104 protein-coding genes, 4 tRNA genes, 1 pseudogene and 1 riboswitch (2 of these 110 only partly in view) are annotated in these 114,222 nt (G+C 70.5%); of the genes and pseudogenes, 73 read left to right on the forward strand and 36 right to left on the reverse strand.

The annotated features are described in order from the left end of the window. Positions 1-363, reverse strand: partial view of a C40 family peptidase gene (locus FHS34_RS13010; protein ID WP_184964567.1) — the 5' portion only. Its footprint begins 486 nt before the window's first position; the window shows 363 of its 849 coding nt (coding positions 1-363); it begins with the start codon at positions 361-363; its stop codon lies off the left edge, out of view. A gap of 744 nt (positions 364-1,107) precedes the next feature. Here FHS34_RS13010 and FHS34_RS13015 point away from each other — a divergent pair. From FHS34_RS13015 to nuoN, 14 genes are read left to right on the forward strand one after another with little or no spacing between them, the layout of a single operon-like run. Beyond that, positions 1,108-1,467, forward strand: coding sequence for an NADH-quinone oxidoreductase subunit A (locus tag FHS34_RS13015; protein WP_003992243.1), 360 nt, complete (start codon positions 1,108-1,110; stop codon positions 1,465-1,467). A gap of 15 nt (positions 1,468-1,482) precedes the next feature. Beyond that, positions 1,483-2,037 carry a NuoB/complex I 20 kDa subunit family protein gene (locus FHS34_RS13020; RefSeq protein ID WP_030742960.1) on the forward strand — a complete coding sequence of 185 codons (555 nt, stop codon included), beginning with the start codon at positions 1,483-1,485 and terminating at the stop codon, positions 2,035-2,037. Beyond that, a complete protein-coding gene (locus FHS34_RS13025) occupies positions 2,034-2,798 on the forward strand; it encodes an NADH-quinone oxidoreductase subunit C (RefSeq protein ID WP_184964569.1) in 765 nt (254 codons plus the stop codon). Before FHS34_RS13020 ends, FHS34_RS13025 begins: the two co-directional genes overlap by 4 nt. Further along, positions 2,795-4,135 (forward strand): NADH-quinone oxidoreductase subunit D, encoded by a 1,341-nt coding sequence (locus tag FHS34_RS13030; protein WP_184964572.1) that lies wholly within the window; start codon positions 2,795-2,797, stop codon positions 4,133-4,135. The genes FHS34_RS13025 and FHS34_RS13030 overlap by 4 nt, the downstream gene beginning before the upstream one ends. Beyond that, entirely contained in the window at positions 4,132-4,998 is an 867-nt protein-coding gene (gene nuoE, locus FHS34_RS13035) for an NADH-quinone oxidoreductase subunit NuoE (RefSeq protein WP_184964574.1), read from the forward strand. The genes FHS34_RS13030 and nuoE overlap by 4 nt, the downstream gene beginning before the upstream one ends. Continuing rightward, on the forward strand, positions 4,998-6,344 hold the full coding sequence (nuoF, locus tag FHS34_RS13040; RefSeq protein ID WP_221508876.1) for an NADH-quinone oxidoreductase subunit NuoF: 1,347 nt from the start codon (positions 4,998-5,000) through the stop codon (positions 6,342-6,344). Before nuoE ends, nuoF begins: the two co-directional genes overlap by 1 nt. Then, positions 6,341-8,845: an NADH-quinone oxidoreductase subunit G gene (locus tag FHS34_RS13045; RefSeq protein ID WP_184964578.1), complete on the forward strand. Its 2,505-nt coding sequence runs from the start codon at positions 6,341-6,343 to the stop codon at positions 8,843-8,845. Before nuoF ends, FHS34_RS13045 begins: the two co-directional genes overlap by 4 nt. Beyond that, positions 8,842-10,206: an NADH-quinone oxidoreductase subunit NuoH gene (gene nuoH / locus FHS34_RS13050; RefSeq protein ID WP_184964580.1), complete on the forward strand. Its 1,365-nt coding sequence runs from the start codon at positions 8,842-8,844 to the stop codon at positions 10,204-10,206. The genes FHS34_RS13045 and nuoH overlap by 4 nt, the downstream gene beginning before the upstream one ends. Beyond that, the gene (gene nuoI, locus FHS34_RS13055) at positions 10,199-10,849 is read left to right on the forward strand and encodes an NADH-quinone oxidoreductase subunit NuoI (RefSeq protein WP_184964582.1); all 651 of its coding nucleotides are present in this window, start codon (positions 10,199-10,201) and stop codon (positions 10,847-10,849) included. The genes nuoH and nuoI overlap by 8 nt, the downstream gene beginning before the upstream one ends. Continuing rightward, complete coding sequence (locus FHS34_RS13060; protein ID WP_184964584.1) at positions 10,846-11,691, forward strand: NADH-quinone oxidoreductase subunit J; 846 nt, start codon at positions 10,846-10,848, stop codon at positions 11,689-11,691. The genes nuoI and FHS34_RS13060 overlap by 4 nt, the downstream gene beginning before the upstream one ends. Next, positions 11,688-11,987 (forward strand): NADH-quinone oxidoreductase subunit NuoK, encoded by a 300-nt coding sequence (gene nuoK, locus FHS34_RS13065; protein WP_184964586.1) that lies wholly within the window; start codon positions 11,688-11,690, stop codon positions 11,985-11,987. Before FHS34_RS13060 ends, nuoK (FHS34_RS13065) begins: the two co-directional genes overlap by 4 nt. Positions 11,988-12,002: 15 nt before the next feature. Then, positions 12,003-13,949 carry an NADH-quinone oxidoreductase subunit L gene (gene nuoL, locus FHS34_RS13070; RefSeq protein ID WP_184964588.1) on the forward strand — a complete coding sequence of 649 codons (1,947 nt, stop codon included), beginning with the start codon at positions 12,003-12,005 and terminating at the stop codon, positions 13,947-13,949. A gap of 5 nt (positions 13,950-13,954) precedes the next feature. Next, complete coding sequence (locus FHS34_RS13075) at positions 13,955-15,526, forward strand: NADH-quinone oxidoreductase subunit M (protein WP_184964590.1); 1,572 nt, start codon at positions 13,955-13,957, stop codon at positions 15,524-15,526. Beyond that, positions 15,523-17,172 carry an NADH-quinone oxidoreductase subunit NuoN gene (nuoN, locus tag FHS34_RS13080; RefSeq protein WP_184964592.1) on the forward strand — a complete coding sequence of 550 codons (1,650 nt, stop codon included), beginning with the start codon at positions 15,523-15,525 and terminating at the stop codon, positions 17,170-17,172. Before FHS34_RS13075 ends, nuoN begins: the two co-directional genes overlap by 4 nt. A gap of 73 nt (positions 17,173-17,245) precedes the next feature. On the opposite strand, the pseudogene FHS34_RS13085 reads toward nuoN, so the two are convergent. Next, positions 17,246-17,846, reverse strand: a pseudogene (locus FHS34_RS13085) (Uma2 family endonuclease). Positions 17,847-18,082: 236 nt separating this feature from the next. Between FHS34_RS13085 and recQ the strand changes: the two are divergent. Next, positions 18,083-20,068: a DNA helicase RecQ gene (recQ, locus tag FHS34_RS13090; RefSeq protein ID WP_184964594.1), complete on the forward strand. Its 1,986-nt coding sequence runs from the start codon at positions 18,083-18,085 to the stop codon at positions 20,066-20,068. 28 nt (positions 20,069-20,096) lie between these two features. Here recQ and FHS34_RS13095 read toward each other — a convergent pair whose 3' ends face one another. From FHS34_RS13095 to fahA, 8 genes are all read right to left on the reverse strand, one after another. After that, positions 20,097-22,862, reverse strand: a complete 2,766-nt coding sequence (locus tag FHS34_RS13095; protein ID WP_184964597.1) for a fumarate reductase/succinate dehydrogenase flavoprotein subunit — start codon at positions 22,860-22,862, stop codon at positions 20,097-20,099. Positions 22,863-22,873: 11 nt separating this feature from the next. Then, positions 22,874-23,662: an ABC transporter ATP-binding protein gene (locus FHS34_RS13100; RefSeq protein ID WP_184964599.1), complete on the reverse strand. Its 789-nt coding sequence runs from the start codon at positions 23,660-23,662 to the stop codon at positions 22,874-22,876. After that, positions 23,646-24,560, reverse strand: a complete 915-nt coding sequence (locus FHS34_RS13105; protein WP_225817599.1) for an ABC transporter permease — start codon at positions 24,558-24,560, stop codon at positions 23,646-23,648. The genes FHS34_RS13100 and FHS34_RS13105 overlap by 17 nt, the downstream gene beginning before the upstream one ends. After that, a complete protein-coding gene (locus FHS34_RS13110) occupies positions 24,557-25,900 on the reverse strand; it encodes an ABC transporter substrate-binding protein (RefSeq protein WP_184964601.1) in 1,344 nt (447 codons plus the stop codon). The genes FHS34_RS13105 and FHS34_RS13110 overlap by 4 nt, the downstream gene beginning before the upstream one ends. A 14-nt stretch (positions 25,901-25,914) precedes the next feature. Continuing rightward, entirely contained in the window at positions 25,915-26,142 is a 228-nt protein-coding gene (locus FHS34_RS13115) for a 4Fe-4S dicluster domain-containing protein (RefSeq protein WP_010986276.1), read from the reverse strand. Positions 26,143-26,174: 32 nt separating this feature from the next. Beyond that, positions 26,175-26,963 (reverse strand): GntR family transcriptional regulator, encoded by a 789-nt coding sequence (locus tag FHS34_RS13120; RefSeq protein WP_184964603.1) that lies wholly within the window; start codon positions 26,961-26,963, stop codon positions 26,175-26,177. Positions 26,964-27,096: 133 nt separating this feature from the next. After that, positions 27,097-28,035, reverse strand: coding sequence for a M56 family metallopeptidase (locus FHS34_RS13125; RefSeq protein ID WP_184964605.1), 939 nt, complete (start codon positions 28,033-28,035; stop codon positions 27,097-27,099). A 398-nt stretch (positions 28,036-28,433) separates the two neighbouring features. Beyond that, complete coding sequence (gene fahA, locus FHS34_RS13130; RefSeq protein WP_184964607.1) at positions 28,434-29,651, reverse strand: fumarylacetoacetase; 1,218 nt, start codon at positions 29,649-29,651, stop codon at positions 28,434-28,436. 270 nt (positions 29,652-29,921) lie between these two features. On the opposite strand from fahA, the gene FHS34_RS13135 reads away from it, so the two are divergent. From FHS34_RS13135 to FHS34_RS13145, 3 genes are all read left to right on the forward strand, one after another. After that, complete coding sequence (locus FHS34_RS13135) at positions 29,922-31,151, forward strand: carboxylate--amine ligase (RefSeq protein ID WP_184965294.1); 1,230 nt, start codon at positions 29,922-29,924, stop codon at positions 31,149-31,151. Positions 31,152-31,197: 46 nt separating this feature from the next. Beyond that, positions 31,198-32,397, forward strand: coding sequence for an NAD(P)-binding domain-containing protein (locus tag FHS34_RS13140; protein ID WP_184964609.1), 1,200 nt, complete (start codon positions 31,198-31,200; stop codon positions 32,395-32,397). A gap of 131 nt (positions 32,398-32,528) precedes the next feature. Then, positions 32,529-33,341: an HAD family hydrolase gene (locus FHS34_RS13145; RefSeq protein WP_184964611.1), complete on the forward strand. Its 813-nt coding sequence runs from the start codon at positions 32,529-32,531 to the stop codon at positions 33,339-33,341. A 76-nt stretch (positions 33,342-33,417) separates the two neighbouring features. Here FHS34_RS13145 and FHS34_RS13150 read toward each other — a convergent pair whose 3' ends face one another. Beyond that, positions 33,418-33,903: a transglycosylase SLT domain-containing protein gene (locus FHS34_RS13150; protein WP_184964613.1), complete on the reverse strand. Its 486-nt coding sequence runs from the start codon at positions 33,901-33,903 to the stop codon at positions 33,418-33,420. A gap of 3 nt (positions 33,904-33,906) precedes the next feature. Then, positions 33,907-34,088: riboswitch (cyclic di-AMP (ydaO/yuaA leader) on the reverse strand. Between the two features lie 585 nt (positions 34,089-34,673). Between FHS34_RS13150 and FHS34_RS13155 the strand changes: the two genes are divergently transcribed. From FHS34_RS13155 to FHS34_RS13170, 4 genes are all read left to right on the forward strand, one after another. Continuing rightward, a complete protein-coding gene (locus FHS34_RS13155; RefSeq protein ID WP_184964615.1) occupies positions 34,674-35,684 on the forward strand; it encodes a polyprenyl synthetase family protein in 1,011 nt (336 codons plus the stop codon). A gap of 405 nt (positions 35,685-36,089) precedes the next feature. Further along, on the forward strand, positions 36,090-37,289 hold the full coding sequence (locus FHS34_RS13160; RefSeq protein ID WP_184964618.1) for a LolA family protein: 1,200 nt from the start codon (positions 36,090-36,092) through the stop codon (positions 37,287-37,289). Between the two features lie 70 nt (positions 37,290-37,359). Continuing rightward, complete coding sequence (locus tag FHS34_RS13165) at positions 37,360-38,406, forward strand: ABC transporter ATP-binding protein (RefSeq protein WP_184964620.1); 1,047 nt, start codon at positions 37,360-37,362, stop codon at positions 38,404-38,406. Continuing rightward, a complete protein-coding gene (locus FHS34_RS13170) occupies positions 38,393-39,283 on the forward strand; it encodes an ABC transporter permease (protein WP_184964622.1) in 891 nt (296 codons plus the stop codon). The genes FHS34_RS13165 and FHS34_RS13170 overlap by 14 nt, the downstream gene beginning before the upstream one ends. A 3-nt stretch (positions 39,284-39,286) precedes the next feature. Here the strand turns inward: FHS34_RS13170 and FHS34_RS13175 are convergent, their stop codons facing one another. Continuing rightward, entirely contained in the window at positions 39,287-39,880 is a 594-nt protein-coding gene (locus FHS34_RS13175; protein ID WP_184965296.1) for a flavodoxin family protein, read from the reverse strand. A gap of 195 nt (positions 39,881-40,075) precedes the next feature. On the opposite strand from FHS34_RS13175, the gene FHS34_RS13180 reads away from it, so the two are divergent. Beyond that, positions 40,076-41,320 carry a hypothetical protein gene (locus FHS34_RS13180; RefSeq protein WP_184964624.1) on the forward strand — a complete coding sequence of 415 codons (1,245 nt, stop codon included), beginning with the start codon at positions 40,076-40,078 and terminating at the stop codon, positions 41,318-41,320. A 282-nt stretch (positions 41,321-41,602) separates the two neighbouring features. Here the strand turns inward: FHS34_RS13180 and FHS34_RS13185 are convergent, their stop codons facing one another. The 3 genes from FHS34_RS13185 to FHS34_RS13195 form a co-directional block, all read right to left on the reverse strand. Next, positions 41,603-42,070: a VOC family protein gene (locus FHS34_RS13185; RefSeq protein WP_184964626.1), complete on the reverse strand. Its 468-nt coding sequence runs from the start codon at positions 42,068-42,070 to the stop codon at positions 41,603-41,605. A gap of 50 nt (positions 42,071-42,120) precedes the next feature. Then, positions 42,121-43,116 carry an EamA family transporter RarD gene (gene rarD, locus FHS34_RS13190; RefSeq protein ID WP_225817598.1) on the reverse strand — a complete coding sequence of 332 codons (996 nt, stop codon included), beginning with the start codon at positions 43,114-43,116 and terminating at the stop codon, positions 42,121-42,123. Between the two features lie 144 nt (positions 43,117-43,260). Further along, positions 43,261-44,115 (reverse strand): SDR family oxidoreductase, encoded by an 855-nt coding sequence (locus tag FHS34_RS13195; protein ID WP_184964628.1) that lies wholly within the window; start codon positions 44,113-44,115, stop codon positions 43,261-43,263. Positions 44,116-44,209: 94 nt separating this feature from the next. Between FHS34_RS13195 and FHS34_RS13200 the strand changes: the two genes are divergently transcribed. Then, a complete protein-coding gene (locus tag FHS34_RS13200; protein WP_184964630.1) occupies positions 44,210-44,641 on the forward strand; it encodes a winged helix-turn-helix transcriptional regulator in 432 nt (143 codons plus the stop codon). Between the two features lie 142 nt (positions 44,642-44,783). On the opposite strand, the gene FHS34_RS13205 is transcribed toward FHS34_RS13200, so the two are convergent. From FHS34_RS13205 to FHS34_RS13225, 5 genes are all read right to left on the reverse strand, one after another. Then, positions 44,784-45,845: a 2-oxoacid:ferredoxin oxidoreductase subunit beta gene (locus tag FHS34_RS13205; protein WP_184964632.1), complete on the reverse strand. Its 1,062-nt coding sequence runs from the start codon at positions 45,843-45,845 to the stop codon at positions 44,784-44,786. Beyond that, the gene (locus tag FHS34_RS13210) at positions 45,838-47,766 is read right to left on the reverse strand and encodes a 2-oxoacid:acceptor oxidoreductase subunit alpha (RefSeq protein ID WP_184964634.1); all 1,929 of its coding nucleotides are present in this window, start codon (positions 47,764-47,766) and stop codon (positions 45,838-45,840) included. Before FHS34_RS13210 ends, FHS34_RS13205 begins: the two co-directional genes overlap by 8 nt. 344 nt (positions 47,767-48,110) lie before the next feature. Next, positions 48,111-48,770: a response regulator AbrC3 gene (locus FHS34_RS13215; protein WP_308288313.1), complete on the reverse strand. Its 660-nt coding sequence runs from the start codon at positions 48,768-48,770 to the stop codon at positions 48,111-48,113. 265 nt (positions 48,771-49,035) lie between these two features. Then, entirely contained in the window at positions 49,036-50,373 is a 1,338-nt protein-coding gene (locus FHS34_RS13220) for a sensor histidine kinase AbrC2 (protein WP_184964638.1), read from the reverse strand. Between the two features lie 293 nt (positions 50,374-50,666). Continuing rightward, positions 50,667-51,875 carry a sensor histidine kinase AbrC1 gene (locus FHS34_RS13225; protein ID WP_184964640.1) on the reverse strand — a complete coding sequence of 403 codons (1,209 nt, stop codon included), beginning with the start codon at positions 51,873-51,875 and terminating at the stop codon, positions 50,667-50,669. Between the two features lie 222 nt (positions 51,876-52,097). Between FHS34_RS13225 and FHS34_RS13230 the strand changes: the two genes are divergently transcribed. The 12 genes from FHS34_RS13230 to FHS34_RS13285 all read left to right on the forward strand — a co-directional run bounded on the left by FHS34_RS13230 (position 52,098) and on the right by FHS34_RS13285 (position 63,768). Next, on the forward strand, positions 52,098-52,517 hold the full coding sequence (locus tag FHS34_RS13230) for an NADH-quinone oxidoreductase subunit A (RefSeq protein WP_225817597.1): 420 nt from the start codon (positions 52,098-52,100) through the stop codon (positions 52,515-52,517). Continuing rightward, complete coding sequence (locus FHS34_RS13235; protein WP_184964642.1) at positions 52,508-53,119, forward strand: NADH-quinone oxidoreductase subunit B; 612 nt, start codon at positions 52,508-52,510, stop codon at positions 53,117-53,119. Before FHS34_RS13230 ends, FHS34_RS13235 begins: the two co-directional genes overlap by 10 nt. After that, the gene (locus FHS34_RS13240; RefSeq protein ID WP_184964644.1) at positions 53,116-54,717 is read left to right on the forward strand and encodes an NADH-quinone oxidoreductase subunit C; all 1,602 of its coding nucleotides are present in this window, start codon (positions 53,116-53,118) and stop codon (positions 54,715-54,717) included. The genes FHS34_RS13235 and FHS34_RS13240 overlap by 4 nt, the downstream gene beginning before the upstream one ends. After that, on the forward strand, positions 54,714-55,682 hold the full coding sequence (locus tag FHS34_RS13245; RefSeq protein WP_184964646.1) for a complex I subunit 1/NuoH family protein: 969 nt from the start codon (positions 54,714-54,716) through the stop codon (positions 55,680-55,682). Before FHS34_RS13240 ends, FHS34_RS13245 begins: the two co-directional genes overlap by 4 nt. 2 nt (positions 55,683-55,684) lie before the next feature. Beyond that, complete coding sequence (locus FHS34_RS13250; protein ID WP_184964648.1) at positions 55,685-56,236, forward strand: NuoI/complex I 23 kDa subunit family protein; 552 nt, start codon at positions 55,685-55,687, stop codon at positions 56,234-56,236. Beyond that, entirely contained in the window at positions 56,233-56,853 is a 621-nt protein-coding gene (locus FHS34_RS13255) for an NADH-quinone oxidoreductase subunit J family protein (RefSeq protein WP_184964650.1), read from the forward strand. The genes FHS34_RS13250 and FHS34_RS13255 overlap by 4 nt, the downstream gene beginning before the upstream one ends. Beyond that, positions 56,853-57,242, forward strand: coding sequence for an NADH-quinone oxidoreductase subunit NuoK (gene nuoK, locus FHS34_RS13260; protein ID WP_184964652.1), 390 nt, complete (start codon positions 56,853-56,855; stop codon positions 57,240-57,242). The genes FHS34_RS13255 and nuoK (FHS34_RS13260) overlap by 1 nt, the downstream gene beginning before the upstream one ends. After that, complete coding sequence (locus FHS34_RS13265) at positions 57,239-59,233, forward strand: NADH-quinone oxidoreductase subunit 5 family protein (RefSeq protein WP_184964654.1); 1,995 nt, start codon at positions 57,239-57,241, stop codon at positions 59,231-59,233. The genes nuoK (FHS34_RS13260) and FHS34_RS13265 overlap by 4 nt, the downstream gene beginning before the upstream one ends. Positions 59,234-59,239: 6 nt before the next feature. Beyond that, the gene (locus FHS34_RS13270) at positions 59,240-60,814 is read left to right on the forward strand and encodes an NADH-quinone oxidoreductase subunit M (RefSeq protein ID WP_184964656.1); all 1,575 of its coding nucleotides are present in this window, start codon (positions 59,240-59,242) and stop codon (positions 60,812-60,814) included. Next, positions 60,811-62,328 carry an NADH-quinone oxidoreductase subunit N gene (locus tag FHS34_RS13275; protein WP_184964658.1) on the forward strand — a complete coding sequence of 506 codons (1,518 nt, stop codon included), beginning with the start codon at positions 60,811-60,813 and terminating at the stop codon, positions 62,326-62,328. Before FHS34_RS13270 ends, FHS34_RS13275 begins: the two co-directional genes overlap by 4 nt. Before the next feature lie 190 nt (positions 62,329-62,518). Further along, positions 62,519-63,379, forward strand: coding sequence for a zinc metalloprotease HtpX (htpX, locus tag FHS34_RS13280; protein WP_184964660.1), 861 nt, complete (start codon positions 62,519-62,521; stop codon positions 63,377-63,379). Next, positions 63,376-63,768 carry a YccF domain-containing protein gene (locus FHS34_RS13285; RefSeq protein WP_184964662.1) on the forward strand — a complete coding sequence of 131 codons (393 nt, stop codon included), beginning with the start codon at positions 63,376-63,378 and terminating at the stop codon, positions 63,766-63,768. The genes htpX and FHS34_RS13285 overlap by 4 nt, the downstream gene beginning before the upstream one ends. Positions 63,769-63,828: 60 nt before the next feature. Here the strand turns inward: FHS34_RS13285 and FHS34_RS13290 are convergent, their stop codons facing one another. After that, a complete protein-coding gene (locus FHS34_RS13290) occupies positions 63,829-65,082 on the reverse strand; it encodes an APC family permease (RefSeq protein WP_184964664.1) in 1,254 nt (417 codons plus the stop codon). Between the two features lie 155 nt (positions 65,083-65,237). On the opposite strand from FHS34_RS13290, the gene FHS34_RS13295 reads away from it, so the two are divergent. Further along, a complete protein-coding gene (locus FHS34_RS13295; RefSeq protein WP_184964666.1) occupies positions 65,238-65,504 on the forward strand; it encodes a GlsB/YeaQ/YmgE family stress response membrane protein in 267 nt (88 codons plus the stop codon). Positions 65,505-65,613: 109 nt separating this feature from the next. On the opposite strand, the gene FHS34_RS13300 is transcribed toward FHS34_RS13295, so the two are convergent. Further along, positions 65,614-66,102, reverse strand: coding sequence for a YajQ family cyclic di-GMP-binding protein (locus FHS34_RS13300; RefSeq protein WP_184964668.1), 489 nt, complete (start codon positions 66,100-66,102; stop codon positions 65,614-65,616). A 226-nt stretch (positions 66,103-66,328) separates the two neighbouring features. Here FHS34_RS13300 and FHS34_RS13305 point away from each other — a divergent pair. After that, positions 66,329-66,410, forward strand: a tRNA-Tyr gene (locus tag FHS34_RS13305). Positions 66,411-66,882: 472 nt separating this feature from the next. Here the strand turns inward: FHS34_RS13305 and FHS34_RS13310 are convergent. Next, positions 66,883-68,112, reverse strand: a complete 1,230-nt coding sequence (locus tag FHS34_RS13310) for a hypothetical protein (protein ID WP_184964670.1) — start codon at positions 68,110-68,112, stop codon at positions 66,883-66,885. A 372-nt stretch (positions 68,113-68,484) separates the two neighbouring features. Between FHS34_RS13310 and FHS34_RS13315 the strand changes: the two genes are divergently transcribed. Continuing rightward, positions 68,485-69,741, forward strand: a complete 1,257-nt coding sequence (locus FHS34_RS13315) for a glycoside hydrolase family 3 N-terminal domain-containing protein (RefSeq protein ID WP_184964672.1) — start codon at positions 68,485-68,487, stop codon at positions 69,739-69,741. 116 nt (positions 69,742-69,857) lie between these two features. On the opposite strand, the gene FHS34_RS13320 is transcribed toward FHS34_RS13315, so the two are convergent. From FHS34_RS13320 to FHS34_RS43785, 8 genes are all read right to left on the reverse strand, one after another. Next, a complete protein-coding gene (locus tag FHS34_RS13320; protein ID WP_184964674.1) occupies positions 69,858-70,394 on the reverse strand; it encodes a hypothetical protein in 537 nt (178 codons plus the stop codon). A 168-nt stretch (positions 70,395-70,562) separates the two neighbouring features. Next, entirely contained in the window at positions 70,563-71,333 is a 771-nt protein-coding gene (locus tag FHS34_RS13325) for a hypothetical protein (protein WP_184964675.1), read from the reverse strand. Then, the gene (locus FHS34_RS13330) at positions 71,330-71,887 is read right to left on the reverse strand and encodes a SigE family RNA polymerase sigma factor (RefSeq protein WP_184964677.1); all 558 of its coding nucleotides are present in this window, start codon (positions 71,885-71,887) and stop codon (positions 71,330-71,332) included. Before FHS34_RS13330 ends, FHS34_RS13325 begins: the two co-directional genes overlap by 4 nt. 30 nt (positions 71,888-71,917) lie before the next feature. Next, positions 71,918-72,595 carry a hypothetical protein gene (locus FHS34_RS13335; RefSeq protein WP_184964679.1) on the reverse strand — a complete coding sequence of 226 codons (678 nt, stop codon included), beginning with the start codon at positions 72,593-72,595 and terminating at the stop codon, positions 71,918-71,920. A 397-nt stretch (positions 72,596-72,992) separates the two neighbouring features. Next, entirely contained in the window at positions 72,993-73,214 is a 222-nt protein-coding gene (locus tag FHS34_RS13340) for a hypothetical protein (protein WP_184964681.1), read from the reverse strand. Positions 73,215-73,859: 645 nt separating this feature from the next. Next, the gene (locus FHS34_RS13345) at positions 73,860-74,855 is read right to left on the reverse strand and encodes a DUF2637 domain-containing protein (protein ID WP_184964683.1); all 996 of its coding nucleotides are present in this window, start codon (positions 74,853-74,855) and stop codon (positions 73,860-73,862) included. Between the two features lie 12 nt (positions 74,856-74,867). Beyond that, entirely contained in the window at positions 74,868-75,152 is a 285-nt protein-coding gene (locus tag FHS34_RS13350) for a hypothetical protein (protein ID WP_225817596.1), read from the reverse strand. A 150-nt stretch (positions 75,153-75,302) separates the two neighbouring features. Then, entirely contained in the window at positions 75,303-76,352 is a 1,050-nt protein-coding gene (locus tag FHS34_RS43785) for a SpoIIE family protein phosphatase (protein WP_308288312.1), read from the reverse strand. 29 nt (positions 76,353-76,381) lie between these two features. On the opposite strand from FHS34_RS43785, the gene FHS34_RS43790 reads away from it, so the two are divergent. From FHS34_RS43790 to FHS34_RS13370, 4 genes are all read left to right on the forward strand, one after another. Then, complete coding sequence (locus FHS34_RS43790) at positions 76,382-76,957, forward strand: hypothetical protein (protein ID WP_308288311.1); 576 nt, start codon at positions 76,382-76,384, stop codon at positions 76,955-76,957. A 461-nt stretch (positions 76,958-77,418) separates the two neighbouring features. After that, entirely contained in the window at positions 77,419-77,772 is a 354-nt protein-coding gene (locus tag FHS34_RS13360) for a DUF6233 domain-containing protein (protein ID WP_184964687.1), read from the forward strand. A 44-nt stretch (positions 77,773-77,816) separates the two neighbouring features. Further along, the gene (locus FHS34_RS13365) at positions 77,817-78,041 is read left to right on the forward strand and encodes a hypothetical protein (protein WP_030641125.1); all 225 of its coding nucleotides are present in this window, start codon (positions 77,817-77,819) and stop codon (positions 78,039-78,041) included. Positions 78,042-78,112: 71 nt separating this feature from the next. Next, on the forward strand, positions 78,113-78,325 hold the full coding sequence (locus tag FHS34_RS13370; protein ID WP_184964689.1) for a hypothetical protein: 213 nt from the start codon (positions 78,113-78,115) through the stop codon (positions 78,323-78,325). Positions 78,326-78,493: 168 nt separating this feature from the next. On the opposite strand, the gene FHS34_RS13375 is transcribed toward FHS34_RS13370, so the two are convergent. After that, on the reverse strand, positions 78,494-79,150 hold the full coding sequence (locus tag FHS34_RS13375; RefSeq protein ID WP_184964691.1) for an SDR family oxidoreductase: 657 nt from the start codon (positions 79,148-79,150) through the stop codon (positions 78,494-78,496). A gap of 101 nt (positions 79,151-79,251) precedes the next feature. After that, entirely contained in the window at positions 79,252-80,526 is a 1,275-nt protein-coding gene (locus tag FHS34_RS13380) for an amidohydrolase family protein (RefSeq protein WP_184964693.1), read from the reverse strand. 468 nt (positions 80,527-80,994) lie between these two features. On the opposite strand from FHS34_RS13380, the gene FHS34_RS13385 reads away from it, so the two are divergent. The 9 genes from FHS34_RS13385 (at position 80,995) to FHS34_RS13425 (ending at position 86,591) form a co-directional block, all read left to right on the forward strand. Then, positions 80,995-81,067: transfer RNA gene (locus FHS34_RS13385), tRNA-Thr, on the forward strand. Between the two features lie 46 nt (positions 81,068-81,113). After that, positions 81,114-81,186 (forward strand) — tRNA-Met (locus FHS34_RS13390). 90 nt (positions 81,187-81,276) lie between these two features. Continuing rightward, positions 81,277-81,441 (forward strand): 50S ribosomal protein L33, encoded by a 165-nt coding sequence (rpmG, locus tag FHS34_RS13395; protein ID WP_003948671.1) that lies wholly within the window; start codon positions 81,277-81,279, stop codon positions 81,439-81,441. Between the two features lie 158 nt (positions 81,442-81,599). Further along, positions 81,600-82,052, forward strand: coding sequence for a MaoC family dehydratase N-terminal domain-containing protein (locus FHS34_RS13400; RefSeq protein WP_184964696.1), 453 nt, complete (start codon positions 81,600-81,602; stop codon positions 82,050-82,052). Between the two features lie 7 nt (positions 82,053-82,059). Beyond that, positions 82,060-82,488 (forward strand): MaoC family dehydratase, encoded by a 429-nt coding sequence (locus tag FHS34_RS13405; protein ID WP_184964698.1) that lies wholly within the window; start codon positions 82,060-82,062, stop codon positions 82,486-82,488. 141 nt (positions 82,489-82,629) lie between these two features. Continuing rightward, complete coding sequence (locus FHS34_RS13410; protein WP_184964700.1) at positions 82,630-83,199, forward strand: TetR/AcrR family transcriptional regulator; 570 nt, start codon at positions 82,630-82,632, stop codon at positions 83,197-83,199. Between the two features lie 83 nt (positions 83,200-83,282). Beyond that, the gene (locus FHS34_RS13415; RefSeq protein ID WP_184964702.1) at positions 83,283-84,740 is read left to right on the forward strand and encodes a DHA2 family efflux MFS transporter permease subunit; all 1,458 of its coding nucleotides are present in this window, start codon (positions 83,283-83,285) and stop codon (positions 84,738-84,740) included. 29 nt (positions 84,741-84,769) lie between these two features. Beyond that, positions 84,770-85,150 (forward strand): DUF3291 domain-containing protein, encoded by a 381-nt coding sequence (locus FHS34_RS13420; protein WP_184964704.1) that lies wholly within the window; start codon positions 84,770-84,772, stop codon positions 85,148-85,150. Between the two features lie 385 nt (positions 85,151-85,535). Continuing rightward, entirely contained in the window at positions 85,536-86,591 is a 1,056-nt protein-coding gene (locus tag FHS34_RS13425) for a UDP-N-acetylmuramate dehydrogenase (protein ID WP_184964706.1), read from the forward strand. 90 nt (positions 86,592-86,681) lie between these two features. Here the strand turns inward: FHS34_RS13425 and FHS34_RS13430 are convergent, their stop codons facing one another. Beyond that, the gene (locus FHS34_RS13430) at positions 86,682-87,314 is read right to left on the reverse strand and encodes an NAD(P)-dependent oxidoreductase (protein ID WP_184964708.1); all 633 of its coding nucleotides are present in this window, start codon (positions 87,312-87,314) and stop codon (positions 86,682-86,684) included. Between the two features lie 103 nt (positions 87,315-87,417). Here FHS34_RS13430 and FHS34_RS13435 point away from each other — a divergent pair, with 103 nt between their 5' ends. Beyond that, complete coding sequence (locus tag FHS34_RS13435) at positions 87,418-88,029, forward strand: TetR/AcrR family transcriptional regulator (RefSeq protein WP_184964710.1); 612 nt, start codon at positions 87,418-87,420, stop codon at positions 88,027-88,029. Positions 88,030-88,031: 2 nt separating this feature from the next. Here FHS34_RS13435 and FHS34_RS13440 read toward each other — a convergent pair whose 3' ends face one another. Then, positions 88,032-89,072, reverse strand: a complete 1,041-nt coding sequence (locus FHS34_RS13440; protein WP_184964712.1) for an adenosine deaminase — start codon at positions 89,070-89,072, stop codon at positions 88,032-88,034. Positions 89,073-89,215: 143 nt separating this feature from the next. Beyond that, positions 89,216-90,442 carry a pyridoxal phosphate-dependent aminotransferase gene (locus FHS34_RS13445; RefSeq protein WP_184964714.1) on the reverse strand — a complete coding sequence of 409 codons (1,227 nt, stop codon included), beginning with the start codon at positions 90,440-90,442 and terminating at the stop codon, positions 89,216-89,218. A gap of 261 nt (positions 90,443-90,703) precedes the next feature. On the opposite strand from FHS34_RS13445, the gene FHS34_RS13450 reads away from it, so the two are divergent. The 20 genes from FHS34_RS13450 to rpsJ form a co-directional block, all read left to right on the forward strand. Further along, positions 90,704-90,776, forward strand: a tRNA-Trp gene (locus tag FHS34_RS13450). 106 nt (positions 90,777-90,882) lie between these two features. Further along, entirely contained in the window at positions 90,883-91,170 is a 288-nt protein-coding gene (gene secE, locus FHS34_RS13455; RefSeq protein WP_184964715.1) for a preprotein translocase subunit SecE, read from the forward strand. A gap of 80 nt (positions 91,171-91,250) precedes the next feature. Continuing rightward, the gene (nusG, locus tag FHS34_RS13460; protein ID WP_184964717.1) at positions 91,251-92,120 is read left to right on the forward strand and encodes a transcription termination/antitermination protein NusG; all 870 of its coding nucleotides are present in this window, start codon (positions 91,251-91,253) and stop codon (positions 92,118-92,120) included. A 26-nt stretch (positions 92,121-92,146) separates the two neighbouring features. Next, positions 92,147-92,332, forward strand: a complete 186-nt coding sequence (locus FHS34_RS13465) for a hypothetical protein (RefSeq protein WP_184964719.1) — start codon at positions 92,147-92,149, stop codon at positions 92,330-92,332. Positions 92,333-92,363: 31 nt separating this feature from the next. Continuing rightward, positions 92,364-92,600: a hypothetical protein gene (locus FHS34_RS13470; protein ID WP_184964721.1), complete on the forward strand. Its 237-nt coding sequence runs from the start codon at positions 92,364-92,366 to the stop codon at positions 92,598-92,600. A 131-nt stretch (positions 92,601-92,731) separates the two neighbouring features. Next, on the forward strand, positions 92,732-93,166 hold the full coding sequence (gene rplK, locus FHS34_RS13475; RefSeq protein WP_015658483.1) for a 50S ribosomal protein L11: 435 nt from the start codon (positions 92,732-92,734) through the stop codon (positions 93,164-93,166). Between the two features lie 96 nt (positions 93,167-93,262). Next, positions 93,263-93,988: a 50S ribosomal protein L1 gene (rplA, locus tag FHS34_RS13480; RefSeq protein WP_184964723.1), complete on the forward strand. Its 726-nt coding sequence runs from the start codon at positions 93,263-93,265 to the stop codon at positions 93,986-93,988. Between the two features lie 165 nt (positions 93,989-94,153). Continuing rightward, positions 94,154-95,074, forward strand: a complete 921-nt coding sequence (locus FHS34_RS13485) for an SCO4651 family lipoprotein (protein ID WP_184964725.1) — start codon at positions 94,154-94,156, stop codon at positions 95,072-95,074. 470 nt (positions 95,075-95,544) lie between these two features. Further along, a complete protein-coding gene (gene rplJ, locus FHS34_RS13490; RefSeq protein WP_184964728.1) occupies positions 95,545-96,075 on the forward strand; it encodes a 50S ribosomal protein L10 in 531 nt (176 codons plus the stop codon). 116 nt (positions 96,076-96,191) lie between these two features. After that, positions 96,192-96,575, forward strand: a complete 384-nt coding sequence (rplL, locus tag FHS34_RS13495) for a 50S ribosomal protein L7/L12 (protein WP_184964730.1) — start codon at positions 96,192-96,194, stop codon at positions 96,573-96,575. Between the two features lie 589 nt (positions 96,576-97,164). Continuing rightward, positions 97,165-100,650, forward strand: a complete 3,486-nt coding sequence (gene rpoB, locus FHS34_RS13500) for a DNA-directed RNA polymerase subunit beta (RefSeq protein WP_184964732.1) — start codon at positions 97,165-97,167, stop codon at positions 100,648-100,650. A gap of 97 nt (positions 100,651-100,747) precedes the next feature. After that, the gene (locus tag FHS34_RS13505) at positions 100,748-104,647 is read left to right on the forward strand and encodes a DNA-directed RNA polymerase subunit beta' (RefSeq protein ID WP_184964734.1); all 3,900 of its coding nucleotides are present in this window, start codon (positions 100,748-100,750) and stop codon (positions 104,645-104,647) included. Positions 104,648-105,259: 612 nt separating this feature from the next. Beyond that, positions 105,260-105,631, forward strand: coding sequence for a 30S ribosomal protein S12 (rpsL, locus tag FHS34_RS13510; protein ID WP_003948652.1), 372 nt, complete (start codon positions 105,260-105,262; stop codon positions 105,629-105,631). 2 nt (positions 105,632-105,633) lie between these two features. Continuing rightward, positions 105,634-106,104 carry a 30S ribosomal protein S7 gene (gene rpsG, locus FHS34_RS13515; protein ID WP_003992340.1) on the forward strand — a complete coding sequence of 157 codons (471 nt, stop codon included), beginning with the start codon at positions 105,634-105,636 and terminating at the stop codon, positions 106,102-106,104. 39 nt (positions 106,105-106,143) lie between these two features. Beyond that, entirely contained in the window at positions 106,144-108,270 is a 2,127-nt protein-coding gene (fusA, locus tag FHS34_RS13520; protein WP_184964736.1) for an elongation factor G, read from the forward strand. Positions 108,271-108,425: 155 nt separating this feature from the next. Beyond that, on the forward strand, positions 108,426-109,619 hold the full coding sequence (gene tuf / locus FHS34_RS13525; RefSeq protein ID WP_184964738.1) for an elongation factor Tu: 1,194 nt from the start codon (positions 108,426-108,428) through the stop codon (positions 109,617-109,619). Between the two features lie 240 nt (positions 109,620-109,859). Continuing rightward, the gene (locus tag FHS34_RS13530; RefSeq protein ID WP_225817595.1) at positions 109,860-110,312 is read left to right on the forward strand and encodes a hypothetical protein; all 453 of its coding nucleotides are present in this window, start codon (positions 109,860-109,862) and stop codon (positions 110,310-110,312) included. A gap of 52 nt (positions 110,313-110,364) precedes the next feature. After that, positions 110,365-112,593, forward strand: a complete 2,229-nt coding sequence (locus FHS34_RS13535; protein WP_184964740.1) for a hypothetical protein — start codon at positions 110,365-110,367, stop codon at positions 112,591-112,593. Between the two features lie 36 nt (positions 112,594-112,629). Beyond that, the gene (locus tag FHS34_RS13540; RefSeq protein ID WP_184964742.1) at positions 112,630-113,724 is read left to right on the forward strand and encodes a hypothetical protein; all 1,095 of its coding nucleotides are present in this window, start codon (positions 112,630-112,632) and stop codon (positions 113,722-113,724) included. Between the two features lie 415 nt (positions 113,725-114,139). Beyond that, positions 114,140-114,222, forward strand: the start of a protein-coding gene (rpsJ, locus tag FHS34_RS13545) for a 30S ribosomal protein S10 (protein ID WP_003948644.1). 226 nt of this gene lie beyond the right edge of the window; 83 of the gene's 309 nt are visible here — the first part of the coding sequence; it begins with the start codon at positions 114,140-114,142; the stop codon falls past the right edge of the window.

The raw sequence follows: 114,222 nt of genomic DNA on the forward strand, positions 1-114,222 counted from the left end.
GATGCGGGCCTCCTCCTGCGCCTTCTTCCTGGCCTCGGCCGCCTTCTTCTTGGCCTCGACGAGGTCCGCCTTGGCCTGCTTCGCCGCCTTTGCGGCAGCCGCGTCACGCTCGGCCTGCAGCTGGTAGTGCGCGGCGGCCTGCTCGGTGGCGTCGGCCGACTGGGCGGTCAGGGCGGCCAGGTCGGCCGTCAGGGTGGGCAGTTCGAGGGTCTGCGTCACCGGCTCGGCCGCGTTCGCCGAGCCGGACGCCCCGGCGACTGCCAGGGTGCCGAGAACGCCACCGGCAACTCCGGCCCGCACGGCGAGGGTCGACGCGCTGCGGCGGGGCTTCCGGTGGCTGCGTATGTGAGCGGTGTGGGACATGGGAACAACCGGTACCAGGGGCTCCTTCATATCTTCAAGAAACGTGTGCTGCGCCACAGTTGCTCAACGGGGGCCCGGAATCCCGGGCGTGTCGCCCTTTATTGACGCCGTAACGGACATTGCGGACGCCCGTGATCAAGCCCTTGATCACGGTCTTTGATCATTACGTCCGAATTGCCCCACGCCTACCACTGGTTGAGGTGGTTGGCCAAGCCCGGTTCTCATGACCCTCTCATGGATGTGGCGGAGGTCACGGAACGGTTACCGGAATCCCCGCGTCCCCCGCATGCGGACTTCGTGAACGCGTGCACGCGTCCCGGCCCGCGTCCACATCCGTCGCGCGCCTCCCTCCGAGGTGTGAACGCGCCCCACTATCAGCCGTCCCCGTCCAACACCAATTTGCATGCAGCGGAACTCTCTTGATATTGAGACGACCCCTCCGGCCTGGGATGACAAGCGAAAATGTCACTTCTGGTGATCAACTGAACGCTTCGCGTGTGAAGATCACTCATCATCCGACTTCATGATCCTTCGTCAGGTGGTGGAGATCACAAAGCTTGTGGAATACCCCGTGTCGCAGATCACAGAGCGGCGGGCATAAGATGCGAGGCAGTTGGGCTTGTGACCTGCTTCACATGTTCTCGATCTTCGCCCGGGACGAGCGGGACTCGTGGGACCGGTGAGGCGGATGTGAGCCCAGTGCAACCGCCAGCAGTCAGTGCCGACTGAGAGGAGCGAGGAGCGGTGAACGCGTATGCGCCCATCCTCGTACTGGGAGCCCTCGGGGCAGGCTTTGCGATCTTCTCCGTGGTCATGGCCACGCTGATCGGTCCGAAGCGGTACAACCGCGCGAAGCTCGAGGCCTACGAGTGCGGCATCGAGCCGACCCCCACGCCGGCCGGCGGCGGGCGCTTCCCCATCAAGTACTACCTGACGGCGATGCTCTTCATCGTCTTCGACATCGAGATCGTCTTCCTCTACCCCTGGGCCGTCACCTTCGACGCCCTGGGGATCTTCGGGCTCGTGGAGATGCTGCTCTTCGTGCTCACCGTCTTCGTCGCCTACGCGTACGTATGGCGGCGCGGCGGCCTGGAATGGGACTGAGGGGCCTTTAACGACATGGGACTCGAAGAAAAGCTGCCGAGTGGCTTCCTGCTCACCACCGTCGAGCAGGCCGCGGGCTGGGTGCGCAAGGCATCCGTCTTCCCGGCGACCTTCGGCCTCGCCTGCTGCGCCATCGAGATGATGACCACCGGCGCCGGCCGATACGACCTGGCCCGCTTCGGCATGGAGGTCTTCCGCGGCTCGCCGCGCCAGGCGGACCTGATGATCGTCGCAGGCCGGGTCAGCCAGAAGATGGCGCCGGTCCTGAGGCAGGTCTACGACCAGATGCCCAGCCCCAAGTGGGTGATCTCCATGGGCGTCTGCGCCTCCTCCGGCGGCATGTTCAACAACTACGCGATCGTCCAGGGCGTCGACCACATCGTCCCGGTCGACATCTATCTCCCCGGCTGTCCGCCCCGGCCCGAGATGCTCATGGACGCGATCCTCAAGCTCCACCAGAAGATCCAGTCCTCCAAGCTCGGCGTGAACGCCGAGGAAGCGGCCCGCGAGGCGGAGGAGGCGGCGCTCAAGGCCCTGCCCACGATCGAGATGAAGGGGCTGCTGCGGTGAGCGACGCGAACGGCACCAACGGCGCGAACGGGTCCGCGAACGGGGTGAACCCCGAGAAGGACCTCTCCGCCTCCAACCTCCCCGGTCAGCGCGGCCAGGGCGGCGAGGAGATCCGCGTCCAGCGCGGCATGTTCGGCGCCAACAACGGAGGCGACACCTCCGGCTACGGCGGCCTGGTCCGCTCGATCCGGCTCCCGGGACCGGCGGCCCGCCCCTACGGCGGCTGGTTCGACGAGGTCGCCGACGAACTGGAAGGCGCCCTGGAGGAACAGGGACTCCTCCCCGAGAACGCCATCGAGCAGACGGTCGTCGACCGCGGCGAGCTGACCTTCCACATCGAACGCGAGCACCTGCTCCGCGTCGCCCGCACCCTGCGCGACGACCCGGCCCTGCGCTTCGAACTGTGCACCGGCGTCAGCGGCGTCCACTACCCGAACGACAAGGGACGCGAGCTGCACGCGGTCTACCACCTGCGCTCGATCACCCACAACCGGCTGATCCGCCTCGAAGTCAGCGCCCCCGACAGCGACCCCCGCGTCCCGTCCCTGGTCTCCGTCTACCCGACCAACGACTGGCACGAGCGCGAGACCTACGACTTCTTCGGGATCGTCTTCGACGGTCACCCGGCCCTGACGCGGATCATGATGCCGGACGACTGGCAGGGCCACCCGCAGCGCAAGGACTACCCCCTCGGCGGCATCGCCGTCGAGTACAAGGGCGCCCAGATCCCGGCTCCGGACCAGCGGAGGTCGTACTCGTGAGCACGCAGTCAGCATCCGCCGCGTCGGCCGCCTCCGCACGCGAGACCACCGAGGGCACCGTATATACGGTCACCGGTGGCGACTGGGACGAGGTCGTCCAGTCCGCGGCCCGCGCCGACGACGAACGCATCGTCGTCAACATGGGTCCCCAGCACCCGTCCACCCACGGAGTGCTCCGCCTCATCCTGGAGATCGAGGGCGAGACGGTCACCGAGGCCCGCTGCGGCATCGGCTACCTCCACACCGGCATCGAGAAGAACCTCGAGTACCGCACGTGGACGCAGGGCACCACCTTCGTGACGCGCATGGACTACCTGACGTCCTTCTTCAACGAGACCGCCTACTGTCTCGCCGTCGAGAAGCTCCTCGGCATCGAGGACCAGATCACCGAGCGCGCCAAGATCATCCGAGTGCTCCTGATGGAGCTGAACCGGATGTCCTCGCACCTGGTGTGCATCGCCACCGGCGGCATGGAGCTGGGCGCCACCACGATCATGATCTACGGATTCCGCGATCGTGAAATGATTCTCGACCTCTACGAGCTCATCACGGGCCTGCGGATGAACCACGCGTACATCCGCCCCGGCGGACTCGCCCAGGACCTGCCGCCCGGCGCGGTGGACCAGATCCGCGAGTTCGTGAAGAAGATGAAGAAGAACCTCCCGGAGTACGACAAGCTCGCCACCGGGAACCCCATCTTCAAGGCCCGCATGCAGGACGTCGGCTACCTCGACCTGGCGGGCTGCATGGCCCTCGGCGCCACCGGCCCGATCCTGCGCTCCGCCGGCCTGCCGCACGACCTGCGCAAGACACAGCCGTACTGCGACTACGAGACGTACGACTTCGACGTCCCGACCGCCGACACCTGCGACTCCTACGGCCGCTTCCTCGTCCGCCTGGAGGAGATGCGCCAGTCGCTCAGGATCGTCGAGCAGTGCCTGGACCGGCTCCAGCCCGGCCCGGTCATGGTCGCCGACAAGAAGATCGCCTGGCCCGCCCAGCTCGCCCTGGGACCGGACGGACTCGGCAACTCCCTCGACCACATCAAGAAGATCATGGGCACCTCCATGGAGGCCCTGATCCACCACTTCAAGCTGGTCACCGAGGGCTTCCGCGTGCCGCCGGGACAGGCGTACGCGGCCGTCGAGTCGCCCAAGGGCGAACTCGGTGTGCACGCCGTCTCCGACGGCGGCACCCGCCCCTACCGGGTCCACTTCCGCGACCCGTCCTTCACCAACCTGCAAGCCATGGCGGCGATGTGCGAGGGCGGCCAGGTCGCCGACGTCATCGTCGCCGTCGCGTCCATCGACCCCGTGATGGGAGGCGTCGACCGGTGACCACCTCTTCTTCCGAGCGGGGCGTCAGCCTGGGCATGCCGCAATTGCCCGCGCCCGCCTACCCGGACGACGTCCGGGCCCGGCTGGAGGCCGACGCGCGCGAGGTGATCGCGCGCTACCCCGACTCCCGCTCCGCCCTGCTGCCGCTGCTCCACCTCGTGCAGTCGGAGGAGGGCCATGTCACGCGCGCCGGAATGCGGTTCTGCGCGGACATGCTGGACCTGACCACGGCCGAGGTCACCGCTGTCGCCACCTTCTACACCATGTACCGGCGCAAGCCCTCCGGCGACTACCAGGTCGGCGTCTGCACCAACACGCTGTGCGCGGTGATGGGCGGCGACGCGATCTTCGAGTCACTCCAGGAACACCTGGGCGTCGGCAACGGCGAGACCACCGACGACGGCAAGGTCACCCTGGAACACATCGAGTGCAACGCGGCCTGCGACTACGCGCCCGTCGTGATGGTCAACTGGGAGTTCTTCGACAACCAGACCCCGGCGAGCGCCAAGCGCCTGGTCGACGACCTGCGCGCGGGACAGCCCGTCGAGCCCACGCGCGGCGCCCGGCTCTGCACCTTCAAGGAGACCGCCCGGATCCTGGCCGGCTTCCCCGACGAGCGGCCCGGGGCCGTCGAGGAGAGCGGCGGTGCGGGACCCGCGTCGCTGGTGGGCCTTCGCCTGGCAAGGGGAGAGGCCGCACCCGCGCGCGTGGTCCATCCGCGCGGAGGTCCGCATGAGGAACCGCAGGACAGGGTGCACGAGCCCTCGCCGGCCGAGCACCTCAGTTCCCATGACGCGCCGCAGGACACATCGGCCTCCGACCCGGCCCACCCGGCAGGGCCTACCGCCGAGGAGGGGGAGTGATGACCGTGGTACCCGAGGTCAAGGACACGAGCCCGGAGAAGCTGCTCGCACCCGTGCTGTCGGCCTTCTGGGACGAGGACCGGTCCTGGACTCTGGACGTCTACCGGAGGCACGAAGGGTACGAGGGGCTCCGCAAGGCGCTCGCCATGTCACCGGACGACCTCATCGCGTACGTCAAGGAGTCCGGGCTGCGAGGCCGGGGCGGCGCGGGATTCCCGACCGGAATGAAGTGGCAGTTCATTCCGCAGGGTGATGGAAAACCGCACTATCTAGTTGTCAACGCCGACGAGTCGGAGCCGGGCACCTGCAAGGACATCCCGCTCCTCTTCGCGAACCCGCACAGCCTCATCGAGGGCATGATCATCGCGTGTTACGCCATCAGGTCGTCGCATGCCTTCATCTATCTGCGTGGTGAAGTCGTCCCTGTTCTGCGGCGGTTGCACGAGGCCGTGCGCGAGGCCTACGCGGCGGGTTACCTCGGCGAGAACATCCTGGGCAGCGGACTCGACCTCCAGCTCACCGTGCACGCGGGTGCGGGCGCGTACATCTGCGGTGAGGAGACCGCACTGCTCGACTCGCTCGAAGGCCGCCGTGGGCAACCGCGGCTCCGTCCCCCCTTCCCTGCGGTGGAAGGCCTCTACGCCTGTCCGACTGTGGTGAATAACGTCGAGTCGATCGCGTCAGTTCCCGCCATCCTGAAAAACGGCAAGGACTGGTTCAGGTCGATGGGCAGCGAGAAGTCCCCGGGCTTCACGCTCTACTCGCTCAGCGGCCACGTCGCGAGCCCCGGCCAGTACGAGGCCCCGCTCGGGATCACCCTGCGCCAGCTCCTCGACATGAGCGGCGGCATGCGGCCGGGCCACCGCCTGAAGTTCTGGACGCCGGGCGGCTCCTCCACGCCGATGTTCACCGACGAGCACCTCGACGTCCCCCTCGACTACGAGGGCGTCGGCGCCGCCGGCTCCATGCTCGGCACCAAGGCCCTGCAGTGCTTCGACGAGACGACCTGCGTGGTGCGGGCCGTCACCCGCTGGACCGAGTTCTACGCCCACGAGTCCTGCGGCAAGTGCACACCCTGCCGCGAAGGAACGTACTGGCTGGTGCAGCTGCTGCGGGACATCGAGGCCGGCAAGGGCGTGATGTCCGACCTCGACAAGCTGAACGACATCGCCGACAACATCAACGGCAAGTCGTTCTGCGCCCTCGGCGACGGCGCCGCATCCCCGATCTTCTCCTCGCTGAAGTACTTCCGCGAGGAGTACGAGCAGCACATCACGGGCCGGGGCTGCCCCTTCGACCCGGCCAAGTCGACGGCCTGGGCGGACCGCCCGGAGGTGAACGCATGACCGTGACCACCAGTGCTCCCTCCGGAGGGGGAGAGGCGGCGGTCCCGCCGGAAGACCTCGTCACGCTGACCATCGACGGCGCCGAGATCAGCGTGCCCAAGGGCACCCTGGTCATCCGGGCCGCCGAACAGCTCGGCATCGAGATCCCGCGGTTCTGCGACCACCCCCTCCTCGACCCCGCCGGCGCCTGCCGGCAGTGCATCGTCGAGGTCGAGGGCCAGCGCAAGCCGATGGCGTCCTGCACGATCACGTGCACGGACGGCATGGTCGTGAAGACCCATCTCACCTCCCCGGCCGCCGAGAAGGCCCAGCACGGCGTGATGGAGCTGCTGCTCATCAACCACCCGCTGGACTGCCCGGTCTGCGACAAGGGCGGCGAGTGCCCGCTGCAGAACCAGGCGATGTCGCACGGCAACGCCGAGTCCCGGTTCGAAGGGAAGAAGCGGACCTACGAGAAGCCCGTGGCGATCTCCACACAGGTGCTGCTCGACCGCGAGCGGTGCGTGCTGTGCGCCCGCTGCACCCGGTTCTCGAACCAGGTGGCCGGCGACCCGATGATCGAACTGGTCGAGCGGGGCGCACTCCAGCAGGTCGGCACCGGCGAGGGCGACCCGTTCGAGTCGTACTTCTCCGGCAACACCATCCAGATCTGCCCGGTCGGCGCGCTCACCTCGGCCGCCTACCGCTTCCGCTCCCGCCCCTTCGACCTCGTCTCCTCGCCGTCGGTCTGCGAGCACTGCTCCGGCGGCTGCGCCACCCGCACCGACCACCGGCGCGGCAAGGTCATGCGGCGGCTCGCCGCGAACGACCCCGAGGTCAACGAGGAGTGGATCTGCGACAAGGGACGCTTCGCGTTCCGGTACGCGCAGACCAGGAACCGCCTGGAGACACCCCTGGTGCGCAACGCCGACGGCGTCCTGGAGCCGGCCTCATGGCCGGAAGCCCTGGACGCGGCCGCGCGCGGCCTGACCGCCGCCCGCTCCCGGGCCGGCGTCCTCACCGGCGGCCGGCTGACCGTCGAGGACGCCTACGCGTACAGCAAGTTCGCACGCGTGGCACTCGACACCAACGACATCGACTTCCGCGCGCGCGTGCACAGCGGCGAGGAAACCGACTTCCTGGCGGCCCGGGTGGCCGGCCACGGCCGTGACCTCGACGGTACGGGCGTCACGTACACCTCCCTGGAGAAGGCACCCGCCGTCCTGCTGGCCGGCTTCGAGTCGGAGGAGGAGGCCCCCGGCGTCTTCCTGCGGCTGCGCAAGGCCTGGCGCAAGCACAAGCAGCAGGTGTTCGCGCTCGCCACGCACACCACCCGCGGCCTGGAGAAGACCGGCGGCACCCTGCTGCCGGCCGCCCCGGGCACCGAGACCGAGTGGCTGGACGCCCTCGCGAGCGGCTCCGGCCTGGAGGGGCCCGGCGCACGAGCCGCCGAGGCCCTGCGCGCCGAGGGTGCGGTCATCGTCGTGGGGGAGAGGCTGGCCGCCGTGGCAGGCGGCCTCACCGCCGCCCTGCGCGCCGCCACCGCCACCGGCGCCGAGCTGGTGTGGATCCCCCGCCGGGCCGGTGAGCGCGGCGCCGTCGAGGCGGGCGCGCTGCCCTCGCTGCTGCCCGGCGGCCGCCCGGCGACCGACCCGCGCGCGCGGGAGGAGGTGGCCGCCGCCTGGGGGCTCGCCGAACTGCCCCTGCGCTACGGCCGTGACACCCACCAGATCATCGAGGCCGCCGCCGCCGGCGAACTCGCCGCGCTCGTGGTCGCCGGTGTGGAGGTCGCCGACCTGCCCGACCCGGCACGCGCGCGTGAGGCACTCGAGAACGTCGGCTTCCTGGTGTCGCTGGAGCTGCGGCCCAGCGAGGTCACCGAACGCGCCGACGTCGTCCTGCCGGTCGCCGCGGTCGCCGAGAAGGCGGGCACCTTCCTCAACTGGGAAGGCCGCGTCCGCTTCTTCGAGGCCGCGCTCAAGCCCGACCAGATGACCCGCCGGCTCGCGCCGGCCGACACCCGCGTGCTGCAGATGCTCGCCGACGCCATGGACGTCCACCTGGGCCTGCCGGACCTGCGCACCACACGCGCGGAGATCGACCGCCTCGGCCCCTGGAACGGCCCCCACGCCACCGGACCCATGGAGTCCGCGGGCGTGCTGGCCCGCCCGGCCACCGGCGAGGCCGTACTCGCCGGACACCGGCTCCTGCTCGACCAGGGCCTCCTCCAGGAGGGCGACGAGGCGCTCGCCGGGACCCGGCACGCCGCACGCGCGCGCGTGTCCGCCGCGACGGCCGCCGAGGCGGGCGTCGAGGACGGCGGCACCCTGGCCGTCACCGGCTCCGCCGGGACGGTCGAACTGCCCCTGCAGATCACCGAGATGCCCGACCGGGTGGTCTGGCTCCCGCTGAACTCCACCGGCGCCGGCGTCGCCTCCGACACCGGGGCACGGCCCGGCTCCCTCGTCCGTATCGGCCCGGCGGCAGTCGCCGAAGAGGCCCCCAAGGAGGTGGAGGCATGAGCACGTACCTCGCCGCTGAAGACCTCTCGATGTTCGGCCGTGACCCCTGGTGGCTGGTCGTCGTCAAGGCGGTGTTCTGCTTCGCCTTCCTGATGGTGACCGTGCTGTTCTCCATCGTCTGGGAGCGCAAGGTCGTCGCCTGGATGCAGCTGCGGATCGGCCCCAACCGGCACGGCCCCTGGGGCATGCTCCAGTCGCTCGCCGACGGCGTGAAACTGATGCTCAAGGAAGACATCATCGTCAAGCGCGCGGACAAGGTGGTCTACGTCCTCGCGCCGATCGTCGCGGCCATCCCGGCCTTCATGGCGATCGCGGTGATCCCGTTCGGGCCCGCCGGCAACGAGATCTCGATCTTCGGCCACCGCACCACGATGCAGCTCACCGACCTGCCGATCGCGATGCTCTACATCCTCGCGGTCGCCTCCGTCGGCATCTACGGCATCGTGCTGGCGGGCTGGAGTTCCGGATCCACCTACCCCCTCCTCGGCGGCCTGCGCTCCTGCGCGCAGATGATCTCGTACGAGATCGCCATGGGCGCCGCGTTCGCCTCCGTGTTCCTCTACTCGGGGTCGATGTCGACGTCCACGATCGTCGAGCAGCAGCACGACCGCTGGTACATCCTGCTGCTGCCGGTCTCCTTCATCCTCTACATCGTCACGATGGTCGGCGAGACCAACCGCGCCCCCTTCGACATGCCGGAGTCCGAGGGCGACCTGGTCGGCGGCTTCAACACCGAGTACTCGTCGATCAAGTTCGCGATGTTCATGCTCGCCGAGTACGTCAACATGGTCACCGTCTCGGCCGTCTCGACCACCCTCTTCCTGGGCGGCTGGCGCGCCCCCTGGCCGATCAGCAGCTTCTGGGAGGGCGCCAACCACGGCTGGTGGCCCCTGCTCTGGTTCGTCATCAAGGTCCAGCTGCTGCTGTTCTTCTTCATCTGGCTGCGCGGCACGCTCCCACGCGTCCGCTACGACCAGCTGATGAAACTCGGCTGGAAGGTCCTCATCCCGGTCTCCGTGACCTGGCTGATGCTGGTCGCGACCGTCCGCGCCCTGCGCAACGAGAACTACGACTTCGCCGACATCGCCCTCTACGTCGGCGGCGGTGTCCTCGCCCTGCTGCTGATCTCCTTCGTCGCCGACATGTTCCGCGAGAAGGCGAGGACGGGCGAGCAGCCGCCCTCCCAGCAGCAGGCCTTCGACCCGATGGCGGGCGGTTTCCCCGTACCGCCGCTTCCGGGCCAGGAACTGCCGTCGGTGCCGCGACGCCGCCCGCGCCGCGAGCGGGAGCTGATTGTCAGTGGCGGGTCGGACACTGTCAGTGACGGATCCACGGATGGAAAGGAGGCGTCCGATGGCTGAGGAGCCTCAGGAGTCCGGGCAGACCAAGCCCGGCTTCCAGAACCCCGTCGCCGGCTTCGGCGTGACCTTCAAGGCCATGTTCAAGAAGCGGCTGACCGAGCAGTACCCGGAGCAGAAGAAGACCACGGCTCCGCGGTTCCACGGACGGCACCAGCTCAACCGCCATCCGGACGGCCTGGAGAAGTGCGTCGGCTGCGAGCTGTGCGCCTGGGCCTGTCCCGCCGACGCCATCTACGTGGAGGGCGCCGACAACACCGACGAGGAGCGCTACTCGCCGGGCGAGCGGTACGGCCGCGTCTACCAGATCAACTACGCCCGCTGCATCCTGTGCGGGCTGTGCATCGAAGCGTGCCCCACGCGCGCGCTGACGATGACGAACGAGTTCGAGCTGGCCGACTCCAGCCGCGCCAACCTCATCTACACCAAGGAGCAGCTGCTCGCCGGCCTCGAAGAGGGCATGGTCGACACACCGCACGCGATCTTCCCCGGGACGGACGAACAGGACTACTACCGGGGCCTGGTGACGCAGGCCGCACCCGGCACGGTCCAGCAGGCCGCCGTCTCCAAGGGCGAGGTCCCCCAGGAGGCCGCCTCCACCTTCGGCGAGGACGAACCGGCCTCGGAGAAGGTGATCGGCCGATGAACGCGACTCACCTCGCCGCCTACACCACCTCCACCGGTGAGGCCTTCCAGTTCTGGGTCCTCGGCACGATCGCCGTGATCGGCGCCCTGTGCACCGTCTTCATGAAGAAGGCCGTGCACAGCGCGCTCTGCCTCGCCGGCACCATGATCGTCCTGGCGATCTTCTACCTCGCCAACGGCGCCTACTTCCTCGGGATCGTGCAGGTCGTCGTCTACACCGGCGCGATCATGATGCTGTTCCTGTTCGTGGTGATGCTCGTCGGCGTCACGGCCGCGGACTCCCTGAAGGAGACCATCAAGGGCCAGCGCTGGCTGGCCCTTCTGTGTGGCGTCGGCTTCGGTGTCCTGCTGTTCGCTGGCATCGGCAACGCCTCCCTGAAGGAGTTCAACGGCACCGGCCAGGCGAACGCGAACGGCAACGTCGAGGGCCTCGCGTCCCTCATCTTCACCAAGTACGTCTTCGCCTTCGAAATCACCGGCGCCCTGCTCATCACGGCCGCCGTCGGCGCCATGGTGCTCACCCACCGCGAGCGCACCGAGCGCGCCAAGACCCAGCGCGAGCTGTCCGAACAGCGCGTCCGCGAGGGCAAGCACCTCCCGCCGCTGCCCGCCCCCGGTGTCTACGCCCGGCACAACGCCGTCGACATCGCGGGCCTGCTGCCCGACGGCACCCCGTCCGAGCTGACCGTCAACAAGACGCTGCGCGAACGCGGCCAGATCCGCGACGTGTCCACCGAGGCGCTCAACGACCTGCGCGCGCTGGAACAGCGCGCGGAGGAACGCCTGGAGCGCACGGCCATCCAGCCGGAGACGTTCAAGCGGCCCGAGGAGGCGTCGAAGTGAACCCGGTCAACTACCTCTACCTCGCCGCCCTGCTGTTCACGATCGGCGCGACCGGCGTCCTCATCCGGCGCAACGCCATCGTGCTCTTCATGTGCGTCGAGCTGATGCTGAACGCCTGCAACCTCGCGTTCGTCACCTTCTCCCGGATGCACGGCAACCTCGACGGGCAGATCATCGCCTTCTTCACGATGGTCGTCGCCGCCGCGGAGGTCGTGGTGGGCCTCGCGATCATCGTGTCGCTGTTCCGTACCCGCCACTCGGCCTCGGTCGACGACGCCAGCCTGATGAAGCTGTAAGGGGTCGGAAGAATCGTGGAGAACCTGATCGCGCCGCTCATCGCGGCGCCCCTGCTCGGAGCGGCCGTCCTCCTGGTCGGCGGCCGGCGCCTGGACCGCGTCGGCCACTGGATCGGCACGCTCCTGTCGACCGCCTCCTTCGTGTTCGGTCTGATCCTCTTCGCCGACCTCCTCGGCAAGGGAGCAGAACACCGCACGCTGACCCAGCACCTGTGGACGTGGATCCCGGTCGGCGGCTTCCAGGCGGACGTCACCTTCCGCCTGGACCAGCTGTCGATGACGTTCGTCCTGCTGATCACGGGCGTCGGCTCGCTCATCCACCTGTACTCGGTCGGGTACATGGAGCACGACGAGCGGCGCCGCCGCTTCTTCGGCTACCTGAACCTGTTCCTCGCGGCGATGCTGCTGCTCGTCCTCGCCGACAACTACCTGCTGCTGTACGTCGGCTGGGAGGGCGTCGGCCTCGCCTCGTACCTGCTGATCGGCTTCTGGCAGCACAAGCCCAGCGCCGCCACGGCCGCGAAGAAGGCCTTCCTGGTCAACCGCGTCGGCGACATGGGCCTGTCGATCGCGATCATGCTGATGTTCACCACCTTCGGCAGCTTCGCCTTCGGCCCCGTCCTCAGCCACACCGGTGACGCCTCCGAGGGCAAGCTCACCGCGATCGGTCTGATGCTGCTGCTCGCCGCCTGCGGCAAGTCCGCCCAGGTGCCGCTGCAGTCCTGGCTCGGGGACGCCATGGAGGGCCCGACCCCGGTCTCGGCCCTGATCCACGCCGCGACAATGGTGACCGCGGGCGTCTACCTGATCGTCCGCTCCGGCGCCGTCTTCAACGCCGCCCCCGACGCCCAGCTGGCCGTCACGGTCGTCGGCGCCGTCACGCTCCTGTTCGGTGCGATCGTCGGTTGCGCCAAGGACGACATCAAGAAGGCGCTGGCCGGCTCGACCATGTCGCAGATCGGCTACATGGTCCTCGCGGCGGGCCTCGGCCCCATCGGCTACGTCTTCGCGATCATGCACCTGGTGACACACGGCTTCTTCAAGGCCGGGCTGTTCCTCGGCGCCGGTTCCGTGATGCACGGCATGAACGACGAGGTCGACATGCGCCGCTACGGCGGCCTGCGCAAGTACATGCCGGTCACGTTCATCACGTTCGGCCTCGGCTACCTCGCCATCATCGGCTTCCCGGGCCTGTCCGGCTTCTTCTCCAAGGACAAGATCATCGAGGCGGCGTTCGCCAAGGGCGGCACCGAGGGCTGGATCCTCGGCGGCGCGGCCCTGCTGGGCGCAGCCATCACCGCCTTCTACATGACGCGCGTGATGCTGATGACGTTCTTCGGAGAGGAGCGTTGGCGGAACCAGCCCACTCGCTCCCCCGGGGCGCCGAGCGCCGAGCCCGCCGCCGAGACCCACGGCGAGCACGCCGAGCCGCACCCGCACGAGTCCCCGAAGGTCATGACGATCCCCATGATCGTGCTGGCCGTCGGTTCCGTCTTCGGCGGTGCCTTCTTCAGCATCGGCGACCGCTTCCTGCACTGGCTGGAGCCGGTCACCGGCCACAGCGAGGGCGACTCCCCGCTCAGCGCGGCCGCGGTCACCGGCGCCACCATGGTCTGCCTCGTCATCGGCGTCGCCATCGCCTGGGCCCAGTACGGCCGCAAGCCCGTACCGGCCGTCGCCCCGCGCGGCTCGCTGCTCACCCGCGCCGCCCGCCGCGACCTGCTCCAGGACGACTTCAACCACGTGGTCCTGGTGCGCGGCGGCGAGCACCTGACGCGCTCCCTGGTCTACGTCGACCACACCCTGGTCGACGGCGTCGTCAACGGCACGGCAGCCGGCTTCGGCGGCCTCTCCGGTCGACTGCGCCGGCTCCAGAACGGCTTCGCCCGCTCCTACGCGGTCTCGATGTTCGGCGGTGCGGCACTCCTCGTCGCCGCGACCCTGCTGATGAGGGCGGTCTGATACCGATGTCCTTTCCCCTGCTCACAGCGACGGCGGCGCTCCCGGCCCTCGGGGCCGTCGCCACGGCCGCCGTTCCGGCCGCACGGCGCACCGCCGCCAAGTGGCTGGCACTGCTCGTCTCGCTCGCCACGCTCGCCCTGGCGGTCACCGTCCTCGTCCGCTTCGACCCGGACGGCACCCGCTACCAGCTCACCGAATCCCACTCCTGGATCAAGGACTTCGGGGTCAGGTACGAACTGGGCGTCGACGGCATCGCGGTCGCGCTGATCGCACTCACCGCCGTACTGATCCCGTTCATCATCCTGGCGGGCTGGCACGACGCCGACCCGCTGGAGACCGGCAACCGCCGCTGGCGGCCCACCCAGGGCTTCTTCGCGCTGATCCTGGCCGTCGAGGCGATGGTGATCATCTCCTTCGAGGCCACCGACGTCTTCCTCTTCTACATCTTCTTCGAAGCCATGCTCATCCCGATGTACTTCCTCATCGGCGGCTTCGGGGACCGTGCCCACGAGCACGGCGAGGAGACGGCGGCCACGCAGCGGTCGTACGCCGCGGTGAAGTTCCTCCTCTACAACCTGGTCGGCGGCCTGCTCATGCTGGCCGCGGTGATCGGCCTCTACGTGGTGGCCGGAAACTTCAGCCTCCAGCAGATCGCCGAGGCCCGCGCGAGCGGCTCGCTGCACATGGCGACCAGCACCGAACGCTGGCTGTTCCTCGGCTTCTTCTTCGCCTTCGCGGTGAAGGCGCCGCTGTGGCCGCTGCACACCTGGCTGCCCAACGCCATGCAGGAGTCCACCGCGCCGGTCGCCGTCCTCATCACCGCGGTCGTCGACAAGGTGGGCACGTTCGCGATGCTCCGCTTCTGCCTCCAGCTGTTCCCGGAGGCGAGCAAGTGGGCGACCCCCGTCATCCTCGTACTGGCGCTCATCAGCATCGTCTACGGCGCGCTGCTCGCCGTCGGCCAGCGGGACATCAAGCGCCTGGTGGCGTACGCGTCGATCTCGCACTTCGGCTTCATCGTCATGGGCATCTTCGCCATGACCAGCCAGGGCCAGTCCGGCGCCACGCTCTACATGGTCAACCACGGCATCTCCACGGCCGCCCTGATGCTGGTCGCGGGCTTCCTCATCTCCCGGCGCGGGTCCCGGCTCATCGCCGACTACGGCGGTGTGCAGAAGGTCGCCCCGGTGCTCGCCGGCACCTTCCTGATCGGCGGCCTTGCCACCCTCTCCCTGCCCGGACTCGCGCCGTTCGTGAGCGAGTTCCTGGTGCTGGTCGGCACGTTCACGCGCTACCCGGTGATCGGCGTCATCGCCACCTTCGGCATCGTCCTGGCCGCGCTGTACGTCCTCGTCCTGTACCAGCGGACGATGACGGGCCCGGTGAAACCCGAGGTCTCCGCGATGCCCGACCTCCGCGTGCGCGAACTGGTCGTCGTCGCGCCGCTGATCGTGCTGCTGATCTTCCTGGGCGTCTATCCGAAGCCCGTCACGGACATCGTCAACCCGGCGGTCAGACAGACCATGTCCGACGTACACAAGACCGACCCCAAGCCCGAGGTGGAGGCGGCCAAGTGAGCGCAGCAGCCGTCCACAGCCTGTGGACAACCGCGGCCGAACCGATCTCGAAGATCGACGCGCCGAAGATCGAATACGGACAATTGTCGCCGACGCTGATCGTCGTCGGTGCGGCGCTGATCGGGGTCCTCATCGAGGCCTTCGTTCCGCGCAGGTCCCGCTACTACGCGCAGGTGTTCCTGTCCGCCGTAGCCCTGTGCGCCGCGTTCGCCGCGGTCGTCGCACTCGCGGCCGACGGATTCGGCACCACCAAGGCGCACATCGCGGCCATGGGCGCGATCGCGGTCGACGGCCCGGCCCTCTTCCTGCAGGGCACCATCCTGCTGGCCGGCCTCGTCGGCCTGTTCACCTTCGCCGAACGGCGCCTGGACCCGGCGGCGCACGGCAACCGCGTCGACTCCTTCGCCGCGCAGGCCGCCTCCGTACCCGGCAGCGACAGCGAGCAGGCCGCGGTGAAGGCCGGTTTCACCACCACCGAGGTCTTCCCGCTCCTCCTCTTCGCGATCGGCGGCATGCTGATCTTCCCCGCGGCCAACGACCTGCTGACGCTGTTCGTGGCCCTGGAGGTCCTCTCCCTGCCGCTGTACCTGCTGTGCGCACTGGCCCGCCGCAAGCGGCTCATGTCACAGGAAGCCGCGGTCAAGTACTTCCTGCTGGGCGCGTTCGCGTCGGCGTTCACCCTGTTCGGCATCGCCCTGCTGTACGGCTACGCGGGCTCGGTGTCGTACGCGCGCATCGCCGAGGTCGTCGACGGCACCGTCACCAATGTCGACCCGGCCCTGGCCAACACCATGGGCAACGACGCGCTCCTGCTGATCGGCGGCGCCATGCTCGCCATGGGCCTGCTGTTCAAGGTGGGCGCGGTCCCCTTCCACATGTGGACACCCGACGTCTACCAGGGCGCGCCCACCCCGGTCACCGGCTTCATGGCGGCCGCGACGAAGGTGGCCGCGTTCGGCGCGCTGCTGCGTCTGCTGTACGTCGTCCTGCCCGGGCTGCGCTGGGACTGGCGGCCGGTCATGTGGGCGGTGGCGATCATCACCATGCTGGGCGGAGCGATCGTCGCCATCACGCAGACCGACATCAAGCGGCTGCTGGCGTACTCGTCCATCGCGCACGCGGGATTCATCCTCGCGGGTGTCATCGCCACCTCGAAGGACGGCGTGTCGTCGGTCCTCTTCTACCTCGCGGGCTATTCCTTCGTGACGATCGGCGCGTTCGCGGTGGTCACGCTGGTACGAGACGCGGGCGGCGAGGCCACCCACCTGTCCAAGTGGGCCGGCCTCGGACGCCGCTCGCCGCTGGTGGCGGCCGTGTTCGCGGTGTTCCTGCTGGCGTTCGCCGGTATCCCGCTGACCTCCGGGTTCGCCGGGAAGTTCGCCGTGTTCAAGGCGGCGGCGGACGGCGGCGCGGTGCCGCTGGTCGTGATCGGTGTGATCTCCTCGGCCATCGCCGCGTTCTTCTACATCCGCGTGATCGTGCTGATGTTCTTCAGCGAGCCCAAGCCGGATGGCCCGACCGTCGCCGTACCGTCCCCGATGACCATGCTGGCGATCGGCATGGGCGTGGCGGTGACGCTGGTCCTCGGTGTGGCGCCGCAGTACTTCCTGGACCTCGCGAGCCAGGCGGGAGTCTTCGTGCGCTGACGTTCGTCCCGTTCATGCCGCTGCCCGGCACCCGCGTTCACCAGGGTGCCGGGCAGCGGCATGACTCCGGCGCTCACCAGTTCCTGTCGCGGCGCGCCTTGATCTGCGTGAGATCGAGATCCGACGGGAACGGCACGTCCAGCTTCATGCGCTCACGAAGATGCCGGTGCCGGTGTAGCTGCCGGTCGTCGGTTCCAGTTCGAAGACGTGCACCGCGGCCCGGCCGTTCTCGTTCCCGACCCGCCAGTAGTGCGGAATCTTGGCACGGGCGTACTTCAGCGGCTTGGTCTCGCGGTCATGGGAGACCGAGTCCTCGGAGACGACCTCGATGGCGAGGATCACGGACTCCGCCGGGAAACGGGTCTGGTACGGGTCCTCCACCACGTCCGCCCGGACGACGACCACGTCCGGCTCCGGCCGGTTCTGGCGATCGATGTCGATGGTGAACTCGCGGACGGCCTCGAATTCCTCCGGCGCCAGCGACTGAAGCTGCCATTCGAAGAATCTCACAGCGCGCACATGAAACATCGTCTGCGGACTCACGAAGACCAAGCTCCCGTCGATCCATTCCGTGTGCGGAGGAAGATTCGGGAGGCGGTCCAGGTCGTCGGCGGTCCAGCCGCCTTCCGGCGGGTCGGCCAGCTGGGCGTGGACGCCTTCGGTGCGACGCTCATCAGTGCTCCCATGGGACTCAGTGCTCCCATGGGACGGAGTCTCGCCGGTGCATTCAGACTATCGGCCGGAAACGGGCAGGCCTCCCGTCTCCCGCGAACGTGTGAACGACAATCGTGTCCTTGACGTGCGGTTCTCCGGGCGGCCTGTGGATAACTCCGAAGCTGTCGGTCCGGGCCCCTATGGTGGAGGCAGCGGTCGGGAAACGACACACGGGGGACCGGCGGGGGTCAGGACGATGGGCGTGACAGGCGGGATCAGCGAGATGCCACAAGTGACCGAGGGGCCGGGCGCGGCCGACAGCGAGGCGCTGGCCACGCTGCACCGGGTCTTCGGATACGGGGCCTTCCGGGGCGAGCAGCAGTCGATCATCGAGCATGTGGTGGCGGGCGGCGACGCTCTCGTCCTCATGCCGACCGGCGGCGGCAAGTCGCTGTGCTACCAGATCCCGGCCCTGGTCCGGCCCGGCACCGGCGTGGTGATCTCACCGCTGATCGCCCTCATGCAGGACCAGGTGGACGCCCTGCGCGCGCTCGGCGTCCGCGCCGGCTTCATCAACTCCACGCAGGACTTCGACGAGCGGCGCATGGTCGAGGCCGAGTTCCAGGCCGGTGAGCTGGACCTGCTCTACCTCGCTCCGGAGCGACTGCGCCTGGACGCCACGCTCGACCTGCTCTCCCGCGGCAAGATCTCCGTCTTCGCGATCGACGAGGCACACTGCGTGTCCCAGTGGGGGCACGACTTCCGCCCCGACTATCTCGCCCTGTCCCTGCTCGGCGAGCGCTGGCCGGACGTCCCGCGGATCGCTCTCACCGCCACGGCCACCCGCGCCACCCATGAGGAGATCACCCAGCGGCTGAACCTGCCGACGGCCCGCCACTTCGTCGCCAGCTTCGACCGGCCCAACATCCAGTACCGGATCGTGCCCAAGGCCGACCCCCGCAAGCAGCTGCTCAGCTTCCTGCGGGAGGAGCACACCGGCGACGCCGGCATCGTGTACTGCCTCTCGCGTAACTCGGTCGAGCGCACGGCGGAGTTCCTGACCGCCAACGGCATCCAGGCGGTGCCGTACCACGCGGGCCTGGACGCGGGCACGCGCGCCACCCACCAGTCCCGCTTCCTGCGCGAAGACGGCCTGGTCGTCGTGGCGACCATCGCCTTCGGCATGGGCATCGACAAGCCGGACGTACGCTTCGTCGCCCACCTGGACCTGCCCAAGTCGATCGAGGGCTACTACCAGGAGACCGGCCGCGCCGGCCGCGACGGTCTGCCGTCCACGGCCTGGATGACATACGGCCTGAACGACGTCATACAGCAGCGCAAACTGATCCAGTCCGGTGACGGCGACGAGGCGTTCCGCCGCCGGGCCGCCGCCCACCTCGACTCCATGCTCGCGCTGTGCGAGACCGCCCAGTGCCGGCGAGGGCAGCTGCTCGCCTACTTCGGCCAGGACCCGGACGCCACGGGCTGCGGCAACTGCGACACCTGCCTCACCCCGCCGGAGACCTGGGACGGCACGATCGCCGCGCAGAAGGTGCTGTCCACCGTGGTGCGGCTGCAGCGGGAGCGCGGGCAGAAGTTCGGCGCGCTGCAGATCGTCGACATCCTGCTCGGCAAGCGCACCGGCAAGGTGATCCAGTTCGACCACGACCAGCTGTCCGTCTTCGGTATCGGCCAGGACCTCACCGAGGGCGAGTGGCGGGGCGTCATCCGACAGCTGCTGGCCCAGGGCCTCCTCGCGGTCGAAGGGGAGTACGGCACGCTGGCGCTCACCGGGACGAGCGGCTCGGTGCTGCGCAGGGAGCAGGAGGTGCCGCTGCGCAAGGAGCCGAAGAAGCCGGCCGCCTCCCGGTCCCGGTCCGCCGGCGCCTCCGGTGGCGCGGGCAAGGCCAAGGAGGCCGCGGCCGAGCTGCCCGGTGAGCTGCTCCCCGCCTTCGAGGCACTTCGTGCCTGGCGCGCCGAGCAGGCCCGGGAACAGGGCGTCCCGGCGTACGTCATCTTCCACGACGCCACCCTGCGGGAGATCGTGGCCCGGCGGCCCGGTTCGGTGCGGGAACTGGGCACGGTGAGCGGCGTCGGCGAGAAGAAGCTGGCGACGTACGGAGAGGGCGTGCTCCAGGTGCTGGCCTCCCTGGACGGGGCCGCGCCGGACGCGGCCGACGACGTTCCGGACGCCGACTGGCCCGAGCCGGCCGACGAGCCGGAGCCGGACGACTGGATATAGCCCGGCCCGGCCCGATGTGGTGCGGGGCTCACAGCCCCCGCGCCGCATAGGCCCGGACGTCCGCGTCCGAGTCGGCCGTGGCCGTGGCGAGAGCCGCCCGGACCTCCGTCGAGGCCCGATGCCGGCCCAGGGACAGGACCGCCGCCTTACGGACGTCGGCGTTGATGTCGGCGAGGGCTTTGGCGAGGGCGGGCACGGCCGTGTCGGCGGTCGCCGCCGACAGCGCGGTCGCGGCACCCGCCCGGACCTGCCAGGCCGGATCGGACAGGGCGGCCACGGCACGGCCGGCGAGCGGCGGAGGGCAGCCGGTGGCGGCCAGCGCAGCGAGCGCGGCGCCGCGCACCAGCGGGTCACCGTCCCCGGTGAGCCGGTCCAGCGTGGCGGTCAGCAGATCCCGGTCGGCGGCGGAAACGGACGCCGAACCGACGGTGGCCAGGGCCTTGGCCACGGTGACCCGGACCTCCCGGGACGGATCGTCCGCGGCGGCCGACAGGGGCCGGACCGCGTCCACCGAGACGAGCGCCCGCACGGCCTCCGTCCGGACGGCGACGTCGGGATCGTCCAGCGCCGCCGCGAACACTCCGGCCTCGCCGAGCCGCAGGGCCCGCAGCACATCGATGGCGGCGGCCCGGACCACCGGATCCGCCTGGGCGAGCGCACCGGTGAGTGCGGCGCCCAGGGCGGGTTCGGCCGGCAGAGTCTCGACGAGCTCGCGCAGTGAGGCGGCGGCGGTCGCCCGGACCTCGGCATCGGGATCGGCGAGCGCGCCGGCGAGGGCCTGCCCGGTGCCCGGCGGCAGGGTTTCCGTGAGCACCGACACGGCGGTGCGGCGGACCGCGGGATCCGCGTCGGCCAGATAGGGCTCCACCGTGGCGAGCTCGGGCTCCGCCTCGGCCAGCGCCAGCAGCTCCAGCAGCCGGGGCGAGGCGGAGCCACGGGTGTACGTACGGTCCACGGAACCGGCGGCACGCGCGGACGAGGGCCCCGTGGCCACCGGCGCCACCTCGCGCGGCCCGGCCGTGGCCACGTGCTCGGGACGGACCACGCCCAGATGCCGGGAGGGACCGCCGACCGGCGTGAACTCCTCCACCGGAACCAGATAGGGAGCCACGGGACGAGCCGTGAACTCCATCGCACCAGAGGGGGACTTGTGCAGATCGAGATGGTGGAACCAGGAGGCGTCGTCGCGCCCGGGGTGGTCGAGACGTTCGTGGTAGAGGCCCCAGCGGGACTCGGTGCGGGCCAGGGAAGCGCGGGCGGCCATCTCCGCGCAGTCTCGTATGAAGGTGACCTCGGCGCAGCGCATCAGCTCGTGCGCGGTGCGGGCGCCCATCGCGTCGATGTCGGCGCGCATCCGCTCGAACGCCTCCAGCGCCAGGGAGAGCCGCGCACCGGACTTCGGCGGTGCCACGTAGTCGTTCACGAAACGGCGCAGCTTGTACTCGACCTGGGTCTGCGGCGGGCCGTCCGGGTGGCGCAGCGGACGGTAGATCAGCTCGTGCGCCTCGCGGACCTGATCCGCGGGAAGCTCACCGTCGTACGCCGAGTAGCGGGCGGCGTCGGCACCGGCGAGGTCGCCGAAGACGAAGGCGCCGATCATGTAGTTGTGCGGGACGCAGGCGAGATCGCCGGCGGCGTACAGGCGGGGGACGGTCGTGCGTGCATGATCGTCGACGCGGACGCCGGAGGCGGAGTGCCCGCCGCACAGGCCGATCTCGGAGATGTGCATCTCGACGTCATGGGTGCGGTAGTCGTGCCCGCGGCCGGCGTGAAAAGTGCCGCGGGTGGGCCGCTCGGTGGAGTGCAGGATCGACTCCAGCGCAGAGACCGACTCCTCGGGCAGATGACTGAGCTTGAGGTAGACCGGGCCGCGGTCACTGGCGACCTCGGCGGCGAACTCCGCCATCATCTGCCCCGACCAGTAGTCGGAGTCGACGAAACGCTCGCCGTGCCGGTTGACCTGGTAGCCGCCGAAGGGGTTGGCGACGTAGGCGCAGGCCGGCCCGTTGTAGTCCTTGATCAACGGGTTGATCTGGAAGCACTCGATACCGGTCAGCTCGGCACCCGCGTGGTAGGCCATGGCGTACCCGTCACCGGCGTTGGTCGGGTTCTCGTAGGTGCCGTAGAGGTAGCCGGAGGCGGGCAGACCGAGCCGCCCGCAGGCACCGGTCGCGAGGATCACCGCGCCCGCGCGGACGGTGACGAAACCACCGGTACGGGTGTTGAAGCCGACGGCACCCACGGCCTGTCCCCGGGCGGTGAGGACCCGGACCGGCATCACCCGGTTCTCGATCCGGATCCGCTCCCGCATCTCGCGCCGCCGCAACTGCCGGTACAGGACCTTTTTGACGTCCTTGCCCTCTGGCATCGGCAGTACGTACGAGCCGGAGCGATGGACCTGGCGGACCGCGTACTCGCCGTGCTCGTCCTTCTCGAACTTGACCCCGTACGACTCCAGTCGCTGCACCATCGCGAAGCCGCGGACGGCGGTCTGGCGGACGGTGGACTGGTCGACGATGCCGTCGTTGGCGCGGGTGATCTCCGCGACGTAGTCGTCGGGCTCGGCCCTGCCGGGGATGACCGCGTTGTTGACGCCGTCCATGCCCATGGCGAGCGCCCCGGAGTGCCGGACGTGGGCCTTCTCCAGCAGCAGGACGTCCGCGCCGCGCTCGGCGGCGGTCAGCGCGGCCATGGTGCCGGCGGTGCCACCGCCGATGACGAGGACGTCGCAGGTCAGCTCCTCGGCGTCGGTGACGGCGGGAATCTGCAGGGGGGTGGGCGCGGGGGAGGTCACCGGAATGCCTTTCAGGAACCGAGCGAGGTCAGGATGTCGCGGCGCAGGGCCGCGCGGGCCGGATCGTCGAAGGCCGCGCGGTCACGGGGGCGCGGAACCTCGCGCACGGCGGACACGCGCCCGGCGCCGAGCAGGGCCACACGGTCGCCGAGGAAGAGGGCCTCGTCCACGTCGTGCGTGACGAAGACGACGGTCGCGCCCGTGCCGCGCAACACCTCCACCAGCAGGTCCTGCATACCGGAGCGGGTCTGGGCGTCGAGGGCGCCGAACGGCTCGTCCATCAGGACCGCGCGGGGACTGTCGGCCAGGGCCCGGGCCAACTGGGCGCGCTGGCGCTGCCCGCCGGACACCCGGTGCGGCAACTGTCCCGCCTGCACGCTGAGGCCGACCCGGGCGAGCCACGACTCGGCCCGTGAACGCCGCTCCGCGCGCGGTACGCCCCTGATGGCGAGCGGGAGTTCGACATTCCCGCGCAGAGTGCGCCAGGGCAGCAGCGCGTCCTCCTGGAAGACCAGCGCCCGGTCGGCCGACGGCCCGGTGAGCGGACCGCCGTCCACCTCGGCGGCGCCGCCCAGCGGTGGCAGCAGCCCGGCGAGCGTGCGCAACAGCGTGGACTTGCCGCAGCCGGAGGCACCGACGACGGTGAGGATCTCGCCGGGGGCGACCTCCAGGTCGACGCCGTCGAGGACCGGAGCGTCCGGATGGCCGAGTACGGCCGAGCGGAAGGCGAGCCGGGTGCCGCGCACGGCCTTGGGCGCCGGCGCGGCGGGAGCGGTGACGGTCTCAGACGAGGTGCTCATCGCGGGCCTCCTCGGTGTCGTTCTTGCCCTGTTGCTCGGACTGGGTCTGCTGCTCGGGATCGCTGTCGGGGCGAGCGGGGGCGGCGAGCGGCCGGGGAGCACGGGTACGGCCCCCGGGCACGTACGAGGTGCGGGGCAGCCAGCGGGTCAGCCGGCGGCCGAGGAGTTCCACGGCCGTCGAGGTGATCCAGCCGAGCACACCGATGGTGACCATGCCGACGAAGACACCCGGGTAGTCGACCACCGTGTAGTCCTGCCAGGTGCGGTAGCCGACCCCGTACTGGCCGGAGATCATCTCGGCGGAGATCACGCAGATCCAGGACACGCCGATGCCCACCGACAGACCGCCGAAGATGCCGGGCAGCGCGCCCGGCAGCACGACGGAGCCGAGGATCCGCAGCCGGCTGCCGCCCATGGTGCGCACCGCCTCCTCCCAGACCGGGGTCAGCGCGCGGACCGCGTGCCGGGTGGAGACCAGCACGGGGAAGAAGGCGGCGGTGCAGGTGATGAAGACGATGCCCTGTTCGTTCGAGGGGAACAGCAGGATCGCGACCGGGACGAGGGCGATCGCGGGGATCGGGCGGACCACTTCCAGCACCGGGCCGAGCAGGTCCTCGGCCAGGCGGGAGCGGGCCACGAGCACGCCCGTCGCCACGCCGAGGACGGCGGCGAGCGCGAAGCCGGTCAGGATGCGGGTGAGGCTGTCGGTGAGGTCGGTCCAGTAGTCGCTGCCGGAGAGCCGGCCGGCGAAGGCGTGAGCTACGTCGGTGACCGTAGGGAACTGCGAGAAACGCAGCCACAGGTCGATGTCCTGGCTGGTCAACAGCTGCCACAGGCCGAGAGCGGCAGCCAGGGAGGCCGTGCGCAGTGCGTACCGGGACAGGGGCCGACGGGTCATGAGGCGCGCTCCAGTGCCTCGCGGTACGACACCGTACGCGCGCCGCCGTGGGCGGAGACGTAGTCCTGCGCGGTGGCCGGGGCGACGAAGGGCAGCAGCTGGTCACCGTCGGTGACCCAGACCGCCTTGTCGGCGAACCAGAGGGTGCCGGTGGTGGCGTCGGGCACGTAGGCGGCGCGGATGCCGTTCCGGTGTGCCGCCAGGTGGGCCAGCAGTTGCTTCGGGGAGTTGAAGGAGAGGGTCTTCTCGCTGCCCTTGGCCCACACCTCGCTCGCGGCCGGCGGGGGCGGCGTGGTGAGCCGCTTGGCGTACGAGGCGCCGAGGGCCTTCTTCACGTACCGGTCGTCGACGAAGGAGTCCACGTCGATGTCGCCGGTCAGTTTGGCGGCCTTCAGTACGGACACGTCCCTTTTCAGGGCAGAGATGAGCCGTGGTGCGAGAGCCGGGTTGAACGTGGAGATGCCGTGGGCGCCGTTGTAGAGGTAGACGACCTCGGCGGGCAGGCCGGTGGCCTCGGCGACCTTCTCGGCGGCGGTGACGGGATGGCTGTCGAGGTAGTCCGTCGCCTGGTCCTGGGCCTTGAGGAAGGCTTCCAGGACGGCCGGGTGCCGCTGGGTGAACTTCTCGCGGGCGGTGACGCCGTGGAAGGTGGGCAGGTTCAGCTGGGCGCCGTCGTACAGGGCCTTCGCCTTGCCCTGGTAGGCGAGCAGGCCGGGCCAGGCCACGAACTGTGACAGCGCGTCCACGCTGCCGGAGGACAGCGCCGAAGCACCTACCGCGGGCTGCTGGTTGAGCTTGGAGATTCCCTTGTCCGGGTCGATGCCGGCACGCTGCAGGGCACGCACCAGGGTGCCGTCGGCGGCCGAGCCGACACTCGTGGAGACCTTCTTGCCCTTCAGGTCCTTCAGGGACGAGAGGGGGGAGTCCGGGGCGGTGACGACGGTGTTGAGGCCGCCGCGCAGGTTGTAGCCGGTGACGGAGACCAGGTGGGTCGGGCTGCCGAGCTGCTTTCCGCGGGCGGCGTTGAGCAGCAGCGGGAAGTCGCCCATGGAACCGATGTCGATCTTGCCGGCGGTCATCTGGGCAGTGATGGGGGCGCCGGTGGCGTAGTCCTGCCAGTCGACCTTGTAAGTGTGTCCGTTGTGCAGGGAGTTGAGCTGATTCTCGAAGTATCCGAGGGAACGCAGCAGGGTCCCCGCGGTGACGGTGTTGATGGTCTTGGACTGGTAGCCGACGGTCACGGTGACCGTGGAGCCGCTGCCTGCCTCGGCGCTGCCGCCGCAGGCGGACAGGGGCAGCAGGAGTGTGGCGGCGGACAGGGTGACTGCCGTGCGTTTCATGGTGGTTGTACCTCTCACCGCAGCAGGTAGGGCATGTTGACCGTGACGGCTCCGGTGGGGCAGCGCGCCGCGCACGGACCGCAGTACCAGCACTCGTCGACGTGCATGTACGCCTTGCCGTTGCTCTCGTCGATGGCGAGGGAGTCCAGTGGGCACATGTCCACGCAGAGGGTGCAGCCGTCGATGCACTTCGACTCGTCGATGGTCACGGGCACGTCGGCCCGCTGGGGCGCCAAGGGCATGGCTGTCTCCAGGAAACGTGCAGGCAGGGTGGTTACGACCGGTGCAGCAGGCCGCTCATGGTGATGCGGTCGCCGCGGAAGCGGATGAACTCCAGGTCGACGGGCCGGCCGTCGGCGAGGTGGGTGAGCCGCTCCAGCATCAGCACGGCGGCGCCGCGCGGGGCCTGGAGCACGGCCGCGGAGTGTGCGTCCGCGTTCACCGCCTCCAGGGTGATCTCGGCGTGGCCGAGAGGCCGGCCGGTGATGGCTTCCAGGAGGCGGAAGACATCGGTGTTCTCCAGGTCGGCGCCGAGCAGGGAGGCGCCGATGTCGAGCGGGATGTAGGTGACGTCGAGGGAGAGCGGGAGGCCGTTCAGGCGACGCAGGCGTTCGATGTACAGGACGTCGGCGCCGGCCGGGACGCGGAGGCGTTCGGCCACGGGGGCGGGTGCGGGGGCGGGGCCCATGGTGCGGACCTCGTTGGTGACGCGGCCGTGTTCGCGGAGGGTTTCCGCGAGGCCCATCAGACGGTCGAGCCCGTGGGGGTATTTCCGGGCGACGACGATGGTGCCGACTCCGGGCAGCCGGTCCACCAAGCCCTCGGCCCGGAGCAGGTCCAGGGCCTGGCGGACGGTGTTGCGGGAGGCGCGGTAGTCGGTGGCGAGGGTGGACTCGTGGGGGAGGTTTCCGTCCTGGAAGGCGCCGGTGAGGATCTGGCGGCGCAGCAGGTCGGCGAGCTGCCGGGCCCGGTCCGCACGCAGCCGACGCCGTGCGCGGTGGGCGGCGACGGTGGTCGCTGCGCCCTGCCCGGCATGGTCTCGGGGGCGGTCGTTGGCTGGCATGGCTGGAACCATACCTATAGGGTAGGGAATGGGGTGTTGCTGGAGTGTTGCGCCAGGTGACGACCCTTTGGGTAAGCCGCTGAGCTGGGCTTTTCCGTCCTGCCGGGGCGAGATCTGCCACCCGGTGGCACGGTCAGGACAGTGCCGACAGACCTGGGGCGAAGGTGATCAGCAAGGGCAGCAGCGGCACCAGCGCCGCCACCGTCGTCGTCAGTGCCCGGTGCCGGCGCAGCAGCCGTGGCGGCGGCTCCAGCAGCCGGTCCACGCGTTCGCCGAGGAGGCGGCGGCTGGAGTCGCAGGAGAGGACACCCCGGTGCTGGTTCAGCTCGATCAGGGCGAGGGCGGTGGTGAGGTGACCGCAGCGCCGGGACGCCGTGTCGTCGGCGGCCAGTTCCACCAGGCGGTGCGTCTGGTCGCAGAAGTGGGTGAAGAGGGGCAGGCGCGGGAAGCCGGTGGCGAGTGCGGTGGACAGGTGCAGCAGCCAGTCGTGGTGGGCGCGGGCGTGGCCGCGCTCGTGGGTGAGAACGGCGTCCAGTTGCAGGTCGGTGAGGCGGTGCAGAGCCCCTGTGGTGACGACCAGTTGTGGCGGGTGTCCCGGCATCCACCAGGCGTCCGGGTACTCGTCCTCCAGCACCAGCATGGGTCCGCGTGCCGCGGGCAGTCCGGCCGGCAGTTCGGGGGCGCGTTCGCGCAGTTGCGCCCGGGCCAGGCCGCGGCTGCGGCGGGCCTCCACGAGTTCGCGGGCCAGCATCGCCGTCGTCCAGGCGGCGCCGCCGGCCAGCAGCACGGTGAGTACGGCGGCCCACACCGGCGCGGTGGACAGGTCGTAGGCGGCGGTGACGGCGGGCGGCGCGGGTGCGAACACGCGGTCGCGGACGGTGTGGAAGACGGCCGCCGCGCCCAGCACCAGTGCGGTCAGGCAGCACAGCATCACGGTGGCGACCAGGCACTGCCACACCCACAGCGCGACCACGGGGTCCCGCTCGGGCCAGGCCGCCCGGGTCAGCGCACGCGGCGCGGGCACGGCGGCTGTCAGGGCGACGACGCTCAGCAGGAGCAGGCAGACGGTCATGCCGGGGCTCCGGTTCCTGGTCGGAGTGGCGTGCGGGTGTCGGTGGTGCCGGGCACGCGGCGCACGGGGATGTGCCGTGCGGGGTGCGTGTCCCTGTCAGTATGGCGAAAACCGGCGGTGCGAGTCAGGTGTCGGCGGCGATCCGCCCGGACGGGGGTACGCGCGCGTGCGGGAGTGGTGTCCGCGAGGAGGCACGCAACGGCACCCGCGCCCGCACGCCCATCCGCGGCCACCGCCCCGCGCCGCACGCGGAGGGCCGCTTCGTCGGCCGCGTCCGGTGCCGGCGCCGCCACCTGGATCCCGTGCGCCCACCGCTTGTGCCAAGCGGTGGGCGCACGGGGCTCGCCGCGGCGGACTGGTGTCACCTGCGTGTCACGACCGGCCGGCGGCGTCGTGGTTCAGCGCGTCACGACCCGTCCGACGACCTCGCCCAGCCCCACCCGCCGGCCGTCCGCGCCCGGTGCCCAGGCCGTCAGCGTCACCACGTCCCCGTCCTCCAGGAACGTCCGCTTGCCGTCCGGCAGTTCGAGGGGGTCGCGGCCGTTCCAGGTCAGCTCCAGCAGTGAGCCGCGCTGCTGTTCGGCCGGTCCGCTCACCGTGCCCGAGCCGTACAGGTCACCCGTGCGCAGTGAGGCGCCGTTCACCGTCATGTGGGCGAGCTGCTGGGCGGCCGTCCAGTACATGGTGGAGAACGGGGGCTCGGAGACCACATGGCCGTTGATCGCGACGGAGATGCGCAGGTCGTAGCCGTCGGGTTCCGTGCCGGGCGCCGAGTCGTCCAGGTAGGGCAGGAGCGGGTGCGTGCGCTCGGGAGGTGCCACGCGCGCGTGCTCCAGCGCCTCCAGCGGGGTGATCCACGCCGACACCGACGTCGCGAAGGACTTGCCGAGGAACGGGCCGAGGGGGACGTACTCCCAGGCCTGGATGTCGCGTGCGGACCAGTCGTTCAGGAGGCACAGCCCGAAGACGTGTTCCCGGAAGTCGCCGAGCGCCACCGGGGTGCCCACTTCCGACGGCACGCCGACGACGAAGCCGACCTCGGCCTCGATGTCCAGCCGGATCGACGGGCCGAAGACGGGCGCGGGGTCGGCCGGGCCCTTGCGCTGCCCGGAGGGACGTACGACGTCCGTGCCGGAGACGACGACCGTGCCGGAGCGGCCGTGGTAGCCGATCGGGAGGTGCTTCCAGTTGGGGGTGAGGGAGTCCGTGGCGTCCGGGCGGAAGATCTGGCCGACGTTCCGGGCGTGGTTCTCGGAGGCGTAGAAGTCGACGTAGTCCGCGACCTCGAAGGGCAGGTGCAGCGTCACCTCGGACAGGGGGTGGAACAGCGGCTCGACCGTCTCGCGGTGCGCCGGGTCCGTGACCCAGGACGTGACGGCGCGGCGTACCTCCGACCAGGTGGTGCGTCCGGCGGCCAGCAGCGGGTTGAGGGTGGGCCGGGCGAGGAGCGCCTGGTGGGGTGAGCCGAGCGCCGCGGCCGTGGCGCCCGCGTCGAGGACGTGGTTCCCGAGTCGGACGCCGATCCTCCGCTCCGTGCCGCCGGAGGGCGAGAACACGCCATAGGGGAGGTTGTGCGGGCCGAAGGGGTCGCCCTCGGGGACGTCGAAGGGGGGCATGGGGTACTGCCTCGCTCTCATCCGGGCCATGCATGGCGATGCGTTCCATGTGGTCGCGCCACACGTTACGGCCGTCCGGCGTGTCTTGGGCAGTGCCTCACGTCGTGCTCGAATGGTTGCTCGCACAGTGTCTAAAGAGTTCTCAATGTCCCGATAAGCCTTGTCGGAGGTGGCAATTCCGGCTTAGCGTCCTTTGGGGGACACGGACGGGGTGGGTCCGTTCCGTTGGGGGGACACGTGGGGGGACCCGTGGCCGGAAGTGCCGTCAGCGTGCCCGTGCGGGCCGACCGTGACGTGCCGGGACTGATCGTCAAGTTCGGTGACTACCCGCTGCACCACGGAGTTGTCGGCGCGATCCGCAGTCTGGGCCGTCTGAGCGTGCCCATGTACGCCATCACCGAGGACGCGTACACACCCGCGGCCTCCTCGCGCTACCTGAGGAAGTCGTTCGTGTGGCCGACGACCGGCGCGGAGGACCCGGGCCGCCTCGTCGAGGGCCTGCTCCGCATCGGCCGCCCGGCCGTGCTGGTCCCGACCGACGAGGAGGCCGCCGTCCTGATCGCCGAGCACCAGGACGAGCTGGCCGGGACCTTTCTCTTCCCGCGCGTGGATCCCGCGCTGCCCCGCCGCCTGGCCAGCAAGCAGGGACTGCACGAACTGTGCGTGGAGCACGGCGTCGCGAGTCCCGCGGCCGCGTTCCCCCGGTCGTACGACGACATCGTCGCCTTCGCCGACACGGCCCGCTTCCCGGTGGTGGCCAAGAACCGCGAGGCCTTCGTCCGGCGCCGGCGGCCCGCGGTGAACGGCACGACGAGGATCGGCACGCGCGCGGCACTGCTCGGCCTGGCCCGCGACTGGGGCGAGGAGCCCGGCGTGATCCTCCAGGAGTACCTGCCGCACGAGGAGGCCGAGGACTGGATCGTGCACGCCTGCTTCGACCAGGACTCCAGTTCGCTCGCGCTGTTCACCGGCGTCAAGGTCCGCTCCTGGCCGCCGCACGCCGGCATGACGGCGAACGCCTGCGTCGTCGGCAACCCGGAACTCGCCGGCCTCGCCGCCCGTTTCATCAAGCGGATCGGCTTCAGCGGCATCATCGACCTCGACCTGCGCTTCGACCGGCGCGACGGGCAGTACAAACTCCTCGACTTCAACCCGCGCATGGGCGCCCAGTTCCGCCTCTTCGAGAACGACTCGGGCGTGGACGTCGTCCGTGCGATGCACCTGCACCTGACCGGCCGCCCTGTACCGCAGGGGGAACAGCGCGCCGGCCACCGCTACGTCGTGGAGAACATCGACCTCGCCGCCCTCCTCGCCTACCGCCGCAGCGCCTACACGACGCCGCACGCGCCGGCCAGGGCGAGCGGGACGGAGCTGGCCTGGTTCGCGGGCGACGACCCGCTGCCGTTCCTCACGATGCTCGCCCGCTCCGTGCGCCCGGGCGCGAAGCACCTCTATCAGCTGTGGCGGACCAGCCGCCGCGGCAGCACGTCCACGAAGTAGGCAAGGCCACGACAGCGTGGCGCACCGCGTCCTGGGGAGGGACTTCGTGATCCGACCGGTTGCAGTCATCGGGGCCGGGCCGTTCGGCCTGTCCACCGCCGCCCATCTGCGGGCGCGCGGCATCCCCGTCCGCGTCTTCGGCGACCCCATGGTGAGCTGGCGCGACCACATGCCCGAGGGCATGCTCCTCAAGTCCACGCCCGTCGCGTCCAGCCTCGACTGCCCCCAGCCCGGCCACACCCTCGCGGACTACTGCGACGCCGTCGGGATCCGCCGACTGGTGACCGACGAGGACATCATCCCGGTGGACACCTTCATCGCCTACGGGGAGTGGTTCCAGCGGAAGCTGGTCCCCGAGCTGGAGCGGGTGCGGGTCGTCTCCGTCGACCGCGACGCCGGCGGCTTCGCACTGAAGCTGGACTCCGGGGAGTCGTTCACCGCGCGCGCGGTCGTCGTCGCCACCGGCCTGTCCGGCTTCGCCCACCTGCCGGCCGAGCTGGCGCCGGCGGCGGCCGACGGCCCCGCACCGACGGCACCGGTCTCGCACAGTTCCCAGCACCACGACCTCGGCCGGTTCGCCGGCAAGGAGCTGATCGTCATCGGCGCCGGACAGTCCGCGCTGGAGACCGCCGCGCTCGCGGCGGAGGCGGGGGCACGCGTGCGCGTGGTGGCGCGCGGGCGGGGCCGGGTCGCCTTCGGCGCCCCGCCCTGGAAGCAGCCGAGGTTCCGCCCCGAGTCCCCGTTCGGCCGCGCATGGTCGCTGTGGGCGCTCAGCTACTACCCGCACCCATACCGCTTCCTGCCCGAGGCCACCCGTCACCACCTGGTCCGCCGGGTCCTCGGTCCGCTCGGCGCGTGGTGGCTGCGCGAGCGCTTCGAGAGCGGGGCGCAGGTGCGGGACGTCGAGCGGGTGGTGGCCGCCGAGGTCCGGGACGGCAGGCCCGTGCTCACCGTCCGCACCCCTACCGGCGCCACCGAGCGCCTCACCGCCGACCACGTCATCGCGGCCACCGGCTATCGCGTCGACATGGCGGCGATGGACTTCCTCGGCCACGAGCTGCGCACCCGGCTCGCGGTGAGCCGCGGCGCGCCCCGGCTCGGCCCTGGCTACGTCTCCTCCGTACCCGGCCTGTACTTCACCGGCCTGCCGGCGGCGGCGTCGTACGGCCCGGTGATGCGTTTCGTCTGCGGCACGGAGTTCGCCTCGCCGCGCCTGGCGAAACACCTGGCCGCGGCCCACGGCTGAGCAAGAGCCCGCCTCGGTCCTCACCGGTGCCGTCATCAGGGCTCTCGCGGGCGGCACTTGGGACAGACCAGCACGTAAGTACGTGGATCCATAGGTGAGTCGGTGGGGCGGGTTGTCCGTATTCTCTGATCATGGACCCCATCCCGGCCTACGCACTGATCGCCACCGACCTGGACGGGACGCTGCTGCGCGGCGACGACACCGTCTCCGACCGGTCACTCGCCGCACTCGCGCGGGTGGCGCGGGCGGGCGCCCGGCATCTGGTGGTGACGGGCCGGCCGGCGCCTCGGGTGCGGCCCCTGCTCGCGGACCTCGGAAGCACCGGGCTCGCGGTGTGCGGGCAGGGAGCACAGGTCTACAACGCCGGGACCGGCCGTCTGCTGTGGTCGGTCCGGCTGGACCGGGAACTGGCGGAGACCGCGCTCGGCAAGATCGAGGCGGAGGTGGGACAGGTCTACGCGGCGGTCGACCAGGACGGCGTCGACGGGCTCATGCTCATCGAGCCCGGCTACCGGATGCCGCACCCGACGCTGCCCGCGGTGCGGGTCGGCCGGCGGGACGACCTCTGGTGCGAACCCATCAGCAAGGTGCTGCTGCGGCACGCCACCCTGTCCGACGACGCGTTGGCGGCCGTGGCGCGCGCGGCGGTGGGCTCGCTGGCCACGGTCACCATGTCGGGGCCGGGCACCGTGGAGCTCCAGCCGAGCGGGGTGACGAAGGCGACCGGGCTGGCGCTGGCCGCCGACCGGCTCGGGATCGGCGCCGAGCGGGCCCTCGCCTTCGGCGACATGCCCAATGACATCCCGATGTTCCACTGGGCCGGGCGCGGTGTCGCCATGGCCGACGCACATCCCGAACTCAAGGCGGTGGCCGACGAGATCACTGTGTCGAACGAGGACGACGGCGTCGCCGTCGTCCTCGAAGGACTCTTCCCGACCGACTGACCGGCCCATCAGCAGGCGCCGGCCGGCCGGTGCGGCCGCGTGGGTGCCGCCGTGCGCCCGTCCGGCCCGGCGGCTGTCAGTACGCGCCGAACACGTTGTCGATCGACCCGTACCGCGCGGCCGCGTAGTTGCAGGCGGCGGTGATGTTCGCGACCGGGTCGTAGATGTCGAACGACGTTCCGGCGACGTGGTACGTGTTGAACGTCGGGTCGATGACCTGGAGCAGGCCCTTGGAGGGGATGCCCTTGGCGGCGTTGGAGTCCCAGAGGTTGATGGCGGACGGGTTGCCCGAGGACTCGCGGATGATGTTGCGGTGGATGCCGTTGTAGGTGCCCGGGATGTGCTTCTCGGCCATGATCGCGAGGGACTCGCGGATCCATCCGTCGAGGTTGTTCGGGTAACCGGCGAGGGTGGTGGACGGCGTGGAGGTGCCGGTGGCGGCGGAGGCGCCGGTGGCGCCGATGAGCGGCAGGGCGATGACGGCGGCGCCGGTGCCGGCGGCGACGAGGGCACGGACGAGGCGGCTGTTGCGGGTGCGGCGGGGCTGAGCGGCAGCAGACATGGGGAAGTTCCTCTCCGGCGCCTGCGAGGTGAGCTGTCGGGTTCGGGCGGGGAGGTGCCCGGCCGTGCCCTGGGGGGACACGACTTCACCCCGAGCCGTTCCGTGCGGCGAATGCCGACCGGCCCGGCGACTTACCTGGGGGTCCCCCGCTCCTGCCGTACGAATGAGTTCGTCGATGGGTATACGGGCGGCGGCAGGATTAGGCGTCCGCCCGACGGCCCGGAACGTATGCGAGAGCACATGTCGGGAACAAGTACCGGATTCATACAAGGTGCGATTTGACCTTGATCGTCGCTGTATGAGGTGCTTGATCCTTTGCGATCGCCAACCCTCAACTCGCCGACGGGGCAAGGGGTCGGAGGGTCCGGGGGGCAGGGGCGGGTCTGTCGGGCGCGTGACCCAACTCACGAAATAGCAAAATACTTCAATTCAGACATGGGGGATTAGTGGGATTCGGGCCCGAAGTCTGAGTGGTGGTGGAATCCGATATGCGGTGCGCGTCGTTGGCGTAGTGCCGACGAGGGAGAACTGGGGGGAGGAAGGGTGCGAAGAGGTTGCGACACAGTGTCCGGATTACTGTTAAGTCAGTAAATGTCCGTTCTTACCGTGCGATCAAAACCATGCCGGTCGTGATCCGATACCGCCCAGGCTGGACCGGTGGGCGCTATCGGTGATCGAAACAGGACCGGATACGCTGACTTGAGTGATGGCAGCGACCTATCGACAAACCGTGTAATCGCCAGCAGACACCAGCAGACAGGAGACCCCTCGTGACCGTCGTCGGGCCGTTCGGGCTGAGCGTGCGGGACCAGGCTCTGGAAGCCGATGTCCAGGCCGGATTGGCGGCTGTCGAGGAAGGCTTGCTCGATGCCACCAAGAGCGAGGTCCCGTTCATCACGGAAGCCGCGCAGCACCTCGTGCGGGCCGGCGGCAAACGATTCCGGCCACTGCTCGTGATGCTCGCGGCCCAGTTCGGCGACCCGTACGCGCCGGGTGTCGTGCCGTCGGCCGTGGTCGTGGAGCTGACCCACCTGGCCACGCTGTACCACGACGACGTCATGGACGAGGCGGCCGTCCGCCGCGGCGTGGACAGCGCCAACACGCGCTGGGGCAACTCCGTCGCGGTCCTCACCGGCGACTTCCTCTTCGCCCGCGCCTCCCAGATCCTCGCCGACCTCGGGCCCGAGGCGGTACGCGTGCAGGCCCTGGCGTTCGAACGGCTGGTCACCGGTCAGATCCTGGAGACCGCGGGTCCCTCGGACGGGCGCGACCCGGTCGAGCACTACCTGGACGTGCTCGCCGGCAAGACGGGCTCCCTGGTGGCGGTGTCGTGCCGGTTCGGCGCGATGATGTCCGGCGCCGACGAGACGGTCGTCGACGTGCTCACCCAGTACGGCGAACGGCTCGGGGTCGCCTTCCAGCTCGCGGACGACGTCCTGGACATCGCCTCCGACTCCCACGAGTCGGGCAAGACCCCGGGCACCGACCTGCGCGAGGGCATCCCGACCCTCCCCGTGCTGCGGCTGCGCGAGCGGGCCGCCAAGCTGGGGCTGGCCGAGGACACCGCGCTGTGCGAGCTGCTCGCCTCCGACCTCAGCGACGACACCCGGCTCGCCGAGGCGCTGGCCGCCCTGCGCGAGCACCCGGCGCTGGAGCAGGCCCGCCGCGACACGGTCCGGTACGCCGAGGAGGCGCGGGCCGCGCTGGTCCCGCTACGCGAGTGCGACGCCAAGGCCGCGCTGATGGAGCTGTGCGACGCGGTGGTGCACCGCGCCGGCTGACCCGGCCGAAAGCCCCGCCGGACCGCCACGCGACACCCCGCCGGGCTGCCACGGAACGCCCGGCCGGACCCGCACGCGACACGCCGCCGAGCTGCCACGGAACACCCTCGGCGGCCCTGACCGCACCCCTCCCGCACCCCCGCCGGGCCCCGAGCGCACCCCCGCCGCACACCCGTATGGGCGGCATCGGCCCGTACGACCCCTACGGGTCGGGGGAGATGTCGCCGTCGCGTGTCATACCGCAGGCGTACGCGGAGTTGCCTCCGAGGGCTGACGCTTCCTCACGGCCGATTTGGTCATATGGAAACCACGGAAATCACCACTCCTCACCGATTCGGGTGAGAATGGCGGCTCAGGTGGACCAGCGTGAGGACAGCCGCCGCCGACGACGGAGGTAAGGCACACATGGCACCGTACGAATCCGACGACGCAGTGGGCGCCGCGCGGGACGAGGAACCGCGCTCCGGCCGGCGCAAGGCCGCCCGGTACGCCGTACCGGTCGCGGTGGTGGGGGTGGCGGCGGCCACGATCGGGCTCGTCCCGGCGCTCGCCGACTCCGGCGACCCCGACCTGCCGAAGATCAGCGCACAGCAGCTCATCGAGAAGATGGCCAAGTCGGACGTGCAGCAGCTGTCCGGCACCGTGAAGATCAGCACCGACCTCGGCCTGCCCGACCTCGGCGGTCTGGAGGACGGCCTGGTCTCCGGGGCGGGCCGGGGCCCGGACGACGGCTCCTCCGCCGACCCGCAGGCCAAGCTGACCGAGCTGGCGTCCGGTACGCACACCCTGCGTGTCGCCGCCGACGGCCCCGACCGGCAGAAACTGTCGCTCCTGGAGAGCGGCGCCGAGTACAGCCTGATCCACGACGGCAAGGACGTCTGGGGCTACGACAGCAAGAGCAACGAGGTCTACCACTCCACCGCGGCCGGCTCCGGCAAGCAGCGCGAGGCCGAGCCGCCGGCGACCCCCAAGGACTTCGCCGACGAGGCACTGAAGGCGGTGGACGACACCACGTCCGTCACCGTCGACGGCACCGCGCAGGTCGCCGGACGCGACGCCTACAAGCTGCTGATCCAGCCCAGGCAGTCCGGCAGCACGGTCGGCGCGATCAGCATCGCCGTGGACGCGAAGACGGGCCTGCCGCTGAAGTTCACGCTGACCCCGAAGAGCGGCGGCGCCGCCGTGGTCGACGCGGGCTTCACCCAGGTCTCCTTCGCCCGGCCGGCCGCCTCCACCTTCGACTTCACCCCGCCCAAGGGCGCGAAGGTCACCGAGGAGAAGGACGCCGCCGAGGCGCCGGGGCACGCCCCGAAGCACGGCGAGGGCTTCGCCGGGGGCCTGAAGGGGATGAACGTCCTCGGTGAGGGCTGGACGTCCGTCGCCACGTTCGACACCGGCGCCAAGGGCGGACTGCCGACCGGCTCCGAGGGCGGTGACCTGGGCGGCTTCCTCGGCTCGCTCGGTGACCAGGTCTCCGGAAAGTTCGGCAAGGGCACGGTCTTCTCCACCCGCCTGGTCAACGCCCTGATCACCGACGACGGCAAGGTGTACGCCGGCGCGGTCACCAAGGACGCCCTGGTGAAGGCGGCCGACGCGGGGAAGTGACCGGCACCGGGAACTACGCGGCGTAACCGGGCGTTGACCCTTCGGGGCACGGCGAATCGAGGGGGAGCCGATGGACGAACCGTCCACCGCGGAGCGTGATCCGGACGGCGCACCCGCGCGCGCCCCGGACGGTGCGCCGGAGCGTGACGGCGTCGGCGCGCCGGAGGGGGATCCGGCGGAGACGCGGCCGGGTGTGATCGTCACACGCGGCCTCACCAAGCGCTACCGCGGCGGACAGCTCGCCGTGGACGGTCTCGACCTGACCGTCCCGGCGGGCAGCGTCTTCGGCTTCCTCGGCCCCAACGGCTCCGGGAAGACGACCACCATCCGCATGCTGATGGGCCTGATCGAGCCGACCGCGGGCACGGTCCGGGTGCTCGGCCGGCCCATGCCCCGGGCGGCCCGTACGGTCCTTCCGCAGGTCGGCGCGCTCATCGAGGGCCCCGCCCTCTACGGCTTCCTCTCCGGCCGGGACAATCTGCTGCGCTACGACGCCGCCGACCCGACCGCCGACCCGCGCACCCGGCGAGCCCGGGTCGCCGCGGCACTGGACCGGGTCGGTCTCGCCGCTGCCGCGGCGAAGAAGGCCAGGGCGTACTCGCTCGGCATGAAGCAGCGCCTCGGCCTGGCCGCCGCGCTGCTCCAGCCGCGCAGGCTGCTCGTCCTGGACGAGCCCACCAACGGCCTGGATCCGCAGGGCATGCGCGAGATCCGCACCCTGGTCAGGGAACTGGCCGCCGACGGTACGACCGTCTTCCTCTCCTCCCACCTCCTCGACGAGATCGAGCAGGTGTGCACCCATGCGGCGGTCATGGCGCAGGGCCGGCTCGTCGTCCAGGGGCCGGTGGCCGACCTGGCGGCCGGGGCGCGCGGCCTGCTGGTGGTGACCACCCCGGACGCGGCCGACGCGGCCCGCGTGCTGAAGGAGCTGGGCGTCGCGGACGTGACCGCCGACGGCGACCGGGTCACCGGCGAACCGCCCGAACGGGACCTCGCCGAGGTGACCGCGGCCCTGGTCGCCGAGGGCGTCCGCGTCCGGGGCCTCACCGTCGAACGCGCCTCGCTGGAGGACGCGTTCGTGGCACTGACCGGGGAGGGGTTCGATGTCGCGGGCTGACCTGCGGTCACGGCCCCCGGCCGCCACACGCCGCCCGAGCCCCCTGTGGGCCCTCGGGCTGCTGCACAGCGAGCTGGTCACCACCGTCCGCCGCTGGCGCACGCTCGCCCTGCTCGGGGTGCTGGCCGCGGTGCCGGTGCTGGTCGGGATCGCGGTGCGGATCGAGACCCGGGACGGCGCGCCGGTGGGCGGCGGCAGCGGCGAGGGCCCGGCCTTCATCACGCAGATCACCAACAACGGCCTGTTCCTGGTGTTCACCGCGCTGGCCGCGACCCTGCCGTTCTTCCTCCCGATGGCTGTCGGCGTCATCGCCGGGGACGCGATCGCCGGAGAGGCGGGCGCGGGCACCCTGCGCTATCTGCTGGTGGCCCCGGCCGGCCGCACCCGGCTGCTGCTCACCAAGTACGCGACGGTGATGGCCTTCTGCCTGCTGGCCACGCTGGTGGTCACCGTCTCGGCACTGATCGTCGGCGCACTGCTCTTCCCGCTCGGGGAGCTGACGACGATCTCCGGCACCCGGGTCAGCTTCGCCGAGGGGCTCGGCCGCGCCCTGCTGATCGCCCTGGTCGTGGCGGCCTCCCTGGTCGGTGTGGCGGCGCTCGGCCTGTTCGTGTCGACCCTCACCAACAGCGGTATCGCGGCGATGGCGACCACGGTCGGCCTGCTCATCACCGTGCAGATCGTCGACCAGATACCCCAGCTGCACGTGGTGCAGCCTTACTTGTTCCCGCACTACTGGCTGTCGTTCGCCGACCTGATGCGCGATCCGGTCTACTGGGACGACCTGATACGGAACCTGGGCCTGCAGGCGCTGTACGCGGGCGTGTTCGGCTCGGCGGCCTGGGCGCGGTTCACGGCGAAGGACATCAGCGCGTAGCGGTCAGGCGCCGGCGGTCTCGTACGGGAAGCGGGCGAGGGGCGCGTCCTGTGCGAAGAACGTCTTCGCGTGGGCCAGTGCCTCGGTGTCCTCCAGCACGTCGCCGGGCTTGCTGCCGCTGCCCAGCAGGACCCCGCCGAACCGCATGCCCAGGTAGGCGGCCGAGTTGTTGAGGGTGCCCACGTACGGATCGGCGACGGACGGCTCGCTGTCCGCCAGTGCGGCGATGCCCCAGAGGGTGCGGCCGGCCAGGGTCGCCTTGAAGTCGATGCCGGGAGTGCGCAGCCATCCGGACCAGTGGTCCAGGTAGTTCTTGGTGGGGCCGGACACCGAGTACCAGTACAGCGGCGAGGCGATCACGATGTCGGTGGCCGTCAGGGTGGCGTCCAGCAGCTCGCCGGCGGGGGTGTCCGACGGCGGCCGTACGTGGTCGCTGTCGTGCCGCAGGTCCACGAAGTCGGGCAGCGGCCGCTCGGCGAGGCGGATCCAGCGCTGTTCGGTGTCGGCGGGCAGCTGTTCGGCGGCCTTGCGGGCCAGTGACTCGGTGTTGCCCTCGGCGCGGGTGCTGCCCAGGACGAAGAGAAAGCGGCGGCTCACGGGGTCCCCCAGATACGTCATGCTGTAGCGCGAATAAAGGCGTGTGCATCTTATGCATACGCAAGTAACTTCTGCCAGGGGCCCGCTGGTGCGAGGCTGTGACGTCGCGGTGACGTGGAAGCCTAGGTGAGCCGACACACTGGTGGGCAGGATGCGTATGACCGGATCGCGACGCCGGGGGAGTGAGGGACACCGATGGCTCGACTCAGCTTCGAGAAGAGGCGGGCGCAGGAGCCCGTGGGGCATCCGGCGGTGCACGTCCGGGTGTTCGCCGCGGGGAGCGCGTCGGTGGGCGGGACGTCGGTCGTGGCGGCGCCCGGGGAGGAGATCCAGCAGGCGGTGCTGAACCATCTGCAGCGCCTGGCCATCAGCCTCGGCGCCCCCATACGCGCCACGATCCAGGACGACCTCGCGGGATGCGTGGTTCCCCTGGAGGTCTCGGCGGACGGCTCCAGCCGGATGACGGGGGAGCCGGTCCCGGCGACCGCGCCGCAGGCGCCGGGCGCATCCGAGCGGGCCGCGGTGTCGGCGGCTGTGGCGGCGGCGGCCGTGCCGTTGGGGGCCGTGCAGATGCCGACCGGCCAGTTCGGGCCTCCGCCTGTGATGGACGCGGCGGTCACCGGCGTGGGTGTGCGGCTCGCGCGCATGGACGCGCGGACCGCCGGCAGTGCCGTACCGGCGGAGGGGGACAGCGCCGTACCGGCGGAGACCGCCACTCCGGTACCCGCCGAAGCCCTCGCCCCCGAACCTGTCGGAGCTGTCACCCCCATGCCCGTCGCCCTCGTGCCCGTGGAAGCCGTCACCCCCGTGCCTGCCCGAGCCGTCGCCCAAGTCGTCGCGCACGTGCCCGCGGAGGCGGTCGCCGCCCTGCTGGCCGAGCCCTCCGTTCCCACCACCACCCACACCCCGGCCCGCGGGTTCGACGCCGTCGCCGAGGAGGTGCTCGGGGACGGGCCCCTGACCGAGACCGCCGAGGGTGCGGAATTGCTCGCCGAGCCGATGAGCCGTATCAACGAGGCCGTGCGGGCGGGCCGTATCGACGCGGCGGCGGAACTGGCCGACCGGACGCTCACCGAGGCGTCCGCCGTGTTCGGCCCGCGCCACGCCGAGGTGCTGCACCTGCGGGAAGTGTCCGCCTACATCGCCTACTTGGGTGACGACCCCGCCCGCGCCTGCCGGCTGTCCGTGGACGTCGCCCGGCTGCGCCGCCAGACAGGGGACGGGGACGCCGCGTACGACAACGTACGGAGTGCCGCCACCGCCTGGCGCGCGGTGCGCGATCCCGAGGTGGGGCTGCGGCTGGGGAGCGACCTGATCGGCCTGTGGACGGATCTCACCGCCGAGCCGGGCCCCGCGGCGGACGACGTGCGCCCGCTGGAGGCCGCCCGCGCCCGCATGGTCCGCCTGACCGACCGCGCGGCCAAGGCGGCACAGGCGTGACGAACCGCGAGGCCACGGTGTCACGGGCGTAACACCCCGCGCGGTCACGGCGGCACAGGCGTGACGAACCGCGCGATCACGGTGGCGCAGGCCTGGCCGGCCCGAGCGCTCAGGGCGTAACAGCCCCGCGTGGCCGAGGCGGCACAGGTGCGATCGGCCGCGCGCTCATGGCGGAACGCCCCCCGCGGCCGGTGCGGTCGCGCGTGGTCGGCTCCGGCGGGCCAGGGGAGCGCGGGCGCGCACTGGGCGCCCGGCGCACGACCTCGGCGCACCCGAGGCGGCTTACTGCACGCAGAACTCGTTGCCCTCGGGGTCAGCCATCACCACCCACTGGCCCGAGGGCTCCTTCACCTCGTGCAGGACCCGCGCCCCCAGCGCCTGAAGGCGGGTCACCTCGTCCGCGCGCCGCTCCGGGCCGGCATGGACGTCGAGATGGAGCCGGTTCTTGACGGTCTTCGACTCCGGCACCCGCTGGAACAGCAGCCGCCGGCCGAGCCCGGTACCGGTCTGCGGGTCGTACGGGTCGTCGGGGTGCCGTACCGCGATCAGGTCACGGAAGGCGACCCGCCCGTGGTACTCGACGGTGGCCTCCCCGGACAGCGCGCCGGCGGACAGCAGCCGTTCGACGAGAGCGCTGTTGTCCTCGGCCGTGTAGTGCAGCGCGGCGGCCCAGAAGTCGGCCTGCGTGTGCGGGTCGGCCGCGTCGATGACGAGCTTCCAGTGCAGTGGGGCGGGCGTCTGTGGGGTCATGGTTCCCCTTATAGCGGGGCCTGTCGGCGGAAGGGGTGGCTCCACGCCGCTCAGGCGTCCGCCGGAGCCGGCGCGGGGGTCCCGATGGCCGTGGGGTTCTCGATCGCCGGTACGGGGCTCTCGACGGCCCGGGCCGCCGGCACGGTGAACCGTGCCGACCGCCTCGCGGAGCGCAGCGCGTCGCCCGTGAGCAGGATCAGCGCCAGCCAGACCAGGGCGAACCCGGCCCACCGCTCGGCCGGCATGGACTCGTTGAAGTAGAGGATGCCGAGCAGGAACTGGAAGAGCGGGGCCAGGTACTGCAGCAGGCCCAGCGTGGACAGCGGCACGCGGATCGCCGCCGCGCCGAAGCAGACCAGGGGCAGGGCGGTGACGATGCCGGTGGAGGCGAGCAGGGCCGCGTGTCCGGCGCCGTCGTTCACGAAACTGGCGTCGCCGTGCGCGGTCAGCCACAGCAGATAGCCGAGCGCCGGCAGGAACTGGATCGCGGTCTCGGCGGCCAGCGACTCGACACCACCGAGGCCGACCTTCTTCTTCACCAGCCCGTAGGTGGCGAACGTGAAGGCGAGGCAGAGGGAGATCCACGGCGGTCGGCCGTAGCCGACGGTCAGCACGACGACGGCGGCGAGGCCCACCGCGACCGCCGCCCACTGCACGGGCCGCAGCCGTTCCTTGAGGAGCAGTACGCCCATCGCGATGGTGACCAGCGGGTTGATGAAGTAGCCGAGCGAGGCCTCGACGACATGGCCGGCGTTCACCGCCCAGATGTAGACGCCCCAGTTCACGGTGATCACCGCGGCCGCCACGGTGATCAGGGCCAGCCGCCGGGGCTGGCGCAGCAGCTCTCCGGCCCAGGCCCAGCGGCGGACGAAGACCAGTGCGGCGGCCACGAACACCAGGGACCACGCCATCCGGTGGGCCAGGATCTCCAAGGCCCCGGCCGGTTTCAGCAGGGGCCAGAACAGGGGCACCAGCCCCCACATCCCATACGCGGCGAAACCGTTCAGCAGGCCTATGCGGTGCTCACCATCGGACGTCGCGGCCACGGCCCCTCCTTCTTGCCCGCGCTCCCGGCACGGACGCGCGAGGACGAAGGTAGCGCCGGGCACCCACGGCTGTCATGTCCGTTCCGCGATACGGTCGTGACAGTCGTGGGTGCCCGGCTGCCGGGCGCCTCCCGCGGGCGCGCCTCAGCCCTTGAGCGCGACCGTGACGGCCTCCGCCAGCGGGGTGGTGGGGCGGCCGATCAGCCGGGACAGATCGCCGGAGGAGACGGCCAGCTCGCCCTTCTCGATCGAGGCGTCCACGCCGGCCAGGACCGCGGCCAGCGGCGCGGGCAGCCCGGCGCCGGTCAGGATGCCGACGAGGGCGTCCGTCGTGACCGGGCTGTAGACGATCTCCCTGCCGGTCTGCCGGCTCAGCTCGGCCGCGTACTCGGCGAAGCCCCACGCCTCGTCGCCGCCCAGCTCGTACGTCGTGTTCTCGTGCCCCTCGCCGGTCAGCACCGCGACCGCCGCGGCGGCGTAGTCGGCGCGGGAGGCGGAGGAGACCCGGCCGTCGCCGGCGGCCTGGACGACCGCGCCGTGCTCCAGTACGGGCGCCAGGTTCTCGGTGTAGTTCTCGTGGTACCAGGCGTTGCGCAGCAGGCTGTACGGCAGGCCGGAGGCGAGCAGTACCTCCTCGGTCGCCCGGTGGTCGTCCGCCAGCGCGGCCGTCAGGCTGCCGGGGGCGCTGGTGTAGGCGAGGAGGGCCACGCCGGCCGCCTTCGCCGCGTCGATGACGACCGTGTGCTGCCGCACCCGGCCCTTGTCGAACTCGTTGCCGGAGATCAGTAGGACCTTGTCGCCGACGGCGAACAGGCCCTCGAAGGTCTCGGGCGCGTTGTAGTCGGCGACGGCCAGCCTCACTCCGCGGTCGGCGAAGTCGGCGGCCTTCGCCCTGTCGCGCACGACCGCGGTGATCTGCTCCGCCGGGACCTTCTCCAGCAGCTGCTCCACCACATGGCGGCCGAGGTGGCCGGTGGCTCCGGTGACGACGATGCTCATGGTTTCGAAAACTCCTTCGGGATGCCGTGTCGACACTCACCGTAGGAGCAGCACTGTCGATGCGAAAGTACCCACCTTGAAGTAAGGTACTGACATGCTGGTAAGTGGAAAAACGGCGGACGCCGAGGCGATGTGCCCCCACCGTCTCGTCCTGGAGCACGTCACCAGCCGCTGGGGCGTCCTCATCCTCATCACGCTGCTGGACCGGTCCTACCGGTTCAGCGAACTGCGCCGGGTGATCAACGGTTACGGCGGCCGGGGCGTCAGCGAGAAGATGCTCACCCAGACCCTCCAGACCCTGGAGCGCGACGGCCTGGTCCACCGGGACGCCAAGCCCGTCATCCCGCCCCGCGTCGACTACTCCCTCACCGAACTCGGCCGCGAGGCGGCGGAGCAGGTGCGGGCCCTCGCCCAGTGGACCAGCGACCGCATGACCCAGGTGGAGAAGTCACGTCGCGTCTACGACGAGAGCCGCCGAGTAGACGACGGAGACGACCGCCGGGGAGACGCCGCAGCAAGCCGCTGAGCGGCCGGAGGAAGCCACCGGGCAGCGGGCGACGGCAGCCGCCGGACAGGCGACGGGTGCCGCCGGGCAGGCGACGGAGGCCGCCGGGCATACGACGAGGCCCGGGAAATCCAGTCCCGGGCCTCGTGCGGCACAGCGGATCTCAGCCGACGACCGTCCAGGTGTCCCCGCCCGCCAGCAGGGCGGCCAGGTCGCCCTTGCCGCGCTGCTCGACGGCGGCGTCGAGCTGCTCGGCCATCTGGGAGTCGTAGACCGGCCGTTCGACCGAGCGGAACACACCGACCGGGGTGTGGTGCAGCGTGTCCGGGTCGGCCAGCCGGGACAGGGCGAAGGCGGTGGTGGGCGACGCGGCGTGGGCGTCGTGCACCACGATGTCCGCCTCGTTCTCCGGGGTCACCGTCACCACCTTCAGGTCACCGGTCTGCCGGTCGCGTACGACGCCTCTCGCGCCGTCGGCGCCGAAGCGGATCGGCTGCCCGTGCTCCAGCCGGATCAGCGCCTCCTCGGCCTGCTGCCGGTCCTTCAGGGCGTCGAAGGCGCCGTCGTTGAAGATGTTGCAGTTCTGGTAGATCTCGATCAGCGCGGTGCCCGGGTGATCGGCGGCGGCGCGCAGCACCTCGGTCAGGTGCTTGCGGTCGGAGTCGATGGTGCGGGCGACGAAGGACGCCTCCGCGCCGAGCGCCAGCGACACCGGGTTGAACGGCGCGTCCAGCGAGCCCATCGGCGTCGACTTGGTGATCTTGCCGACCTCGGAGGTCGGCGAGTACTGGCCCTTGGTCAGGCCGTAGATCCGGTTGTTGAACAGCAGGATCTTCAGGTTGACGTTGCGGCGCAGGGCGTGGATCAGATGGTTGCCGCCGATGGACAGGGCGTCGCCGTCACCGGTGACGACCCACACGCTCAGGTCCCGGCGGGAGGACGCCAGGCCGGTCGCGATGGCCGGGGCGCGGCCGTGGATGGAGTGCATCCCGTAGGTGTTCATGTAGTACGGGAAGCGGGAGGAGCAGCCGATGCCGGAGACGAAGACGATGTTCTCCCGCGCGAGGCCCAGCTCGGGCATGAAGCCCTGGACGGCCGCGAGGATCGCGTAGTCACCGCAGCCCGGGCACCAGCGCACCTCCTGGTCCGACTTGAAGTCCTTCATCGACTGCTTGGCCTCGGCCTTGGGGACCAGCTGCAGCAGCCCATTGGTCGCGTCAGTCATCGATGGCCTCCTTCAGCGCCGCGGCGAGCTGCTCCGCCTTGAACGGCATGCCGTTGACCTGGTTGTAGGAGTGGGCGTCGACCAGGTACTTCGCCCGGATGAGGGTGGCGAGCTGTCCGAGGTTCATCTCGGGGATGACCACCTTGTCGTAGCTCTTCAGGACCGCACCGAGGTTGCGCGGGAAGGGGTTGAGGTGGCGCAGATGGGCCTGGGCGATCGGCTCGCCGGCCGCGCGCAGCCGCCGTACCGCCGCCGTGATCGGGCCGTAGGTGGAGCCCCAGCCGAGGACCAGGGTCCGCGCGCCGTGCGGGTCGTCGACCTCGATGTCCGGGACGTCGATTCCGTCGATCTTGGCCTGGCGGGTGCGGACCATGAAGTCGTGGTTGGCCGGGTCGTAGGAGATGTTGCCCGTGCCGTCCTGCTTCTCGATGCCGCCGATGCGGTGCTCCAGGCCCGGGGTGCCCGGGACCGCCCACGGCCGGGCCAGGGTCTGCGGGTCCCGCTTGTACGGCCAGAAGACGTCGGTGCCGTCCGGGAGCGTGTGGTTCGGCCCGGAGGCGAACTGCACCCGCAGGTCGGGCAGCTCGTCCAGGTCGGGGATGCGCCACGGTTCGGAGCCGTTGGCCAGGTAGCCGTCCGACAGCAGCATCACCGGCGTGCGGTACGTCAGCGCGATCCGGGCCGCCTCCAGAGCGGCGTCGAAACAGTCGCCCGGGGTCATCGGCGCGACCACCGGGACCGGTGCCTCGCCGTTGCGGCCGTACATCGCCTGCAGCAGGTCGGCCTGCTCGGTCTTGGTCGGCAGCCCCGTCGACGGGCCGCCACGCTGGATGTCCACCACCAGCAGCGGCAGTTCCAGCGACACCGCGAGGCCGATCGTCTCGCTCTTCAGCGCCACGCCCGGCCCGGACGTCGTCGTCACCGCCAGCGAGCCGCCGAACGCCGCGCCGAGCGCCGCGCCGATGCCCGCGATCTCGTCCTCGGCCTGGAAGGTGCGCACGCCGAAGTTCTTGTGCTTGCTCAGCTCGTGCAGGATGTCCGAGGCCGGCGTGATCGGGTACGACCCCAGGAACAGCGGCAGATCCGCCTGCTGGGACGCCGTGACCAGGCCGTAGGCCAGGGCGAGGTTGCCGGAGATGTTCCGGTAGGTGCCCACGGGGAAGGCCTTGGAGGCCGGGGCGACCTCGTAGGAGACCGCGAAGTCCTCGGTCGTCTCGCCGAAGTTCCAGCCCGCGCGGAACGCGGCGATGTTGGCCTCCGCGATGTCCGGCTTCTTCGCGAACTTCGACTTCAGGAACTTCTCGGTGCCCTCGGTGGGCCGGTGGTACATCCAGCTCAGCAGGCCCAGCGCGAACATGTTCTTGCTGCGCTCGGCCTCCTTGCGGGAGAGGTCGAACTCCTTCAGCGCCTCGACGGTGAGCGTGGTCAGCGGCACCGGGTGGAGGCTGTAGCCGTCGAGCGAGCCGTCCTCCAGAGGAGAGCTGTCGTACCCGACCTTCTGCAGGGCGCGCTTGGTGAACTCGTCGGTGTTGACGATGATCTCGGCCCCGCGCGGGAGGTCGCCGACGTTGGCCTTCAGGGCCGCCGGGTTCATCGCGACCAGCACGTTGGGCGCGTCACCGGGGGTGAGGATGTCGTGGTCGGCGAAGTGGAGCTGGAAGGAAGAGACGCCGGGCAGGGTGCCGGCGGGGGCGCGGATCTCGGCGGGGAAGTTGGGAAGGGTGGAGAGGTCGTTGCCGAAGGTAGCTGTCTCCGAGGTAAACCGGTCACCGGTGAGCTGCATGCCGTCACCCGAGTCCCCCGCGAACCGGATGATCACCCGGTCCAGGCGCCGCACGTCCTTCGTGCCGCCCGGTTTGCGCTGCTCTCCCACGACGGTACCGTCGGTCTGCTCCGCTGGGCTGCTGACCTGGCTGGTCACTGAACTGGACCTCCTTCGAGGCGGCTGTCCGGGGCCGGTCGTCCCACGGACCGTCCCAGGATCAACCCTACGTCGGTTAGGGTCGCCTTCCCGAGGCCGTCCGGGGAGTGGACGGCGTTCGAGACGGCCTGTCGCGCTGACTTCACAGACTTCACATCATGTCCCGCATCGCCGGAGCGCCGGTCAAGGCGCTCCCCGCGCGTTCCGAGGTTCTCTCCTCCGGCCGCCCTCAGGGCCCCCGGCCGCCCCCTACGGGTCTCCGCGGCCTGTTGTCCGGGTACCCGTCGGCACGGGGAAGGGCGGAGGCGACGCGACGCCGGCGCGGTGCTGACACGGGAGGCCGGCTAGGAGTTCAGGTAGGTGAGGACGGCCAGGACCCGCCGGTGGTCCCCGTCGCTCGGCGTCAGGCCGAGCTTGAGGAAGATGTTGCTGACGTGCTTCTCCACGGCGCCGTCGCTGACCACCAGCTGCCGGGCGATCGCCGAGTTCGTCCGCCCTTCCGCCATCAGCCCGAGGACCTCGCGCTCCCGGGGCGTGAGCCCGGTCAGCACGTCCTGCTTGCGGCTGCGGCCGAGCAGCTGCGCGACCACCTCCGGGTCGAGTGCCGTACCGCCGTCGGCGACGCGCACCACGGCGTCGACGAACTCCCGTACGTCCGCGACCCGGTCCTTGAGCAGATAGCCGACGCCCCGGCTGGAGCCGGCCAGCAGTTCCGTGGCGTAGCGTTCCTCCACGTACTGCGACAGCACCAGGACCCCGAGTTCGGGGTGCAGCCGGCGCAGGGCCACGGCCGCCCGGACGCCCTCGTCGGTGTGGGTCGGCGGCATCCGTACGTCCGCCACGACCACGTCGGGCAGCTCGCCCCGGCCGTCGAGGTCGGCGATGGTCTTCATCAGCGCGTCCGCGTCGCCGACGCCGGCCACGACGTCGTGGCCGCGGTCGGTCAGCAGCCGGGTCAGGCCCTCCCTGAGCAGCACTGAATCCTCGGCGATGACCACCCGCACTCTGTCCTCCACGATCTTCCGGCCCCCCCAGCCCGTTCCCGCGGCGACGCCCTCACGCGCGCGCGGGCGTGCCGCGTGCGTGCGGACGGGCGTCCGCGGTGTCCCCGTTCGTCCGTGACGTGTGCCGTCCGTGACGTCCTACGGGGATCCAGCATTCCAGGAATCGGGCCGGACCGCCGCCGTACCGGGAGAATGCGCAGGTGGGGGGCTTGGGGTCACTGTCGCCTCGCCGGGGAAATGCCGGGCGGCGGGGTGCGGGCCGCTCTCAGGCGCCCGGGCGCCAGGGCAGTTCCGCGATCACCCGGGTGGGGCCGCCGGCCGGGGAGTCCACCAACAGGACGCCGTCCACCGCGTCCAGGCGGGCGGCGAGGCCGGCCAGCCCGGAGCCCCGGGAGACGTCGGCGCCGCCCACGCCGTCGTCGGTCACCTGGAGCATCAGCCGGTCCTCCGTGCGCCACACGTCCACCGCGGCGGTACGGGCCCCGCTGTGCTTGCTGATGTTCTGCAGCAGCTCGGAGACCGTGAAGTAGGCGATGCCCTCGATGGCCGGTGCCGGCCGGGCCGGCAGGTCGACCTCCACCGTCACCGGCACCGTGCAGCGGGAGGCGACGGCCGACAGGGCCGCGTCGAGTCCGCGGTCGGTGAGCACGGCCGGGTGGATGCCCCGGGCGAGGTCGCGCAGCTCCTGCAGGGCCGTCTTCACCTCGCCGTGCGCCTCCTCCACCATCCGGGCGGCCGTCCGCGGGTCCTCCCGCAGCTTCTCCTTCGCCAGCCCCAGGTCCATCGCCAGGCTGACCAGCCGCGCCTGTGCCCCGTCGTGCAGGTCGCGCTCGATGCGGCGCAGGTCGGCGGCGGCCGTGTCGACCACGGTCCCCCGGTCCGACTCCAGCTCCACCACCCGCGCCGACAGCGGCGACGGCCCGAGCAGGCCGCGCACCAGCAGCCCGTCCACCGTCGTCAGGGCCCGGACGAGCCACGGTGTGACCAGCGTGAAGATCAGTCCGACCAGCGCGGTCACGGTGATCTCGAAGGGGTTGTCGAGATAGACGCTGTGGTGGGCGTCGCCGTACAGCTGCAGACCGCCCTCCCCGGCGTACGCCGGGAACACCCAGAACCACAGCGGGTAGGTCAGCAGCCCCCAGCCGCAGGTCCAGAAGGTCACCGCCACCGAGAACGTGAACACCGCCCATGGGAACTGCACCAGGGCGTACAGGGCGTGCCGCCAGGAGGAGCCGCTCTTGAGCAGCGCGCCCATCCAGGCCGCCGGGCCCGGCTTACGCGTCCGCAGCGGCTCCGGGTCGGCCACCTCCAGGCCGAGCAGCCCGCGCGCCCGCGCCCGTTCCAGCACGCCGAAGCCCCGGCAGCCGGCGAGCGCCGCCGCCAGCACCGGGATGCCGAGGAAGGTCACCAGCAGGCCCGCGCCGAGGGCGACCATGGTGACCGTCCAGCTGAACAGCACCACGGAGAGCGGCAGGCTCAGCAGCACATAGCCGAACTCACGCCAGGTCCGCGCCTCGAACGGCGCCCGCAGGGCGGGCGGCAGCCGGTGGCCGGCGCCGGCCGCGTGCCCCCGCCCGTACCCGTGTCCGTACTCCATGGCCATCGAATGCCGTCCCGTTCTCGTCGTCCACACGGCGGTTCAGCCGTATCTCAAGAGTCGTCCGCGCCGGGACTCCGGGCCATGGAGTCCGTCGGCGTCTTGAGCCGGGGGTTTTCCCCACCCCGGCACCCGCCCGGCCCAGGAGGGGCCGTCGTGCGCGGCAGATGTGGGGGCTCCACGCGCGCGTGGGGCCGTGTTCTTCCGGTCCGTGTGCGCCCGGTCCGGATCGGTCCGGTTCAGATGGGTCCGGTCCGGGTCGTGCGCTTCACGCGCGCGTGAAGTCGTCCTGGCCGCGGTTACTCCTGCCGGTCCCGCCACGGCAGTTCCGCGGTGACCACCGTCGGGCCGCCGACGGGGGAGTCGACCACGAACAGTCCGTCCACCGCGCCCAGCCGCTCCGCGAGGCCCCGCATGCCGCTGCCGTCGTCCAGCCGGGCGCCGCCCCGGCCGTCGTCCCGGACCTGGATGAGCAGCCGGTCGTCGGCACACCACACGTCCACCGAGGCGGTACGCGCCCCGCTGTGCTTGCTGATGTTCTGCAGCAGCTCGGACACGGTGAAGTAGGCGATGCCCTCGATGGCCGCCGCCGGCCGGGCCGGCAGGTCCACGGCCACCGTCACCGGTACGGTGCAGCGCGAGGCGACCGAGGACAGGGCCGCGTCCAGGCCGCGGTCGGTGAGCACGGCCGGGTGGATGCCGCGGGCCAGATCGCGCAGCTCCTGCAGGGCCAGCTTCACCTCGCCGTGCGCCTCGTCCACCATCGCCGCCGCCGTGTCGGGGTCCTCCAGCAGCTTCTCCTTGGCCAGGCCGAGCCCCATGGCCAGGTTGACCAGCCGTGCCTGCGCCCCGTCGTGCAGGTCCCGCTCGATCCGCCGCAGGTCGGCGGCGGCCGTGTCGACCACGATCCCGCGGTCCGACTCCAGTTCGGCGATACGGCGCTCCAGTCCGTCCGAGGGCGACAGCAGCCCGCGCACCATCGCCCGGTCCACGTTCGCCAGGCCCCGCGACAGATACGGCAGCACCGGCCACAGCACGAACAACGAGGTCAGCACCGTGCAGAAGGTGAGGATGCCCCAGGGCAGCCGGATGGCGTCGTACAGCAGGGTGCGCCAGCCCACCGGGTCCTTCAGCGCCATCCACAGCCGCTGCACCGGGCCGCCCCCGCGGGCCAGCGGCAGCGGCGTCGGCTCCTCCACCCGCACCCCGAGCAGCGTCCGGGCCCGGGCCCGCTCCAGCTTGCCCAGCTGCCGGGCGCCCAGCAGCGAGACCGCGAGCAGCGGCAGACCGATCACGGTGAAGGTGAGGGCGCCGCCGACCGACAGCACGGTCACTGCGTACGTGAATCCGAACAGCGTCACCGGCAGGTTCAGCAGGAGATACGCGATCTCCTTCCAGGTGTGCGCGTCGTAGGCCGGACGGGGCGGAGGCAGACGGTGGAGGCCGTCGTGTCCGTCGCGTTCGTCGGAGCCGCCGGTCCGGTCGGCGGCGGGGCTGGGAGCGGTCATGCTGATCAGCCTGCCGTGCGCGGCACCGTTCACGCCATGCGGTACGCCGCCCTCCGCCACCGGGGGAAAACCCCACCCTCACCGGCTCCCGCCGTCTCAGGGTGTGACGGGCTGCTTACCCGCTCTTTATCAGGGCCTAGACTCCCGTGCGTACAGATCCTCGAATCACGTGGGATCACAGAGTTCACTAAGGTCACGAGGTCAGGGAGCGAGGGACGAACCGTGCGGGAGACGTTGGGGGACTCGACAGCCGTCGCGACGCACGTCGTCGCGGCCGGTTACTTCCGGTCCTACTCGGTGGTCGGACTGCTCGCCCTCATCGGCGTGCTGTTCGTCGCGGTCGCCTTCGGCGCCGGCCGCCTGCTGCGCCCGGTCGTGCCGACGCCGGAGAAACTCCTGACCTACGAGTGCGGTGTCGACCCCGTCGGCGAGGGCTGGGCCCACACCCAGGTCCGCTACTACGTCTACGCCTTCCTCTACGTGATCTTCGCGGTCGACTCGATCTTCCTGTTCCCCTGGGCGACGGTCTTCGCCGCCCCCGGCTACGGCGCGACGACCCTCGTGGAGATGTTCATCTTCCTCGGCTTCCTCGCCGTGGGCCTGCTGTACGCATACAAGAAGGGCGTCCTGGCATGGACGTGACCCCGGATCCCGTTTACCTGCCGGAGCCCAAGCGGCTCGGCGCCCTGGCCCGGCTGGCACCCGAGCCGATGAAGGTGGTCCTGAACTGGGGCCGCCGCTACTCGCTGTGGGTGTTCAACTTCGGCCTCGCCTGCTGCGCGATCGAGTTCATCGCCGCGTCGATGGCCCGGCACGACTTCATCCGGCTCGGCGTCATCCCCTTCGCGCCGGGCCCCCGCCAGGCCGACCTGATGGTCGTGTCGGGCACGGTCACGGACAAGATGGCCCCGGCGGTGAAGCGCCTGTACGAGCAGATGCCCGAGCCGAAGTACGTCATCTCCTTCGGCGCCTGCTCCAACTGCGGCGGCCCGTACTGGGACTCCTACTCCGTCACCAAGGGCGTCGACCAGATCATCCCGGTCGACGTGTACGTCCCCGGCTGCCCGCCGCGCCCCGAGGCGCTGCTCCAGGGCATCCTCAAGCTCCAGGAGAAGATCGCCCGCGAGTCGCTGGGGGAGCGGTACGGCACCGGGGACGCCCGCCCGTCGGCCGCCGCGCTGCAGAGCGACCTGGTCAAGCCCCCGGTCCCGGCCTCCGCCCCGTCCGAGGGGGACGTCCGATGAGCACGGCCGGCTGGCTGCCCGCCCCCGCCGGGGAACTCTTCGGCACGGACGCCACGGCCGAGGAGTCGTACGACCTGCTGACCGTGGACGTACCGCCGTCCGCCTGGCTCACCGCCCTGGAGACGGCCCGTACGACGCTGTCCTGCACCTACTTCGACTGGCTCAGCGCGGTCGACGAACCGGGCACGGGCTTCCGCGTCTCCGCGCACGTGGTCGCCCTGAACCCGGTCCGCCGCCTCCTCGTCCGTACGACGGTCCCGCACGAGGCGCCCGTCCTGCCCTCCGCCGTCGGCGTCTACGCGGGCGCCGCCTGGCACGAGCGCGAGACCCACGAGATGTTCGGCGTCGCCTTCGAGGGCCACCCGGGGCTGGACCACCTGCTGCTCCCCGAGAACTTCGAGGGCCACCCGCTCCGCAAGGACTTCGTCCTCGCCGCCCGCGTCGCCAAGGCGTGGCCCGGGGCGAAGGAACCCGGCGAGTCGGAGCACGGCGGCCCGAAGCGCCGCCAGATGCTGCCGCCCGGTGTGCCGGACCCCAACGAGTGGGGCCCGCTGAAGGGCCAGCTGCCCCCTGCACCGGCACGTCCGGCCAGGGCGGCGGGACGCGCGGCGGGCGAGCGGCCGGCCCGCGCGGCGGGCGAACGTCCGGTTCGGCGCGCCCGCTCGGCGGCGGAGGGCTCGGCCAGCCAGGCCGCCCAGCCGGGTGCCGAGACGGGTGCACAGCCGGGTGCCGGGGAGGCCGTGGCTGCCGGTGCGCGGGCGGAGGCCGGTGCCGGTGCTCCCGCGCGGCCGCGCCGGACGCGCACCGCGAGCGAGGGCTCGGCGAGCCAGGCGGCGGCGCGGGACGCGGACGCGGCGACGCGCAAGCAGGCCGCGGCCGAGGGCGATGCCGCCCAGGCCGCTGCGGCGGCGCCGGCGGAGGGTCCGGCCGCCGAGGCGTCGGTGGCCCACGAGCCCGGCCCGGCGCCCGCGACCGCAGGGCCGCGCCGCGCCCGCAGCGCCTCACAGGGGTCGGCGTCCCAGCGGCCCCGGACCGAGGAACCGGCCCCGACGGAAGCAGCGACACCGGCGACACCGGCGGCCTCTGAGTCACCGGCCGCCCCCGGAACACCCGAAGTCCCCGGAGCCCCCGCAGAACCGGCCGCTCCGTCGGAGTCGGCGGAGCCGGACGGCGCCGCCCGCCCTGCCCGCCGGAGCGCGGCGCCGCGCAGCTCGGACGCGCCGTGGCACCACGCCCGTCCGGCCTTCGACGCGCCGGAGCGGACGCCCGAGCCGGAGCACCCCTCGGAGCCGGAGCCGCACAAGTCCGCCGAGCCGGAGCCGCGGCAGGCGCCCGAGCCGGAGCGGACCTCGCGGAAGCAGCCGGAGCCAGGGCTGGTGTCCGAGCCGACGCCGGGCGAGGACCGGTCCCCGGAGCCCGGGCAGGCGCCCGAGGCCGGACCGGACACCGATGCCGGACCGGACGCAGAGCCCGGACCGGACGCCGACGCCGGGCAGGCGTCCGGGCCCCGACCGGCGCGTGCGCCCGAGCCGCGCCCCCGGAATCCCGAAGACCCCGGCACCCCCGACGACCCCGACCCCACCGGAGGCCCGCAGTGAACGACGCACTCGACGTCGCCCTGCGACTCGCGGTCGTCTTCGTCGTCTTCCTCACCTTCCCGCTGATCGTCGGCCAGACCGAGCACAAGGTGATGGCCCACATGCAGGGCCGTCTCGGCCCGATGTACGCGGGCGGCTTCCACGGCTGGGCCCAGCTGATCGCCGACGGCGTGAAGTTCGCGCAGAAGGAGGACGTGGTGCCGGCGGGCGCCGACCGCCGCGTCTTCCAGCTCGCCCCCGCCGTCGCCCTGCTGCCCTACCTCCTCGTCCTGCTCGCCATCCCGATCGGCCCGAGCGAGGGCGCCGTCGGCCAGGTCCTGGACGCGGGCGTGTTCTTCGTACTCGCGGTGATGGGCGTCGGCGTGCTCGGCTCGCTGATGGCCGGCTGGGCCAGTGCCAACAAGTTCTCCCTGCTCGGCGGCCTGCGCACGGCCGCCCAGCTGCTCGCCTACGAACTCCCGATGCTCCTGGCGGCGGCGTCGGTCGCGATGGCGGCCGGCACGGTCTCGCTACCGGGCATCCTGCACGCCTTCCACTGGTGGTGGGTGCCGTGGCAGATCGTCGGCGCGATCGTCTTCTTCGTCGCCGGACTCGCCGAGCTGCAGCGTCCGCCGTTCGACATGCCGGTCGCCGACTCGGAGATCATCTTCGGCGCCTACACCGAGTACACCGGCCTGCGCTTCGCCCTGTTCCTGCTCGCCGAGTACGCCGGCATCGTCGTCCTGTGCGGACTGACCACCGTCCTCTTCCTGGGCGGCTGGCACGGACCGTGGGGCGCCGACGGCCTCGGCTGGGTCTGGACCCTGCTGAAGACCGCGATCCTCGCCTTCCTGGTCATCTGGCTTCGCGTGACCTACCCACGGCTGCGCGAGGACCAGCTGCAGAGGCTCTCCTGGACCCTCCTCGTCCCCCTCTCCCTCGCCCAGATCGCCCTCACCGGCATCGTCAAGGTGGTGATCAGCTAACCATGGCCCCCATCCCCGGCTCCGGCCTCGCCAAGGGCCTGGCCGTCACCCTGCGCACGATGACGAAGAAGACCGTCACCGAGCAGTACCCGGACGCCCTGCCCGAGCTGCCGCCCCGCACCCGCGGGGTGATCGGGCTGTTCGAGGAGAACTGCACGGTCTGCATGCTGTGCGCCCGCGAGTGCCCGGACTGGTGCATCTACATCGACTCCCACAAGGAGACCGTCCCGCCCGCCGCCCCCGGCGGCCGCGAGCGCAGCCGCAACGTCCTCGACCGGTTCGCGATCGACTTCTCCCTGTGCATGTACTGCGGTATCTGCATCGAGGTCTGTCCCTTCGACGCGCTGTTCTGGTCCCCGGAGTTCGAGTACGCCGAGACCGACATCCGTGAGCTCACCCACGAGCGGGACAAGCTCCGCGAGTGGATGTGGACCGTGCCGGCCCCGCCCGCCCTGGACCCCGGCGCCGAGGAGCCCAAGGAGATCGCCGCCGCCCGCAAGACCGCCGAGAAGCTGGCCGCCGCCCAGGCCGAACCGCGGGAGGACGAGTCGTGAACCTCGCCGCAGCCGTGCACCTCGCCAGTGCCCCGCCTGTCCCGCATGCCCAGCACGGCTTCCTGTCCCCGACCGGCGTCGAGATCGCCTTCCTGCTCGTCGGCCTGGTCACCCTCGGCGCCGCGCTGGTCACCGTGACCACCCGGCAGCTGGTGCACGCCGCCCTGTGGCTGGTGGTCGCGCTCGGCGGCCTCGCCGTGGAGTACCTGCTGCTCACGGCCGAGTTCATCGCCTGGGTGCAGGTCCTGATCTACGTCGGTTCCGTCGTCGTCCTCCTCCTGTTCGGTCTGATGCTCACCAAGGCCCCCATCGGCCGCTCCCCGGACGCCGACTCCGGCAACCGCTGGGCCGCGCTGGCCGTCGCGGTCGCCGCCGCCGTCGCCCTGGTGTGGGTGGTCGTGGACGCCTTCCGCACCACCTGGATCGACCTGGACGGGCCGGCCGCCGGCACCACAGAGGTCACCGGCACGTTCCTGTTCCGGCACTGGGTGCTGCCCTTCGAGGCACTGTCCGTGCTGCTCCTCGCGGCGCTGGTCGGCGCGATCGTCCTGTCCCGCAAGGCCAGGGCGGACGCGGACACCACTCCCGCGGTCCATGGGAAGGAAGGCGCCCGCTGATGCACCTCGCCTACCCCGCCGTACTCTCCGCCCTTCTGTTCTGCACCGGTCTGTACGGCGTCCTCGCCCGCCGCAACGCGATCCTGGTCCTGATGTCGGTCGAGCTGATGCTCAACGCCGTCAACCTCAACCTGGTCGCCTTCGACGTCTGGCTCAGCCGGGCCGCCGAGGAGACCCTGCACTCCGGCCAGGCGCTGACGCTGTTCACCATCGCCATCGCCGCCGCCGAGATCGGCATCGGCCTGGCGATCGTGCTCGCCGTCCACCGCAACCGCGGCACCTCCGACATCGACAAGCTCCGCGACACCGCCGAGGGCCCCGAGCCCGAGGGCCCCGACGCAGAGGGCCCCGGCACCCCCGCGGCCGAGAAGGCTGAGGCCTCCGCGTGACCACGACCACCCTCGCCGTCCTCGTCCCCCTCCTGCCGTTCCTGGGCGCCGCGGCCGGCCTGCTGCTCGGCCGCACCGAGCCCAGGTTCGTCCGCCCGCTCGCCGTGCTGCCGCCGCTGGCCTCGCTCGTGCTGGCCGCGCTGGTCGCCGCGCGCCAGGGCGGCGGCCCGGCCATCGACGCCCACACCGAGCTGACGCCCACCGGATCGGTCCCGATCGAGCTGGCCCTGCACATCGACGGCTTCGCCGCGCTCGTCGCCGTCCTGGTCGCGTTCGTCGCGACCTGCGTGCAGATCTACTCCACCGGCTACCTGCGCGAAGACCCGCGCTACCCCTCGTACGCCGCTCTCGTCTCCCTGTTCACCTCCGCCATGCTCCTGGTCGTCTACTCCGGCGACCTGATCGTGCTGCTGGTCGGCTGGGAAGTCATGGGCATCTGTTCCTACTTCCTGGTCGGCCACTACTGGGAGACCCCCGAGGCCCGCGCCGCCTCCCTGAAGGCCTTCCTGGTCACCAAGCTCGGCGACGTACCGTTCCTCATCGGCCTGTTCGCCCTCGCCACCGACGCCGGCTCGTTCCGCATCACCCGCGTCCTCGGCGCCGTCGCCAGCGGCGGCATCGACCACCCGACGCTGATCGCCCTGCTGCTGCTCGCGGGCGTCGCGGGCAAGTCGGCGCAGTTCCCGCTGCACACCTGGCTCCCGGACGCGATGGCCGGCCCCACACCGGTCTCGGCGCTGATCCACGCCGCGACGATGGTCGCCGCCGGTGTCTACTTCATCGCCCGTCTCCTTCCGGTGTTCGAGGCCTCCCAGGCGGCGATGACGGTCCTCGCCGTCATGGCCGCCGTGACGATGGCCGGCTCCGGTCTCGCCGCGCTCGCCCAGGACGACATCAAGCGCGTCCTCGCCTACTCGACGATCGGCCAGCTCGGCTACATGACCGGCGCCCTCGCCGTCGGCGACCGCGGTGCCGCCGTCTTCCACCTCCTGTCCCACGGCGCCTTCAAGGCGCTGCTGTTCCTCGCGGCCGGCGTGATCATCCACGCCGCCGGCACCAACTCACTGGCCGCCATGTCCCGCATGCACGGGCTGCGCGACCGGATCCCGGACGCCTACTGGACGATGACCGTGGCGCTCCTCGCACTCGCCGCGATCCCCCCGTTCAGCGGGTTCTTCTCCAAGGAGTCCGTCCTCGGCGCCGCCGAGCACGTGACCACCGGCCACACCGAGCACGCCCCCGGCGCCGCCGGCTGGATCGTCCTCGTCGCAGGCCTGCTCACCGCCCTGCTGACCGCCGCGTACGCCACCCGGCTGTGGCTGCTGGCCTTCCGCGGCCGGGGCACCGAGGCCCCCGACCACGGACGCCAGCCGCTCACCATGACCGTGGTGCTCTGGGTCCTGGCAGTCCCCTCCCTCGCCTTCGGCGGGCTCGCCTACCGCTCGCTGCCCGGCTGGTTCGACGGCCGCGACCTGACCCCGACCCTGCTCACCTCGATCCTGGGTACGGGCCTCGCCCTGGTCGGCGGGCTGCTCACCTACGGCGCCTGGCAGCGCACCACCGCGCTCGCCGCCCGCACGCCACTCGGTGCCGTCGCCGCCCACCCCGAGGGCGACGCAGGACTGGTCGAGGCCGAGGCCATCGCCACCCACCAGCCGGCCTACGGCGACATCGCCTACGCCCCCGACCCGGCGGATCCCGCACGGCTGCTGCTCGGCCCGCTGCGCCGGCCCGCGGCGGCCGGCTTCCACCTGGACGCCGTGTATGCGGCACTGTTCGTCCGCCCGGTCCAGGCCGGCGCGAGTCTCGTCCGGTTCCTCGACCGCGAGGTCGTCGACACCTACGTACGCGCCGCAGCCGCCGCGCCCCGGCTGCTCGGGGCCGCCGTGCGGCGTGCGCAGACCGGCAATGTGCAGACCTATGTGAGCGCGCTGCTCGCCGGCACCGTCGTCCTGGCGGTCGCCGTCCTCCTCGTCGCCACGGGAGCGTGAGCAGGCGTGATCGATATCAACGAGTCCGTGATGCAGTTCCTTCTGGCGTTCGTCGTCGTCGGCCCGCTCCTCGGCGCCGTCGCCGCCCTCCTCCCGGCCCCGCCCGGACTGAAGGGGAAGTCGCCCGAGCAGGCCGTGCTGCGGCACGGCGTGACGGTCACCGGCGCGATCCTCGTCGCCGCGATCGTCCTCGCGCTCGGCTTCGACCACGACCATCCGTCGAAGATGCAGGCCACGACCGACATCAGCTGGATCCCCGCACTCGACGTGCGGATCCACCTCGGCATCGACGGCATCTCCCTCCCCCTCCTGGTCCTGACCGCGCTGCTGAGCTTCCTCTGCGCGCTCTACTCGTACTTCAAGCCGCCGACGGGCCCGTCCCCGAAGGCGTTCGTCGCGCTGCTGCTCCTGCTCGAGTCCGGCACCCTCGCCACCTTCGCCGTCCTCGACCTGCTGCTGTTCTTCCTCGCGTTCGAGATGGTGCTCATCCCGATGTACTTCCTCATCGCCCGCTGGGGCGGCGAGGGCCGGACCCGGGCCGCGTGGAAGTTCATCCTCTTCACGCTGCTCGGATCCGTGGTCATGCTGCTCGGCCTGCTCCTGATCGGAATCAAGGCGGGCACGTTCGACATGGTGGCACTCGCCACTGACAACGGCCGGTCGCTGACCGCGTCCGTGCAGGTCATCGCGGTTCTGGCGATCGGGCTCGGGCTCGCGGTGAAGACGCCGATGTGGCCGCTGCACAGCTGGCTGCCCGACGCGCACACCGCCGCCCCGACCGTCGGCTCGGTCCTGCTGGCCGGCGTCCTGCTCAAGATGGGCACGTACGGGTTCGTCCGCATCCTGCTGCCGGTGGCGCCGCACGGCTTCCACACGTTCGCGCCGTACCTCGCCGCGTTCGCCGTCGTCGGCATCATCTACGGATCCCTGGCCTGCCTGGCCCTCGCCAAGCAGGGCGCGAAGGGCGACCTCAAGCGCCTCATCGCCTACTCCTCCGTCGGCCACATGGGCTTCGTCCTCCTCGGCATCGCCACCATGACCCCGACCGGTGTGAACGGCGCCCTGTTCGCCAACATCGCCCACGGCCTCATCACCGGCCTGCTGTTCTTCCTGGTCGGCGCCCTCAAGGACCGCACCGGCACCACCGACCTCGACACCCTCGCCGAGGAGACGGGCGCCGCGCTGTACGGCAAGGCCCCGCGCCTCGGCGGCCTCCTCGCCTTCGCCGCCGTCGCCTCCCTCGGCCTGCCCGGACTCGCCGGGTTCTGGGGCGAGATGCTCGCGCTGTTCGGCTCCTTCGAGCCCGCCGCCGACCTCAGCCGGCCGGCCTTCCTCACCTTCATGGCCATCGGCGCGTTCGGCACCCTGCTGACGGCCGCGTACATGCTGATCGTGGTCCGCCGCGTCTGCATGGGCGGCACGGAGCAGGAGCTGCCGAAACTCGCCGACGTCCACGGGTACGAGTTCGCCGCCTGGACCCCGCTCGTCGCCCTCACCGTCCTCGCCGGACTGTGGCCGAAGGCCCTGCTCGGCCTGACCGACCCGGCCGTGCAGCAGCTCCTCGCAGGAGGCTCCCGATGAGCACCCAGCCGCTCGCCGAGTCGCTGGTCCAGTCCGTCGACTGGCTCGCGATCGCCCCGCCCACCATCGCGGCCGTCGTGGCGCTCGCCGTGCTCGTCGCCGACCTGTTCGTGCCGGAGGGCCGCAAGGCCGTGCTCGGCTGGGTCTCGGTCGCGGGACTCGCCGCGGCGGCCGTGATGCTCCTGCCCCTGCTGGACGGCGACCGCAGCACCTTCTGCCTCACCGGCACCACGCGCGCGTGCAGCTACACCGCCGACCACTTCACCCTCGTCATCCAGTTCCTGGTCCTCGGCGGCGCCCTGCTCGCGGCCCTGCTGTCCGTCACCCACCTGGACGACGAACGGCGGCGCGTCCCGGCCGGCGAGTTCTGGTTCCTGCTGCTGTCCTCCGCGGCCGGTGCCGCCCTGCTGCCCGCCTCCCGCGACCTCGCCACCCTGATCGTCGCCCTGGAGGTCGCCTCCCTGCCCGCCTTCGCCCTCGTCGGCATCCGGCACGGCGACAAGCGGTCCTCCGAGGCCGCCCTGAAGTTCTTCCTGTCCTCGGTCACCGCCACCGCGGTCAGCCTGATGGGCATCAGCTTCGTCTACGCCTCCACCGGCACCCTCTACCTCACCCAGGTCGCCCAGCGCCTGCCGCACGTCGACGGACAGCTGCACACCCTCGCCCAGACCGGTGTCGTCCTCACCCTCGTCGGCTTCGCCTTCAAGACGGCCGCCGTGCCGTTCCACTTCTGGGTGCCCGACACCTACGTGGGCGCGCCGCTGCCCGTCGCCGCCTACCTGTCGGTCGTCGGCAAGGCGGTCGGCTTCTCCGGGCTGATCCTCGTCACCGTCGTCGCGTTCCCGTCGTACGCCGACGTCTGGGGGCCCGCGCTCGCCGCCCTGGCCGCCCTCACCATGACCGTCGGCAACGTCGCCGCCCTGCGCCAGCAGGCCACGCGCGCGTACAGCGCCGTACGGCTGCTCGCCTGGTCCTCCGTCGGCCAGGCCGGCTACCTGCTGGTGCCGATCGCCGCCGCCGGATACACCGAGGACGCCGAGAAGGCGATCGGCTCCACGGTCGCGTACGCACTCATGTACGCCGCCGTGAACCTCGGCGCCTTCGCCGTGGCCGCCGTGGTGGGACGCGGCCGGGCGCTGAACCGGATCAGCGACTACCGGGGCCTGTACGCCACCAACCCGGCCAGCGCGCTCCTGCTGGCCTTCTTCCTGCTGTGCCTGGCCGGGCTGCCCCCGGGCGTGATCGGCCTGTTCGCCAAGGTCACCGTGTTCTCGGCGGCCGTCGACGCGGGCCTCGGCTGGCTCGCCGTCGTCATGGCCGTCAACGTCGTGATCGCCCTCTTCTACTACCTGCAGTGGACGGCCCTGCTGTTCCGAACCCCCGAGGGCGAGCCCGCACGGCACCGCGTCCCGGCGCCCCTCACGGCCGCCATCGCCCTCACCGGGGTGCTCGGTGTCGCCCTCTCCGGCGCGCCGCAGCTGGTCCTCCGCTTCGCGGCCACCGGGCTGTTCTAGGAGTCGTCACGCGCGCGTGGGGCACCCGTGCCGGCACGCGCGCGTGACGCCGAACCAGCACGTCACCCACATGGCCGATGCGCGCCACCGCACGCGCCGGGGAACTCGTGGCCGCCGCCTGGCGTTGTCACATACGGGAGGGTCCACTGGACCAAAGTGTTCCCCAGCTGCACGACTTGGAGGGCGCACCGTGCACCGCCGGCACAACGGGCTCAAGACCGCCGTACTCCTCGGGGGACTGTCCGCACTCATCATCGTCATCGGCAGCTTCTTCGGCCGTACCGGCCTGGTCGTCGCCGTCCTGGTGGCGCTGGGCACGAACGCGTACGCGTTCTGGAACAGCGACAAGCTGGCGCTCCGCGCGATGCGTGCCCGCCCGGTCAGCGAGTTCGAGGCCCCGGCGCTGTACCGGCTGGTGCGCGAGCTGTCCACGCAGGCCCGCCAGCCCATGCCCCGGCTGTACATCTCGCCGACGGAGGCCCCGAACGCCTTCGCCACGGGCCGCAACCCGCGCAACGCGGCCGTGTGCTGCACCGAGGGCATCCTGCGCCTCCTGGACGAGCGCGAGCTGCGCGGTGTCATCGGCCACGAGCTGAGCCACGTCTACAACCGGGACATCCTCATCTCCTCGGTCGCCGGCGCCCTCGCCTCCGTGATCATGTTCCTGGTGAACTTCGCCTGGCTGATCCCGGTGGGCCGCTCGGACGACGATGAGGGCCCCGGCCTGCTCGGCATGCTGCTGATCATGATCCTCGGCCCGCTCGCCGCCACCGTGATCCAGCTGGCCATCAGCCGCTCCCGGGAGTACGAGGCGGACGCCTCCGGTGCCCAGCTCACCGGGGACCCGCTCGCCCTCGCCAGCGCCCTGCGCAAGCTGGAGACGGGCACCAAGCAGCTCCCGCTGCCCCCCGAGCCGCGGATCGAGACGGCGAGCCACATGATGATCGCCAATCCCTTCCGCCCGGGCCAGGGACTGTCCAAGATGTTCTCCACGCACCCGCCGATGGCGGAGCGCATCGCCCGTCTCGAGAAGATGGCAGGTCGCCCGTGAAGACCGTCCTGAACGTCATTTGGCTCGTCCTGAGCGGCTTCTGGCTGTTCCTCGCCTACCTGCTCGCCGGCGTTCTGCTGTGCGTCACGATCATCGGCATCCCCTTCGGCATCGCCGCCTTCCGCATCGGCCTCTTCGCCCTCTGGCCGTTCGGGTACACCACGGTCGATCGGCGCGACGCGGGCGCCCCCTCCTGCGTCGGCAACGTCCTGTGGCTGGTCCTGGCCGGCTGGTGGCTGGCGCTCGCCCACATCGCCACCGGCATCGCGCTGTGCGTCACGATCATCGGCATCCCGTTCGGCATCGCCAACTTCAAGCTGATCCCGGTCTCCCTGCTCCCGCTGGGCCGCGAGATCGTCCGCACCGACGAGCCGTTCGCCGCCCGCTGACCGTTCGCCGCCCGCCGGCCCACCCGGCCCCGGACGCCCGCCGGGCCCGCCGACGGCACCTCACGCCCCGCGCCGGGCCGCCCGCCACCGCCGTACCCCGTAGGCCGCCGCGCCCACCGCGAGCACACCCGCGCCCACGGCCGCCGAGGCCGCGGGCAGCGCGCACGCCAGGGTGGCGCAGCCCAGGAGGCCCACCGCGGGCACCACGCGGGAGAGCGGCGCCGGGCTCAGTGTCCAGGCCGAGGCGTTGGCGACGGCGTAGTAGACCAGCACGCCGAAGGACGAGAAGCCGATCGCGCCGCGCACGTCGACCGTCGCCGCCAGGACGGCGACCACCGCGCCCACGGCCGTCTCCGCCCGGTGCGGCACCCGGAACCGCGGGTGCACGGCCGCCAGCGCACCCGGCAGGTGTCCGTCCCGGGCCATGGCGAGCGTCGTACGGGACACTCCGAGGATCAGCGCGAGCAGCGAACCCAGCGCGGCCACGGCCGCCCCGGCCCGCACGACGGGCACGAGCCCCGGCGCCCCGGCCGCCCGCACGGCGTCGGCCAGCGGAGCCGCGGCCCGCCCGAGCCCGTCCGCGCCGAGGACGGCGAGCAGCGCGACGGCCACGCACGCGTACACCACCAGCACGATGCCCAGGGCCAGCGGGACCGCCCGCGGAATCGTCCGCGCCGGATCGCGTACCTCCTCCCCGAGGGTGGCGATCCGCGCGTACCCCGCGAACGCGAAGAACAGCAGACCGGCCGCCTGGAGCACGCCGCCCGCCTCCGACGACAGGCCGGCGTCCAGCCGTCCCGCGTCCGCCCGCCCGGAGGCCAGACACGTCACGACCGCGGCCGCGAGGACGGCCAGTACGACGGCCACGATCAGCCGCGTCAGCCACGCCGCCTTCTGGATCCCGCCGTAGTTCACGGCGGTCAGGGCCACCACGGCGGCGACCGCCACCGCGTGCGCCTGCCCCGGCCACACGTACGTGCCCACGGTGAGCGCCATCGCCGCGCAGGAGGCCGTCTTGCCGACCACGAACGCCCAGCCGGCGAGGTGACCCCAGAAAGGGCCCAGCCGCTCCCTGCCGTACACGTACGTCCCGCCGGACGCCGGGTAGCGGGCGGCGAGCCGGGCCGAGGACATGGCGTTGCAGTAGGCCACCACGGCCGCGACGGCCAGTGCGGCCAGCAGCCCGGATCCGGCGGCGCGTGCGGCCGGCCCCGGTGCCGAGAAGACGCCGGCGCCGATCATCGAGCCGAGGCCGACGACCACGGCGTCCCGCAGGCCCAGCCCGCGGCGCAGACCGGCATCGGTACGTGTCATGCGCCGCACCCTACTGAGCGCGGCAACCGGCGGCCGGGCCCGTGACGTCCTCTTCATCGACACGGCACGAACACGCGCGCGACGGACAGCGGGTCCTCACCGGAAATGCAGGGCCCGGACAGTGCGGACACAGCGCGGAAGGGCAGGTTCACGGCATGGGCATCATCAGTTGGATCATCCTGGGGCTGCTGGCCGGAGCCATCGCCAAGGTCCTGTTGCCGGGACGCGACCCCGGCGGCTTCATCGGCACGACCCTCATCGGCATCGCGGGCGCGTTCATCGGGGGCTGGGTCTCGGCCCGCTGGCTGGACCACCCGGTCACCAAGCACTTCTACGACGGTGCGACCTGGGCCGCGGCCATCGGCGGCTCCCTGGTGCTGCTGATCGTCTACCGCATCCTGTTCGGCAACTCGCGCGACTGACGCGGCACGTCGGCGGGCACACCGGCTCCGCGCCACGGGCACGCCGGCGCAGCAGGAAAGGGTGGGCGCCCCGTGGCGCCCACCCTTCGTCTTCTTCGGCTTCCTCGTCCTACCGGTAGTTCACGAACTGCAGCGCGAAGTCGAAGTCCTTGCCCTTCAGAAGGGCGATCACGGTCTGCAGGTCGTCGCGGCTCTTGGAGCTGACGCGCAGCTCGTCCCCCTGCACCTGGGCCTTCACGCCCTTCGGGCCCTCGTCACGAATGATCTTCGCCACCTTCTTGGCGTTGTCCTGGGAGATGCCCTCCTCGATCGTGGCGAAGATCTTGTACTCCTTGCCGGAGAGCTGCGGCTCACCCGCGTCCAGCGCCTTCAGCGAGATGCCGCGCTTGATCAGCTTGGACTGGAAGACGTCGAGGACCGCCGTCACCCGGTCCTCGGAGTTCGCCTCCATGAGGATCTTGTCGCCGGACCAGGAGATCGAGGCCCCCACGCCCTTGAAGTCGTAGCGCTGCGAGATCTCCTTGGCGGCCTGGTTGAGGGCGTTGTCGACCTCCTGCCGCTCGACCTTCGAGACGATGTCGAAACTGGAGTCGGCCATGTCCTGTGGCTCCTTGTATCGGGGGCGTATCGGGTGCGTGCCGGCGTGCGCGGGGGCGACCGCCGGGCCCGGTGGCATACCGGGCCGCATCCGCACCAGCCTAGCCACCTCGCGACCGGTGGGGTGGAGATCAATCGGGTGGCGGAGCACCCCGGTGCATCGGGTATTGTTTACGTCGTTGCCGGGGAACACCGCCGAAAGCGGGGTTCTGGTGGCATCAACACCCGGCGGTGTGCCCGAGCGGCCAAAGGGAGCAGACTGTAAATCTGCCGGCTCAGCCTTCCCAGGTTCGAATCCTGGCGCCGCCACGCTGAGTAAGACCCTCTCCGAACTGCGGATACGCAGAGCGGAGGGGGTCTTTGCGTTGGTCGACAGCGATGTTCGAGCAGATCCGAAAATCACCGACTTGTCTCACCTGGTCCCGCCGGGATCCCGGTGCTGATCAGCGCGTGTCCCCCAGGCGTCCCCCGGCCGCCCACACACGCTGCAGGCAGAGTGAGTCAGAACCGCTTCGCGCGGTGCCTGCTCTGCGTCAACACCTTGGCGCACGCCCGGAAGAGCACCGCGATGCTGTGGCCGGCTCCTCGGGCGCGCTCCTTCGTCGCCAAGATCCTTGGGACAGTCGCCCAGGACGGTGTGCCGGGGGCTCACCCTGTCCCCCATCGCCAGGGCTGAGGAGTTGGTCTCGGAGCCGGTGGGGTCCTGACTGGCGGTCGGGCTCTGCGAGGAGGCTGATGTCCAGATGTCGGCGGATGTCACTCCGCATCTCTGGGGTTGGCGTCATGTGCCTGATGTGATGCTGCCGGGGGTGATCCCGTTGCGATCGAGCCACGGCCTGATGACGCTGTCGGACGCCACTTTGTTCTCCATTTGCATCGAGGCCACTCGGAGGTCGTCGAGCACCGTGTTGCGCACGGCATCCGCGGACGGGCCTTCGTGCGCGGGATCCTGCATGATGCGGCATTTGGCGCGATTGAACTCGTAGATGGGCCAAGTCTCGGGAGATGAAGTGTTCCTGATGTCGATCGCGGCGGTCAGGGCGGCGGTCAGGTACTCTTCCGCCTTGCCCCAGTCGGGTTGAGTGCTGTCTTTGAAGATGTAGCCGAGTTCCGCCCGGGGTCGGTGATAGTTTGCCTCTGGGTCGGCTTCGATAAGCGCCTGGAAAACCATTGCGGCGCGTGCCATCTTCTCCTTGGCTCCGGGTAGGTTGTTGGCGCTTCGGAAGCTGCTGGCTGTGTTGAATATCTGAGCCCGTGTTCGTTCGCCGGCCTTCTTCATGGCCTCCGTCAGCTCGGCCTGTGTCACGGCGGGGCTGCCGGCGCCCGGCTTCAGGGCTCGATCCGTCAGCACGAATGCCCCGGCGTCCGCTCGTGACCTCTGCTCTTCCTGCTCCTGCGCCTCCCGTGAGGCTTTGAGGCTGATGCGCCTGACTGCCTCCTCGTCGAGCAGCCGGGCGAAGAACTTGCGGACCAGCGTCCTGGAGGCGAGGTAGGTGACCAGAAAGCCCCATACGAGAAACAGTGTGATCAGTGAGAAGCCAACCACTCTGGCGCGTGCGGTTTCGCTGTCCTTCAAGCCCGACCCCACGACGCGAGCAAGACGGTGCGCGCTCACCCCTATGGTTCCTATCTGCACCAGGCCCACGCCGACCAGTATCTTGGTCACCCAGTCGGAAACCTGTTCCAGGTTGGTGTTGGAGACGATGGGGCTGGCGTCGGAATGGTTGGGCTCCGAGCGTTGTGCTATCTCTCTCGGGATGCCGAACAGAAAGCCGAGGAAGGCGCCGACGCTCGCCGACGCTGCGGAGACGAACGTGCCGACGGCGAACGTGCTGAGGCCGGCAGTGGATACGGAGTATGCGGCCAGGGCTATCAATGCGACGAGTGGCGCCCAGATGACTATGTGAAAAAAAGTGAAGTCTGCGTCCCCGTCTTCCTTGGGTTCGCGTTTCTCGTCTTCCCTGGGCGAGCGTTGAACGGCGATACCGTTGAATCGGTACTTAGGGGTCATCGGTGACTCCGCGACTGGGGAGGATGCCCTTGTGTCAACCGTTGACTCACTCTGCCGGGGCTGCAATCCGGGCGAGACGATCGGGTGAGGCGTCTCGCCGAGCAGGTCGCAGGGGGAGGCGCCCCGAGTCCGTGGGGGCGTCGTGGTCAGCCGGTGGGTGTAGCCCGTGATCCCTCTCCTCGCTGAGCTGAACCGCTCACGTCGGCCGACTTTCCGGTGGACCGTGAAACGCGGGATTCTGGTAGGGCGCCGACCGCGGAGCCTCGAACAAACACGGGCTCAAGCGCATCTCACGCTTCGTGGAGCCCACCTCGGCTCCTACGGCCCTCAGCGCGACGGGCACCGTCGCGACTCACCGAAGGAGGCCAGGCGATGAAACTCCCGTCGTACCGTGACCGCAGAAGCACGACAGCACCACCGCGGCTCCCGGACCGGGCCAGGAACGCGAGAAGACTGGGCGCCACCGCCGTGGCGGCGACGCTTGTGACCGGCTGGGGTGTGGGCACCCTCACGGCGTCCCCGTCCATCGACAGCACCGGCGTGCCCTCCTCCGGGCGCTCCGGCTCCCCGACGTCCCTCGTTCCGGACCGCGCCGCAGCCGCCTGCACCAACAGCACGAAGCTGGCCGGGTGGTCCAACCGCCGGCTGGCCATGCTGACCATCGCCGTCCCCGTGTCGGAGACCTCCGTGTCCGACGCCACTGCCGAGGTGAGCGCCGGCGCGGGCGGGGTGATCCTGTTCGGCAGCAAGGCACCGTCCGACCTCGGCTCCCGGCTGACCACCCTGAAGTCCCACGTACCCGGACACCTGGGCCTGCTGGTGATGACCGACGAGGAGGGCGGCGGCATCCAGCGCATGGCGAACCTCGCCGGGTCCCTGCCCTGGCCCGCCTACATGGGAGCGCACTGGACCCCGGCCCAGATCCAGCAGAACGTCACGAAGGTCGCCGCCAAGATGGCGGCCGCCCAGGTGAACATGGACCTCGCGCCGGTGGTCGACGTCGACGGCAGGAACGTGGCCCCCGGCAGGACCAACCCCGACGGATGGCGGTCCTTCAGCGGAAGCACCTCGGTGGTCTCCAAGGACGGTGTCGCGTACATGAACGGGCTGCGCGCCGGGAACGTGATACCGGTCGTCAAGCACTTCCCGGGCCTCGGCGGCTCCAGCTACAACTCCGACTTCGGTCCCGCCCGCACCCTGCCCTGGTCCACCCTGCAGAAGGTGGCCATCCCGCCGTTCACGGCGGCCATCAAGGCAGGCGCCCCGGCCATCATGGTCTCCAACAACATCGTTCCGGGCCTGGGCAGCAATCCGGCGAGCCTGTCACCGACCGACATCAACACCGTGCTGCGCGGACGGCTGGGCTTCAAGGGGCTGGTGATCACCGACTCCCTCAGCGCCAAGGCGATCTCCGCAGCCGGCTTCAGCGTCCCCGCCGCCTCCGTCCAGGCCCTGCGCTCAGGCGCCGACATGGTCCTGTTCGACCTGGGGAGCAATGTCGCCTCGCAGACGTCCGCGATCGCCACGGCGATCACCGACGCGGTGGCCGGCGGACACCTCGCCCGCAGCCGGCTGATCGACGCGGCGGGGCACGTCCTGGCCGTCCGGCACGTGAATCTCTGCTCCTGAGCGCGAGTGGATGCGGCCCCCGGCCAGTGGGGCCGACCACGCTTCGCCCTGCCCCCGCATGTGCTGCGGCGGGGTCCCGCCGGCCTGCTCGTCGGCGCCGCCGCGACCGCCGGCTGTCAGGGGCTGACCGGTCCGGCCGCTTCCAGGGCCTCCGCCGTCGCCTGCCGCAGCGCACGTTGCGTGATCCAGCTGTTCTTCCCGCCGGCCAGGTGTGCCACGGCCCGGCCCACCCACTCCGGGGAGCCGAGGAGATGCGGCCGTCCCTCGTCGATGAGCTGCCGCAGCAGATACTCCAGCCGGAGGGCGTCCACCGCACGGTACGGGCGCGCGTGCCGGTCGAAGCGCAGCCGGCAGTCCTCGTACGGCCGGCGCAGCGTCATGTGCATCCAGCCGCCCTCGCGCCCGGCGACCGTCCCCTTCAGCGTGTACATGCCCCTGGAGTCCGTGTTCCCGGAGGTCTTGCCCCAGGTGAGCCAGATGCCGGACATGATCCCGGACCACGGGATCAGCCGTCCCTCGGAGTCCGGCTCGCGCTGGTGGAGCCCGTCGGGGCGGAACTCCACCCAGTGGGTGTCCGGGCGTGTGGCGTCCCCGATTCCCCAACGGCCGCGCGTCAGTTCCAACGGTCCCAGGGATGCGCCATCCTCCACCATGCGGTCATTGAAGCACGCGTTCTACGAACTGTTGCGCTATCTGTCGGTACCTCCCGTTCGTGTCGCGCACGCAACTCGGTGCCGAGCGGCTCCACTTCGGCGGGCCGGCCGAAGCCGGCCGCCTTCATGCGGCCCCTTGGGGAGTGCGCGCGGCCAACGTGTCTCCGCTCATCGCCAGTTGGTGTCGTGGCCGAGCCGGTGGTGGTGGGTGTCGTACTGGTCGACCGCGGTGATGGTCTGTCCGTCGGGGACGGCTGTGGCCCAGGCGCGGTAGCCGGTGCCGGGGACGGTGGCGGTGGTGGCCTTCATCCTGGTGCCGTCGGAGAGGGATACGACGCCGTAGGCGACGTCGGCCTCGGGGGTGGACACCATCAGCCGGCTGCCGCTGAGGCCCTTGTCGTGCAGGCCCCAGAGCCCCGTTCCGCCGACGGCCTGGGGATCTCGCGTGCCGGTGACGGGCTGGCAGTCGGCCCAGGGTCCGCCCTGGTGGTCGATGCGTACGCCGCCGATGTACATCCGCTGGCACAGCAGCGAGGTGCCGAATGCGGTGGTTCCGTCGGGGAGCGTGGGCGGGGTGTAGCCCTCGGGCAGCGTGCGGTGGAACTCCAGCGCCACCGACCAACGGTGTCGGCCTGTCGTCCCCTCGGCCACCCGGACGCCGACCGTGTCGGGAGTCGGCGTGAGGGGGGAGCTCGCCGCGGGCGAGGGCCGGCGCGCGGGGTCGACGGCACCAGGGGCCGGCTTGAGGAGCGGAACCGCCAGGCCGAGGCCGAGGACGCACGCGGCACTGGCCACGGCGGCCGCGACACGGCGGCGTTTCCTGCGGGCGCGCGCGGCGGTCAGGATCCGGCCGACGGGGGCCTGGGACGAGGGATAGGCGGCGCGTGACCGGGCGAAGGCGGCGCGTGCCCAGTCTTCATGGCCGTGGTCGGGGGTCATCGTGCCTCCGCAGGGCGGCTGGGCAGGCGGGTGCGGGCGAGCGTCGACCGGGTGCGCAGTTTGGCCAGGGCCCGGGACGCCTGGCTCTTCACGGTGCCGACCGAACAGCCGAGGACGTCCGCCACTTCCTCGACGGACAGATCCTCGCAGTAGCGCAGCACGACGACCGCCCGCTGTCGCTCGGGCAGGTCGGCGAGCTCGCGGGCCAGGGTGTCGTACACGTCCATGTGCCCGACACCGGCCCCGTCGTCGTGGACGGGGCCGGTGTCGGGCAGCGACGGGAGAAGGAGGTGGGTGATCCTGCGGCGGCGATGCCGACTGCGGTTGGTGTTGACCAGTGCGCGCCGAACGTAGTGTTCGGCGCGCTCCGGCTCCAGCCGCTGCCAGTGCGGGTACACCTTCGCCAGCGTCGTCTGCACCAGGTCTTCCGCTTCGTGGAAGTCACCGGTGAGGAGGTACGCGGTGTGGGTCAGGGCCCGCCAACGGGCGGTGACGAACCGGGTGAACTCCGATTCGGGTCCGCCGTCCGCGGCCCTGCGGTCAGGTGGCTGCACAGCAGGAGGTGCCCGTCCTTCTCTGGGTGGTCACTGCCAGTTGGTGTCGTGGCTGAGTCGGTTGTCGTGGGCGTCGTACTGGTCGACGGCGGTGATGGTGCGTCCGTCGGGGACGGGGGCGGCCCAGGCGCGGTAGCCGGTGCCGCGGACGGTGGCGGTGGTGGCCTTCATCCGGGTGCCGTCGGAGAGGGACACGACGCCGTAGGCGACGTCGGCCGCGGGGGTGGACACCATCAGCCGGCTGCCGCTGAGGCCCTTGTCGTGCAGGCCCCACAGGCCCATTCCCCCGGAGCCGTTGGGGTCGTGGGTGCCGGTGACGGGCTGGCAGTCGGCCCAGGGTCCGCCCTGGTGGTCGATGCGTACGCCGCCGATGTACATCCGCTGGCACAGCAGCGAGGTGCCGGGCGCGGTGGTCCCGTCGGGGTACGTGGGCGGGGTGTAGCCCTTGGGCAGCGTGCGGTGGAACTCCAGCGCCACCGACCAACGGTGCCCGTCCACCCGGCCCTTGCCGATCACCTGCGTGACCACCCGCGGCACCTGCCGGTGGGCGGGAGCGGACCGCTTGGCGACGGCGGCCACGGGTGCGGAGGCCGAGTGCGGGGCCGGGCCCGGCGCCGCCTCGCTCGCGGAGGCACCGAACGAGATCCCGCCGAGTGCGCCGATCGCGACGGCCGCTATGGCCGCCTTCCTTGCAGAACTGAGAGCCACGGAGCTTTTTCTCCTTCAAAGCCGCCGCCCGGCGCCACGCCGGGCGGTCGTCGACGGCCGGCACGCTGGGCCCGCGTGCCGGCCCGCCCCGGCCACCGGGAGCGGTGGCCGCGGCGGGGACGTCCGCTCGTAGGTACTCCCGAACACCCGCGGCGGGTTGCACGCCGGCGGAATTTCGGTTCGCGGCCTTCGCGTGGGGCAGCCGTGGCATGCGTGAGGGCATCCGTGGGGCGCCAGTCCGTGCGTCTGCCGGCCCAGCTCTCCCGGCTTCGGCTTCTGGCGCCGTCATACGCCCGAAAGGGCCCGTGACCAGCGAGAGTGCTGGAGACGGGCCCTTTCGTCGGTCGATGCGGCCGGGCGGTCGCCGCGGGCGGGGCAGGCGATCGCCCGCGCCGCATCAAGGCCGGGGAGTGTGCCGCGTGGTCGGTCCGGCAGGCTGGCAGCGGGGTGTGCAGACCCAGAGCCGGAAGAGCAGCCCGCGGTGTCGCAGCTCGCACAGCACCCGGCCGCTCGCTCCCAGCGGGCGGGCGCACATGGCACAGTCCAGCGCCATCTGCTGCCGGGGGCGGAGCCGGGCCACGTCGGGGAGATGCGGATGCGCGATGGCAGGGCTGTTCATCGGGCGCCTCTTACGGGGAGTTCGGCCAAGGCCCCGCTACCGGGCGGGCGTCCCCCCGGACTGTGCGGGAGCAGCGGTCCGCGGTGCGACCTGCCGTCGTCCGACTGACCGGGATCGGGAGGTAAGGACCGGCCGCGGGTGCGGTGGCCGACGGGGTGTGCCCGAACTGGCGCCCTAACTGGTCTGCACGCATGCGTCATTGATGTCGACCTTCAACTGTTCTGGACCGTGATCGGCTTCGTGATCCGGCTCGTGATCCGGGTTCGCGAGTCGTCGTCGTGGCGTCGGCTCCGTGTATCGGCGTCGTACGTCGGCTTCGCGGTCGACGCCGGCCGCGCCGGTGTGTTCTCGGCGTGGCCGGCGGAGACGCGGCCGGAGTACGTACGGGCTCACCCGTCGGTCATGGCTGCCGGGGTCCGGTGGACGCCGTCCCGGAGGCCAGGAGCGCCCTGGCCGGCACATCCGGCTGAGCGGCGGGCCCCGGAAGCCTCGCCGCCGGTCCACAAGCCCATCCCGGCCCCGGAGGAAGTCCTTCATGGGCCCCGGGGCCTTAACGCGAGCCCCGGGCGCTTTTACGCGGGCCCCGGCAGCCTGCACGGAGCGTTGCCGGCGGACCCGAAGCGGCACGGGGCGCCGGCCCGCCGCTCACGGGTCGCCCGACCGCCGCCGCCACACCGTCCCGCCGTTGACCGCGGGCCGATTCCAGCTGTCGTTCTCGGGCTGCTGTGTCAGCGGCGCGCCGACGGGAGAACGGGCGGAAAAACGTTCGTGGTGCTTTTGCGGGCGGTCACCGCCGGCCGACGGCACACCGGCCTGCGGCGGCTGTTCGGTCACCGCTTCCTCGGTGAGTGCCTCGGGCGGTTGCACCCTGTGTCGCGGAAGGCTCCGCCGGGGCGGCCTGGTAAGCGTGATCTGACGTACCACCTGCTGAAAACAGGCCAGAGAAGCGAAAGTCGGCAGGGCGGCAGTCGCGACGCTGACGATGTCCCTCGGTGCCTGCGCGGCGCACAGCGTCATGGCGATCGCGGAAAAGACCAGAAGCACGGACCAGGAATGGAAAGCCCGGCGCTGATACAGCGCCGCCCGGAGAATGGAAAGCGACGCGACCAGCCAGGGGCCGAAAACGAGAAGGGGCCACCAGGAGACCACACTGCTCTGCGTGCGGGACGCCGCCACGAATCGCAGCGGGTCATAGGCGATCAGGCCGCCGAAGGTGCTCACGGCGGACGCGATGGCCGTCGCCAGCGCGACGATGACGTAACCGGCGATCCGGATATTGCTCGGACGCTGCCGTGCCCTGACCTTGCGATGTCCTCGCGGTGGAGCCTTCACCGGCGGCAGCTCGGCCGTGAGCTCCACCAGGGCCTCGCGCGGGGTCTTCGCGGCCGGACCGGCGAGATGGTCCTCGTGGCGCGCCGCCGGAATCCTCGGCTGCTGCTCGATGGAGTCGCGCAGCATGAAAGCCAGTTCCTCAGCGGGGTCCCAGCTAGAGTCCGGAGCGACCAGGGGCGGGCAGAACTCGTCGGCGGGCGCGCGGTGCCGTCCCCCACCCCCCTGGTACTCCTGGTACTCCTGGTATTCCTGGTATACGTCTGGATAGTCGACGGGAAACTCGGGGTGATACCCGAACTCAGGAGTCATGAGCCGGTTTGATCATTCCGCCGAGAGGGCGCCGAACGAGACCCCCGAACTGACCCAGCCTCTCGAGAGGCTTTCCTCCAGGAATGTGATCGCGTCCATGAATTGCTGGAGGATGTCCTCGGTCACCTCGAGTGTGACGGGAAGCCCACCCTTCAGCAGGACTCCCTTGGCGGTATCCATGCCGGTCGATGCAGGCAGGTAGGTGTAGGAACCCAGCCGCACGGGGGGCCGCCCAGCAGTCGAGCGGGATGAGCTTGGAGCCGATTCCAGTGCCCGTCCCGTCATTACCTTCGTCATGTTGTAACTAACGCCGCCATCCGGTGGTGGGTGCGCCGCGAACGGGTGAAGGATTACTAAGAATATCCAGCTCAATTATGTGGGCCTGTCAGCAGCCTGTATGAGGAGTGAAAAGCGGACGATGCGCGAGCCTGTAAAACTTCCTGTTGATCATCCGTTGATGCCGTTGTCGCGGACCCCGGCCCGGTCGGGACGAGCGGCCCGGGCGGGCGGGGTGGGGCGCGGGGCGAGCAGGGCGATGTCGTCGGTGGTGTCGGCGCCGAATTTGATGATCATTTCGTCGCAGAAGACATCGAGGGGCGCTCGGGCCTGATCGGTGGTGTGCCGCCGGAGCCGGACCATGGCGTCGTCGAGTGATTCGCCGCGGCGTTCGATGAGGCCGTCGGTGAAGAGCAGCAGGGTGGAGTGGGGTGGCAGCGGGTCGCGGGCGGAGAGGCGGGGTACACCGGGGTCCATGCCGATCAGCAGGCCCCGGCCCGCGTCCAGGTACCGGGTCTCGCCCTCCTGGGTGGTCATCAGGAGCGGCAGATGGCCGGCGGACGAGTGGTGCAGGACCTCGGCGCCGCCGTCGCACTTGACCAGGCCGTAGACGCAGGTGGCGGTGGACTGCGGGGACAGGGTGTGGCTCGCCACGTCCAGGCGGCGTTGCAGTCTCTCCTCCGGATCGAGGGTGCCGGTCAGCGCCCGGCCGGCGTCGGCGAACAGGGACAGCCACTCCGGCACCGCCCTGCTCGGGCCCACCGTCGTCTTCCTGGTGGTGGTCGGCAGGTGCACCGGGCCCGGCACCGGCCGCGTTGCGTGTCGGCCGTCCCGCGGAGTGTCCGGAGGGGCGGGGGGAGCCGTCGTCGTGGTGAGCTGGGCGACGAACACGGTGCGTCCGTCGACCGCTTCCTGGGTCTGGATGGACAGCCGGACGGGGATCACACGGCCGTCACGGTGCAGCGCGGGCACTGGTATCTGACGGCCCAGGATGCGGGACTCGCCGGTGAGCAGCAGCGAGCTGAAGGCCGCCGCGTGGCGCTTGCACAGGTGTTCGGGGATGACCGCGGTCAGCCGCTGCCCGACCAGATCGTGCGCCTGCCAGCCCAGCAGGCTCGCCGCCGGATCGTTCACCGCGATGATCCGGTTGCCGTCGTCGGCCGCCACGGTCGGCACGGTGGCCGCCTCCACCTCGCTCGCGTCCCAGGGCGCCAGATCCATCGGAGTGGCGCTCGGCGTGCCGGGGACCTGTGTCCACGCGGTGGGACGCTCCCGGCCAGCTGGCCGGTGATCTGGTCGAGCAGCCAGTGGCGGAAGGCCCGGATCTGGGGGAGGGCCGGCAGGACCAGCAGACTGCCCTGCTGCGCCGCCGCATCGGCCTCCTCCAGGACCCGGCGCAGGGCCAGGACGCGTGGACCGGGTCCGCCGCGAACGCCACTTGCAGGGAGAGCGTCGAGCTGTCGGGCGTCTCCTGCTCCACCGCCACCGTCATGGACGCGCAGATCATGTTGCCGACGTCCTGCGCGAGGGCGAGGTCCTCCGGCCGCACGCCGGTGCCGTGGTCGCTGGAGGCGGCGAGGAACAGCTCGCGCAGCAGCCCCTCCCACTGCTGTTGCGCCGTCCAGTACAGGGCGTACGGCACGTCGTTCAGCGTCACGCTCACGGTCCGGTCGGACGGTGCCACGGTCTCCCACGCGGACGCCGGCGGTGCCGGCGCCTCGGGCCACAGCTCGAACCACACCGTCTTGCGGTCCTCGCCGCTGTGGACGCCGTGGCCGGCGGCCGGCTCCTCGACCAGGGCCAGGCCCCTGCCGGTGCAGACGTAGGAGTGACGGTCGTGCGGCACCAGCCCGCTCTCCGGGCGCCGGTCGCTGACCCGCACACGGCCTGGCCCTCGACGACCCAGGCCACCACCTCGATCTCGGTACAGGCATGGATCACCGCGTTGGTGACCAGCTCGCCGGCCAGCAGCTCGGCGGTGTCCACCCTGTCCGGCGCGACGCCGTCCAGCGCCGACCGTACGAACCGCCACGACGCTCTCCGGCACCGGAGACAGGCGTCGCGACGGCGCTCCCGGCGGACAGGGGCTGCCCATACCGCCTGGGTGCCAAGAAACCGCCACGCGAAAAGGGCGGACGTCACCCGGTGGCCGAGCGGTCGACGCTCCTCGCCGATCCGGCCCGGGGACGGGCGCCGGCGTGCCCCGCCGGCCGCTCGGCCTGCCCTCCCACCGGTTCGGGGGATCCCGCTGGTCGCACCTCCCGTAGACTTCACTAGAATCGAACGTGTGAACGAGGACCGTCCGCTGACGCGTCTCGACATGCTGCGCTTCGCCCGCCGCGTCGTCGAACATCAGGCTGCCCGGCAGCTTGCGCTGATCGACCGGTGGATCGCCGACGAGGAGCGCCGCGAGGCGGAACGGCAGCGCCGCCTCGCCGTCCGGCAGGCCGCTCCCGAGTGGGCCGTCGAGCGCGGCCTGAACGGCCGGAGCGCGGTGTACGTCCATGTCGGCGACTGCACGGGCGCCGGCGGCCGGGCGAAGGGTGTCGGGCGGGAGCAGGCGGTACGGGCCCTCACCGACGGAGGTGTCCCCGCGTGCCCGCTGTGCCGGCCGGACACCGCGCTCGGAATTCTCGAATGACCGGCCCGGGTGCGCGCCCGGGCGGTCCGGAAGATGCTGGAGCCATGGCCGGGAAACGTCCCATCATCGTGCACCTGCCGTCCCCGACCGGCGGACGCCGGGTACGGGTGGACGGCGAGATTCTCGGCCTCGCGCACAATGTGCGGGACCTGGTGGAGTTCCTCCGCCGGGCGGGGCTGGAGATCGAACCGGAAGAGGTGGCCGACTCGCCGCTGATCGACTGGCGCGGGGTGGGCCCCGACCGGTGGGAGGCGGAGACCCGGACCTGACCACGCGCGCCGTCGCCGCACGGGGGTCGGCCGGTGGCGCACGGGCGTCCCGTTCCGGGCACACTGACGGCATGTCCTCCCGCCGCAGAACCTGTCCCGTGTGCCGTCGCGAGATCGCCGTCGTGGCGGGCCGCTTCGCGCGGCACGACCCGCCCGGAACGCGGGAGAGCGGAGACCTCGTCTCCTGCGCCGGCTCGCGGCGGCAGGCGCAACTCGGCGCAGCGCAGCCGTCCTTGGACGGCTACGTCCTGCCGGACTTCCCCGGCCAGCTGCCACTGTTCTGACGCCTGACGAGTCTGACGCCTGACGCCTGACGAGTCTGACGCCTGACGCCTGACGAGCCGGCAGCAGGCGCGGGAAGGCTCTGGCGGATCGTCAGCAGACCATCGGGCGGGGTGCATGGCCGGCGCGACGCACGGCGCGTACGAGCGGTCAACGGCCGGCGGCCCCTCTCAGTTCCCGGCCACCGACTTGACCGCGACCGACACCGGCGTCGAACCGCTGATCAGCTCCAGCGTGAGACCGGCCGTCGCCGGCGTGTCGACCAGCTCCGCGAGGACGGCCGCCACGTCGTCCCGCGGGATGTGACCACGCCCCGTGTGCGCTTCCATGCGCACCAGGCCGGTGCCCGCGTCGTCCGTCAGCGTGCCCGGACGCAGGATCGTCCAGTCCAGCGCCTCCTGCCGGCTGACGTAGGCGTCGGCCTCGCCCTTCGCGCGCAGGTACACGTCGAAGACGTCGTCCCCCCGGTGCCCGGGATCCGCGCCCATGGAGGAGACCACCAGGAAGCGGCGTACGCGCGCGCGTACGGCTGCGTCCGCGAACAGCACCGCCGCGTCCCTGTCCACCGTGTTCTTGCGGGCCGCGCCGCTGCCCGGGCCCGCGCCGGCCGCGAACACCGCCGCGTCCGCGCCCTGCAGGTGGGCCGCGACGCCTTCCACCGAGGCGGACTCCAGGTCGAGCAGGGTCGGTTCGGCGCCCGCCGCACGCAGGTCGTCGCCCTGTTCGGACTTGCGGATGATGCCCGCGACCTCGTCCCCGCGCGCGGAGAGCAGACGCTCCAGCCGCAGCGCGATCTGACCATGACCACCAGCGATGACAATGCGCATGATTCCGACCGTACGCCCGAAGGGCCGCATTCGCCGCACGGGTTGGCCGGGGCGGGCCGCGCAGGCCGGACGCACGGCACCCAGGCGCGCCCGGCGCACGCTCAGGACACTTCCCCGCGCCCCTGCCGCGGCAGCCCCAGTTCCGCTGCCGCCGCCGAGTTGCAGTACTCGCGCACCGCGCTGGTACGGGCCACCACCCGGCCGCGGTGCACCACGATGCGGCTGTAGGCCAGGGACAGTGCGCCGGCCAGATGGTCGCCGCGTACGGCGAGCAGCTCGGCGGGGAAGCCCGCCTCCACGCGCACCTCCGGCAGGCCCAGCACCGCGCGGGCCGAGCCGCACACGGCGCCGTAGGCGTCCTCCGGACGCAGGCCGTGCGCGGAGGCGAGGAGAAAGGCCGCCTCCAGGGGGTCGCCGCGCCCGACGGGGTTCGAGACGTCGCGCATGGCCCCGCTGCCGGCCGCCACCCGCACCCCGGCCGCGCGCAGCAGCCGTACCGGCGCGGCGCCCCGCCGGTCGGCGCCGCCGCAACCGCCCTGGGGCAGGCACACCACCGCCACGCCGGCCGCCGCGAGCTGGTCGGCGGCGCGGCGGGCGGCCTCGGTGGGCAGACGTGCGAGACCGGCGCACGGTCCGATCGTCACGCCGGGGCGCAGGCCCCCCGCCATGGCCGCGAGCCGGGACAGCCGGGCCGGGTCCGCGGCGTCCGTGTGCAGGTCCACCGGACAGCCGTGCTCGGAGGCCACCTCCAGGACCGCCTCCACATAGCCGGTGGGATCCGGGTCCAGATCCGGACAGCCGCCCACCACGGCGGCGCCCATCTTCACCGCGTCCCGCAGCATCGCGAGCCCGTCCGCCCCGGCCACCCCGGTCAGCAGCCGTGGCATGGCCACCGTCGTCAGCTCCGCCAGCCCGCGCAGCGACCGCCGAGCCTGCAGGACGGCGCCCAGCGCACCGAGCCCCTGGACGTCGCCCACGCGCACGTGCGCGCGTACGGCCGTCGCCCCGTGCCCGAGTTGCAGCAGAGCGGCCTCCGTCGCCCGGCGCTGGACGTCCTCGGGGGCGCACGACGCCGGGCCGGGACGCTCGGCGGACAGGGCGGTGTCGCCGTGGGCGTGCGGTTCGGCCGGGGCGGGCAGGAGCAGATAGCCGCTCAGGTCCACCCGTGTGGCTCCCTTGCGGAGCGGGCCCGGCGCGAGACTGCCCGTCGTGCCCACCGCCTCGATACGACCCCTGCCCAGGCGCACGTCCACGGTCCGGCCGTCGGTGAGCCGCGCCCCGCAGAGCAGGAGGGCGGCCGGGTCGGAAGGTCCCGAGGACCCCGACGAGTTCGAGGAGTTCGACGGCGGTTGCGGCTGCGGCTGGCTGTCGGGCATCGCGCTCCAGGGTCGGGGCCGGGGCTCGGGCGGACCGGCGTGAGGGATCGGGACGGTACGGCCCCAAGATCACGCAGAGTGAGTCGAGCCTAGGGTCGCGAACCGCGTGGGTCGCGGAGGAGCGCAATAGTCGTACCGGCGTGGTCCGCCCCAGGCGGTACGCGTGTCGTCCGCGCGCGTGACCGGCGCCGCAGCCGATGACGCCCACGCGCGTGTGCCGCCCCCTTCGCCTCCTCCGTACGGACCCGGTTCGTGTCCACGCACGCGTGCCGCCGCCGCGCGCACCGCGGCCTGGGCGGCCCGCCCACCCGGACCCCGGGGTCCCCGCACCTGTGGCGCGCCGGTGGTGGAGAGCCGTGCCGTACGGGGCTCCGGGGGCTGTCGAGGGGGCGGTGAGGTGGGCCGGGGCGGGGGGCTGGATACGGATTTGGGTGAACGGCGGCGGACCGTGTAATGTCTTCATCGCTCGCCCCAATAGCTCAGTCGGCAGAGCGTCTCCATGGTAAGGAGAAGGTCAACGGTTCGATTCCGTTTTGGGGCTCTGGTGTGAGAGGTTCCCGTCGCAAGGCGGGGGCTGATCTCATCAAAGCGGTGTAGCTCAGTCGGTAGAGCAAGCGGCTCATAATCGCTGTGTCACCGGTTCAAGTCCGGTCACCGCTACTGACAGTAGCCGATTGTGGGGTCGGTCCTTCGATCGGCTACTCTTTCTTGCGTTGAATTAGTCCATCCGTTCGTCTTAGGAGCACTCACGTGGCTGCCACCGACGTCCGCCCGAAGATCACGCTGGCCTGCGTGGAGTGCAAGGAGCGGAACTACATCACCAAGAAGAACCGGCGTAACAACCCGGATCGACTTGAGATGAAGAAGCACTGCCCGCGTTGCAACGCGCACACCGCGCACCGCGAAACGCGATAATCAGGCTCGTCCGTGAGGCCGTCCCCTTCCGAGGGGGCGGCCTCACGGCGTTTTCACCGGCTCGACGCCCCACCGTCGCCACTGGCCCCGGGCGCATCCCGTGGCCGGATTCCGGCTAATTTGGGGCCAGTACAGCAGACATCAGGAGGTGCCGGGCCATGGCGCTCGACCAGTCCTTCGTGGGACGGACCTATCCGCCCACCGCGCCCTACGAGGTGGGCCGGGAGAAGATCCGCGAGTTCGCCGAGGCGGTGGGCGAGACCAACCCGGCGTACACGGACCCCGAGGCCGCCAAGGCGTTCGGCCACCCCGATGTGATCGCCCCGCCGACCTTCGTGTTCTCCATCACCTTCCGGGCCGCCGGACAGGTCATCGAGGACCCGCAGCTGGGGCTCGACTACAGCCGCGTGGTGCACGGCGACCAGAAGTTCGCCTACGTCCGCCCGGTGCGCGCCGGCGACCGACTGACGGTCACCTCCACCATCGAGGGGATCAAGTCCCTCGCGGGCAACGACATCCTGGACATCCGCGGCGAGGTGCACGACGAGGCGGGCGAGCATGTCGTGACCGCCTGGACCAAGCTCGTGGCCCGCGCGGCCGAGGAGGCGTGAGGACCCGATGACGGCGAAGATCACGTACGACGACGTCGAGGTCGGCACCGAGCTGCCGGCGCAGAGCTTCCCCGTGACGCGTGCCACGCTGGTGCGTTACGCGGGCGCCTCCGGCGACTTCAACCCGATCCACTGGAACGAGAAGTTCGCCAAGGAGGTGGGCCTGCCGGACGTCATCGCGCACGGCATGTTCACCATGGCCGAGGCGATCCGTGTGGTCACGGACTGGACCGGGGACCCCGGTGCGGTCGTGGAGTACGGCGTCCGCTTCACCAAGCCCGTCGTCGTCCCGAACGACGACCAGGGTGCCCTCGTCGAGGTCAGCGGCAAGGTCGCGGCCAAGCTGGACGACAACACCGTGCGGGTGGACCTCACGGCGACGAGCGCCGGCCAGAAGGTGCTGGGCATGTCCCGCGCGGTCGTACGACTGGCCTGACGGACGGGGCCGCACGGCCACGGACATGGGGCCGCGGAGTCACCGGTGTAAGGGGCGTCCTCTCTGGGAGGACGCCCCTTACACGTACCCCGCGCGGGAAGCCGCCTTGCTAAGTTAGTGATTGAGTACTAACTTAGCCGCATGGCCAGGATGAGTGCAGAAGAGCGGCGCGAGAGCGTCATCCGCGCGGCGATGGCCGAGTTCGCGCGCGGCGGGTACCACGGCACCTCCACCGAGGCGATCGCCAGACGGGTCGGGGTGTCACAGCCGTACCTCTTCCGCCTCTTCCCGGGCAAGAAGGCGATCTTCCTGGCGGCGGCGGAACGCTGCGTGGACGACACCATCCGGACCTTCGAGGAGGCGTCCGAGGGGCTGCGGGGCGAAGAGGCCCTGCACGCCATGGCGAACGCGTACACCACGGTCATCGTCGAACGGCCCGAGCGGCTGATGATGCAGATGCAGATGTACGTCGCGGTGTCGGCCGCCGAGGAGGAGGGCGACGTCGAGTTCGGCGAGTCCGTACGGGCCGGCTGGATGCGGCTGTGGGAAACGGTGCATCTGCCGCTCGGCGCGGACGTCGACGAGACGACCACCTTCCTGGCGTACGGAATGCTGATCAACTGCCTGGTGGCCATGGGCTTTCCGCCCGAGCACCGGGTGTGGGAGGGGCTCTATCCGTCGGCTCGGACGACGGGGCGCCTGGAGAAGTAGCGGGGGCTGGGCGGCGGTGACGCCTTCTCATGCCCACGGAAGTTAGTCATCAATAACTAACCGAAGGTCATTCTGGGGGACCGATGGCACAGCAGACAGCAACACCCGCCACCACATCGCGCGCGGGGGCCGTGTGGGCCCTCGCCATCACCAGCGTCGCCGGATTCATGGCGGCCCTGGACAACCTCGTCGTCACCACCGCCCTGCCCTCCATCCGCGAGGACCTCGGCGGGGCGCTGGACGACCTGGAGTGGACCGTGAGCGCCTACACGCTCACCTTCGCCGTCCTGCTGATGTTCGGCGCCGCGCTCGGCGACCGCTTCGGGCGCCGCCGTCTCTTCATCGCCGGACTCGCCGTGTTCACCGGTGCCTCCGCCGCCGCGGCCATGGCCCCCGGCATCGGCTCCCTGATCGCCGCCCGCGCGGTCCAGGGCGCCGGCGCGGCCGTGATGATGCCGCTCACCCTCACCCTGCTGACCGCGGCCGTCCCCGCGGCCAGGCGGGGGATGGTCTACGGCATCTGGGGCGCCGTCAACGGGCTCGCCGTCGCCTCCGGACCGCTGATCGGGGGCAGCCTCACCGAACACGCCTCCTGGCACTGGATCTTCTGGCTGAACGTCCCGCTCGGCCTGGTCACCCTGCCCCTCGCCCGGCTGCGACTCGCCGAGTCCCACGGCACCGTCGCCCGGCTCGACATCCCCGGCACCCTGCTCGCCAGCGGCGGTCTCTTCGGGATCGTGTACGGCCTGGTCCGCGGGCCCGCCGACGGCTGGACCGACGCCGTGGTGCTGACCGCGCTGATCGCGGGCGGAGCGCTGCTGACGGGCTTCGTCCTCTACAGCTCCCGCGCCGCCGCCCCCATGCTGCCGATGCGACTGTTCCGCTCCCGCGCCTTCGCCGGGATCAACGCGGCCAGCCTGCTGATGTTCGTCGGGATGTTCGGCTCGATCTTCCTGCTCAGCCAGTACATGCAGGGCGTCCTCGGCTACTCGCCCACCGAGGCGGGGCTCAGGATGCTGCCGTGGACCGGCATGCCGATGCTCGTCGCGCCCGTCGCCGGCATCCTCTCCGACCGCATCGGGGGCCGCCCGGTCGTCGCCGCGGGCCTCTTCCTGCAGGCGGCCGGCCTCGGCTACATGGCCTGGGTGGCCACCGCGGACGCCTCCTACGCCGTCCAGCTGCCCGCCCTGATCATCAGCGGCATCGGCATGGCCCTGTACTTCGCACCGGCCGCCAACCTGGTCATGTCCAGCGTCCGCCCGCAGGAGCAGGGCATCGCCTCCGGCGCGAACAACGCACTGCGCGAGGTGGGCGGCGCGCTCGGCATCGCGGTCATGTCCTCGATCTTCTCCGCGCGGGGCGGCTACGAGTCCGCGCAGAACTTCGTGGACGGCCTGCGGCCGGCCCTGGTCACCGGCTCGGTGGTGGTCGCCCTCGCCGCGGCCGCGGCCCTGGTGATCCCCGCCCGCCGCAGCGCGGGCCGGGCCGCCACGGCGGCCGGACAGGCACCCGCACCGGTCCTCGAAACCACCGCTCGCTGACCCGCGCCGACCCACGCAAGGAGCCCGCGATGCCCACCCTGCCCTGGACCGCGCCGAACACCCCGCCGCCCGGCACCGAGGTGCACGTCTTCGCCTCCCGCTTCGAGACCCGCACCCTGTGGGGCGCCCTCCGCTTCCTCGCCCGCACACCGGCCGTATGGCGACAGGTCGGCCGCGCCCCGGGCTGCTACGGCGCCACCCTCCGGGCGCGGCCCCTGCGGCGGACCTTCTGGACCCTGTCCGCCTGGGAGTCCGCCGAGGCGCTGAAGGAGTTCGCGCGCTCCGGCGCCCACCGGCCCACCTCCCGTTCCCTGGCCGCCCAGATGCACTCCGCCAGGTTCGCCGGCTGGCAGGCCACCGCCGAGGACCTGCCGGTGAGCTGGGAGGACGTGGTACGGCGGCTCACCTAGCCGCGGGCCGACAGATCGCGCACGCGCGCGTGGACCGGCGTGAGCCGTCGATCCACGCGCGCGTGCGCGTCAGCACCGGTCGGCCGACAGCCACCGCGCGTACCGCCGGCCGACGGCTCCCGTTCCCACCGACAGCGGCCGACAGCCCCCGCATCGGTCACCAGCGGTCACCGAGCGTCACCGAATCCGGCATCGACGGCTTCGGCTCCGCCACCAACGGTCACCGGCTCTCCTCGCAGGCGCGCGTCCGCTCCCGGCAGTCAAGCCGCACAAGCCCCGCCCGGAGCACCGAGAGGGCGGCCGGGAGGCCCTCGCGGGTGTCTCCGGCCGGCCGGGGCCGTTCGTGTGTGCGGGGCTGTCGTAGGTGTCTCGTAGTCTTGGGCCCGTGCAGGTACTCCACGACGCCCCCCTTGCCCCGCTGACCACCTTCCGGCTGGGCGGTCCCGCGACGCGGCTGGTGACCGCCACGACCGACGCCGAGGTGATCGCCGCGGTCCGCGAGGCCGACGACAGCGGCACCCCGCTGTTGCTCATCGGCGGCGGATCGAACCTGGTCATCGGCGACAAGGGCTTCGACGGCACCGCCCTGCGCATCGCCACACGCGGTGTGGAACTGCGCGGCACGACCCTGGAGCTGGCGGCCGGCGAGGTGTGGACCGACGCCGTCGCCCGCACCGTGGAGGCCGGGCTCGCCGGGGTCGAGTGCCTGGCCGGCATCCCCGGATCCGCGGGCGCCACACCGATCCAGAACGTCGGTGCCTACGGGCAGGAGGTCTCGTCGACGATCACGGAAGTGATCGCCTACGACCGGCGGGCCGGCGAGACGGTCACGCTGACGAACGAGGAGTGCGCGTTCTCGTACCGCCACAGCCGCTTCAAGGCCGACCCCGAGCGCTATGTCGTGCTGCGGGTCCGTTTCGAGCTGGAGGACGCGGGCGGGCTGTCCGCGCCGGTCAAGTATGCCGAGGCGGCCCGCGCGCTCGGCGTGGAGCCCGGCGACCGGGTGCCGCTGGCCGACGCCCGCGCGACCGTGCTCAAGCTGCGCGCCGGGAAGGGCATGGTGCTGGACCCCGAGGACCACGACAGCTGGTCGGCCGGTTCCTTCTTCACCAATCCGATCCTCACCGCCGAGCAGTTCGCCGCGTTCCACGCGCGCGTGCGCGAGCGGCTGGGCGACGGCGTCGAGCCGCCCGCCTACCCGGCGGGGGAGGGCCGCACGAAGACGTCCGCGGCCTGGCTGATCGACAAGGCGGGCTTCACCAAGGGCTACGGCACCGGCCCCGCCCGCATCTCCACCAAGCACACCCTCGCCCTCACCAACCGGGGCGATGCCACCACCGAGGACCTGCTGGCTCTCGCCCGCGAGGTGGTCGCCGGCGTCCGCGAGGCCTTCGGCGTCACCTTGGTCAACGAGCCGGTGACCGTGGGCGTGAGCCTGTAGCCGGGCCGAGCTGGGTCGGGCCGGTTTCGGCGGGTAGGCCCGCGACCCTCACCTCGGGCGAGGACGCGCCGGGCCCGGGCCCGGGCCGGCTCAGTAGGCGACTCCCACCCCCTGCTTCAGCGTCTCCTCGGCGTCGATCATCGAGAGCATCGCGTGCGCGACGTCCGCGCGCGCGATGAAGCGGCCCTTGGGCGGGAAGCCGCCGACCACCGTGCGGTAGCGGCCGGTGAGCGGCTTGTCCCGCAGGCGCGGCGGCCGTACCGACGTCCAGTCCGTGCCGCTGCGGGCCAGCTCGGCCTCCATATCGCGCAGGTCGGCGTAGACGTCCTTGAGGATCGCCGACACCAGGCCCCGCATCCCGCGGTCCAGGGCGCCGTCGTCCGCCGGGGAAGGCCCGACCGGGCCGGCGCTGACCACCAGCAGCCGGCGCACGCCCTCCGCCTCCATGGCGGCCAGGACCGTACGGGTCAGCCGGGCGGCCACCCCGGCGTCCTTGCGGCCGCGTGCGCCCAGCCCGGACAGGACGGCGTGCCGGCCCCGGACGGCGGCCCGCAGCTCCTCCGGGCCGGCCAGATCGCTGTGCACGACCTCGAGGCGATCACCGGTGACACCGAGCCGGGCCGGGTCCCGTACGACCGCCGTCACCTCGTGCCCGGCGTCCAGCGCCTGGCGGACCAGCTCCCGGCCGATTCCCCCGGTGGCACCGAAAACAGTCAGCTTCATCGTCTCCCCCTGCTCCGAAAGAGTGGGTGAGTACTCACTCACCCACTGCCCTCCTAGAGTGGGTAAGCACTTACCCACTCGTCAAGAGCCGAGAAGGAGCCCCATGGAGACGAAGCCGACGCGTGTCCGCATCCTCGACGCCGCCCACGAGCTGATGCTCACCGTCGGACTCGCCCGCGCCACCACCAAGGAGATCGCCCGCGCGGCCGGCTGCTCCGAAGCGGCCCTGTACAAGCACTTCGACAGCAAGGAAGAGCTGTTCGTACGGGTCCTCACCGAACGCCTGCCCCGGCTCACCCCGCTGCTCGGCGGTCTCGCCGCCGAACCGGGCCGGGGCACCCTGGAGGAGAACCTCACCGAGATCGCCCGCCAGGCCGCCCTCTTCTACGAGCAGAGCTTCCCGATCGCCGCCTCGCTGTACGCCGAGACCCAGCTCAAGCGGCGCCATGACGACGCCCTGCGCACCCTCGGCGCCGGCCCGCATCTGCCCATCCAGGGCCTGGACGCCTACCTCCGCGCCGAACAGGCCGCGGGCCGGGTCCGGGCCGGTGCCGACACCTACGCCGCCGCGTCCCTCCTCCTCGGCGCCTGCGCCCAGCGCGCGTTCGCCTACGACGCCACCGACAGCGGTGAACGTCCGGCGGTCGACGAGTTCGCCGCCCGGCTGGCGAAGACCCTGCTGGGCGGGATCTCCGTCGCGGAGCCCGCCGTGTGACGTCAGGCGGCCGGGCGCGTCAGCCAGTCGTCCACGCCGGCCAGCAGCCGCGCCCTGACCTCCTCCGGCGCGGCCGAGCCCCGCACAGACTGCCGGGCCAGCTCCGCGAGCTCGGCGTCCGAGAAACCGTGGGAGTGGCGGGCGATCTCGTACTGGGCGGCCAGCCGGGAGCCGAACAGCAGCGGGTCGTCGGCGCCCAGGGCCATCGGCACGCCCGCCTCGAAGAAGGTGCGCAGCGGCACGTCCTCCGGCTTCTCGTACACGCCGAGCGCGACGTTCGAGGCCGGGCACACCTCGCAGGTCACGCCCCGGTCCGCCAGCCGCTTCAGCAGCCGCGGGTCCTCGGCCGCCCGCACCCCGTGCCCGATCCGCGTGGCGTGCAGGTCGTCCAGGCAGTCCCGGACCGACGCCGGGCCGGTCAGCTCGCCCCCGTGGGGGGCCGACAGCAGACCGCCGTCCCGCGCGATGTGGAAGGCCCGGTCGAAGTCCCGCGCCATGCCCCGCCGCTCGTCGTTGGAGAGACCGAAGCCGACCACGCCCCGGTCCGCGTACCGCACCGCCAGCCGGGCCAGCGTGCGCGCGTCCAGAGGATGCTTCATCCGGTTCGCGGCGACCAGGACGCGCATGCCGAGGCCGGTCTCCCGCGACGTCGTGTCGACCGCGTCCAGGATGATCTCCAGGGCCGGGATCAGACCGCCCAGCCGCGGCGCGTACGACGTCGGGTCCACCTGGATCTCCAGCCAGCCCGAGCCGTCCCTCAGGTCCTCCTCGGCGGCCTCCCGGACCAGCCGCTGGATGTCCTCCGGCTCGCGCAGGCAGGAGCGCGCCGCGTCGTACAGCCGCTGGAAACGGAACCAGCCCCGCTCGTCCGTGGCGCGCAGCCGGGGAGGTTCGCCACTGGTGAGGGCGTCCGTCAGCGCCTCGGGCAGGCGTACGCCGTACTTGTCGGCCAGCTCCAGGACGGTGGCCGGCCGCATCGAGCCGGTGAAGTGCAGGTGCAGATGGGCTTTCGGCAGCTCGGAAAGGTCACGTACACGCTCCATCCCAGGATCCTGCCGTACGCACCCGCCCCACCGGTAGCCGTTTCCCCGTACGTGGTCTTGCTCGCACACAGAAGCGGGCCGCCTCCCCGAAGGGAAACGGCCCGCACGCGCGCGTGGAACTCCGGGAACGCCGGGAACGCGGATCAGTCCCGCGCCTCGGCCAGCAGCTTCTGGATCCGGCTCACGCCCTCGACGAGGTCCTCGTCGCCGAGCGCGTACGAAAGCCGCAGGTACCCCGGCGTGCCGAAGGCCTCGCCGGGAACGACCGCGACCTCGGCCTCCTCCAGGATCAGCGCGGCCAGCTCGACGGTGTCCTGCGGGCGCCTGCCGCGGATCTCCTTGCCGAGCAGCGCCTTGACCGAGGGGTAGGCGTAGAACGCGCCCTCGGGCTCCGGGCAGAACACGCCCTCGATCTCGTTGAGCATCCGCACGATGGTCCTGCGGCGCCGGTCGAAGGCCTCGCGCATCTTCGCGACGGCCTCCAGGTCACCGGAGACGGCGGCCAGGGCGGCCACCTGGGCCACGTTGGAGACGTTCGAGGTGGCGTGCGACTGGAGGTTGGTCGCGGCCTTGACCACGTCCTTGGGGCCGATGACCCAGCCCACGCGCCAGCCGGTCATGGCGTACGTCTTCGCCACACCGTTGACCACGATGCACTTGTCGCGCAGCTCGGGCAGCAGGGCCGGCAGGGACACGGAGACGGCGTCGCCGTAGACCAGGTGCTCGTAGATCTCGTCGGTGAGCACCCACAGGCCGTGCTCGACGGCCCAGCGGCCGATCGCCTCGGTCTCGGCCTCGGTGTAGACCGCGCCGGTCGGGTTGGACGGGGAGACGAAGAGGACGACCTTCGTCTTCTCCGTGCGGGCCGCCTCCAGCTGCTCAACCGAGACGCGGTAGCCGGTCGTCTCGTCGGCGACGACCTCGACCGGGACACCGCCGGCGAGACGGATCGACTCCGGGTACGTCGTCCAGTACGGCGCCGGGACGATGACCTCGTCGCCGGGGTCGAGGATCGCGGCGAACGCCTCGTAGATGGCCTGCTTGCCGCCGTTGGTGACCAGGACCTGCGAGACGTCGGGCTCCCAGCCGGAGTCGCGGAGTGTCTTCGCGGCGATCGCGGCCTTCAGCTCGGGCAGGCCGCCGGCCGGCGTGTAGCGGTGGTACTTCGGGTTCTTGCAGGCCTCGACGGCCGCCTCGACGATGTAGTCCGGGGTCGGGAAGTCGGGCTCACCGGCGCCGAAGCCGATCACCGGACGCCCGGCGGCCTTCAGGGCCTTGGCCTTGGCGTCCACGGCGAGGGTGGCGGACTCGGAGATCGCGCCGACTCGGGCGGAGACCCGGCGCTCGGTGGGAGGGATTGCAGCGCTCATGCGGCCCATCGTTCCAGAACGTAAATCCCCCCGGCACGCGGGTTTCACAGACTGAACAGCAAGGGGTCGAGGCGTGAACAAGGGTCCGAATCCGGCCCCGGGCCAGGACGATCTTTGGCCGACCGCCTCCGGACGGGCGCTTTCTGTTCGACGCCGGGCCGTGGACCACGTACACTCACACCTCGTTGGCCTTCAGCAGCCGTCACCCCACCGGTGCACACCGAGCATCCGGTCGGATGCGGTACGTTGGGGGACACACAAAGGGTCGTAGCTCAATTGGTAGAGCACCGGTCTCCAAAACCGGCGGTTGGGGGTTCAAGTCCCTCCGGCCCTGCTACACACACCGCCAGGATGTGTGCGCATGTACGTACAGCAATGCACCGCCGTGCGGCTCAGAAACCGGGCGCGGCACGGCCACGACCCGGGACCAGGTGAGGACAATGACGGACGCCGTGGGCTCCATCGACACGCCTGATGCCCAGGACGAAGTGCCCGAGTCCAAGAAGAAGGCCCGCAAGGGCGGCAAGCGTGCCAAGAAGGGCCCGCTCAAGCGCCTCGCCACCTTCTACCGCCAGATCGTCGCGGAACTCCGCAAGGTCGTCTGGCCGACTCGCGCCCAGCTGACGTCGTACACCACCGTGGTGATCTTCTTCGTCGCCATCATGATCGCGCTGGTGACCGTGATTGACTATGGGCTCAACCACGCCGCCAAGTACGTCTTCGGCTGAGCCAAGAGCGAAGGGCGCCGTGGTACCGGCGCCCGTTTTCGCATGTTCCACCCCTATGTATCCAGGAAGAAGCAGCCATCGTGTCTGACCCGAACCTGAACGACGACGCCACCGAGCCCGGCGGGCTGGCTGCCGAGACGGTGGATGACGAGCTCGACATCGTCGAGGGCGCGGACGAGCAGGACGAGTTCGAGGCTGCCGAGGCCGAGGCGGGTGAGCCGGCCGAGGAGGCCGCCCTGCACGTCGAGGACGAGGACGAAGAGGCCGCCGACGAAGAGGCCGCCGAGGAAGCCGCCGTCGCGGAGATCGCCGAGGAGGAGCCGGCCGCCCCGGTCGACCCGATCCAGGCGCTCCGCGAGGAACTGCGCACCCTGCCCGGCGAGTGGTACGTCATCCACACCTACGCCGGCTACGAGAACCGCGTGAAGACCAACCTGGAGCAGCGCGCCGTCTCGCTGAACGTCGAGGACTACATCTTCCAGGCCGAGGTGCCGCAGGAAGAGGTCGTCCAGATCAAGAACGGCGACCGCAAGACGATCAAGCAGAACAAGCTGCCGGGTTACGTCCTGGTCCGCATGGACCTGACCAACGAGTCCTGGGGCGTCGTCCGCAACACCCCCGGCGTCACCGGCTTCGTCGGCAACGCCTACGACCCGTACCCGCTGACCCTGGACGAGATCGTCAAGATGCTCGCCCCGGAGGCCGAGGAGAAGGCCGCCCGTGAGGCCGCCGAGGCCGAGGGTAAGCCCGCTCCGCAGCGCAAGGTCGAGGTCCAGGTGCTGGACTTCGAGGTCGGCGACTCGGTCACCGTCACCGACGGCCCGTTCGCCACGCTGCAGGCGACCATCAACGAGATCAACCCCGACTCCAAGAAGGTCAAGGGCCTGGTGGAGATCTTCGGCCGCGAGACCCCGGTCGAGCTGTCCTTCGACCAGATCCAGAAGAACTGAGCCTGTCTTCCGAGGGCGCCCCACCGGTGAGCACCGGGCCGGGGCGCCTTCGCCGTGTCCGGCCGGCCGTCGCCGGCACGGTGGCCGCACCGGTCCTGCCGGCGCTGACGTACGCCGTCTTCTTCGCGGCCGCCCGGCTGCGCACCGAGCCGCGCGGCGCGGAGCTCACCGCGGTCACCTTCCACGACGGGGCCTGCCTCCGCGGCGGCTGACACGGTGGCCTACCCCGTGGAGGGGAAGCGGGTGACCGCCGGCCTCCCGCCCGGCACGCGCGCGTGGGGCCCCTCCGAGGGCGACACCGTGTACGTGCGGGCCGCGCCGGGCGAGCCGGAGCGGGTCGCGCCCGCCGGGGAGACCGGGCGGGGGACCGTGGCCGCGCTGCTCGCGGTGCCCGGGGCCGCGACCCTGCTCGCGCTGCTCGCCGGAGCGGTGCACGTGCTGCGCGACCGACCTCCCGAAGGCCTCGCGCGGGCCGCCTGACCTGGGCGATTTCTTGTCCCGAGGGGACAGAAGCTATCGTTGTGCGGTATGCCATCTGTGGGATCATGCAACGGCATGGATTCGGATGACGCGGATGGCAGTCAACCTCTCAGTAAGGACCCGGAGAGAGCATGCCTCCCAAGAAGAAGAAGGTCACGGGGCTCATCAAGCTCCAGATCCAGGCCGGCGCTGCCAACCCGGCCCCGCCGGTCGGCCCGGCGCTGGGTCAGCACGGCGTCAACATCATGGAGTTCTGCAAGGCCTACAACGCCGCGACCGAGTCGCAGCGCGGGTGGGTCATCCCGGTGGAGATCACGGTCTACGAGGACCGCTCCTTCACCTTCGTCACCAAGACGCCGCCGGCCGCGAAGATGATCCTCAAGGCCGCGGGTGTCGAGAAGGGCTCCGGCGAGCCGCACAAGACCAAGGTCGCCAAGATCACCGAGGCGCAGGTCCGCGAGATCGCCACGACCAAGATGCCCGACCTCAACGCGAACGACCTGGACGCCGCGTCGAAGATCATCGCCGGCACCGCCCGTTCCATGGGCATCACGGTCGAGGGCTGACCTCACCCCCAGTAGTCATGCGGCCATGACTGGCCGCACGTGGCAGGGCCTGCTCGGCCCGTACCACGACTCCTTTCAGAACACACAGGAGCAGTTGTGAGCAAGCGCAGCAAGGCTCTCCGCGCTGCGGACGCCAAGATCGACCGGGAGAAGCTGTACGCCCCGCTCGAGGCCGTCCGTCTCGCCAAGGAGACCTCCACGACCAAGTTCGACGGCACCGTCGAGGTCGCCTTCCGCCTGGGTGTCGACCCGCGCAAGGCCGACCAGATGGTCCGTGGCACCGTGAACCTGCCGCACGGCACCGGCAAGACTGCCCGGGTCCTGGTCTTCGCGACCGGTGACCGTGCTGCGGCCGCGGAGGCCGCGGGCGCCGACATCGTCGGCTCCGACGAACTCATCGACGAGGTGGCGAAGGGCCGTCTGGACTTCGACGCCGTCGTCGCCACCCCGGACCTCATGGGCAAGGTCGGCCGCCTCGGCCGCGTCCTCGGCCCGCGTGGTCTGATGCCGAACCCGAAGACCGGCACCGTCACCCCCGACGTGGCCAAGGCCGTCACGGACATCAAGGGCGGCAAGATCGAGTTCCGCGTCGACAAGCACTCGAACCTGCACTTCATCATCGGCAAGGTGTCCTTCGACGACGCCAAGCTGGTGGAGAACTACGGCGCCGCGCTGGAGGAGATCCTCCGTCTGAAGCCGTCCGCCGCCAAGGGGCGCTACATCAAGAAGGCCGCGATCAGCAGCACGATCGGCCCCGGCATCCCGGTCGACCCGAACCGCACCCGTAACCTCCTCGTCGAGGAGGACCCGGCCGCCGTCTGAGCCCTCCGCTCACCCCGGTAGCCGCGTCAGGTACGCGTAACGAAAAGGGCGGGCCCTGGAACCTCCGAGGTTCCGGGCCCGTCCTTTTCTTGTACGACCTTACGCACGACTGCCAGTGGCCTGGGTACCGTGCAGGCACAGGACACGCATTAGGGGTGGGAGCAGATGAAGAGCACGACCGTGCGCCGGGTGACCCTTTCGATCGCGGTGGTGGCCGCGCTGACCGGAGTGGCCGCCTGCGGCTCCTCCGACTCCGGCAAGGATGGTGACAAGGCGGCCGGCAAGACCTCGATACACGTCAGCCCCATCGCCGCACTGCGCTCCGCCGAGAAGTCCACCGACAAGGCCGACTCCGCCAAGGTGCGCTCCACCACGTCCGTCGGCGACCTCATGTCGATGACCGCCAACGGCGCCCTCACCTGGGAAGACGGCCTCAAGGGCAACCTCACCATCACGTACACCGGCGGCCAGATGGCCGAGATGATGAAGAAGGCCGGCACCCAGTCGATGGAGGCCCGGTACCTGCCGGACGCCTACTACGCGCACATGAGCGACGCCTACGCCCAGCAGACCGGCGGCAAGCACTGGCTCAAGTACTCGTACGACGACCTCGCCAAGCTCGGCGGCGCCTCCGGTTCATACATGAAGGACCAGATCCAGAACGCCACGCCGAACCAGTCCGTGAAGCTGCTGCTGGCCTCCCAGGACGTCAAGAAGGTCGGGGAGGAGAACATCTCCGGCGTCCCGACCACGCACTACTCGGGCACGGTGAACGTCGCCGATCTCGCCGGCAAGACCAGCAACCTCGACGCCGAGCAGCTGTCGGCCCTGAAGAAGCAGCTCACCCAGGCGGGCGTCACCACCGAGACCGTCGACATCTGGATCAACGACCAGGACCTGCTGGTCAAGAAGTCCGAGAAGGCCGACACCGCCAACGGCGCCATGACCAGCACCACGTTCTACACCGACTACGGCGTGAAGGTCGCCGCCGAGGCCCCTCCGGCCGGTGACACCAAGGACTTCGCGGACCTGCTGAAGTCCGGCGGCACCATGACGGGCGGCACGGGCTCCGGCACCGTCTCCTGAGCCTTCGCGGCACCCCGGGAACCCCGGGGGACGCGCGGGCCCGCCGTGCGCCGAGCACAGGCGGAATCGAGCGTTCCTCGGGGGCTCCAGGGGGCCGGCGGGGCTCCCCCGCCCCCTGCCGGCCGCCCACAGCCCCACTCCCGGCCCGCGGCCCTCTGTCGCCCGCGCCGTCGGCCCGGGCCCATGAGCGGCCCGATTTGCTCGTCGGCGCCCCGGTCCCGTACTCTCTCGGAGAAGCCAAAGACCGCTGGTCGTTGCCGCGCGCTCGAACGAGGGTGCGGTGGCCGAAGGATCCGCTGAAAAGTGGGCGACCCGCGCAGGTGTCAGTGGAAGAACTCCCGGAGCATGAGCGCTCACGCGTGTGCCGCCGGTCGAGTCCGCCCCGTGCGCCTGCGCCGGGGCGTTTCGTTTTACCCAGTCCTCCTTCGGGTCCGCGCGGTCCGAATCACCCGGAAGGAGGCCGAGGCTCTATGGCGAGGCCCGACAAGGCTGCCGCGGTTGCGGAGCTGACGGACAAGTTCCGCAGCTCCAACGCCGCCGTGCTGACCGAGTACCGCGGTCTCACCGTGGCGCAGCTCAAGACGCTGCGCCGGTCGCTCGGTGAGAACGCCCAGTACGCCGTGGTGAAGAACACGCTGACCAAGATTGCGGCCAACGAGGCCGGGATCACGCTCGACGACCAGCTCTTCGCTGGTCCGACGGCTGTCGCCTTCGTCACCGGTGACCCGGTGGAGTCGGCGAAGGGTCTTCGTGACTTCTCCAAGGACAACCCGAATCTCATCATCAAGGGCGGTGTCCTTGACGGCAAGGCGCTGTCCGCCGATGAGATCAAGAAGCTTGCGGACCTCGAGTCCCGCGAGGTTCTGCTCTCCAAGCTGGCTGGTGCCTTCAAGGGCAAGCAGACTCAGGCTGCTCAGGTCTTCCAGGCGCTCCCGTCGAAGCTCGTCCGCACCGTGGACGCGCTTCGTGCCAAGCAGGACGAGCAGGGCGGTGCCGAGTAATTCGGCTCGCTTTCTGATCCTCGCCGCCTGACGCGGAGAGGGTCTCAGCGGGCCGACGTACGCCCGCCACACCCAGTACATCCGGCACCCGCCGATTTAGTGGAAGGACCGCCATCATGGCGAAGCTCAGCCAGGAAGACCTGCTCGCTCAGTTCGAGGAGATGACCCTCATCGAGCTCTCCGAGTTCGTGAAGGCCTTCGAGGAGAAGTTCGACGTCACCGCCGCCGCCGCGGTCGCCGTCGCCGGTCCGGCCGGTCCGGCCGCCACCGCCGAGGCCGAGGAGGAGAAGGACGAGTTCGACGTCATCCTCACCGGTGCGGGCGACAAGAAGATCCAGGTCATCAAGGTCGTGCGTGAGCTGACCTCCCTGGGTCTGAAGGAGGCCAAGGACCTCGTCGACGGCACCCCGAAGCCGGTCCTCGAGAAGGTCAACAAGGAAGCCGCGGAGAAGGCCGCCGAGTCCCTCAAGGGCGCCGGCGCCTCCGTCGAGGTCAAGTAAGACCTTTCCGGGTCCCTGGACTCGAACACGCGTGGCACACGGCCTCGTGGGGCGCTGAAACCGGCGCCCCCGGGCTGTAACGCGAGCGCACCGAAGAGCGATCATCCATCCGGGTGGTCGCTCTTCGGCGTATCCGGGGTCCGACCGCGGTTGCCTTGCACTCGTCACGGCGAGGGGTATGGTGATCTTCGTTGTGCCACCGGACGGCCTGCTTCCGGCAGGGGGGCCTTGACGAACCGCACGCAGCGCGCAATTCTCAGGACGCGTCGTCACAAGGATCCGAATCCGAGGCATGGATCGACGACGAAGAGGGCAGTATCAACGTGCGTTGAGGGCAGGCATGCCGAGGGCGTTGAGAGAGGCGTTGAGCACAACGAGGGTCTTCGAAAACCCGCACTGGACATCAGTGTGCCAAGTGGCTACACTGACCCTTTGCGCTGCCTGTTAGCTGTCCCCTGCCCGTCACCAGGGGTCTGCCCTCACTTGAGCACAGTCGACCAAAGCCCTTCTGACCTGGGGTCTCCGTCTCTGTGCGCGGGGAGGGACCGGCACGCGCGTAGTGAGTCCGAGCCCTCGGAAGGACCCCCTCTTGGCCGCCTCGCGCAACGCCTCGACCGCGAATACGAACAACGGCGCCAGCACCGCCCCGCTGCGCATCTCCTTTGCAAAGATCAAGGAGCCTCTCGAGGTTCCGAACCTGCTCGCGCTGCAGACCGAGAGCTTCGACTGGCTGCTCGGCAACACCGCATGGCAGAGTCGGGTCGAGGAGGCTCTTGAGAACGGTCAGGACGTCCCCACCAAGTCCGGTCTGGAGGAGATCTTCGAGGAGATCTCCCCGATCGAGGACTTCTCCGGGTCGATGTCGCTGACGTTCCGGGACCACCGCTTCGAGCCGCCGAAGAACTCCATCGACGAGTGCAAGGAGCGCGACTTCACGTACGCCGCGCCGCTCTTCGTCACCGCCGAGTTCACCAATAACGAGACCGGCGAGATCAAGTCCCAGACCGTCTTCATGGGCGACTTCCCGCTCATGACGAACAAGGGCACCTTCGTCATCAACGGCACCGAGCGTGTCGTGGTGTCTCAGCTGGTCCGTTCCCCCGGTGTCTACTTCGACTCCAGCATCGACAAGACGTCCGACAAGGACATCTTCTCCGCCAAGATCATCCCGTCCCGGGGTGCCTGGCTGGAGATGGAGATCGACAAGCGTGACATGGTCGGTGTCCGCATCGACCGCAAGCGCAAGCAGTCGGTCACCGTGCTGCTCAAGGCGCTCGGCTGGACGACCGAGCAGATCCTCGAGGAGTTCGGCGACTACGAGTCGATGCGCGCCACCCTGGAGAAGGACCACACCCAGGGCCAGGACGACGCGCTGCTCGACATCTACCGCAAGCTGCGTCCGGGCGAGCCCCCCACGCGTGAGGCCGCGCAGACGCTGCTGGAGAACCTGTACTTCAACCCGAAGCGCTACGACCTCGCCAAGGTCGGCCGCTACAAGGTCAACAAGAAGCTGGGCGCGGACGCGCCGCTGGACGCGGGCATCCTGACCGTCGAGGACATCATCTCGACGATCAAGTACCTGGTGCAGCTGCACGCCGGCGAGACCGAGACGGTCGGCGACAGCGGTGACACGATCGTCGTCGAGACCGACGACATCGACCACTTCGGCAACCGTCGTCTGCGCAGCGTCGGCGAGCTCATCCAGAACCAGGTCCGTACGGGTCTGGCGCGTATGGAGCGTGTCGTCCGCGAGCGCATGACCACCCAGGACGTCGAGGCGATCACGCCGCAGACTCTGATCAACATCCGGCCGGTCGTCGCCTCCATCAAGGAGTTCTTCGGCACCAGCCAGCTGTCGCAGTTCATGGACCAGAACAACCCGCTGTCCGGGCTGACGCACAAGCGTCGTCTGTCCGCGCTCGGCCCGGGTGGTCTGTCCCGTGAGCGGGCCGGCTTCGAGGTCCGTGACGTGCACCCCTCGCACTACGGCCGTATGTGCCCGATCGAGACGCCGGAAGGCCCGAACATCGGTCTGATCGGCTCGCTCGCCTCCTACGGCCGGGTCAACGCGTTCGGTTTCGTCGAGACCCCGTACCGCAAGGTGAACGACGGCCAGGTCACCGACGAGGTCGACTACCTGACCGCCGACGAGGAGGACCGCTTCGTCATCGCGCAGGCCAACGCGCCGCTGACGAGCGAACTCCGCTTCGAGGAGAGCCGCGTGCTCGTCCGCCGTCGTGGCGGCGAGGTCGACTACGTCGGCCCCGAGGACGTGGACTACATGGACGTCTCGCCGCGCCAGATGGTGTCGGTCGCGACCGCCATGATCCCGTTCCTCGAGCACGACGACGCCAACCGTGCCCTCATGGGCGCGAACATGATGCGCCAGGCCGTTCCGCTGATCAAGTCGGAGGCCCCGCTCGTCGGTACCGGCATGGAGTACCGCTCCGCCGTCGACGCCGGCGACGTCGTCAAGGCCGAGAAGGCGGGTGTGGTCCAGGAGGTCTCCGCGGACTACATCACCACGGCGAACGACGACGGCACGTACATCACGTACCGCCTGCACAAGTTCGCCCGGTCCAACCAGGGCACCTCGGTCAACCAGAAGGTCGTCGTCAACGAGGGCGACCGGATCATCGAGGGCCAGGTCCTCGCCGACGGTCCGGCCACCGAGAACGGTGAGATGGCCCTCGGCAAGAACCTGCTCGTGGCGTTCATGCCGTGGGAGGGTCACAACTACGAGGACGCGATCATCCTGTCGCAGCGCCTCGTGCAGGACGACGTCCTCTCCTCGATCCACATCGAGGAGCACGAGGTCGACGCCCGTGACACCAAGCTCGGCCCCGAGGAGATCACCCGGGACATCCCGAACGTCTCCGAGGAGGTCCTCGCCGACCTCGACGAGCGCGGCATCATCCGCATCGGCGCCGAGGTCATCGCCGGCGACATCCTCGTCGGCAAGGTCACCCCGAAGGGTGAGACCGAGCTGACCCCCGAGGAGCGCCTGCTGCGCGCGATCTTCGGTGAGAAGGCCCGTGAGGTCCGTGACACCTCGCTGAAGGTGCCGCACGGTGAGACCGGCAAGGTCATCGGCGTGCGCGTCTTCGACCGCGAGGAGGGCGACGAGCTTCCCCCGGGCGTGAACCAGCTGGTCCGCGTCTACGTCGCCCAGAAGCGCAAGATCACCGACGGTGACAAGCTCGCCGGCCGTCACGGCAACAAGGGTGTCATCTCCAAGATCCTGCCGATCGAGGACATGCCGTTCCTGGAGGACGGCACCCCGGTCGACATCATCCTCAACCCGCTGGGTGTGCCGTCCCGAATGAACCCGGGACAGGTCCTGGAGATCCACCTCGGCTGGCTCGCCAGCCGCGGCTGGGACGTCTCCGGCCTCGCGGACGAGTGGGCCCAGCGCCTGCAGGTCATCGGCGCCGACCAGGTCGCCCCGCGCACCAACGTCGCGACCCCGGTCTTCGACGGTGCCCGCGAGGACGAGCTGGCGGGTCTGCTGCAGCACACCATCCCGAACCGCGACGGCGAGCGCATGGTGCTCCCGTCCGGCAAGGCGCGGCTGTTCGACGGCCGTAGCGGTGAGCCGTTCCCGGACCCGATCTCGGTCGGCTACATGTACATCCTGAAGCTCCACCACCTGGTCGACGACAAGCTGCACGCCCGCTCGACCGGTCCGTACTCGATGATCACCCAGCAGCCGCTGGGTGGTAAGGCCCAGTTCGGTGGCCAGCGCTTCGGTGAGATGGAGGTGTGGGCCCTCGAGGCCTACGGCGCCGCGTACGCCCTCCAGGAGCTGCTGACCATCAAGTCCGACGACGTCACCGGCCGCGTGAAGGTCTACGAGGCCATCGTCAAGGGCGAGAACATCCCCGAGCCCGGCATTCCCGAGTCCTTCAAGGTGCTCATCAAGGAAATGCAGTCCCTGTGCCTCAACGTGGAGGTGCTGTCCTCGGACGGCATGTCCATCGAGATGCGCGACACCGACGAGGACGTCTTCCGCGCCGCGGAGGAGCTCGGTATCGACCTGTCCCGGCGCGAGCCGAGCAGCGTCGAAGAGGTCTGACGGGAGTCCGGCGGGGCCCTCACCCACAGGGCCCCGCCGACCCCCAGGCCCCCGTTTCAGACCACAGACTTACAACCCTGAGAGGGATTGACGCATAGTGCTCGACGTCAACTTCTTCGACGAGCTCCGGATCGGTCTGGCAACCGCTGACGACATCCGCCAGTGGAGCCACGGCGAGGTCAAGAAGCCGGAGACCATCAACTACCGCACGCTCAAGCCCGAAAAGGACGGACTCTTCTGCGAGAAGATCTTCGGTCCGACCCGGGACTGGGAGTGCTACTGCGGCAAGTACAAGCGCGTCCGCTTCAAGGGCATCATCTGTGAGCGCTGTGGCGTCGAGGTCACGCGCGCCAAGGTGCGTCGTGAGCGGATGGGCCACATCGAGCTGGCCGCGCCCGTCACGCACATCTGGTACTTCAAGGGTGTCCCGTCGCGCCTCGGCTACCTGCTGGACCTGGCGCCGAAGGACCTCGAGAAGGTCATCTACTTCGCGGCGTACATGATCACGTACGTCGACGAGGAGCGCCGCACCCGCGACCTGCCCTCCCTGGAGGCGCACGTCTCGGTCGAGCGCCAGCAGATCGAGAACCGCCGTGACTCCGACCTGGAGGCCCGCGCCAAGAAGCTCGAGACCGACCTGGCCGAGCTGGAGGCCGAGGGCGCCAAGGCCGACGTGCGCCGCAAGGTGCGCGAGGGTGCCGAGCGCGAGATGAAGCAGCTGCGCGACCGCGCGCAGCGCGAGATCGACCGCCTCGACGAGGTGTGGAACCGGTTCAAGAACCTCAAGGTCCAGGACCTCGAGGGCGACGAGCTGCTCTACCGCGAGCTGCGTGACCGCTTCGGCACGTACTTCGACGGCTCGATGGGTGCCGCGGCGCTGCAGAAGCGCCTGGAGTCCTTCGACCTCGACGAGGAGGCCGAGCGTCTCCGCGAGATCATCCGGACCGGCAAGGGCCAGAAGAAGACCCGTGCGCTGAAGCGGCTGAAGGTCGTCTCCGCGTTCCTGCAGACGTCCAACAGCCCCAAGGGCATGGTCCTGGACTGCGTCCCGGTCATCCCGCCGGACCTGCGTCCGATGGTGCAGCTGGACGGTGGCCGCTTCGCGACCTCCGACCTGAACGACCTGTATCGCCGTGTGATCAACCGCAACAACCGCCTGAAGCGCCTTCTCGACCTCGGTGCGCCCGAGATCATCGTGAACAACGAGAAGCGCATGCTCCAGGAGGCCGTCGACGCGCTCTTCGACAACGGCCGTCGTGGTCGCCCGGTCACGGGCCCCGGCAACCGTCCGCTGAAGTCCCTCAGCGACATGCTGAAGGGCAAGCAGGGCCGCTTCCGTCAGAACCTGCTCGGCAAGCGAGTCGACTACTCGGCGCGTTCCGTCATCGTCGTCGGCCCGCAGCTGAAGCTGCACCAGTGCGGTCTGCCCAAGGCCATGGCGCTGGAGCTCTTCAAGCCGTTCGTGATGAAGCGCCTGGTCGACCTGAACCACGCGCAGAACATCAAGAGCGCCAAGCGCATGGTGGAGCGCGGCCGTACGGTCGTGTACGACGTCCTCGAAGAGGTCATCGCCGAGCACCCGGTCCTGCTGAACCGTGCTCCCACCCTGCACCGCCTCGGCATCCAGGCCTTCGAGCCGCAGCTGGTCGAGGGCAAGGCCATCCAGATCCACCCGCTCGTCTGCACCGCGTTCAACGCGGACTTCGACGGTGACCAGATGGCCGTGCACCTGCCGCTGTCCGCGGAGGCGCAGGCCGAGGCCCGCATCCTGATGCTGTCCTCGAACAACATCCTCAAGCCGGCCGACGGCCGTCCGGTGACGATGCCGACCCAGGACATGGTCCTCGGTCTGTTCTTCCTCACCACCGACGGCGAGCTGCGTGACACCAAGGGCGAGGGCCGGTCCTTCGGCTCCACGGCCGAGGCGATCATGGCGTTCGACGCCGGCGAGCTCGCGCTGCAGTCGCCGATCGACATCCGCTTCCCGGTGGGCACCATCCCGCCGCGCGGCTGGACCCCGCCGGCGCGCGAGGAGGGCGAGCCCGAGTGGCAGCAGGGTGACACCTTCCGCCTGCGGACGACCCTGGGCCGTGCGCTCTTCAACGAGCTGCTGCCCGAGGACTACCCGTTCGTCGACTACTCGGTCGGCAAGAAGCAGCTCTCCGAGATCGTCAACGACCTCGCCGAGCGCTACCCCAAGGTCATCGTGGCGGCGACGCTCGACAACCTGAAGGCGGCCGGCTTCTACTGGGCGACCCGTTCCGGTGTCACCGTGGCCATCTCCGACGTCGTCGTTCCCGAGGCGAAGAAGGAGATCGTCAAGGGCTACGAGGCGCAGGACGAGAAGGTCCAGAAGCAGTACGAGCGCGGTCTGATCACCAAGGAAGAGCGCACTCAGGAGCTCATCGCGATCTGGACCAAGGCGACCAACGAGGTCGCCGAGGCGATGAACGAGAACTTCCCCAAGACGAACCCCATCTTCATGATGGTTGACTCGGGTGCCCGAGGAAACATGATGCAGATGCGGCAGATCGCCGGTATGCGTGGTCTGGTGTCGAACGCGAAGAACGAGACCATCCCGCGTCCGATCAAGGCCTCGTTCCGTGAGGGTCTGTCCGTGCTGGAGTACTTCATCTCCACGCACGGTGCCCGTAAGGGTCTGGCGGACACCGCCCTGCGTACCGCCGACTCGGGTTACCTGACCCGTCGTCTGGTCGACGTCTCGCAGGACGTCATCATCCGCGAGGAGGACTGCGGCACCGAGCGCGGCCTCAAGCTCCACATCGCGGAGGTCGGCGCGGACGGTGTGCTGCGCAAGGCCGAGGACGTCGAGACGTCCGTGTACGCGCGCTGCCTCGCCGAGGACATCGTCGTCGACGGCAAGGTGCTGGCCCCGGCCGGCACCGACCTGGGCGACGTGCTCATCGACGAGCTGGTCAAGCACGGTGTCTCGGAGGTCAAGACTCGCTCGGTCCTGACCTGTGAGTCCGCCGTCGGCACCTGCGCGATGTGCTACGGCCGTTCGCTGGCCACCGGCAAGCTGGTCGACATCGGTGAGGCGGTCGGCATCATCGCCGCCCAGTCCATCGGTGAGCCCGGTACCCAGCTGACGATGCGTACCTTCCACACCGGTGGTGTGGCCGGTGACGACATCACCCAGGGTCTGCCGCGTGTCGTCGAGCTCTTCGAGGCCCGTACCCCGAAGGGTGTCGCCCCGATCTCCGAGGCCTCCGGCCGCGTGCGGATCGAGGAGACCGAGAAGACGAAGAAGCTCATCGTCACGCCGGACGACGGCAGCGACGAGACGGCGTTCCCGATCTCGAAGCGTGCCAAGGTCCTGGTCCGCGAGGGCGACCACGTCGAGGTCGGCCAGCAGCTCACCGTGGGTGCCACCAACCCGCACGACGTGCTGCGCATCCTGGGTCAGCGTGCCGTTCAGGTCCACCTGGTCGGCGAGGTCCAGAAGGTCTACAACTCGCAGGGTGTGTCGATCCACGACAAGCACATCGAGATCATCATCCGGCAGATGCTGCGCCGCGTGACGATCATCGAGTCCGGCGACGCCGAGCTGCTGCCCGGCGAGCTGGTCGAGCGCTCGAAGTTCGAGACCGAGAACCGTCGTGTGGTCCAGGAGGGCGGTCACCCGGCCTCCGGTCGTCCGCAGCTGATGGGTATCACCAAGGCCTCGCTGGCGACGGAGTCCTGGCTGTCGGCCGCCTCCTTCCAGGAGACGACCCGAGTTCTGACGGACGCGGCGATCAACGCCAAGTCCGACAGCCTCATCGGCCTCAAGGAGAACGTCATCATCGGTAAGCTCATCCCGGCCGGTACGGGTCTGTCCCGCTACCGCAACATCCGGGTCGAGCCGACCGAGGAGGCCAAGGCCGCGATGTACTCGGCCGTCGGCTACGACGACATCGACTACTCGCCGTTCGGCACCGGCTCCGGCCAGGCCGTTCCGCTGGAGGACTACGACTACGGTCCGTACAACCAGTAAGGCGTACGTCCACTGAAGGGCGGTCACTCCATGGGGTGACCGCCCTTCGGCGTCGTCCGGGCCGGCATCCGCCGGAGCGCGTCGTACGGGGGAGGCGGACCGTGCCGCGGGTGACGGGGAGCGGTTGCGCCGTGGCGGCCGCTGAGCGCGCCTGTGACGCGGTCGGGCGGTGCGGACGGCGCCGCACACCCGCCGGCGGCTCCGGTGGCCGGAATGCGGCCCTCAAGGCCGTTGTCGCGCGACCGGGACCGGGCGCGGGGGTCTTCCGCCCTGCCGGGCGCCCGGGCTTGACGGCCGCCGTGACATGCGGCGATCGGCGAAAAGAAGATCGCGTAGCGTAACGCCGCTTGACAGCGCCCGCACCCCGGGGCCGCTGGACCCCATTTGTTTTGACCGCAGCGAATGAGGTAGGTACGCTCAGACCTTGTGCCTGGGGTGTGCCCTGGCTGCTGTGCGTGCCTGCAAACCGCATGGCGAGCCGCAACCGGCCACCGCAATCTGCCCCCTTTCCGCCTTGCGGCGGGAGTCTGGCGGATTCGACACACCCGACCGCGTGGGTCGGAGAAGTTCCAGGTTAGCTGTACCTATCGGCACACAGAAACCGGAGAAGTAGTGCCTACGATCCAGCAGCTGGTCCGTAAGGGCCGGCAGGACAAGGTCGAGAAGAACAAGACGCCCGCACTCGAGGGTTCCCCTCAGCGTCGTGGCGTCTGCACGCGTGTGTTCACGACCACCCCGAAGAAGCCGAACTCGGCCCTGCGTAAGGTCGCGCGTGTGCGTCTGACCAGCGGGATCGAGGTCACCGCTTACATTCCGGGTGAGGGACACAACCTGCAGGAGCACTCCATCGTGCTCGTGCGCGGCGGCCGTGTGAAGGACCTGCCGGGTGTTCGCTACAAGATCATCCGTGGCTCCCTCGACACCCAGGGTGTCAAGAACCGCAAGCAGGCCCGTTCCCGCTACGGCGCCAAGAAGGAGAAGTAAGAATGCCTCGTAAGGGCCCCGCCCCGAAGCGCCCGGTCATCATCGACCCGGTCTACGGTTCTCCTCTGGTCACGTCGCTCATCAACAAGGTGCTGCTGAACGGCAAGCGCTCCACCGCCGAGCGCATCGTCTACGGCGCCATGGAGGGTCTGCGTGAGAAGACGGGCAACGACCCGATCATCACGCTGAAGCGCGCGCTGGAGAACATCAAGCCGACCCTCGAGGTCAAGTCCCGCCGTGTCGGTGGTGCGACGTACCAGGTTCCGATCGAGGTCAAGCCCGGTCGTGCCAACACGCTCGCGCTGCGCTGGCTGGTCGGTTACTCCCGCGCCCGTCGCGAGAAGACCATGACCGAGCGTCTGCTCAACGAGCTTCTCGACGCCTCCAACGGCCTGGGTGCCGCTGTGAAGAAGCGCGAGGACACGCACAAGATGGCCGAGTCCAACAAGGCCTTCGCGCACTACCGCTGGTAGTCGCTACCCACATCGAGACCGAGAGAAGACTGAAGCCTTATGGCTACCACTTCACTTGACCTGGCCAAGGTCCGCAACATCGGGATCATGGCCCACATCGACGCGGGCAAGACGACCACCACCGAGCGGATCCTGTTCTACACCGGTGTGTCGTACAAGATCGGTGAGGTCCACGACGGCGCTGCCACCATGGACTGGATGGAGCAGGAGCAGGAGCGTGGCATCACGATCACCTCTGCTGCCACCACCTGTCACTGGCCGCTCGAAGACGTCGACCACACCATCAACATCATCGACACGCCGGGCCACGTCGACTTCACCGTCGAGGTGGAGCGTTCCCTGCGCGTGCTCGACGGTGCCGTGACGGTGTTCGACGGCGTCGCCGGCGTCGAGCCCCAGTCCGAGACCGTGTGGCGTCAGGCGGACCGCTACGGCGTGCCGCGTATCTGCTTCGTCAACAAGCTCGACCGCACCGGTGCCGAGTTCCACCGCTGTGTCGACATGATCGTCGACCGCCTGGGCGCGCAGCCGATCGTGATGCAGCTCCCGATCGGTGCCGAGGCGGACTTCAAGGGCGTCGTCGACCTGGTGACGATGAAGGCCTTCGTGTGGTCCGCCGAGGCCACCAAGGGCGAGATGTACGACATCGTCGACATCCCGGACACGCACACCGAGGCTGCCGAGGAGTACCGCGGCAAGCTGATCGAGGCCGTGGCCGAGAACGACGAAGAGATCATGGAGCTGTACCTGGAGGGCGAGGAGCCCTCCGTGGAGCAGCTGTACGCCGCGATCCGTCGTATCACCATCGCGTCCGGCAAGGGCGGCGGCACCACCGTCACCCCGGTGTTCTGCGGTACCGCGTTCAAGAACAAGGGCGTCCAGCCCCTGCTCGACGCGGTCGTGCGCTACCTGCCGTCCCCGGTCGACATCGAGGCCATCGAGGGCCACGACGTCAAGGACGCCGAGGTCGTCGTCAAGCGCAAGCCGTCCGACGACGAGCCGCTGTCGGCGCTGGCGTTCAAGATCATGAGCGACCCGCACCTCGGCAAGCTCACCTTCGTCCGCGTGTACTCCGGCCGTCTGGAGTCCGGCACCGCCGTGCTGAACTCCGTCAAGGGCCGCAAGGAGCGCATCGGCAAGATCTACCGCATGCACGCCAACAAGCGTGAGGAGATCGAGTCGGTGGGCGCCGGCGACATCGTCGCGGTCATGGGTCTGAAGCAGACCACGACCGGCGAGACGCTGTGTGACGAGAAGAGCCCGGTGATCCTGGAGTCCATGGACTTCCCGGCGCCGGTCATCGAGGTCGCGATCGAGCCCAAGTCCAAGGGCGACCAGGAGAAGCTGGGTGTCGCCATCCAGCGTCTCGCGGAGGAGGACCCCTCCTTCCAGGTGCACACCAACGAGGAGACCGGCCAGACCGTCATCGGCGGTATGGGCGAGCTTCACCTCGAGGTGCTGGTCGACCGGATGAAGCGCGAGTTCAAGGTCGAGGCCAACGTCGGCAAGCCGCAGGTGGCCTACCGCGAGACGATCCGCAAGGCCGTCGAGCGCGTCGACTACACGCACAAGAAGCAGACCGGTGGTACCGGTCAGTTCGCGAAGGTGCAGATCGGCATCGAGCCGATCGAGGGTGGCGACACCTCGTACGAGTTCGTGAACAAGGTGACCGGTGGTCGTATCCCGAAGGAGTACATCCCTTCGGTCGACGCCGGTGCGCAGGAGGCCATGCAGTTCGGCATCCTCGCCGGTTACGAGATGACCGGTGTCCGCGTGATCCTGCACGACGGTGCCTACCACGAGGTCGACTCCTCCGAGCTCGCCTTCAAGATCGCCGGCTCGCAGGCCTTCAAGGAGGCCGCGCGCAAGGCTTCGCCCGTGCTTCTCGAGCCGATGATGGCCGTCGAGGTCACCACGCCCGAGGACTACATGGGTGAGGTCATCGGCGACATCAACTCCCGCCGTGGCCAGATCCAGGCCATGGAGGAGCGGGCCGGTGCCCGCGTCGTGAAGGGTCTCGTGCCCCTCTCGGAGATGTTCGGTTACGTCGGCGACCTGCGCAGCAAGACGTCCGGCCGTGCCAGCTACTCCATGCAGTTCGACTCCTACGCCGAGGTTCCGCGGAACGTCGCCGAGGAGATCATCGCGAAGGCCAAGGGCGAGTAACGCACCGCGTTCGCACGCTTTAGGCTTGACTCCGGAGCCTCAAGGGGCATTCAGCCACAATCCTGGATGAATGCCCCGGGTTCCGGGCTTTCCAGCAAAGATCACCTGGCGCCGATGAAGTAAGGCGTACAGAACCACTCCACAGGAGGACCCCAGTGGCGAAGGCGAAGTTCGAGCGGACTAAGCCGCACGTCAACATCGGCACCATCGGTCACATCGACCACGGTAAGACGACCCTCACGGCCGCCATTACCAAGGTGCTGCACGACGCGTACCCGGACCTGAACGAGGCCACCCCGTTCGACAACATCGACAAGGCGCCCGAGGAGCGCCAGCGCGGTATCACCATCTCCATCGCGCACGTCGAGTACCAGACCGAGGCGCGTCACTACGCCCACGTCGACTGCCCGGGTCACGCGGACTACATCAAGAACATGATCACCGGTGCCGCGCAGATGGACGGCGCGATCCTGGTGGTCGCCGCCACCGACGGCCCGATGCCGCAGACCAAGGAGCACGTGCTCCTGGCCCGCCAGGTCGGCGTTCCGTACATCGTCGTCGCCCTGAACAAGGCCGACATGGTGGACGACGAGGAGATCCTGGAGCTCGTCGAGCTCGAGGTCCGTGAGCTCCTCTCCGAGTACGAGTTCCCGGGCGACGACGTTCCGGTCGTCAAGGTCTCCGCTCTGAAGGCCCTCGAGGGCGAGTCGGAGTGGGTGGAGTCCGTCCTCAACCTGATGAAGGCTGTCGACGAGTCCATCCCGCAGCCCGAGCGTGACGTCGACAAGCCGTTCCTGATGCCGATCGAGGACGTCTTCACGATCACCGGTCGTGGCACCGTCGTCACCGGTCGTATCGAGCGTGGTGTCCTCAAGGTCAACGAGACCGTCGACATCATCGGCATCAAGACCGAGAAGACCACCACCACGGTCACCGGCATCGAGATGTTCCGCAAGCTGCTCGACGAGGGCCAGGCCGGTGAGAACGTCGGTCTGCTGCTCCGTGGCATCAAGCGCGAGGACGTCGAGCGCGGCCAGGTCATCATCAAGCCGGGCTCGGTCACCCCGCACACGGAGTTCGAGGCCCAGGCCTACATCCTGTCCAAGGACGAGGGTGGCCGCCACACGCCGTTCTTCAACAACTACCGTCCGCAGTTCTACTTCCGTACGACGGACGTGACGGGCGTTGTGACCCTCCCCGAGGGCACCGAGATGGTCATGCCGGGCGACAACACCGAGATGACCGTCAACCTCATCCAGCCTGTCGCCATGGAAGAGGGCCTGAAGTTCGCCATCCGTGAGGGTGGCCGCACCGTGGGCGCCGGCCAGGTCACCAAGATCGTCAAGTAAGTTCCGCTTGCTTGAGGGTCACTGCCTGACCTGAGGTCTCTGACCTACGAGAGGCCCGTACGACTTCGGTCGTACGGGCCTCTTCGGCGTTTCCGGGGCCGGTCCGGGTCAAGTTTCGTTCATGTGGGGGCAAGTCGAGGTCAAACATCGATCATGGCTTGATGTGTACCGGCGCCGCTGCCGCCCCGTTGGCTAGCGTGAAGTGGTCACGCCACACAGTCAACGGGGGTTAACGAAGGCATGGCTCACAGCGGGGACGGCCGGGCGGACATACCCGGCACCGGAGCATCCACGGGAACGCAACTCGACCATTACCCGGCCGACCTGGGCGGCGGCCCGGGTGGTGCAGGCGGCTCGGGGAAGACCGACCTCGCCTCCTCGCCGGCCGAGAAACGCACCGCGGCGAACTCCATCGAGCAGAACATCGAGCCCGGCAGCCGGAAGGCGGGCGACGCGGCCGAGGATCAGACCAACGCGGTGGTGAAGGCGTTCGACGCGAAGGACGGGCACGGCTGGGTCACCTCGGGGGCCGTCAGCAAGGCGTACAAGGCCTGGGGCGAGCAGGTGAAGACCCTGATGAACCGGCTGTCGTCCGAGAAGGCCGCGCTGCGCGGCACGAACACCGTGCTGTCGGGAACGGACCACGGCGTCGAGGCCGGTCTGCGGTCCGTGTCGGCGCTGGACGCGTACTGAGCCGGCCGCCGCAGCGCCGCCGGAACGTCACCGCTTCACTCAACGGGGAACCATGCCGACTTACCACGAGATCCTGACCACCGACCTGACCACGCTCACCACGGCCGCCCAGCACTGGGACGACGTGGCCGAGGGTTTTCAGACGCAGGAGAAGACCTACCGCCGGGACGTGCACGGCATATCGCTCGGACCGACCTGGCAGGGGCTGAGCGCCGGCGCCGCCAACGCGCGGTTCGACGTCACGCTGAAGGAGTTCCAGAAGGCCCAGACCGAGGCCAAGGCCATCGCCTCGCTCTTCCGGGACGCCCACACCCAGTTCGTGGACCTGCGCAAGAAGCTGGAATCGGCCAGGGACGACGCCGTCGCCGCGGGAATGAAGGTCTCCGACCAGGGACTGGTCTCGTACGACACCGGGAAGCTGAGCCAGGGGGACCGGCAGGCGCTGGCCCATGACCCCGACTACCAGGAGAGCGTCCGCAAGTCCGTCGCCTCCTGGCAGGCGCACCTCGACCAGTGCGTGAAGAACGTGGACGACGCCGACAAGGGGGTCGAGGTCGCCTTCCAGGCGGTCGCGGTCGACTCCGACACCGGCGACGGCACGTTCAACGGCTTCAACGGCAAGGCGCAGGGCGACATCGAGAAGTACGAGGCGGCCGAGGCCGAGGACATCGCGAAGCGGGTCGACGCAGGCAAGGCCTCGGCGGCCGACTACAAGGAACTGCAGCGCCTCTTCCGCGACAACTCCGGCGACAAGGCGTTCAGCGAGACCGTGCTGGACGGGCTGGGCGCCAAGGGCACGCTGCAGCTGTCCAACAGCCTCGACAGCCTCGCCCACTACGAGGACAAGAAGAACGGCAGCCAGTACCTGGACATCCAGAAGGGCCTGGCCACCACGCTGGCGACGGCGACGAAGGACCCGAGCACGCCCTTCTACAAGGAATTCCGCGAGGACATGCGGAAGGCCGGCACCGAGCAGTTCAAGGTCGACGGGCTCAGCCCCATCCCGGACGAGAAGGTGCGCGGCTACCAGAGCCTCGTCACGCTGATGCAGCAGGGAAACGGCTACGACGGGCAGTTCCTGACGGACACCGCGAACGACATCCGGCACGCGGAGGAGGCGTACGCGGCCAAGGGCAACACCGAGTCCGTCTGGGGCCTGCGGGACAAGTTCAGCGGCAAGGACCGGGGCTGGTTCGCCAACGACCCGCTCGACGGCGTGCTCGGCATCATGTCCCACGACCCCAAGACCAGCACCGCGTACCTGGACCCGTCCCACAACGACAACCTCGACTACCTGCTGCACGGCCGGAACTGGGACACCGTCGTGGACCACTTCGCGACGCCGCCCGGCGGTACGACGACCGGCCTGCCCGTCATGGCGGAGGACGGCGACGTCCGCCAGGGGTTCGGCGCCCTGCTGGAGACCGCCACCACCGGGGAGGCGCCGGGCTCCTACCACCCGGCCGGACACCACACGGAGCCGCAGGCCCGGATTCTCCAGCACACCATCGACACGTTGAACACGGCGAACCAGGCGCAGGAGCTGCCGAAGAACCTCACCGTTCCGCTCGCGCACATCATGACGTCGTACACGGCGGACACCCATGAGATCAACGCGCAGTCGGACTCCCGCTTCGAGATCTCGCCGGGTACCCCCGGGTCCGCCTGGAGCGACGCGAACGGAGCGCACATCACGGTCGCGCGCGACCACCTGACCAAGTTGATGCGCGGCATCGCCGACGACCCCACGGCCTTCGGGCACCTCTACGGGGCCGAACAGGAGCACGCGCACGACGTGCTGGAGGCGCTGCCCCAGGACGCCGGGAAGACCCAGATCAGCAACCGGATCAGCGACTGCTCCCGGGCCATGGGCGCTTACGACGGTGTCCGCGCCGACATCATCTTCGACGAGCGGTTCAACAAGACACAGTGGGCCGCCGACTTCAACCACGGCATCAGCAGCTCGCTCAGCACGGCCCTGATGTTCAACCCGGTGGCCGATCTCAGCCCGGTCGGGGACGCCGCCACCAGAGCCGTCGACGTGTGGACGTACGAGTCCAACAAGGAGCACACCGCCGAAGCCAACCTCAAGGCCACGGACGACAACGTCAAGCTGTACGCGGCCGGCCAGCACGACGTCGAGAAGATGGTCAGGATGTGGGGCCACAGCCGGGGCCACGAGATCGACAGCGAGTGGACCAAGCAGTGGGTCCACACCGGGCAGGGCGACTACGACTACGGCCGCGACCGCGCCCTCGACGTCCTCCGGGCGGACCGGTAGCCGGTGCCGGACACGGCGCACCAGAGAAAGAGCGGGATGAAGATCTTTGCGAGCAGGCGGCGCCGGGTGGGCTGGGCCGTGGGCGGCCTCCTGCTCACGCTGGCGATCGCAGCGCAGGTCGTCTACAGCACCGGCATCTACGCCTCCTGGCGGGACCAGCGGTCCCTGGACGCGGCCTGCGACGGCACCCTGGCACAGGGGGGACTCGACGCCGCCCTGAACTCCTCGCACACGCGGGCCAGGACCGACGACGACTCGGACTACCTGGCCGCCTGTCTGCTTAACCGTCCGGACACCGGCGAACACGGCGGCGCTCTGGAGATCAGGCTCCGCTGGAGCGACCGGTCGGCGGCCTCCGAGGTCCTGGCTCCGTTCGGGCGTAACACCAACGGCGTCAAGGGCCAGGCGGCACCACTCGGCAACGGCTGGCCGGGCTTCGTGCGCTACGACGGGTACGCCCAGGTCGTGGTCGCGCTCGACTGCCGGAACGACGCGGACAGGGCCCTGGTGGCCTACGGCGACCTCGTCCGGTGGCCGGAGGACGCCCGGGAGAAGGGGCCCGTCCTCACCGGGCTGGGCCGGGTGACGACCGAGACGGCACAGCAAGCGGCGGCGAAGTACGGGTGCCGGGCGACGGGCGGCAGGCAGCTCACCCAGGTGAAACTTCCGTCCTCCGCGAGCGGGAGCGCGGCCCCCGCTCCGCTCGCGCGGGCCGAGGGCTCCTGCGTGGCGCTGCGCGGACTCGCCGGCCAGGCGTCCCGCGCCGGCACGCCCGCCGCCGCCGGCTACCCCGCGGACACGCGCACGCCCCAGGTCAACTGCTTCCTCCTCACCGCGGCGGGCAAGCCGGGTTACGGGCTGTACGGGTACTACGGCGCCATGGCCAAGGACTTCCGGTCCACCGGGTCCGCCGTCCCCGGCGACGACCGGGTGACGGCCACCGCCCACTGCCCCGGGTCGGCCCAGGAGGCGGTGTTCGTGCTGTACCGCCTGTATGACGGGGACACCGGCGACCCTCCCGTGCGTCACTACTCCGCGTCGTTCGCCCGCTCCGCGCTGAAGGCGTTCGCCGATCACGAGGCCGGGCAGCGCGGCTGCACCGGCGTACGGCTGAACCCCGTGCCGGTTTGACCTACGTCACCTTCGGGGTAATGTCTTCGGCTCGATTGGCGGAGGACCTGCCCCATATGGCAGACTGTCCGAGTTGCTCGGTCGAGTGTTGATGCTGCGCGCCTCCCGCCGGGAGGACCGGAAGCGAGTCCCACAGTACTCGTCGCCCTAACTGCCTTCGGGCAGCACTGGGGCGGACGTACGGGAATCTTCCGGGAAGTGTGAGCGCAACACCGGCCAGGCGCCCGGTGGGCCCGAGGTCCCCGGTCCGCGGTTCCGGAAGGGCCGTCGCATTCCCCGCAGGGATGTTCGAACAAGGGACATCTGTGTCGGCGAGAGCGCGACACACCCGACCGCGTGGGTCGGAGAAACGACGGCAGCAGAAGGAATCCGCCGGGTTCCAGAGCGTGAGAAGAGACAGGACTACTGAGTAGCCATGGCGGGACAGAAGATCCGCATCCGGCTCAAGGCCTACGACCACGAGGTCATCGACTCCTCGGCGAAGAAGATCGTCGAGAC

This window comes from Streptomyces echinatus, assembly GCF_014203595.1.
GTDB classification, from domain to species: Bacteria; Actinomycetota; Actinomycetes; order Streptomycetales; family Streptomycetaceae; genus Streptomyces; species Streptomyces echinatus.

What these genes read in the sequence shown, in the direction of transcription:
- FHS34_RS13020 (WP_030742960.1), top strand. Translation starts at nt 1,483, where the DNA reads ATGGGACTCGAAGAAAAGCTGCCGAGTGGCTTCCTGCTCACCACCGTC.
- nuoK (WP_184964652.1), top strand. Translation starts at nt 56,853, where the DNA reads ATGCACCTCGCCTACCCCGCCGTACTCTCCGCCCTTCTGTTCTGCACC.
- FHS34_RS13045 (WP_184964578.1), top strand. Translation starts at nt 6,341, where the DNA reads ATGACCGTGACCACCAGTGCTCCCTCCGGAGGGGGAGAGGCGGCGGTC.
- FHS34_RS13250 (WP_184964648.1), top strand. Translation starts at nt 55,685, where the DNA reads ATGGCCCCCATCCCCGGCTCCGGCCTCGCCAAGGGCCTGGCCGTCACC.
- FHS34_RS13365 (WP_030641125.1), top strand. Translation starts at nt 77,817, where the DNA reads ATGGCCGGGAAACGTCCCATCATCGTGCACCTGCCGTCCCCGACCGGC.
- FHS34_RS13125 (WP_184964605.1), bottom strand. Translation starts at nt 28,035, where the DNA reads ATGACCGTCTGCCTGCTCCTGCTGAGCGTCGTCGCCCTGACAGCCGCC.
- FHS34_RS13160 (WP_184964618.1), top strand. Translation starts at nt 36,090, where the DNA reads ATGGCACCGTACGAATCCGACGACGCAGTGGGCGCCGCGCGGGACGAG.
- fahA (WP_184964607.1), bottom strand. Translation starts at nt 29,651, where the DNA reads ATGCCCCCCTTCGACGTCCCCGAGGGCGACCCCTTCGGCCCGCACAAC.
- FHS34_RS13340 (WP_184964681.1), bottom strand. Translation starts at nt 73,214, where the DNA reads ATGAACAGCCCTGCCATCGCGCATCCGCATCTCCCCGACGTGGCCCGG.
- FHS34_RS13400 (WP_184964696.1), top strand. Translation starts at nt 81,600, where the DNA reads ATGGCGCTCGACCAGTCCTTCGTGGGACGGACCTATCCGCCCACCGCG.
- FHS34_RS13445 (WP_184964714.1), bottom strand. Translation starts at nt 90,442, where the DNA reads ATGAGCGCTGCAATCCCTCCCACCGAGCGCCGGGTCTCCGCCCGAGTC.
- FHS34_RS13180 (WP_184964624.1), top strand. Translation starts at nt 40,076, where the DNA reads ATGGCTCGACTCAGCTTCGAGAAGAGGCGGGCGCAGGAGCCCGTGGGG.
- FHS34_RS13540 (WP_184964742.1), top strand. Translation starts at nt 112,630, where the DNA reads ATGAAGATCTTTGCGAGCAGGCGGCGCCGGGTGGGCTGGGCCGTGGGC.
- FHS34_RS13440 (WP_184964712.1), bottom strand. Translation starts at nt 89,072, where the DNA reads ATGGAGCGTGTACGTGACCTTTCCGAGCTGCCGAAAGCCCATCTGCAC.
- FHS34_RS13535 (WP_184964740.1), top strand. Translation starts at nt 110,365, where the DNA reads ATGCCGACTTACCACGAGATCCTGACCACCGACCTGACCACGCTCACC.
- fusA (WP_184964736.1), top strand. Translation starts at nt 106,144, where the DNA reads ATGGCTACCACTTCACTTGACCTGGCCAAGGTCCGCAACATCGGGATC.
- FHS34_RS13205 (WP_184964632.1), bottom strand. Translation starts at nt 45,845, where the DNA reads ATGACTGACGCGACCAATGGGCTGCTGCAGCTGGTCCCCAAGGCCGAG.
- FHS34_RS13110 (WP_184964601.1), bottom strand. Translation starts at nt 25,900, where the DNA reads ATGAAACGCACGGCAGTCACCCTGTCCGCCGCCACACTCCTGCTGCCC.
- FHS34_RS13530 (WP_225817595.1), top strand. Translation starts at nt 109,860, where the DNA reads ATGGCTCACAGCGGGGACGGCCGGGCGGACATACCCGGCACCGGAGCA.
- FHS34_RS13225 (WP_184964640.1), bottom strand. Translation starts at nt 51,875, where the DNA reads ATGACCGCTCCCAGCCCCGCCGCCGACCGGACCGGCGGCTCCGACGAA.
- FHS34_RS13235 (WP_184964642.1), top strand. Translation starts at nt 52,508, where the DNA reads ATGGACGTGACCCCGGATCCCGTTTACCTGCCGGAGCCCAAGCGGCTC.
- FHS34_RS13420 (WP_184964704.1), top strand. Translation starts at nt 84,770, where the DNA reads ATGCCCACCCTGCCCTGGACCGCGCCGAACACCCCGCCGCCCGGCACC.
- rplK (WP_015658483.1), top strand. Translation starts at nt 92,732, where the DNA reads ATGCCTCCCAAGAAGAAGAAGGTCACGGGGCTCATCAAGCTCCAGATC.
- nuoF (WP_221508876.1), top strand. Translation starts at nt 4,998, where the DNA reads ATGACCGTGGTACCCGAGGTCAAGGACACGAGCCCGGAGAAGCTGCTC.
- FHS34_RS13115 (WP_010986276.1), bottom strand. Translation starts at nt 26,142, where the DNA reads ATGCCCTTGGCGCCCCAGCGGGCCGACGTGCCCGTGACCATCGACGAG.
- nuoH (WP_184964580.1), top strand. Translation starts at nt 8,842, where the DNA reads ATGAGCACGTACCTCGCCGCTGAAGACCTCTCGATGTTCGGCCGTGAC.
- FHS34_RS13290 (WP_184964664.1), bottom strand. Translation starts at nt 65,082, where the DNA reads ATGACACGTACCGATGCCGGTCTGCGCCGCGGGCTGGGCCTGCGGGAC.
- FHS34_RS13430 (WP_184964708.1), bottom strand. Translation starts at nt 87,314, where the DNA reads ATGAAGCTGACTGTTTTCGGTGCCACCGGGGGAATCGGCCGGGAGCTG.
- FHS34_RS13165 (WP_184964620.1), top strand. Translation starts at nt 37,360, where the DNA reads ATGGACGAACCGTCCACCGCGGAGCGTGATCCGGACGGCGCACCCGCG.
- FHS34_RS13315 (WP_184964672.1), top strand. Translation starts at nt 68,485, where the DNA reads ATGAAACTCCCGTCGTACCGTGACCGCAGAAGCACGACAGCACCACCG.
- FHS34_RS13405 (WP_184964698.1), top strand. Translation starts at nt 82,060, where the DNA reads ATGACGGCGAAGATCACGTACGACGACGTCGAGGTCGGCACCGAGCTG.
- FHS34_RS13105 (WP_225817599.1), bottom strand. Translation starts at nt 24,560, where the DNA reads ATGACCCGTCGGCCCCTGTCCCGGTACGCACTGCGCACGGCCTCCCTG.
- FHS34_RS13485 (WP_184964725.1), top strand. Translation starts at nt 94,154, where the DNA reads ATGAAGAGCACGACCGTGCGCCGGGTGACCCTTTCGATCGCGGTGGTG.
- nuoI (WP_184964582.1), top strand. Translation starts at nt 10,199, where the DNA reads ATGGCTGAGGAGCCTCAGGAGTCCGGGCAGACCAAGCCCGGCTTCCAG.
- FHS34_RS13310 (WP_184964670.1), bottom strand. Translation starts at nt 68,112, where the DNA reads ATGACCCCTAAGTACCGATTCAACGGTATCGCCGTTCAACGCTCGCCC.
- recQ (WP_184964594.1), top strand. Translation starts at nt 18,083, where the DNA reads ATGGGCGTGACAGGCGGGATCAGCGAGATGCCACAAGTGACCGAGGGG.
- FHS34_RS43785 (WP_308288312.1), bottom strand. Translation starts at nt 76,352, where the DNA reads ATGGATCTGGCGCCCTGGGACGCGAGCGAGGTGGAGGCGGCCACCGTG.
- rplJ (WP_184964728.1), top strand. Translation starts at nt 95,545, where the DNA reads ATGGCGAGGCCCGACAAGGCTGCCGCGGTTGCGGAGCTGACGGACAAG.
- FHS34_RS13060 (WP_184964584.1), top strand. Translation starts at nt 10,846, where the DNA reads ATGAACGCGACTCACCTCGCCGCCTACACCACCTCCACCGGTGAGGCC.
- FHS34_RS13345 (WP_184964683.1), bottom strand. Translation starts at nt 74,855, where the DNA reads ATGACTCCTGAGTTCGGGTATCACCCCGAGTTTCCCGTCGACTATCCA.
- FHS34_RS13325 (WP_184964675.1), bottom strand. Translation starts at nt 71,333, where the DNA reads ATGACCCCCGACCACGGCCATGAAGACTGGGCACGCGCCGCCTTCGCC.
- FHS34_RS13185 (WP_184964626.1), bottom strand. Translation starts at nt 42,070, where the DNA reads ATGACCCCACAGACGCCCGCCCCACTGCACTGGAAGCTCGTCATCGAC.
- FHS34_RS13295 (WP_184964666.1), top strand. Translation starts at nt 65,238, where the DNA reads ATGGGCATCATCAGTTGGATCATCCTGGGGCTGCTGGCCGGAGCCATC.
- FHS34_RS13435 (WP_184964710.1), top strand. Translation starts at nt 87,418, where the DNA reads ATGGAGACGAAGCCGACGCGTGTCCGCATCCTCGACGCCGCCCACGAG.
- FHS34_RS13300 (WP_184964668.1), bottom strand. Translation starts at nt 66,102, where the DNA reads ATGGCCGACTCCAGTTTCGACATCGTCTCGAAGGTCGAGCGGCAGGAG.
- secE (WP_184964715.1), top strand. Translation starts at nt 90,883, where the DNA reads ATGACGGACGCCGTGGGCTCCATCGACACGCCTGATGCCCAGGACGAA.
- FHS34_RS13150 (WP_184964613.1), bottom strand. Translation starts at nt 33,903, where the DNA reads ATGTCTGCTGCCGCTCAGCCCCGCCGCACCCGCAACAGCCGCCTCGTC.
- rpsG (WP_003992340.1), top strand. Translation starts at nt 105,634, where the DNA reads ATGCCTCGTAAGGGCCCCGCCCCGAAGCGCCCGGTCATCATCGACCCG.
- FHS34_RS13415 (WP_184964702.1), top strand. Translation starts at nt 83,283, where the DNA reads ATGGCACAGCAGACAGCAACACCCGCCACCACATCGCGCGCGGGGGCC.
- FHS34_RS13370 (WP_184964689.1), top strand. Translation starts at nt 78,113, where the DNA reads ATGTCCTCCCGCCGCAGAACCTGTCCCGTGTGCCGTCGCGAGATCGCC.
- rplL (WP_184964730.1), top strand. Translation starts at nt 96,192, where the DNA reads ATGGCGAAGCTCAGCCAGGAAGACCTGCTCGCTCAGTTCGAGGAGATG.
- FHS34_RS13200 (WP_184964630.1), top strand. Translation starts at nt 44,210, where the DNA reads ATGCTGGTAAGTGGAAAAACGGCGGACGCCGAGGCGATGTGCCCCCAC.
- FHS34_RS13120 (WP_184964603.1), bottom strand. Translation starts at nt 26,963, where the DNA reads ATGCCAGCCAACGACCGCCCCCGAGACCATGCCGGGCAGGGCGCAGCG.
- FHS34_RS13220 (WP_184964638.1), bottom strand. Translation starts at nt 50,373, where the DNA reads ATGGCCATGGAGTACGGACACGGGTACGGGCGGGGGCACGCGGCCGGC.
- FHS34_RS13100 (WP_184964599.1), bottom strand. Translation starts at nt 23,662, where the DNA reads ATGAGCACCTCGTCTGAGACCGTCACCGCTCCCGCCGCGCCGGCGCCC.
- FHS34_RS13320 (WP_184964674.1), bottom strand. Translation starts at nt 70,394, where the DNA reads ATGGTGGAGGATGGCGCATCCCTGGGACCGTTGGAACTGACGCGCGGC.
- FHS34_RS13240 (WP_184964644.1), top strand. Translation starts at nt 53,116, where the DNA reads ATGAGCACGGCCGGCTGGCTGCCCGCCCCCGCCGGGGAACTCTTCGGC.
- FHS34_RS13350 (WP_225817596.1), bottom strand. Translation starts at nt 75,152, where the DNA reads ATGACGAAGGTAATGACGGGACGGGCACTGGAATCGGCTCCAAGCTCA.
- FHS34_RS13145 (WP_184964611.1), top strand. Translation starts at nt 32,529, where the DNA reads ATGGACCCCATCCCGGCCTACGCACTGATCGCCACCGACCTGGACGGG.
- FHS34_RS13410 (WP_184964700.1), top strand. Translation starts at nt 82,630, where the DNA reads ATGGCCAGGATGAGTGCAGAAGAGCGGCGCGAGAGCGTCATCCGCGCG.
- FHS34_RS13075 (WP_184964590.1), top strand. Translation starts at nt 13,955, where the DNA reads ATGTCCTTTCCCCTGCTCACAGCGACGGCGGCGCTCCCGGCCCTCGGG.
- FHS34_RS13275 (WP_184964658.1), top strand. Translation starts at nt 60,811, where the DNA reads ATGAGCACCCAGCCGCTCGCCGAGTCGCTGGTCCAGTCCGTCGACTGG.
- FHS34_RS13375 (WP_184964691.1), bottom strand. Translation starts at nt 79,150, where the DNA reads ATGCGCATTGTCATCGCTGGTGGTCATGGTCAGATCGCGCTGCGGCTG.
- FHS34_RS13170 (WP_184964622.1), top strand. Translation starts at nt 38,393, where the DNA reads ATGTCGCGGGCTGACCTGCGGTCACGGCCCCCGGCCGCCACACGCCGC.
- FHS34_RS13380 (WP_184964693.1), bottom strand. Translation starts at nt 80,526, where the DNA reads ATGCCCGACAGCCAGCCGCAGCCGCAACCGCCGTCGAACTCCTCGAAC.
- FHS34_RS13195 (WP_184964628.1), bottom strand. Translation starts at nt 44,115, where the DNA reads ATGAGCATCGTCGTCACCGGAGCCACCGGCCACCTCGGCCGCCATGTG.